The sequence below is a fragment of the Paenibacillus sp. S28 genome (genome assembly GCF_016624415.1).
Classification (GTDB): Bacteria; Bacillota; Bacilli; order Paenibacillales; family Paenibacillaceae; genus Paenibacillus_AQ; species Paenibacillus_AQ favisporus.
Genome location: NZ_JACVTM010000015.1, coordinates 1 through 115,343 on the forward strand (window position 1 = coordinate 1; position 115,343 = coordinate 115,343).

Here is a 115,343-nt window from a genome sequence, read left to right on the forward strand (position 1 = left end):
GCCGCTGATTGAGACGATCGCCGAGGTGATCGTGCAGGCACCCCCGGGTCCATCGCTTCTGATCCAGAAGCTTCCGGACCGGAATTCGGCCGCTCCGGGAGAAACGGTCACTTATACACTCACCGTCACGAATTTGCTGGGTGTTCCACAGACCAACGTCGTGCTGATCGATGCGCTTCTTGGGCTGAGCGAAACGATCCCGATCCTTCAAGCGAACGAGACGATTACCCGGACGGTAACGTTTATCGTTCCCGCAGATGCAGTGCTCGGCAGTGCCATCCTAAATACGTTTACCGTCAGTTCCGATCAAACGCCGCTGATTGAGACGATCGCCGAGGTGATCGTGCAGGCACCCCCGGGTCCTTCGCTTCTGATCCAGAAGCTTCCGGACCGGAATTCAGCTGCTCCGGGGGAAACGATCACTTATACACTCACCGTCACGAATTTGCTGAACTTTCCACAGACCAACGTCGTGCTGACCGATGCGCTACTGGGGCTGAGCGAGACGATCCCCGTCCTTCAAGCGAACGAGACGATCACCCGGACGGTGACGTTCGTCATTCCCGCGGACGCAGCGCTCGGCACCGTCATCCAAAATACATTCACAGCCGTCACCGATCAAACGCCGCTGGTTGAGACGGTTACCGAGGTGATCGTGCAGGCGCCCCCGGGCCCTTCGCTTCTGATCCATAAGGTTTCTGACCGCAATACCGCCGCACCGGGGGATACGATTACCTTTACACTCACCGTCACGAATCTGCTGGATGCCGTTCAGACGAATGTCGTGCTGACCGATGCGCTGCTGGGCTTAAATGAGACGATCCCTCTACTCCAAGCGAACGAGACAATTACCCGAACGGTGACACTTACCGTACCGGCGGACGCAGTGAACGGAAGCGTCATTCGAAATACATTCACAGCCGTCACCGATCAAACGCCGTTGCTGGAGACGACTGCCGAGGTTGTCGTTCAGCCTGGACCTGTCGCAGAAACGACGCTCCAGGTTCGAAAGCGTCCGGACCGGAATACGGCGGCACCGGGCGACATCATCCACTACACCATCGAGGTGACGAATACCGGCCCGAATCCGGCGACGAACGTCGTCGTCATTGACACATTGACCGGGCAGATCACGATTCCGGTGATAGCTCCAGGCGTTACGGAGAGAGTGAGTGTCACGTACTCGGTGCCGATTGGCACGGCGCAGGGGAAAGTCATTGCGAATCGGGTAACGGTCCGCTGGCGGGAAGAGCCGGCCGATTCTCTGCCGGTTCAGGATGAGGTGAGGGTTATCGTCGCCGTTCCCGCCGAACTGCCGGAAGTGTCGGTTGAAGCACAGCCTGAACAGCCGAGACCGGGTGAGACAGTCCATAAGACGATCACGGTGACAAACGTCACGGATATGACGCTTAACAATGTCCGTGTCTTCGATCAGCTGCTGGGATTCAGTACCCGCATTCCGCAGCTCGCACCCGGCGAGAGCCGTGTGTTCACGCTCCAGCTGGTTGTACCGGCGACAACCGAGGGAGGGACGAAGATACGGAACACAGCTTCGATCTTTTCCGACGAGACGCCGGTGCAGCAGGCGGAGGTCACTGTACAGACGCAGGCGCTTCCGGATGCCTCGCTCACCGAAACGGTTGACCGCTCGGTCGGAAGACCGGGTGAAACGGTCATTTTCACCATTCAGGCTCGGAACACGGGCAATGTTCCTTTGATAAACGTACTGCTGACAGCCCCGTTGCTCGGTATACAGCTGCGAATTGAACGTTTTGACGTTGGGGCGATCGAGACGCTTCGCGTTCCATTTGTTCTTCCGGATGTTAAAAAAGACACAATCATCATAAGCCCCGTGACGCTCGTCTCGGACAACGGCCCGACCCGCCAAGCAAGCGCATCGGTAGAAGTCATCGCGGAGGAAGAAGAATAAAAAAATAAACAACTGAAGGGCCGATCTCTCGCCGACGCATTCTCTCGGCTGAAAGATTGGCCCTTTTGTTGCTATCCAGCAATATACTTACATTGCTTGAATGGGGATTATATGAGTCTATGGCAAAGGGGAAAAGTGAAGAAGGGCCCATGATTGTTAGAAAAGCAGCCGCCGGCCGTGCATGTCAGCGGTGCCTGCCAAAAAACGTGGAGCAGCTCGCGCACCGGATGGTCCGGAATGACGAAATGGGCCTGCGATGGCAAAGACAAACACATATACCACTTGTCTGCCCTGAGAATATTATATGACGAGAATGCGGTTAGAAGGGAGTGTAGAGTTGAGAATTGATTTAGGATGCGGGAAAAATAAATTTCGGGAATGCATAGGGATCGATAAAATGGATTACGCTGAGACAGACATCGTTCATGATATCAATCAAGGGCTCCCATTCGACGATAACTCGGTTGATTTTGTAATGGCTTCCCACAGTCTACAGTATGTTGACGATCTTCAAGCCGTTTTAAATGAGATTTACCGGATATGCCGGCATAAGGCTGTCGTTTGTATCGTCGCGCCATACGCGCATGTTACTTCGCATATTGTTAATCCCCATTATAAGCAGTTATTCAACGAACATTCTCCGAGATATTGGACGAAGTACGCGGGGAAGATGCCGGACAGCGACGAATTTTTATTTTCCCCCACTGACAAATGGTCGTTATGGGACGAGGAAAGCAGTCTCCCTATAGACTTTAGGGTCCTTCGAATGGAATTCTTTTATTTCCCTTTATTTCGTTCCGGATACGAGCCATTTGAACTTACCCTCCTTCGGCAGTCCCAGCTTAATGTTGCCTTTCAAATCATGTACCAATTACTGGTCGTTAAAGAACCCATCCGTGATGATGATATTCTTATGCTGAAAGAATCGATGTGGTTCGAGGAGCCCGACTATGTTAAAGCCCAAAGAAGCATAAAGCCATGGGAAAACGTAGAGGAGCGGCCGTTTCACTTGGAATATATGTCGCCGATCCTGCAAAGTCGAAACACAGACATTGAATTTCCGGTGAAAAGGAAGGTTTTAAAACACCATACGAGAAACCGCTCCATTTTCAAACATCGGGTGAGAAGAGTCCTAAAGAAACGCAGATACCGAAGATCTGTACGTTCTAAAAAATGAAAGACCACCAGCCCGCAAACAGCGGGTTGGTGGTCTTTTTTATTATTCAATAGAAGTGCTCAAGACTCGGGGGAATTCGCTCCAGGATGGAGAAGCATCTTTATAAGATGGGCATTTTAACGATTGGCGATTTAGCGAATTACTCTCTGCCAAGACTTAGAAAAAAGTGTGGAGTAACGGTGAGGTTATATGGTGCGTAGCAAATGGTCTTGATGACTATCCTCTAATTTTGACTACACTTAACTGTCAGAGGGAAATAGGAAACGGAATGACCTTGCTTCGAGATTATGCTCAAGCTTGGGAAATTGAAGTAGTATTACTAGACATTAGCACGGAAGTTTCCCGCAGAAGAAGTGTTCAATGCAGCGAAACAACTATTTCATCAACATTAGAATGGATTACCCATAAGACGAGTAGGTGTATCACTGTCTGATCTAAGTGATGCTAACACATATCAGCTGTCTTTGTTTGGTTACAATAAAGACAATTTACGTGTCTATACAGCCCTGTGATCCCAAGAAATACACACTTTATAAAATTAGACAGATTAATAGCAAAATGATATTGACGCCATAGGGGCAACTTGTTATTATAAATCCATATAATTCTATAGGAATTATATACTATATACATATCATTGTTAACCGGCCAACCGGAGATCCGCTTATTTATTGGCAAGTTCCTATTTCGGAGTACAAGCTTGGAGTAGGAAAATGATGCGTAGATAAAAATCGAACCGGTTCCATTATTGCATTTTCATTTCAAAATATTGCGGTTTTTTATAGCGAACGGCTTATTACGTTCAAGTGGAGGAATTTGTAATGAAGAGATGGCTTCCGATTTCAATTGCGGCAGTACTTGCTATGGGGACGATTGCAGGTTGCGGGGATTCGAACGACCACACGCCAAATACGGTTAATTCAGGAAACGTGAGTAAAATGGAAACATCGTCCGAACCGGCTTCCGATAAGGCTGATCTATCGAAAAAACTGGACATCGACATTTTGACCATCAGCTATGGTGGCGCAAATTGGTCAAATGACAGCGCGATTGCTCAGTTCTTGAGCAAGAAGTTCAATGTCAATCTGAATTTCCAGGCGATTTCCCAGGACAATTACGAAGAGAAGTTGAACGTGCTGGCTGCTGCGGGCAACTTCCCCGACGCCTTCCTCGTACAGAAGGATGACTTCCTGAAATGGCGGGACAAAGGCGTGTTCCTGGATTTGGCTCCCGTCATCGACCAGTACCCTAACTTGACGCAATATTTGGGCGGTAAAGAATCGCTGCAATTCATGAATCCATCAGGCAAGATTTATGGGCTTCCTTATTATCAAATTGAGACGCAAACCTCCTTTGGCATCCGCAAGGACTGGTTGGATAAGCTCGGATTGCAGATGCCGACTACGATTGACGAATTCTACGAAGTAACCAAGGCTTTCGCTACACAGGATCCGGACGGAGACGGCAAGGCTGATACTTATGGCTTCTCAGCTTCCCTGGTTCAGAATAAGACAGATTTCAAACATATCGATCCGATCAAAGCAGCCTTTGGTCTGGTTAATAACTGGGGCGTGAAGGACGGCCAGCTGATCAGTTGGCACACACAAACGCAAGAACTCAAGGATTTTGCGACTTTTTTGAATAAGGCTTACAAGGAAGGCGTGTTAGACAAGGACTTCGCAATCAACAAAGTAAAGGATCCGCAGGACAAGTACGAATCGGCGGGCGAGGTCGGCATAGATGATGTCGTACCTAACAGCTTCTATCAATCGATCGTTCCGAAGCTAAAGAAAATTGAACCGAATGCGGAGACCGTGCAGTTGCTGCCACCGAAGGGACCGACCGGCCTGCAGGGAACATCAACGAACTCCATCACTCAGAAGGTTGTAATCAACGCCAAGATTGATAAGGATAAGCAGACCCGTCTGCTCGATATGTTTAACTACTTCTTATCCGATGAAGGCGATATTTTGACAAAAAACGGCGTCGAAGGGGTCGACTATAAGAAGGACGGCGACAAGTATACCAAGTTGGATGCCTTCGACCAGGACGGTGCCAATCAAATCTCCACGCTGCTGCTTCGTCGATTCGATCTGCATACCCAAATCCACCTGTGGGACGATCCAACGACGGTTAACAACGTCGATCAATGGTTCAAGAATAGTGAGCCGTTTAAGTGGGCGGACGCGGCGGCAGGGCTGGAATCGCCGACGGCGACCAAACTGGGGACGACCATTGACCAGAAGTTCATATCAACACTGACCAAAGTCATCATGGGTGATCAGCCGATCAGCGATATCGATCAGGCGGTGACGCAGTGGAAAAAGGACGGCGGCGATCAGATTACGAAGGAATACAATGACGCTTACCAAGCAGCACAGAAATAACGCCTCTGAGGAGGAACAACATGAGGATGGAATTTAAGGAAGAAGCGGTTGAGCAGACTACTTCTTCCTATGTCGCAAGATCCAGAGGTTCCTCGGCTTGGCTCCGTGGGATCCCGATTTATTTGATGATTTTGCCGGGTTTTCTGTATTTCGTCATCTTCAGGTACATTCCAATGGGCGGTCTTGTGATCGCATTCCAAGAGTACGATCCGTTTCTTGGATTTCTGGATAGTCCTTGGACCGGATTGGACAATTTTCATCGGCTGCTGACGGACCCCGACTTATCGATGTTGTTGCGTAACACACTATTCTTGAGCGGATTGAATTTATTTTTGTTCTTCCCTGCGCCTATCCTGCTCGCCATCTTGTTGGGTGAGGTTAGCAAGGCATGGTTCCGCAAAAGCGTGCAAACGATCATCTACATGCCCCACTTCCTGTCCTGGGTCATCGTCGTCAACATCACTGTCGTGCTGTTCGCCACGCAGGACGGCGGTATCAACAATTTGTTTGAGAGCCTTGGGTATCACCGTATCGAATTCTTGACGGATTCGCACTATTTCCGCGCCATGTACGTTCTGCAAAATATTTGGAAAGAATCCGGTTGGAGCGCGATCATCTTTCTGGCGGCGCTGGCCGGCGTCAATCCGATGCTGTACGAAGCCGCTGTGGTCGACGGTGCCAGCCGGTGGAGGCAAGTATGGCATATAACGCTTCCGGCGTTGAAATCGACCGTTACCATCTTATTTATTCTCCGGCTCGGCCAGGTGCTGGACCTCGGTTTCGAGCATATTCTGCTGATTCAGAATCCGGTCAATTTAGGCGTAGCCGATGTCTTCGATACGTATGTTTACCGCAACGGTGTGCTGCAAGGCAATTTCAGCTATTCGACGACCATAGGCATATTCAAGTCGGTCATCGGGCTGGTTTTGATCATCCTGGCGAATCGGTTGGCCAAAGTGTTCGGTCAAGAGGGGGTTTATTAGTATGAGAGGCTACAATGTCCGTGGCAGCCAACCGGCCTTTACGATACTTACTATCGGTATTTTGCTGATCAGTATGTTCATCGTCCTGCTTCCCTTCCTTTACGTGGTCACGACTTCGTTCGCCCCGAGAGAAGAGATTCTGGTACGGGGATTTTTCATCCTTCCCCATCACTGGACGATCAATGCGTATGGATATCTCATGAGTAGTCGCCAATTCATGACTTCGTTCCTGAATGCCGTTCACATCACAGTCGTCGGCACGATTATCAACATGGTGTTGACCTCGCTGATGGCTTACGGCTTGTCCAAACGGTGGCTGAAGGGCCGCAAAGCGCTTAATATGATGGTGCTGTTTACGATGCTGTTCGGCGGCGGTATCATTCCGACCTATCTCGTCGTTAAGAGCCTGCATCTCATCGATAGCTACTGGTCGCTCTACCTGACTGGCGCGATCGCGCCGTTCCATCTGATTGTGATGCGTAGCTTCTTCCAGAGCATACCGTTGGAGCTGGAAGAGGCGGCGCGCATAGACGGCTGCGGCGAATGGCGGCTGTTTGGGCGCATCGTTCTGCCTCTGTCGATGCCGGCGGTCGCTACATTCACGCTGTTTTACGGCGTACAGAACTGGAATTCTTATTTTAATGCGGTACTGTATTTGAATGATTCCGACAAATGGCCTTTGCAAGTGTTCCTGCGTCAGATGATGAATGAAGCCAATGACAGTATGGAGAATGTATCGGGAGTGTTCGAATACAGTCCCACCGTGAAATTGGCGGCAATCGTGATTACATCGCTGCCGTTGATTGCGGTATATCCGTTTCTTCAAAAATATTTCAACAAAGGAATGTTGATGGGATCGGTGAAGGGATAACGGAGCGAAGTGGAAATTTGCAGACGAGGTAGATGAATCTGAATAAAGGAAGGTACCGATTCTCATGGTCATTCAAGAAGATTATATCGAGCGGGTATATGCAGGCTGGCTTGCGAAAGTGATCGGCGTCAGGCACGGCGGCAACATTGAGAATTGGACGTATGAGCGAATTGAACGCGCGTTCGGCGAGATCGGCGGCTATTTGCACGATTTTAAAAATTTCGCGGCGGACGACGACACAAACGGGCCACTTTTTTTCTTGCGGGCGCTCGAGGATTATGTGTGCAGTTCTGCCATTACGGCGGAACAGATGGGGCTGACCTGGCTTAACTACGCACCGGACGGGCATGGCTTCTATTGGTGGGGAGGCTACGGCAAGTCCACGGAGCACACGGCATACTTGAATTTGAAAAACGGCATCATGGCACCGCGCTCAGGCTCCATGCAGCAGAACGGCGTAGCCGTTGCCGAGCAGATCGGCGGCCAGATCTTCATTGATACGTGGGGGCTGATCGCCCCGGGAAGGCCGGAGCTGGCTGCGCAGTTCGCGGATAAGAGCGCCTCTGTATCGCATGATGGAAACGGCAAATTCGGCGGCATGTTTATCGCCGCATGCATTGCAGCCGCCTTTACTGAACAGGACATCGAGCGAATCATCGAGAGCGGTCTTGCGGTCATCCCCAAGGATTGCGAGTATGCGTATGTGACTCGCGCGGTGATCGACTTCTACAAGTCGAATCCGGACAACTGGAGGGACGCGTTCCATTTCATTAAGGAGGATTACGGCTACGATAAGTATCTGGGGCATTGCCACATCATCCCGAACTCGGCCGTGATAATCTTGTCGCTGTTGTACGGCGAAGGGGACTTCTCCCGAACGATCAACATTTGCAACATGTGCGGCTGGGATACCGATTGCAATGTGGGCAATGTGGCGACGATCATGGGCGTGCGCGGAGGAATCGATGCGATCGGCAACGAGTGGAGGAGCCCGATCAATGACTTTCTATGTTGCTCAAGCGTAATTGGCTCGCTGAACATTCTGGATATACCATGGTGCGCCACCTATATCGCTCGAATCGGCTATAGGCTTCAGGGCGAGCAACCGCATGGAAAGTGGGCCGGGGTTCTCGCGGATCAAGGTACGAGATTTCACTTCGAATACCCAGGCTCTACGCACGCGTTCCGGTTGGAGCATAATGACCCTCTGCCGGTAACGGGTTGGATCGAGAACACGACGCAGGCGTCGGCTTCCGGCGACAGATCGTTGAAGGTCGCGTTCGATAGCGTGCAAGGCGGGTGCGCGTACCGGGTGTTTCACCAAACTTACTATCGCCCGCACGACTTCAACGACAGCCGTTATGATCCGGGCTTCTCGCCGATTCTATATCCCGGTCAGACGATCGAAGCCCAGGTGCTGCTGCCGGGACCGACCGAACAGCGGGTTCAGGCCCGCCTCTATGTCAAAGATGGCAACGAAAGCGCCTACTATTACGGGGAAACCGTGCAGTTGAGCGCCGGTCGCTGGACGTCCCTGAGCTTCTCCATTCCTTTCCTGAACGGTGCTTGTCTGGAGCAAGCTGGCATTGAGATGATCCCGTTGAACGGTAAGGGAGCGCACGGACCGTCTCTTGTCGTATACATCGACGATGTCGCGTTCGGTGGTAAACCGGACTATGCGGTCGACTTCTCCCGAGAACGGCTGGAGAAGTGGAACGGGCTGCATATCGAGGTCAGTCAGATGACGTATCTGCGGGGGATCTGGACGCTGGAGGAGGGCGAGTTGAGCGGAAGCTACTTCGGAGAGCCGGCGGAATGTTATACCGGTCAGCTGACGTGGGACGATTATTCCTTTGAAGCCGTTGTCGTTCCAAAGCTGGGCGGGCACCACCGGATCAACTTTCGCGTGCAGGGCGGCATCCGCTCTTACGCCGTCGGATTTGCGCCGAACGGCAGGTTTGCGCTTTACAAGAACGATAACGGCTATCGCGTGTTAAGCCAGTGCGCCTCCGATTGGCAAACCGGGAGGGCAGCAACCATCACGGTGCAAGCGAAGGGCAATCATTTTCAAATCGCGGTGGACGGCGCGCTTCTTCTTGACTATATCGACGATGATCGCCCCTATTTGTCCGGCATGGTCGGATTCTCGAACGCGGAAGGCAGCCGTACGCATTATCGGAGCTTTGCGGTCTCCGGCCAATCATTTGCCTAGAGGAGGTCTCGGACTAATGAGTCAGTCTAAACAGCCTAATATTGTTGTCATCTGCAGCGACCAGCATCATCCTCTCGTCAGCGGATACCGCGAGCATCCATTTATCCAGACGCCGAATCTCGACGCGCTGGCCATGGACGGCACCCATTTCACGAGAGCGTACAGCAACTGTCCCGTCTGCACGCCGAGCCGGATGAGCTTCATCACGGGCAAATATCCGAATCAGATTGACAGCTGGTTCCTGGGCTGTCCGCTCGATCGCGAGGAAATGACTTGGTCGCGCAAGCTGGACGAAGCGGGGATAACGTCTGCCATGTTCGGCAAAATGGACTTTTGCGGCGACTATCAGGACGGCGGCTTTAGCGAATACAAGATTATCAAGAAGAGGCCTGCGTTCAAGCCGTACCCGCGCACAACGCCGCTCTATTCGCGGTTGGAAGGGCATGTGCGGGCAGATAAGCGGCAGAACATTCTGAACGCGGGCATACGCGAGGATATCGTCACGGATGGAGACACGGGTTATAACCAGGATCTCGGCTTCTATGACCACGACCGGGTCGTCACCGATTGGGCGATCGACTTTATCGGGCGCAAGAGCGAAGGAGACGATGGGGCTCGGAAGCCGTGGGCCATGTATGTCGGTCTCATGTTTCCGCACTGGCCTTATAAAGTCCCGCAGCGCTATTACGATCTCTATTACCCGGACAAGGTAGTCATGCCGCACGACGCGCTGTTCCCGAATGACGGCCTGCATCCGCAAGTACGTAACATGCAAAACGCACTCGGCCTCGGGCAGCTGACCGAACCTGAACTGCGCAATGTCATCGCCGCCTACTACGGAATGATTACGGCGCTGGACGACAACATCGGCCGGATCATCGCCGAGCTGAAGAAGCAAGACTTGTACGACAACACCTATATCATCTACATGTCGGATCATGGCGAAAACTTGGGCGAGCATGGTCTTTTCTACAAGCAGTGCAGCTACGACGGCTCGGTCGGCGTGCCGCTGATCGTCAAGGGGCCCGGTCTGCCCCGCGGTCAACGCATCGATCTGCCTGTGACATTAGTCGATCTCTATCCGACGATTATGGATATCGCCGGGTTGGAGACGGAGGCGGACCGCCCGGGACACAGCTGGCTTCCGTTTCTCCAGGGAGGCGAACAGCCGGGACGCCCCGACTATGCCTTTTCTGAGTATCACGGAAACTTCTTTAAGCAGGATTGGTACATGCTGGTCAAGGACGGCTTCAAATACACGTACTACGTGAACGACCGTCCGTCGCTGTTCAACCTGCAGGAGGATCCCAAGGAGATGCGCGATCTGGCCGAGGACGAGCAGTATCGCGATCTGCTTGATCGGATGGAGGCACTGCTGCGGGAGATCGTCGATCCGGAGGCGGTCTCGCTGCGGGCGAAGCGCGATTTGGGCTTGATCGGCCGGAACGGCGAGGATTATACGCTGACGATGACCGATCCCGAATGCAAGGAATTGATTAAGCAAGGCGTGTTCGAAGACGAGTTGGAATTCCCGCAATGGGAAGGCGCGCCGGGTATTTGGTCGAAGGAGGAACGATAAGAGATGAGCCGCAAACCGAATCTGCTCCTAATCATGTGCGATCAATTGCGCTACGATGTGCTGGGTTGCTACGGCAACAAGCTTGTACAAACGCCGAATATCGATCGGCTGGCCCGGATGGGGGTTATCTTCGATCAGGCTTACAGCCAGACGCCTGTTTGCGTGCCTGCGCGGCACGGCCTGATCTCCGGGCTGAATCCGTTCGAAATCGGCCTGCTCAAGAATGAAGGCTTGTCCAAGGAGATCGAAGCTCCGCTGCCGGAGCTGATCCGCGAGCAGGGCTACCATACGTGCGCGGTCGGGAAAATGCATTTTCACCCGGCGCGCCGACATTACGGCTTCAACCGGATGCTGCTTTCGGAGGAGGTACCGTCCCACTTCGACGACGACGAATATCTGCAGTTTCTACGGGATCAAGGCTATGGCCATGTGCTCGAACCGCACGGCAAACGAAGCGAGCTGTATTACGTTCCGCAAATCTCCGAGCTGCCCGAACATCTGCACACGAGCGCTTGGACGGCGGATACGACGTGCAGCGTCATTCGGCAGAACCGCAACCGTCCGTTTTTCCTGTTCTCCTCGTTTATCAAGCCGCATCCGCCGTTCGATCCGTGCGTCCCGTACGATACGATGTACGCGCCAGATCAGGTGCCGCCGCCCAAGCGTCGGGAGCATGAACGGACGTCCGACGACGCTTGGATCGATGTCATGAACGACTACAAAGTGAACGGTATTGACAGCCTCAGTCGCGAGGACGAGCTGAAGATGCGCGCTTATTATTACGGCTGCGTATCCCAAATGGATAAGCAGATCGGCAAAATTCTGGATACGCTGGAGTCCTGCAGCCTGATCGACGACACGCTGATCGTGTTTACTGCGGATCACGGTGAGATGCTCGGAGACCATTATTCGTATGGCAAGCGCACCTATTATGAGATGTCCGCCAAAGTGCCGCTAATCATCAGTTGGCCGGGGTCGCTTCCCCAAGGAGAGCGGCGGGATCAACTTGCCTTGCTGCAGGATATTTATGCCACCTTCATCAGTGCCGCAGGTGGAAAGGTGCCGGCAGAATCCTCCGGTGTGGATTTGCAGCCGGCAGCGGAAGGGCAGGAGGGACATACGCGCGAGAAAATATTTGCGGAGATTGGCAGAGGCCGGTTGTTCAAGACGATGCTGCGCTGGGATCGGTACAAATACATCTACCATGCCAACGGCGGCAAGGAGAACCTGTTCGACCTGTTGGAGGATCCGGACGAGTTCAACGACATCTCGGCGGAGCATCCGGAGCTGTGCCGCGACTGCCGGGAGCAATTAGAGGCGTATTACAGCGCTCACGGACTAGAGGAAGCGCTCGATGGCGACGGTCTGGCGCGCTACGACGAGACTGAACATGTGCCGCGAGGCTATCTCGACCAATCGCCCAAATGGCCGTCGACGGTTGTCGCGGAAATGGAATAGCGTCGGTAACGGCAGAATTTGAGCCTTGGTCAGGTCAATCGCAAGGCCACGGTTAAATTATCGTTGTAACCTTTTTAACGAACTGTTATTCTTTGTGGTATGGAAAAATTACTATGGCCGTCAAGTGGAAAGATTTCAACAAAGGGATGCTGACTTTAGCATGAAATCAAGTTCGGAAGGGGGGCGGCGATTGGAGACGAAGCCTAAAGTAACCATCGATGACGTCGCCAGAGAAGCGGGGGTTTCCAAATCTACTGTTTCTCGAATCATCAATAATGTTTCCGGCGTTAAACCTTATACGAAATTAAAGGTGAACCGGGTGATTCAAGAACTCGGCTTTACGCCGAATAATACGGCGAGAAGCTTGAAGACCAAGCTGAGCCGGCAAATTGCGTTAGCCATTGATGATATTCGCAACCCTTATTACCCGGAGCTCGCTTGGGCTGCCGAACAAGTGGCAAAGGAGAATGACTTTCGGTTAGTACTGATCAATCACTACGGCAATCCGTCCGAGGAGCTGAGGGTCATTAAGGAAGCAAGCGATATGCGGGTGGACGGGATCGTCCTGCTTTCGATCAGCCATCCGAAAACGTTAACCAAGGTTGTAAGAGAAGCGGCTGTCCCCGTTGCTTTAATTGGAAATTACCCGGAAGATATGCCGGCAGATTGGGTCGGGCTTAGAGAGAACGAAGGATACTTAGCGATGGATCATCTGATCCGGATCGGCAGGAGGCGAATTGCTTTTGCCGGAAATACAACGCTGCATCGCGGAGATCGCTATACGGCTTACGTGCAGTCGCTATCCTCTCATTTTATTGAGCTCAATGATTCTTTAGTGTATACCGGCGAACGGCTGGCAATTGATACCGGCCTTGAAGCGGCTCGTTATTTTTACCATTTAGATGAAAGACCGGATGCGGTGTTCGCAGCCAATGATCTCGTGGCCATAGGAGTTGCTCAAGGGCTGATCGATCTTGGTTTGCGTGTACCGGAGGATGTGGCCGTCGTTGGAATCGACAATATTCCATGGTGTTCGTTGACCACCCCTAAACTGAGTTCAGTTTCAAATTTAGTGGCGGAAATGGGTCGTATTGCAGTGGAAAAGCTGATACTTCGTATCGGTGATGAGTCAAAAGCCTTTGAAAGAATCATCTTGGAGCCTCGGCTGATTGTCAGGGAATCCACTGTCAAGCAGATGTAGGGGCTTTCGATGGAGCACTCTATGTTTAGCCGAGGCCTACCGGCGGGAATCGGCAAACAATTAGTGCTTTATAAATGAATATTAGAAGAATTCCAAGCGAAAAGAAAAATGATCCAATCACTATTGGAATAAACCGACCGAATTTTCGAGCTTCAATGTAGGCGTCACTTGGCTCGGAGTCGCACACTTCATTTATATTCCAACCAAACGTGGGCTTAATGCGACTCAGGATGCCAAGGGTAATAAAAAAAGTTCCGAAAACAAGGAGAAATGCTTGAACCATGGGTAAATCATGGATTCATTGTCGTCAAAAGCATATTTTCTGCGAGCTCCAGAACCCGGGATTTGATGTTCCGGAAGCTGGTTGTGGGTTGTATCGACGTAGGCTTCCGAATCAAGTGCGTATTACGCATTATACGACTGAAGGTGATCCGATCTTCTATGTACAGGGATTCTAACGGGGAACATTTGCTTAATAAGACAGCACTGCAACTCACACTCAGCCTAGGACCATGCAGCTAGGCTTAACAATGATATGTTGTATATCTCGGAACCTCCGTTAGAGATTCGGTTTCTAAATAAAGAAGGTCTTTCTTTATTGGCAGGCAGAGATATTTTGGAAGAACCCTAGATACATATATACGGAGGAGAAAGTATTATTTCAGCTATTCGACTGGTACGACACATCAAATTGCATATGCAGTTGGGGATCATCCTCTTGGCGCCTGTTTGCATTTCAAGGAACTATTTCTAACTCCTATTATTGGATGGACGACTCATCATTCCATCGTACAATTTCAATGGGAGTGATATTTGTTTTATCATGACAGCTCTCTATCCGGCGGTGTAAGTCATAAACGCTGTGTGAACTATGCGATATTACAACACAATGCGGATGGTACTATTCAACTTATCTTACCTTGGGCGTGATGAAATTGTAATGAGTACAAGCTAAAGGGGCTGTCCCAAAAGTCATCTTTTAGATGAGGAAGGGATGAACCCCTTTAAATTTTGGGTATTCGGATTTTGGAATAAGATTTACGGACACTCTTTCAATTTAGCATAAACATTCAGGTTACGACGACACCAGTAATGACGCGATTGGGCAGGATAGAGGATAAGGAGGATACATAAAAGCATCCCTGGAATAGACATGAAAGGGTAACATGTCTATTCCAAGAGTCTTTGTAAAAGAAGTTTGAAAATTTAGGGCTTATCGAAAAAGCCGTACATGGATCGAATGAATCCACCCTCAAACATGACAACATCAACGCCGCTTGCAACAGTCGTGCCATCCTGACCTAAATGCCACGCAAAACGGGCAATATTATGATGGGTGTCAATTGGGCTATCAATGCTAAACTTATACCCGGGAAATTGGGTCTGAATTCGTTCAATCAAACTATCCATTTCATCGCGGCCTATAATTTCGTCAATAGGATCGACATAATAACAATTCTCGGAATATATGGACTCGATCATCTTACGACGTTGTGTTCGATCCTTTTCGCCCCAAGTCTCAATATGTTTTTGTAGAAGGTTAGTGAAATCAGTGTTCATATACTTTCTTCCCTTTCATCGGAAAATATGAAAAATCGTTTCCCGCGTTCCGGATGATGAATACTTTCGTAAATCGCGGTTTTGTAATCCTCTAACGCATGCATTCCGCCAATAGGTACTCGGAATTTCGGAGTATTGGCAGCCTCAGCAATTTTTTGCAGCAGAAAGTTATCTTCTTCTGTTGGAGGCTGAAAGAAATAACGGTAGCCATAGGCTTTCATTACAGCATTTTTGAAAAGAATATCGAAATTATGGAGTTCAAATTTTTCAGAACTAAACCCACCGTAAATGATGATCCTGCCATCGAAAGACAAGGTTTGTATGAGTTCCCCCGTAACAGGCCCCCCCACGCAATCAATAATTCCATTTAAACCTTTGTTCTTCGTAATCTCCATGATTTGATCATGAACGTTACACGAGAGTTTGGAAAGTTCGATGATTTTAGTAACTCCCAAATCGTTTAAAGGGACATGTTCTTGCACCTTCCTCACAAGAGAGATGACATTCACACCTCTGAGGTTAGCAAATTGAGAGACCATCGTTGCAACGGTTGAGTTGCCTGCAGTCAGCGCAAGCCAGTCGCCGGGTTTCACTTTGGATTCCTCAAGCATATCCCATGCCGACACAAGATTTCCGAACTGGGATGCTTTCTCGAGCGGATAGTCGGACGGTAACGGAATCAACCACTCTTCGGGAACAACTGCGTATTCCGCCCAAGATTTTAAATAACTGAAGTAAACGAGTGTGCCCGGTTGATAAGAAACATTTTTCCCTGCTTTAACAACAATCCCAGCGCCGTGGGTACCCGCGATTTGTTTAGGAAAATTCGGTTTCTTTGGCTCCGGATATAAGCTCTGAATGAAAAGAAAATCGCCCGGATTTATCGAGACTGCCGACATCTTGATTAGAACTTCTTTATCACCGATTTCGGGAATAGCATGCTCCCTAATCTGCAGTACAGCAAAATCATCAGCGGGTGTACCCGTTTTGTCAAAAGAAATTGCTTTCATACGGAACCTCCAATTTATTTATTATGAACATTTATGTTGATTAATGATCACAATTGCATATTATGATAAGAGGCCCCATTAAACAATGATTGATATTTCTTGGACCTGTTGAATAATCGACATTCTAACGAAATCCTGTTGATTTTTTATATAAATTTTTATAGCTAAGGGAGGTTTTTTCCTTGTCGGAAAAGATGGATCGTCGCAAAAGGAAAACAAAGTTGCAACTGCGAAGAGCTATGATAATGGTTATGGAGGAGAAGGGGATTGACCGTATTACCGTCAGCGATCTCACTGAAAAAGCAGATTTAAACCGGGGCACCTTTTACCTGCACTATACCGATGCGGCCGATATGGTCAGGCAGGTCATCGAAGAGATATGGGAAGGGTTGAGACTGAGGATCGAGACTTTAAATGCATATGATTACGTGAAATATGCCGAAAGAAATGAACCATATCCTTTACTGACGAGGGTGATCGATTATTATGCTGAATACGCGGATTTTTTTCGGGTCATCCTTGGTCCTAAGGGATGCCCTTCTTTTGTTCACAAAATCAAGGAATTCATAAAAAATAAGCATATGTCCTACGTGCTTGATGTGTACCCTGCCAAGAAGAATTCGCTTATTCCAAAAGAATTTATGATTAGTTATTTGGCGGCCGCCAATCTTAGTTTGATTCAACACTGGCTGGAAAATGGTATGACTGAACAGACTAGCACCATTTCGCTCATGATTACAAATATCGTAGGAAGTGCTGTGAAAAACGAATTTATCATTGAGCCCTCATCTTAACCGTTCAATTAGAAAAAATAGACTTCGACGTCAAAGTGATTCATCAAGGAGCGTTTAAGGACGATAATTTTTATGGAGAACATTTATTCAATAAGTTTTTGAAAAACCGCATAAACAGTCATAAAAATGAGTATTTATCCAGTTATTTTAACCATTGTATCATTCCACCACAAAATCCGAATACCCTAAATTTTTAAACAAAAAGAAACCTTTCCTTGGTAAAATGGAGGTACCACCCAACCACATACCAAAAGGAGAGGTTTCTTTTGTACATTCAATATACCATGGACCAACTACATCTGCCAATGGACTTGGAGGACGACATTCCTCCTCATCACCTTGTTCGTGTTGTCAATGAAGCGGTTAACCGCTTGGACGACCAAATTTTCAAGGATGTGTATCCCGGTGGAGGACGCGACAGCTACCATCCCAAAATGCTCACCAAAGTCATTATCTATGCCTACACACAGCGGATCTATTCCTCTCGTCAGATCGCTAAAGCCATCCGAGAGAATGTCATGTTCATGTGGATTGCCGGCAGACAACGCCCAGACTTTCGTACCCTCAATCGCTTTCGTTCCGAACGGATGAAAGATGTACTGGAGACCGTCTTCACGGGCGTACTTCAATTTCTTGCCGAGGAAAAGTATGTGAAACTCGAACATTACTTCGTTGACGGCACGAAAATCGAAGCAAACGCCAATCGGTACACGTTTGTTTGGGGCAAGGCAGTCGTGAAGCAGAAGGCGAAATTGCAAGAGAAAGTACAGATATTGTTTGCAACCATCGAAGAGTCCGAGAAGCAAGAAGAACGCGAGCAAGCAGGACAAGACCTTCCCGAGCTCAGTGAACCGTCGGCTCTAACCAGTGAAAAACTAGAGGCTGTTGCTCAGCAATTGGAAGCAAAACTGCAAGCGCAGTCCAAGAATAAACCATTGAAGAAAGCGGTACGTGCGCTGCGTAAGACCTCCTCCCTCGTTTGCACAAATATGAGATCCAGCAAGAGATTCTGGCAGATCGGAACAGTTTCAGTAAGACCGATCCCGATGCAACCTTCATGCGAATGAAAGAAGATCACATGCGTAACGGACAACTCAAGCCTGGCTACAATGTGCAAATCGGAACGGAAAATCAATTCATTATCGGCTACAGTTTGCATCAGCGTCCAACAGACACACGATGCCTTAAACCCCATTTGGAGAAGGTCAAGGCGGCTCTCGGAAAACTACCTCCTACCGTCATCGCAGACGCAGGATATGGTGGGGAAGAGAATTACGCATATTTGGAAAATGAGCAACTTGAAGCAGTGGTGAAGTACAGCACGTACCACAAGGAAAAGTCGAAGAAGTGGCAGCAGGATATCAGTAAGTTAGACAACTGGCATTACGACGAGGCTAAAGATACCTGGACGTGTGCGGCTGGACGTAAGCTGCTGTTTCGCTATGAAAGTAAGGAAACAACGGAAAGCGGATATGAACTACGGAAGCGACACTATCGAAGCGAAGGCTGCGAAGATTGTCCGCTCAAAGAAGCTTGTACGAAAGCCAAAGGAAATCGTGAAATCAGCGTAAGTATGAAGTATTTACGTTACAAGCAGCATGCCCGCGAGAAGCTCAGAAGCGAGAAAGGATACGCACTGTCAGTTCGAAGAATGATTGAACCAGAGAGTGTATTCGGTCAGATGAAGAACAACCGAGGATTCAGACGATTTCTGCTTCGAGGCTTGCCGAAAGTAAGCCTTGAGGTCGGGTGGCTTTCAATCGCCCACAATTTGCTCAAGAAGACGGCGATCGACCAAAAGCCAGAAATGGCGGTGCAGGGATAACCTCCTAGCACCGCCATTTTCATTTTGTACCCAAATTTCACAAAAGCGAGCCGTCCATTAAGTGAGCCAACCTACTTTTGGGACAGCCCCTTTTTGTATTTAGAACTAATATACATAACAAAAAGCAAGTTATTTCAATAGTATTACATCGGATCGGGTTCACAATGTCAATGAAGAAAACACGCAAGGATGTCTCTCTGCATGACCCGATTGGTACGGAGAAGGAAGGCAATGAAATTACGCTTATCGGCATTCTTGTCACGGAAGCAGATAATGTTGTGGAGCGCGTACAGCTGAAGATCGAGAAGAGCAAAATCTACCGCAACCTCGATATTCTCGACGAGCGGGAGCAAGAAGTGATCCGCGGCTGGTTTGGCTTAAATCATGGTGGAGATGAGCGGACGCAGCAGGAGATTGCGAAGGAGCTAGGCATTAGTCGGAGCTATGTGTCGCGGATTGAGTAGCGAGCACTGATGAAGCTGTATCATGAGTTTTATATGGCGAAGAAGTGAGTTTGCTGTTCACTAGTAAAAAGACAATTCCCTTCATTGAAATGGATGGGAATTGTCTTTTTTATACCGTATTATTGACGGATCTTTCGGAACTGGTTCGGACTAATCTGTTCACGTTTCTTAAAGACCGTCCAAAATAGTTAGGATCTTCAAAACCATTCTATGGGCAATCTCCTGGATCTGATAGTAAGGATGCTGGAAGAGAAGTTCTTTGTTTTTTTAAAGCGGACGGAATTAATATATGAAAATTCTGATGTTAGTCGTTTTCTTAAATACATACCATAAATGCTGCGGCGTAATTCCCGCAATATCTGCCATTTCCTCCAGGATAAGAGGCTTCTCGAAGTTCTGATCAATATAGTTGAATAATGGTTTAATATAGCTCTCTACACTGTTGCTTCCGAGTGTTCAATATTTAATACGCTCGCATCTGGATAAGAATATATCGGGCCTAGATAAGAGACTGAATCGATAGACTTTTTCCATGGAAAATTCTATAGAGAGTCTCTTTTTTACTTTCGCTTGTTCAAACTTTACCAATATATTCAATTCAATCGGTGATCATTCGTTCCAACCGCATTCGAACCGACAATATGCCCAATAATAGTCGACATTTTGATATTCAATAGTCTTGGGATAGCAGGTATAATTTCAGCATTAATACCGATTGGAATAATTGGAATTGAGAAAGCGGAGTGATTGACAGATTTTTATCTTAACGTAAGGGGACAAATGGATTGAAAAACATACTCTTGACGAAATCGGGATTAATCCGAAACAAGGCGGACCCATCTTTAAGGTCTGACCAAGCGAGGCGGTCCAGAACATGGCGGCGTATCCTGAGGCACAAATACTATTATGTGCTGCTTTTTCCCGGAATACTGTACTTTCTGGTCTTCAATTATATTCCCATGGGAGGCGTGCTGATCGCATTTCAGGATTATAAGCTGGCCAAGGGTATAACCGGGAGCGCCTGGGCAGGGTTGAAATGGTTCGATATGCTCTTTTCTTCTCCCGATTTCTGGACCGCGCTGCGCAATACGCTGCTGATCAGTTTTTACAAGCTTGTCTTTAACTTTCCCGCGCCGATCATACTGGCTCTCATGATCAATGAGGTCGCAAACACCAAATTCAAACGAACGATACAGACGATTATTTATTTTCCCCATTTCGTTTCCTGGGTAGTGTTAGGAGGCATTCTGTTCACGGTTTTATCCCCGTCTACCGGAATCCTATCCGCTTTAGGCGTGACGACATCTCCACTGATGGATCCCCGTTCTTTTCGTAGCTTGCTCGTGATATCGGAAATATGGAAGAACATCGGCTGGGGAACGATCATATACCTGGCAGCCATTTCCGGCATTAACCCGGATCTGTACGATGCGGCCAAAGTGGATGGGGCTTCAAGATACCGTTTGATCCGGCACATTACGGTACCTTCCATTTCCGGAACGATCGTCATTCTTTTGATTTTGCGCACCGGGCATATTTTATCCGCAGGTTTCGATCAGGTCTTCGTCCTGTATCATCCGCTCGTGTACGAGGTAGCTGACATTCTCGATACATACGTATACCGGGTTGGGTTGACCAGCGGGAGATTCTCCTTGGCCACGGCTGCCGGACTGTTCCAGTCCGTTGTCGGTTTAGTGCTGCTGCTTTTCACGAATGCGGCGGCGAAGAAAATTGGAGGGCGGGGGATATGGTAGAAAGGAGAGGAAACTTATGGGAAAAAGAAGATTTAATCTGTTTGCAGCGATTAACGGAGCCTTCCTTATCCTGCTTGCGCTGCTGACCTTTTACCCGCTCTGGCATGAAATCTCTTTGTCCCTGAGTTCCTCGGAGCAGGCTTCCCGGGGAGGGCTGTTCCTCTGGCCCCGGAATTTAACGTTTGGCGCTTACGGGATCGTGCTCCGTTCCGAACAATTATGGTTGGCCTACAGGAACAGCATTGTTATTACAGGAGCCGGTACAATCCTGAGCGTCTTCTTTACAGCAACGACTGCGTATCCATTGGTCAAGAGCCATCTGCCGGGCAGACGATTATTCACCGGTCTGATCCTGTTTACCATGCTGTTCAGCGGCGGGATCATTCCCCATTATCTGCTTGTGAAGCAGCTCGGGATGATTAATACCTTGTGGTCCATGATTATTCCCGGTATGATTTCGGCTTTTAATGTAATCATTATGCTGAACTTCTTCCGCAGTCTTCCGGAGGAAATCGAGGAGTCGGCGACGATGGACGGAGCGAATCCGATCCGGATTCTGTTCACGATTATTTTTCCCTTATCAGCGCCCGTGCTGGCTACCGTTGCATTATGGGAGGCCGTAGGCAAGTGGAATAATTTCTTCCAGGCCTTTCTGTACTTGAATGATAAGTCGCTGTACACGCTGCCGGTGCTGATTCGGGAAATCATTGACGGACAGCAGGCGGAATCGCTGACAGGCAAGCTCGTGGAAACTTCCCAAGAGTCCGTAATAGGCACAACTATTATCGTGTCGGTTATTCCCATTTTACTCGTGTACCCGTTTTTGCAGAAGTACTTTACCAAGGGCGTCCTGCTGGGGTCTGTCAAATCGTAAATAAAGGAGATAAACATGATGAGAAAGATTTTGAAAAAAGGGGTGGCTTCGGCCTTTACCGCAAGCTTGGTTTTGGCGGTGCTGGGGTGCTCTCAGCAGCAAACGGGGCAGCCGGCTGCAGCTGCTGGGGAGAAGGATGACACTCCTGTAACTTATTCCTTCTTTATGAATGTGGCAGCGCCGGAATATCCCCAGGATGGGGGAGAAGCCCGAAAGCTGATTACTGAAGCCGCCGCTAAAGCCGGTATCAAGGGCTTCGATTATAAAGTATCTTTGAACAGCGGCAAGGATTTTTTTACCAAGTTAAACATTGAGGCCGCTTCAGGCGAGCTGCCGGATTACTTCGACGTGGACATCCCGACGCTGACGAAATTTGTTGACGAGGGCCTGGTTTTGCCCCTCGACGACTTTATTAAGAAATCTCCGAGTATTACGAGCCTGGTTCCCAAGGAGGCTTGGGACGCCGTCACTTTCAACGGAAAGATCTACGGGATACCGTCAGGAAGCCGGCCCGAACCCTTTAACCAGCCGAGCTCGACAGGGGTGCTCTACCGCGCCGATTGGCTGAAAAACCTGGGGCTGAAGGTTCCAACTACCCTTGAGGAGTATCACCAGGTGCTGACGGCGTTTACGAAAAACGATCCGGACAAAAACGGGAAAAACGACACATACGGCCTGGGAGGCAAGAAGGACAGCATCTTTGAGGGAGTTTTCGGCGCCTTCGGCGTTTTTCCTGAATTCTGGTATGAACGGGACGGCCAGTTGAAGCAGGGATACGTACTCCCGGAGACAAAGCAGGCTTTGGCCGTTCTGCAGCAATGGTATAAGGAAGGGCTGATTGATCCGGAGTTTGCGGTGGCTGATGCCCAACAGCTTGATTCCAAGGTTATCAACGGGAAGGTCGGCGTATATGAGGGCCCGGCTTTCGCCATCTTTGAAAAAAATAAAATAACCAAGTCCCTGAAAGAAGTCACTCCTGGCGGTTCCTTGGGCTTTACGGCGCCTCCTACAGGCCCTAAGGGCGAATCGGGATTGCCCGAAACGCCTCCGGCCAGCAGCATCTCGGCCATCTCCGCCAAAGTGAAGCAGCCGAACAAGCTGTTCGCTTATCTGAATTGGTCCTTGACGGATGGGGATAACGGCGGTTATCTGCTTCGGGAGGGCGTAGAGGGCAAACATTACACTTTTGACAAAGAGAAGAACGACCTTCAGGATCTTGTAGGGGCGTCGGAGAAGTACAAGGACGGCTTTTCCAATCCGATTAAATTCATTGCGGTGACTGACCGCCGTTGGGCTCCCGATTATGTACGGAAGGCGCTGGAAGATTCCGCTAAATTTGCTCGTCCCAACGCTCTGTGGAAGACCGTTCAGGCGGAACTGGACTACCCGGATTTGAAGGATAAGCTGTGGCCGGAATATTACACGAAGATCGTAACTGGAGTATGGTCGGTGGACAAATGGGACGAATTCGTGAAGAAGTATTACGAGCAGGGCGGCAAGGAGATTGAAGAACAGGGGAATGAAGCCTGGAAAAGTTTGAACAAGTAAGCATTTTGCAGAAGTCCAGACAGTAAATTTTCACTCGGAAGATATAGATGCGAAAGCCGGAGGAGACTTCTATGGATTTGGATCAAGAGTTATATAAAGACAGCACAGCTCTTCTGGATGGGGGCGTCCTGCTCTCTCCGGAAGAGCAAGCTGACGGCAAAGGGATGCTTCATACGCAGTGGTGGTTCAAACCCGCAGACCGGGAGGAGGAATGGTCGCCGATCAAGGTGCCCTCCTTCTGGGATCTTCCCGAACAATACGACCATTCCCGAAACTGGAAGCAGGTGCATGAGGCGTGGTACGCAACCGCTTTTAAGCTGGCGGACCGGGACAACGTAAAGAGATATGAGCTGCATTTTCGGGGGGTATCGCAACTATGCCGCGTTTATGTAAACGGTCGGTTTGTTGGTGAGCACGGGGGCCGCTACACCCCGTTCTTCTTTGATATTACGGATGTCTTGGTGGATGAAGGCCGGCAAATCGTGCATGTCTTCGTTCAGGATGGCACCGCCGCCTACGATCACGAAACGGACGCTCTCTTGTATCAGGTCGGAGTGATGCCTGTTAAAAATAATATCCCAGACCCGATGCTGCCGGACCATCCCTATTTCGGCGGGATCTGGCAGCCGGTTTATATCGAGGCGAAGCATCGGGCGCATATAACCGCCTGCAAAGTCGAAACGTCCTGGCGGAAGAGCGAGCTGACCGTTAAGCTTTGCGCCAGTGCGGCCCTAAAAGAGACTTCGCGGTTGGAACTCCTCATCCGCAATTATAATGGCGGATTTGAGAGCAGCCCTGAAGATGACGCTGTCCTGAAGAGGCTGGATGTGGACCTTTCCGTAAACAGCACCGAACCGGGGGCGGAGCTTATTGTGAGATCGCCGTGGGAGGATGCTGAGTACTGGAGTCCGGGGCATCCCCATCTCTATGTGCTGGAGGTGCTGCTGTATGAAGGGGACCTGCTGGTGGATCGACACCGGGAACGGTTTGGGTTTCGCGAGTTCTGGATCGACGGGGGCGATTTCTATCTGAACGGGGTAAAGACGCGGCTGTTCGGGGATTCCTTCAATATGGGGATTCAAATGCTCGGCAGCTTCTCCAGGCGGGATTATTTGGAGCTGTTCTACAGTACGATCAAGCAGGAATTGAACGTCAACTGCATTCGGGTTCATGGATTAATCGGCCCCGAAATCATGTACGAGGTCGCCGACGAAATCGGGCTGCTGATGATTGACCAATCGGGCATTTGGAGTGCGGGCGGCGCTCATTACAACAGGGGCGGCGAACGATTGCTTGGTCATTTGGAGACAGAATTCGAGGAATGGGTAAAGCGCGACTGGAATCATCCCAGCGTCATTATATGGGATGTGGAGAACGAACAGGTTCGCAGCCAGCATCAATTCATGCCGTGGGTCCGAAAGCTGGACGATCTCGTATTGCGGCATGATGCCACCCGGCCGGTTCAGCATAGCGGGGCGGGTTCGATGGCGGGTCACAGCGACATCTATCATATTCACCATCATGAAACCTATACGGCTTTGTGTGAAGCATGGAGCAAAGTCAGGGACAAGCCGCTCGTGCTAGGGGAATGGTGGAGCGGGGGAAAGGCCGGGCTTCTGCGAAGCATGACGGGGCTGGATTCCCTCCATTATTCCGAGTACTCCGAGAGGATGGGAAAGTTTTATCACGAGCGGATTATGGAATGGCGGAGCTTCGGAGTGTCCGGTGTGATGCCCTACCACTGGCTGATGGACGCATTCCTGCCGATCTTCCCGTATCGTCATCGGCTGTTTCTAAAGAACTCGGGAGAGATGGAGCCCGCGCCGGATTTCGCTTCCCCCTACGGAGATGATCCCAATGTACCCAAGGAGCTGGTGAATCCGGGCTGGGCTCCCGATCGGTGGAGCTACCGGCTCAATGAACCGATCGCCAAAGGATTCGCCGAAGCCTTTGCGCCTGTGGCCGCTATGTTCTTGGAGAAGTGGTCCCACGTATGGAGTGGAGAATCCGCAAGTCATACCGTTCTGGTGATGAACGATTCGGAGGAATCCGCGGCGATTGAAGCCGAGGTTGCGGTCCGGTCTGGCCGAAGCAGAAGGATCGTTCAGCGGGTCATACTGGAGCTGGCTCCCGGGGAGCACCGGAGATTCAGTGTCAATTTTGAGGTCCCGGCGGTCAATGAGGTTCAAGCGCTGGAATGGGAAACGGCTCTGACGCTGGGCGGCAAGCAAATCTATACCTGCCGAAAAAGATTATGGGCTTATCCCACCGGGCAGCCGCCGGAATTAAACGCACGGCTGGGGCTGATGGGGGAAACGCAGGAACTGAACGCGCGCGAGCTTCGGGCTTCGCTTGTCCGATCTATGAAGGATTTGCAGAAAGTGGATATTCTGATTCTTGGGCCGGGCGCATCCGACGATTTGACCTCAGAGGAAGGCGCACTTCTAAACGACTGGATCAACCGGGGAGGGAAGCTGCTCGTCCTGGACCAATCGAGGCCCAACCGCTGGTTCCCTCTTCCTTTGGGTTTCACTTCCGCTTTGACGGGGCTGCCGCTGGCCTTCCGGGGAATCGGCAAGCAGCCGGAGCCGGACCGGTCCAACTATGCCAGCCGTTACGCAGCGGTGTATGCCAAGGGCCATCCGGTCTTCCGGCATGTGCCGGACACAGCCGTATCCTATTGGCGGTCCGGGGACGGCAGGGTAGTCGACGATACCCTGCTGAAGCCCTTCACCAATAAGGATGCCGGTACGGCTAACCTGAGGGTTCTGGCAGGGGGGAACAGGCAGGATTATGCCTCTCTCTTGGAATGCGCTCTAGGCGAAGGTCACGTCATCTTCTCCCAATTGAAAATAGCGGATAATTTCACGATTGACCCGCAGGCGACATGGCTGTTGTACGACATCCTGTCTTATCTTGTGGCAAGCCCGGAGCGTCCCTTCCAGGAGAAAGTGCTGGTGCTCGGCTCCTCCACCGGAGAGCTTCTCCGGCAGCAGGGCGCCACCGCTGTCATTTTGGATGAAAAGGAGACTCCCGTTCCATTGCTGGGCGAGGGCCATTTCAGCCGGTTGGTTATTGGCCCGGAGACGGAATGGACTCCCCAGCTGGAGGAGGCGGTTTCGAGTTTGTCCGGCAGTCCGTGCGAGGTGCTGCTGCTCGAAAGAAAGCCCGGCGGCATTACAGTGTTTGGAAACCATTTTACGGTCCTTGAGGATACCGGGAATTACAATGGGCTTCACTTCCGCGCCGGGCATTCCCTCGTATGGGGGCTGAACGGGATGGACTGTGAAGCGGCCCGGGGGCCTTTTATCCGCTATCCCCTTGAAGTGCATCGGAGAGAAATCATTCAGCATCCACTGAAGGGAGAGCCCTTCTGGCCGGTGGCAGATGTGGTGACGAAAACCAAAGGAAACTGGTTCGTTCACCTGCCCGTTGCCGTTCATAGCTACGCCGCCGTGCAGCTGTCGATCGGCAAATGCACCTTGACCGTCTGCCAGCTTCCGTTAACCGAAGGATCGGCATACGCTCGCTATATGCTAAGAACGCTGCTGACCAATTTGGGAGTGAAGCTGGAAGAAAGCGGGGAGAATCTACGCCCCGCGATCCGCGCGCAGCGAGCCGAGGATATTCGGATCGACGGCCATTTGGAGGAGTGGGTGTGCGAGGTCGGCGATCCGAATCTCACGAAGTGGAAGCGCAGCGAGCCCATTGTCCTCGACAGCCGCTCCGTTTCTTTCGGCGCAGTGAAGGACAACAGCGATTGCAGCGGGATTTTCTATATGATGCATGACGACCTGGAGCTGTACATCGCCGCCCATGTTCTGGACGATTCCCTATGTGTTTGGAAGGGTGAGGATGCGGACGCGGTTCAAGGAGACGGGTTCGAACTCATTCTTAACGGGGTATGTCTGCAAGCGTATCTCACAGACAAGCAAAAGCTGTCTGTCCGCAAACGGAAAGCCAACGGGAAAGAAGACAACTGGTCGCCAATTTCCGAAGCGCGAAGCGCCTGGAAGCGGATGGGTTATAAGGCTTTTCAGTTTAATCCGGATATCGACTGGATCAAGGGCGGCTCGGCGTCCATCCCCCTAAACGGCTATGCTATCGAGTTGGCGGTGCCTCTTGAGGTATTCGGCTGGAAGGACGGTTATCCCGAACAGGCTGAATTTCAGCTGCTGCTCAGAGACGTTGACGACGCTGAAAAAGGCGTGAAGGCGGAGCTTTCGTTTCCATGGTCGCGGGGGACAAAGCAACTGACGGCACAGTTGATTTTTGCGGAGTGAAAAATTCATTCATTATTGGAGGGATTTATTGTGAAAAAAAGCAAATGGCTGTCTGTTCCAATCGCGCTGACTTTATTGGCTGCAACCCTCATTTCTCCACTGTCCTCTTCTCCCGTTCAGGCGGCTACCCAAAGCCATACCTTGAAAATTCTCGATTCGGTAGCGGGCAAAACGCCGCAGCATATCGGTGAGAACATCACCAACGCGAACGGCTTCAACTGGACGGCATCCAACAAGGAGTGGATCAAGAACAGCGGCATTAACGCGGTCCGGGTTTGGTTCAATATCTGGAATTACGAACCGCAAAACGACAATGGGCCGTACGGAAACAACGTGACGAGCCTGAGCAGCTTCAATGCGGCGAAAAACGCCGTTCTTGCCAATCCCGAAAGCAACAGCTATATCAATTGGGATGCGTTTAATGCCCGGTTTGCGACTTCCAACTTGGACTCGAATCTTGACTTTTTGTCCACGGAAGGCATCACACCGATCATCGTTCTTCGCGGGGACGCCCAGAACACCTGGTTTCCCGATGACTTAAATGATTGGGACGACTACTGGGAATGGTGGGAATTCACCTTTGCCCTCGTCTACCATGCTTACAAAAATTACGGGTTCGTCAACTTTGAAATCGGCAACGAACCGAACATCAACGGCATCACTGCTCAGAATTATGTGAAAATCGCGCAGTATGCCAGCGATGCCGTCCAGTCGGCTGTCCACAAAGTCAATGCGTCGGAAACGGTTCATATCCTGACTCCGGCGTTATCCTCCGTGCCTGAGCATACCAATCCTACGGACGACCAGTATTTATCCGATACGCTCAACTTGCAGGGAACCGGCATTGATACCCAAAAAGGGGATTATTACTCCGATACAATCAGCTATCACGCTTACCGGTCCCCGGCTGTGGCAGATACTCAAAACCCAAGCCTGAGTTATCAGCAGGCCAATGTGGGAAGAATTCAGGACGTAATCCGTAACAACAACCCCGACGGGCAAATTGAAGACCTGTATGTCACGGAGACCAATGCCGGACTGTCCGGACACAACCCGGATGATCCGCATGTCAACGCCCAGTTGGCCCAGCTGTACCTCCAGTTGATTCATCAAGCGAAAACTTATGATTCCTCGCACAGCTGGTTGAGAGGTATCCTGAAATTTAAGTTTGACGATACCAATAACTCTGTGAACCCCGGAAGCCCGGAATATACGGGTGTGCATCAATACTACTTTACGTACAACCTAATCGCGCAGGCCGCCAGTAAAATTAAAGACATTCTGAACGTGGATACCACGCTGCCCGGCGACCAGCTGCTCGTTTCCAGGGACCCCTCTTACTATTATGTCTTGCTGTCCAACCTGAGCTCTGCCGACACGCAAAAAATCGATTTGGACACTACGGCGATCGGCATCAGCAACGCTCCGGCCTATTTTACGACCTCGAATGCCAATCAAGCGGGGACCCGTTGGGACAAAACCATTACAAACGGTGCATTGACGTTCTACATTGCTCCCGATACGGTCACTTTAATTAAAATTCCGAGGGGCTATACGGCGAGAACGATCAGCTCCATTGATATCTCTCCGTCTTCTACGGTCTCGGTCGGACTATACGGAGCCAAGGAGTTTACCGCGACGGCGCATTATACGGATGGAACCTCCCAGGATATTTCCGACCTGATCAATTGGACGTCTTCCAACAATACCAACGTTCAGATGATTGCGACCGGATTGGCCATCGGCAAGGTTAGCGGCACGACTGCTGCCATAACCGGAAGCTACCAGGGAGTTACCTCTAACTCCGTTACGTTTCAGGTCAATTGATGAGGAGGCCAGCCGATGCCCAGGCCGACAAATCCGCCTGATCACCCGGAAAAACAACGTTTGCCCAATATCATCTTATTTATCCCGGACCAGTGGCGGGGCAAAGATGCCGGCTGCCTCGGCAATCCCGTTATCCGGACTCCCCACACGGACTTGCTGGCGGAAGAAGGGCTAGCCTTTGCCAATTGTTTTGCACAAAGCACAGTGTGCACACCGAGCCGCTGCTCGTTTATGACCGGATGGTATCCGCATATAAGAGGTCACCGGACCATGCATCACATGCTGTCACCGGACGAACCTTTTTTGCTAAAGCAATTGAAGGATCAAGGCTATTACGTCTGGTGGGGAGGGAAAAATGACGTAGTTCGCGTAGAGGAAGAAGAGAGCGTATGCTCTCTTCGATTCCGCCCGGGCCATTCGACAGAAGCCGACTTGAAGCCTCCCGCGTTGAATCCCGGCCACCGGCTGTTTTATTCGCATTACCGCGGGAAAATAGGGGATCAGCCGATCTGGAGTGGGGACGACGCGCTGGTCGATGGAGCGGTCCGCTTCTTGGAGAACACGCCTCCCGAACCTTTCTGCATATGTCTGACGCTGCATGATCCTCATGTTCCGTTTCAGGTTGATGAACCTTACTTTTCCATGTACGACCGCAGCGGGCTTCCCCCGATCATCCCCCGACCGGAGGACGGGACCAAATCCCGGCATATGACGCTCATTCGAGAGCGGATGAATCTTCATGCGCTCGGCGAAGACGATATGCGGGAAATACTCGCTGTGTACTACGGGATGATTACCCGGACGGATGCCGCTCTGGGGCGGTTGATGACCGCGCTAAAGGCAAGCGGGCATTGGGACGACTCGGCGGTGTTTGTATTCAGCGACCACGGCGAGTATGCCGGCGATTACCATATGGTGGAGAAATCGCAAAACGGCTTTGAGGACGACTTGACCAAAGTCCCGCTTATTGTCAAATATCCATCCTGGATTCCGGTTGCGGAGCGAAAGCAGCCGGTGGCCGAACTGGTTGAATTGATCGATGTGTATGCGACGGTGGCCGAGTTGGCCCGCCTGAAGCAGCGGCATACCCACTTCGGGCGATCACTTATTCCGGTCAGCACCGGTCAGGCCGAACAACACCGGGAACAGGTATTCTGCGAAGGAGGGGCGCTTGTGTCCGAGCCCCATACCCATGAGCCGCCGGTCAACCGGGAGAGAGTGTATTGGCCGCGGCTCAGCGCGCAGAACGATGACCGGGAATCGCACGGCAAAGGCGTCATGGTGCGGACGAAGGAATGGAAGTTCGTGAAGCGGTTGTACGAAGGCGATGAGCTGTATGATCTTGTCGCTGATTCGGACGAACTGCGCAATTTGGCTGGCGATCCCCAATATGCGGCGATACGCAATGATATGTTAAATCGGATCGCGCTATGGTATATGGAAACGGCCGACGTCGTTCCTTATGAGCCTGTCATGCATACGCTGGAAGGGAGGCTGTAACGGATGTCGCAGACTAAACGGCCCAATCTGATTATTTTTATTGCCGATTCGTGGCGGGGCAAGGATGTCGGTTACCTCGAAAATAAAGTTATCCGAACGCCTCATGCCGATGCGCTGGCCGGAGAAGGCGTCGCCTTCTCAAACTGCTTTGTACAAAATACAGTGTGCACGCCAAGCCGCTGTTCGTTTATGAGCGGGCGGTATCCGCATGTCAAAGGGCACCGCGTGCAGGAGCATAAGCTGGTGATCGACGATGACGATCCCGTCATTCTGAAGGAGCTGAAGGATCAGGGTTATTATGTTTGGTGCAACGCCATCCCCCCTGTGAAATCCGGCGATATTCATGAATGGTGCTCGGAATTGTTCACTCCGGCTCCGGGCAGCTATGAATCGAATTCCGGTCCCGTTATGGATGCGGGCGATCCGCTGTACTACTCGTTCTATCGCGGCAAGGCGGGGGATAAGGAAATGTTTATCCGCGACGACGCGATTGTGCAGGGCGCCATCGACTTTTTGGCAAGCGGGCCGCCGGAGCCCTTCTGCTTGTTCATTACCGTATCATCTCCCCATCCGCCGTTCCGGGTGGAAGAGCCGTATTTCTCCATGTACGACCGCGACAAGCTTCCGCCGATCATTGCCAAGCCCGAGCCCGGCACGAAGTCGGCCTTCCTGGACAGAGTGCGCGAGCGGATGGGGCTTGAGCGACTCGGAGAAGACGAGTTCAAGGAAATCCTAGCCGTCTATTACGGCATGATTACGAAGACGGATGCTTCGCTGGGCCGTCTGACCGAAGCCGTCAAGCAAAGCGGACACTGGGACGACTCGGCGGTGTTCGTCTTCAGCGACCATGGGGAATATGCCGGCGATTACTGCATGGTGGAGAAGTCGCAGAATGACTTTGAAGACTCGCTAAGCAGAGTTCCGCTGATTATTAAATATCCGTCATGGATTCCGGTGCCGAAGCGGGAGCAGCCGGTCGATGCGCTGGTAGAGCTGCTTGATTTCTATGCGACGGTAGCGGAGCTTGCCGGACTGCCGGAACGTCATACGACGTTCAGCCGCTCGCTCGTCCCGGTCAGCACCGGTGAGGCGCATGAGCACCGAGGGCAGGTGTTCTGCGAAGGCGGGGCGCTTGTGTACGAGCCGCATACGCACGAGCCGAACGGCTTGTGGCCGGGAGCGCTGTACTGGCCGAGGGTCGGCGTGCAGAACGACTACCCGGAATTTCACGGGAAGGTCGTCATGGTCCGAACCAGGGAGTTCAAGTATATCAAACGACTCTATGAGCGGGATGAGCTGTACGATCTGGCGAATGATCCGGACGAGCTGCACAATTTGATCGAGGACGAATCATATGCGGATGTGCGGCAAGATATGCTGGAGCGGCTTGTTCATTGGTATATGGAAACGGTCGATGCGGTCCCTTACAGATTGGACCCGCGAAGGGCCGGGGAGAAGCTGCCCACATACGCGAACGAAAAGAGGTGAGGAGAGCTATGAAAGCCAGTCCGAATATCATCTATATCTATGCCGATGACCTTGGGAGAGGCATGCTGAGCTGCTATGGGCAAAAGCACTTTGCAACGCCTAACATCGACAGATTAGCAGGGGAAGGGATACGTTTTACCCATGCTTACGGCTGTTCTTTTTGCGCTCCTGCCAGAGCCAGTCTGCTCTGCGGGGTCCACGATGTTCACGCCGGCCGATGGACCTTCACCAAAGCGGGCGTCTACAAGGAATTGGACAAAGGCACGATGACGCTGGAGCAGGTGTATGAATTGATTCACAACACCGGAATCCAGAGCGGGCCGGACGATGTCTATCTTCCGCAAATTCTCAAACAGGCCGGATATGCCACCGGACAAATCGGTAAGCTGGAGTGGGGGTTCGCAACGACCGGCGAAGAGATCGCAAAGCACGGCTGGGATTATCATTTCGGCGATTATGACCATCAAAGATGCCACGGCTATTACCCGACCTTTCTTTTTGAGAACGGACAGAAGGTGGACATTGAGGGGAATACGCTTATCGACTGCGGCGCAAGGCGAAGCGCTTTTGAAGACGGTGAAAGAATCGATATGACGGGCAGACGGATTTACTCCCAAGATGTATACGATCAAAAGCTCTTGGATTATATCCGGCAGCACCGCGATGTCCCGTTCTTTCTGTACCATCCGTCGCAGCTTCCCCACGGGCCGGTATTTTATCCGCATATTCATCCGTCGGTGGCGGACAATCCCGAGCTTACGGATATTGAAAAAGAGTTCGCGTCCATGGTGCTGCGACTCGACCGGACGGTCGGATTAATCCTGGATGAATTGGACGCGCTGAACCTTGCGGAGGACACCGTTGTGATCTTCAGTTCGGACAACGGCCATACGCTTGGGTATTCGCAGCCCGGAAGAACATCGGGACAGGAATTGTTGAATGGCAGGCCCATCGACAATATCCATACCAAATTTCACTCGGATACATGCGGTGACGTGTTTGACGGCAATGACGGCATGGCCGGACTGAAGCTGACAAGCTGGGAAGGGGGAGTGAGAATTCCTTATCTTGTCCGCTGGCCCGGTACCATTCAACCTCACAGCGTTTCCGATCAATTGATCGCGGGCTATGACCTGATGCCAACTCTGGCGGAACTGGCGGGTGCAGAGATGCCGGGGAATAAAGACGGTGTTTCCTTCGCACCGCTTATTAAGAATGAAGCCGACGCGTTCACAGGACATGAATACGTGGTTTATGCCAGTTATATGGGACCTGCGATTGTCACGAAGGACGGATGGAAGCTGCGGTGCGTCATCCACACGGACAAATATAAACTTGGCCCGTTCGGCGCTTTTATCAACCAGATCGGCGATGCGGTGGAATACCAGCTGTATCATATTGAGGAGGACTACCGCGAGGACAACAATGTGGCAGATCAATATATGCAAAAGGTTCTGGAGCTTAGACAGAAGCTTGTCAAGGAATGCGACGGCAATCTGCTGAACGGAACGCCGCAGGCGCACTTTGCTTTTTACGGCAATTATGAAACCATGTAGGAGGAGCGCTAATGAATATTAAAAAGGTTATTCCCGCCATGCTGAGTGTTGCGCTGACATCCGCTCTGATCCTGGCGCCCTCCAAGACCGACAAGGCTGATGCGGCTGTCATTACCTATTCCCTTACCTTGTCCGACACAAATGTGGGCACATCGCCGAGATTTATGGGGGAGAACGTGACGGCGATTGGGGGCTGACCGATTCAGAAAAAGAGTGGATTAAGAACAGCGGCGCCAACACAGCCCGGATCTGGTTTAACGATTTTGATTTTGAGCCTGCCAACGACAATGGTCCTTATGGAAATGGGGTCAGCAATCTGACCAGTTTTAACGCGGCCAAAATTGCGGTTACCAGCAATCCGGCGAACAATACGTACATCAATTGGAATGACGGCAAAAAAGCCTTCTACGGCACCGATGACACGGCTTGGCAGAATCCAAGCAAATTTGGGACTGCCGAGCTTCAGTGAGCATTTTTAAAATGAGGGTTAGAACAAAAAGGGAGATTACCCGAGCATATGAATGACACGAGACCCAATATCATTTTTATCATGAGCGATGACCATGCTGCGCACGCTATGAGCTGCTACGACAGCAGAATCAATCAGACGCCGAATCTTGACCGAATTGCTAATGAAGGAACCCGGTTCGATAATTGCTTTTGCACCAATTCGATCTGTGCTCCAAGCCGCGCAACCATTCTGACGGGACTCTACAACCATATAAACGGTGTCAAAACATTGCGGGACAGCCTGGACAACCGAATAACGACCTTTCCTTCTTTGCTTCAGAAGGACGGCTATCAGACGTCCATAATCGGCAAATGGCATTTGGGCCACGGGCCCGAGAACGATCCGGCGGGATTCGATCATTGGAGTATTTTTCCCGGTCAGGGGAGCTACTTCAATCCGACTTTTATTGAAAACGGCGTAGAGAAAAAAGTAAACGGGTATGTGACCGACGTGGTTACGGATTTATCTATCGATTGGATGAACGGACGCGACAGGGAGAGGCCGTTCCTGCTGCTGTGCCATCATAAGGCACCGCATCGCCACTGGCTGGTGGATGAGAAGCATGCCCATCTTTATGAGGATACCGATATTCCCGAGCCGCCGACTTTTGATGATGATTATTCGAACCGGTCCAAGGCTGCGGCTGCGGCCAGGATGACCATTGAGAGGGACATGAATGAGAAAGATTACAAAGTCCCGCTGCCTGCCGGATTGACGGAGAGGGAGCTCAAAAGCTGGAAGTATCAGCGTTATATTAAAGATTACTTGCGCTGTATTGCTTCCATAGACGATAATGTCGGCCGAATTCTCGATTATCTCGATGATGAGGGATTGACGGACAACACGATAGTCATTTACACCTCGGACCAGGGGTTTTTCCTAGGCGAGCATGGCTGGTACGATAAGCGGTTTATGTACGAGGAGTCCCTGCGTATGCCGTTTATCGTGCGGTATCCGAAGGAAATCAAACCGGGAAGCACGGTACCGCAAATTGCGGTGAACGTCGACTTTGCGCCAACCCTGCTGGACTATGCCGGCGCCCCTGTTCCTGAAGAGATGCAGGGCTACAGCCTGCGTCCTTTGCTCAATGGAGAAACGACCGGAAATTGGCGCACGGCCATGTACTACCGTTACTGGATGCATCTGGCCCAACATAATGTATGTGCCCATTACGGGATTCGTACGGACCGCTACAAGCTCATTTATTATTATGGCGAGGCATTGGGCGCAACCGGGGCCATTGACGAATCCTGGACGCCGGAGTGGGAGCTGTTTGATCTGGAATGCGATCCGATGGAATTAAACAATGTGCACGCCGATTCAGCTTACTCGGATATCGTCAAGCAGTTACACGAACAGTTGGAAAGTCTGCGCCGGGAAATACAGGATCTGGACTAGCGGCCTGTGAATTTACTGTAGCCGATGTCGCTATGATGAGATAAAGTATCTACAAGAGCCGGTTAAAGTAACGAGGAGGATGAGAAACAATGGGCTGCGGCATCGCAACACTGGAACAAAGGCACTACCCAGTGCAAGCTGTTCCAAGAATATTTCTGGGAACAGCTTGTTCAATTTTCAGGACGATGGTTGTTATAATGTGGAATCCAAACTCTGTGTAAACAGGAAGATAAGGACAAAAGCCTTCAGACCGGAAAAGGCACGAAACTTGCCACGTTTGCCGCACGTTGTATTGAGAACGAAATACTTATGTACTTGAGATCGCTTAAGAAGACGCGCAAGGACGTCTCTCTGCATGACCCGATTGGTACGGACAAGGAGGGTAATGAGATTACGCTGATCGATATCCTCGGCAAGCTGCAAGTTCCTTCGACGGCCTCACTCCTGCTCAATAAAGACGGATGGGATTACTACTGCGGAGGGAACGGCTGCGGGGCAAACGTCCCAGGGGGGCGGCAAATCGCAGGCAAATCCACTTTATTAAGTGTTTAACGTATTAGCGAAATCAGGTGCACCGGTGGCCGGCGCTAAAGGCACGGTACTTGTAACGGGACAGGGCCACAAATCGTAAGAGAAGATTGCAAAAACGAGCTTGAAATATACATTATTCCGAGTATAATACTTGACATAAAACATATTCCGTTGACCGGACGAACCGGAGACGCATTTTCCTTCAAGGGGAAAGTTTGCGTCTTTTTTTTGTTTGTATACGGTCTATGCAATTAGTTAATTTAAATTTTTAACCAAAGGAAGGGACGGCGATGCATGAACACGGGCATTCTTGCTGTAGTGTCGGACGTGGACAAGTTTTGCAGCTAACGGCGGACGCTGACGACCAGCTTCAAGCTAGGGTGAAGAGCAACTACGGCATGGCGTATTTGGAAGGCGGCGTCTTCTTAATGGGGACAGAGGACAAGGATGGGTTCCCTGCAGATGGAGAAGGACCCGTAAGAGAGGTTGAACTTTCGCCCTTTTACATCGATTTTGAAGCGGTCACGAACGAAAAGTTTACTGATTTTGTCGAGGATACAGGTTATGTGACGGAAGCCGAGCAATTCGGTTGGTCGTTTGTGTTCCACTTGCTCGTAACGGAAGAGGTGAAGAACGAAAGTCGTATTGTTCCGGGAACCCCTTGGTGGTTGGCCGTCAACGGCGCTGATTGGCGAAGACCGGAAGGAGGAAGAACCACGATCGAGGATCGAATGGACCATCCCGTCATTCACATCTCATGGAATGATGCCGCTGCTTATTGCCGATGGGCCGGCAAACGGCTGCCGACCGAAGCAGAGTGGGAGTACGCCGCACGTGGTGGTCTGGTTCAGAAAAAATATCCTTGGGGAGATCTATTGAAACCGGAAGGACAGCATAGATGCAACATTTGGCAAGGAGAGTTCCCGTTTAAGAATACGGCCGCTGACGGTTTCATCGGGACGGCGCCAGCAAGATCGTATCTTCCGAACGATTATGGCTTATACAACATGGTCGGTAACGTGTGGGAATGGTGCTCCGACTGGTTCTCCCCTTCCGCATCCAAGCATTCGAAGCGCCGAAATCCGAAAGGACCGGCCATAGGAACGAGCAGGGTCATGCGAGGAGGCTCCTATTTATGCCATAAATCGTACTGCAATCGATATCGGGTAGCGGCGCGAAGTTCCAATACACCGGAAAGTTCGACAGGCAATTTGGGCTTCCGATGCGTTGTAGACGGATGACGAATCAGGAGGGAGGGCACTGATCTCATGGTGCTTATGGGTCAGAATATTACTCGCTCCAAGCAGACGAACAAGAGAACGGTATTGCAGTGTTTGCTTCGATACGGATCCATCTCCAGGCAGCACATTGCTGAAATCACATCCTTGACGCCGGCAACCATATCCAACCTAATCTCGGAATTGATCGAGGAGAATCTGATACTGGAGAAAGGTCATTTAGAAGAGGATCGTCGGCGCGTCGGACGTAAATCCGTCGCACTGGCTTTTCATCCGAGAGCATGCAATGCGCTTGCCGTTCACATGAACGCAAACGAAGTGGAGATCGGCTTGGTGGATATTCTTGGGACCGTCAGAAAGTTGCGCCGATACGATATATCGCAAGAACGGGATCAGCATGTTTTCATCGAACGGCTGCTCGCCGAGATGGATGCTTGTATTGCCGAATTGGGGCGAAGCTCGTTCGCTGCGATCGGAGTGGGAGTGGTAGGATCTGCGAATTTCGATACGGGCACTTATTTGAGCAGAGAGCATCTAGGATGGAAGGATGTGCCGCTGGCCGCCCTTCTGAGAGAAAGATACGGTACGCCGGTATACGTGGATAATAACATTCGGACAATGGCTATGGCGGAGAAGATGTTCGGAGTTGGTCGAATGCTTACTGACTTCCTCTTAATATACATCGGACCGGGCATTGGTTCCGGCCTCGTCACCGGGGATCGTCTGTATCGCGGTGGTTTAACGGGAGCAGGCGAATTCGGTCACATGACGTATGACCCGGAGGGCCCGGAATGTTATTGCGGCAATCGAGGCTGCTTGGAGAGGTACTCCTCTCTTACGGCCATCGTGTCGGAGCTTTATGCCGCCGGCAGCCAGGAGCTTCTGGATCGGCTGAATAAAGGGGAACCGCAGGCGCATGAAGCGGTCTCGCGCGCCGGTCGGAGAATCGGGACGGTACTCGCTTCGTATCTCAATATGATTTATGTGCCGAAGGTAATAGTGGCCGGCCCTTTGGCTAAGGAACCGAAGCCGCTGATCGATCGAATTCGCCGGGAGGTGTTCGAGAGATCTTACCTGGCCAAGCGCGAGCAAGTAGATGTCGTGGCATCGTCATTAGGCGAGAATATCGGACTGGTCGGAGCCGCGGCCATGGCGCAGTGGAATGAAATCTTCGAACATCGAAGATCAAGCTGAAACAAGGAGGAAGAGTTCATGAGTATTGCCAATCGAGTAACAATCGCGGACAAACGCGCCGCTCCTCTAGTCGGCTATCGGGCGCGCCGAGAGCTTTGGTGTCTGGCATTTATCGCCCCGCAGCTGGCGTTGTTCCTGATGTTTACGGCTTATCCGATCGTCATGAGCTATGTTTATGCCTTTTTTGACTGGGACGGATACGGCCCTCCTAAAGACTATGTGGGATTTGATAATTTTATAGAGACGTTGACCGACCCCATTTTCTGGAACGCCTTTCGCAACAGTCTGTTGTTCATGGCGTATGTAGTGGCCGCCCAAGTGCCGCTTGCGCTGCTGCTGGCATTGTTGTTGAACGCCGAAAGGTTGCGAGGGAAAATCATCTATCGGACGATCTATTTTCTACCGGTGGTGACTACAACAGCCGTCGTCGGCCTGGTGATGCGGTTTATCTTCGGCGCTTACAAGGGCGTTGTCAACGAGCTGTTGATCAAGCTTGGCTTATTGTCCACTCCGATAGACTGGCTCGGATCGATCGATACGGCATTTCTGATCGTCGTGCTCGTAGGCATCTGGAAGACCTTTGGCATGAAATTGGTTTATTGGCTGGCGGGAATCCAGTCGCTACCAAAGGAGCTGTTCGAATCTGCCAAAATCGACGGCGCATCGGCTCTCCAATTGCTGAGGTATATTACAATACCTTTGCTGCTGCCCGTCGGAAGTGTCATCCTGCTCATGTCTGCGGTCAACGCACTGCATGTATTTGACTTAGTGAAGTCGATGACAGACGGAGGCCCTGCTTTTAAGACCGATATGGTAGACGTGTATATTTATCGCTATGCCTTCTCCGGTAACGGCGGCGCGCGGGTCGGGTTCGCTTCGGCCGCGGGCGTCGTATACGGTATTGCGGTCATGATCATTTCGCTTGTACTCGGTTTGCTGGTGCGTTGGTCCGGTGGCCGCCGCAATGCCGCGCGGTTCTAGGAGGAGATGAAAATGAACTCTACCAGAAGAAAGAAATGGACTGCATTCAGCTTAGTTCATGTGTTACTGATTGTCATTGGCGCCGTTTGGATATATCCCTTTGTCTGGATGATCATGTCTTCGTTTAAGACGAACAACGAATACATCGTATCCGGCATAAAGCTCCTTCCGCAACATTTCCAGTTCACGAACTACAAAAGAGCATGGGAAACAGCCCATTTCTCCGTTTATTTCTGGAATAACGTCATTATCACGGTATCCGTAGTCGTTATCGTGATTCTAGTCTGCGCGCTTACGGGATACGCGGTCGGTCGTTATCGCTTCAAGGGACGAATGGTGTTCGTCACCGCCGTCACGGCAACGATGTTCATGCCTAAGGGGTATACGATTATTCCGGTCTACTCGCTGGTGAATTCGCTCGGGCTGAACAACTCTCTATGGGGCGTCATTCTGGCAGAGGTTGGCGGGGCTCACGTGCTCTTCATCCTGTTATTCGTCGCCTACTTCCGAGGCCTTCCGAAGGAATTGTCGGAGTCGGCCGAGATCGACGGCAGCGGATTCGTTAGAACATTCGCGCAAATTATACTACCGCTGTCCAAACCTATTATCGCTACGGCAGCCATCATGCAATTCATGTGGACGTGGAACGCGTTCCTTATGCCGCTCATCTTCACGCTCGGCAAGCCAGAGCTTCGAACGCTCGGCGTCGGCATGTTCCAATTCGTCGGCGAGAATACGATGGACTGGACCGGAATGGCGGCAGCCGCCAGCATCTCGCTGGTTCCGATCCTTGTCGTGTTCGTATGTATGCAGCGTTATTTTATCGAAGGGGTATCAGGAGCAATAAAAGGATAAGTCATTCGAACTGTTATGGGAGGATCTCACATGAACAACAAACGACTTCGATTGTCCGTTATCGGCTTTGCCGTAGCTGCCTTGCTTGCCGGCTGCTCGAGCAACTCTTCTTCCGGAAATCCAAGTCCGAACTCGAGCGGGAATCCGAGTCCGAGTGCAAGCAACTCTACGGACTCGCAGAAGGAGACGGTGATCACTTTATGGGGGGCCAGCGACTTCCTGAAAGGCGACAATAGCCCCGGACAACGCATGGTCAAGGAGTTCAACGAGCAGAACAAGGGTCATATTGAGGTGGAAGCTCGTTATATGGCATGGAGCGAATACAATACGGCCATTCAAGCGGCCGCGACATCCCATGAATTGCCGGATATTTTCCAAACACCACAAAATACGGATATACGCTCCATCGTGGCCGACGGTTGGGCAAAACCGTTCGACGGACTCGTCTCGGACGCCTGGAAGCAGCAGTTCGATGACGGCGCGTTCGTGGAAGGAGTCAACGTCATTGACGGCAAAACGTACAGCTGGCCGCTGACAGGTCCGCAGCTAGGCTCGATCTTGTACTACAACAAGGATGTGCTGAAGAATGCAGGCCTGGATCCGGAGAAGCCGCCTACCACCTGGGACGAACTTCGCGAAGACGCCAAGAAAGTAACGGAGAGCGGCAAAGGCGACGTATACGGAATCGTGTTCGGCGGCGGAGAAACGGGATCGGCTTCCGGTATATCAAAATTTGTCGATGCGCTTGCTGCGGGTGTTTCTCCAGAAGAAGCGGGCGGATTCGATTACAAAACCGGCCAATACGTGTACAACTCAAATGCAACGGTGGACTCGTTCAACTTCCTGCAGCAATTAAAGGCGGACGGCAGCATCCTGCCTTCCTCTTATACCTTGAAAGCGACTGAGTCGAGCGTCCTGTTCGGACAAGGCAAAGCAGCTTTCCTGATTGACGGAAGGGCGCGGATGTGGATCGTCAAACGCGATACGCCGGACGCGAACTTCGGATTGGCTCAAGTGCCGACGCCGAATGGTGAGAAGCCAACTTACTTCTACGTGGAAGCGGACCCGTCAGGCTTCATGATCTCGTCAACGTCGCAGCATGCCAAGGAAGCTGGGGAGTTCATCGAGAAGGCGTTCGCGGCTCCGCCATTCTACACCAAATATCTGCAAAGCGGCGTTGCACTTACCCCGATCAACAGCATCAACAACGACACTTCGCTGTATCCTTATCCAGAATTCAATACGTTTCTGCAGCTTCATAAGGATCTGCTGAAGCTTCGGCCCGATTATGCGGTCCGAAATCCGGAGACGGCTAAAGTCATCGTTGAGCTCGGCTCGTTGCAGGAGCCGCAGGTTAAGCCGGGCTACAGCGATATACTGCAATCGGTGCTAACCGGCGCCCAGAAGGACCTGCCGTCGCTTCTTAAGGCTTATGACGAGAAGCTGAACAAAGGGCTGGCCGATGCGGTTGACAAGGTGAAATCAGATGGCGTCCAGGTCGATATTACGGACTTCCAGTTCCCGAATTGGGACATCAGCAAAGATTACAAGGCAGATGATTATGCGCAATTGAAGTGATTCAAGCGCGGAAATCTGTTTGATCGTAAGCCTTGGAACTACAAGCACAAGGAGGCGGAGACGTGAGCAACTTTATTGTTTTACTATCGGATGAGCACAACCCGTTCTATTCTTCCGTATACGGTCACTCGTTCGTACAGACGCCGAATTTGGAACGGCTGGCACAGCAAGGGACGGTATACCGGAATGCGTATTGCCCTTCGCCGCTCTGCACTCCTAGTCGTTCGGCGTTCATCTCTGGACGCCGGGTGCACGAGGTGCAGGCGTACAGCAATTGCAACGCCAATCTGCCCAGTCACTTCCCTTCCTACGGCCGCGTACTACAGGAAGAAGGGGTACATTCGGTTCATTTCGGGAAAACGCATGTGTATGAGAAAGGCGAGAAACTCGGCTTCTCGGAGATTCATCTCGCCAAAGATGGAAAGCCTCCGGGTGACATCAATTTCTCCCGGAGGCCGATGGCCATCCGCAAGGATGCGGCGGAAAGAGCGAATGGCTTCGGCGTCAAAAAGGATGCTTTCGACGCCGATTTGAAAGTGATAGACGCAGCCCTGAAGTGGCTCCGGGAGACGGCGCCGACGCTGGATCGCCCGTGGAGCTTGACGATCAATCTGATCAACCCTCATTTTCCGCAATGGAACACGCAAGAGTTCTGGGATTTGTATCCGCATGGAGAAGACCTTCCCCGCTACGGAAGGGAACAGGAGAGCGCAGACCATCCGTACGCCCGGGATCTGCGCGCTCATTTCGAAGCGGATCTCTTCACGGAAGAGCAGGTCCGCGGCCTCCGCAGAGGCTATCTCGGCAACGTTACCTTCATCGATCGGCAAGTCGGCCGGCTGCTGGATACGCTGCAGAGCACTTCTATGGCGGACGTCACCAATGTCGTCTATACGTCGGACCATGGCGAAATGCTAGGCAAATTCGGCATGTGGTGGAAGTGCTCGTTGTACGAAGATTCAGTCCGCATTCCGGTGATCGCGGCCGGACCGGACTTCGGTGCGGGAACTGTCGTGGACACGCCGGTCGATCTGCTGGACGTGCAGGCATCCATCTTCCGCTCGGTGGGCGCAAGACGACCATCGGAGTGGACGGGACGCCCGCTTCAGGACATTCCCGCTACCGATCCGGATCGAGTCGTCTTCTCCGAGTACCACGGACACGGCACGCGATCCGGCGCTTATATGATTCGCAAAGGCGACTGGAAGCTGATTTACTACATGGAGGCGCCGCACCAGCTGTTCCGTCTTAGCGACGATCCGGACGAACTTCATAACGTCTATACGGATTTCCCGGAGAAGGCACTTGAGCTCGAGGGTGAGCTTCGCCGCATCTGCGATCCCGAACGGGAGAACGAGCGGGCTCATGCTTTTCAGGAGGAGCAGCTTAAGGTGCTTGAGGCTCTATGACCAGACCCAACATCCTGATCTTCATGACCGATCAGCAGCAAGCTCAAGTCATCGCGTCGGAACACCCTTGCCGAACGCCGAACGCGGTTCGGCTCGCTTCGGAGGGCATCATCTTCCGTCAGACGTTCACGACGATGACGCACTGCTGTCCGTCAAGGGCATCCTTTATGACCGGACTTTATCCGTCACGTCACGGCATCTACAACAACGTCAGCAATACGGCGGCGTTTGGGAGGGGACTCCGGCATGGCGTTGGGACCTTCTCCGAGAAGCTGAGAGCGGCGGGATACGACCTGTTTTTCTCCGGTAAGTGGCATGTGTCCGCAGAGGAGAATCCAGCCGATCGGGGGTGGGAGGAACTCATGGTCGTGGCTGGCAAGGACGCCCAGATGGGGCTTACGATTCCAGAGTGGCGGGCCATGCCCCGAGAGGAGCCGCAGACCGAACGTAGACGCGGCGAGCTTATACGTCCCGGATGGGGACCTTACCGGCTGTACGGCATATCGGATACGCCCGGCGAGCATACGAGAGACGCCAAGGTCGTCAATCGTGCAGTCGACAAGCTGCATGAACTAAGCGGCAGCGACAAGCCGTGGTGCCTATATGTCGGGGTAACTGGACCTCACGATCCATTCGTCATTCCGGAGGAGTACGCCAAGCTATACGACCCTGCAGACATTCCGCTGCCTCCGAATTACGGCGACTCGCTCGCCGATAAGCCTGGCGTATACCGACGTATGCGGAGAGTGTGGGACCAGCTTGCGCCCGAGGAAGTGCAGGAAGCGACAGCTCATTATTGGGGCTATTGCACAATGGTGGACGACCTCTTCGGCAAAGTGTTATCTGCACTGGAAGCTTCGGGCCAGGCAGATGACACGTTGGTCGTCTTCCTCTCCGACCACGGAGAGAGCGGGGGCGCGCACGGTCTGTATCTGAAAGGCATCAGCCCCTACGAAGAGACTTACCGACTTCCGTGTATCGCTCGCTGGCCGAAGGGCATCGCAGAGCCGGGAAGAGTCGTGGACGAACTGGTCAGCATCATGGATTGGGCTCCGACTTTCGTGGAGTTAGCCGGCGCGGAAGCTCTAAACGAATGCAACGGCGTGAGCCTGGCCGGCTGGTTCCAGAATGAACGTCTTCCGCATTGGCGTGATGCCGTATACAGTCAGTGCAACGGCGTAGAAGTATTTTACACGCAGCGAATGGTTCGGACGGAGCGGTACAAATTCGTCTACCACCCGACGGATGTGGATGAATTGTACGATCTGTCCGTAGATCCTTACGAACTTAAGAATATGGCGGACGCTCCCGAGTATGCAAGCGTGAAGAAGGAACTGTACTTGAAGATGTGGCAGGAAGCGGCGCAAGCAGGCGATATCATTTTTAACAAATATGCGACTGTGGCTACGGCGGACTGGGGACCGGCGCTCGCGATCGGGACAGACGAGGACAGGGTACGGTCAACCGAACACGACTAGGAGAACGGAGTTGATTAGTGGTGAACCGCAAACCCAATATTCTGCTCATTACGAGTGACCAGCAGCATTGGAATACGATCGGCGCGTTCCAGCCGGAGATCTCGACGCCGAATTTGGACCGCCTTGTTAAGGAAGGAACGACATTTACAAGGGCTTATTGCCCGAACCCGACATGCACACCGACGCGCAGTTCGCTGATCACCGGGCAATATCCGAGCCAGCACGGCGCCTGGTCACTCGGAACGAAGCTATCGGAGAGTGCCCATACGGTCGGAGAGGACTTCCTTCAGGCCGGTTATGAGACGGCATTGATCGGCAAGGCGCACTTCCAACCGCTCGCTTCAACGGAAGAGTACCCATCGCTCGAATCGTATCCGCTATTGCAGGATCTGGATTACTGGCGGCGTTTCGACGAGACGTTCTATGGCTTCCGACATGTTGAGCTAGCTCGGAACCATACGAACGAAGCCCACGCCGGGCAGCACTACGCGATATGGCTGGAAGAGAAGGGCTGCCTCAATTGGCGCGACTACTTCCGTCCGCCGACCGGCACGATGAATAAGATGCACCTTCACCATTGGCCGATTCCGGAGGAGTTCCACTATGACGCCTGGATCGCCGAACGCACCAACAATTTTTTGGAACGCTACAAGCAGGAGGACCAGCCGTTCCTTCTGTGGGCGAGCTTCTTCGATCCGCATCCGCCGTACCTCGTTCCGGAACCTTGGGATACGATGTACGACCCGCAGAAGCTGACGCTGCGGGGAATGCATGACGGAGAGCATGATGCCAACCCGCCGCATTTCAGCCTGACGCAGGAGAAGGAACCGGATTTCTCGGCCTACCGTGAATCGGGATTCGGCATGCACGGCTTTCAATCGCATTTGCACCAAGAAGAGGAACTCCGCAAAAATGTAGCCGTTTATTACGGAATGACAAGTCTGATGGACAAATATATCGGGCGCATTCTCGACAAGCTCGACGAGCTCGGCCTCGCGGAAGACACGCTTGTGATCTTCACATCCGACCACGGCCATCTGTTCGGGCAGCATGGCTTGATAGCCAAGGGGCCGTTCCATTATGAAGACCTGATCCGCGTTCCACTGATCGTGCGATTCCCTGGCCACGTGCCGGCCGGCCGTTTGTCGGCTTCGATGCAATCGCTGGTTGACATCGCCCCTACGCTGCTCGGCTACTCGGGGCTACCGATTCCAGCCACGATGACGGGCAAGGACCAGAGCGAAGTGTGGAACGGCAAGCGCGACTCGGTTCGCGACCATATCCTGTGCGAGAATCATCACGAACCGACGACCATTCATGTGAAGACCTACGTCGACGAGAGATACAAGCTCACCGTCTATTACAATCGGACGTACGGCGAATTGTTCGACTTGCAGGAAGATCCGGATGAGATGCGTAACCTGTGGGACGATCCGGCGCATGAGGCTTTGAAGTCGGAACTGCTGCTTAGGTATGTCTGGGCGGAGTTAGGCAAGGAATTGCTGCCTATGCCGAGAATCTCCGGCGCTTGAGCATCCGATGTCAACAGGAAGGAGGGATATATTGAGCGCGATCAGAACTATAGCTGGCCTTGACAAGGGGACGCTGCCGCGATTAACCCCTCGTCCGCCGCTCGGCTGGAACAGCTTCGACTGCTACGGCTGCGCGGCGCCGGAGGACGCGCTGCTCAGGAACGCGGAAGCCATGGCTAAACTATTGAAGCCGGCGGGCTACGAATATTTTGTCGTGGACAATGGCTGGTTTGCGGAGTACGGCCTTGCAGAAGGGAGCCGCTATCCGACTGTCCGTCATGCGAACGACGTGAATTTGGACGAATACGGCAGGCTGCAGCCGTCACAATGCTATTTTCCCAACGGAATGCAGCAACTGATCGACCGCGTGCACGAGTTGGGGCTGAAATTCGGCATCCATGTGATGAGAGGTATTCCCCGAAAAGCGGTCGCGTTGAACCTGCCCGTATACGGCACGCCTTATCGGGCTGCGGACATTGCCGAGCTGGAGGACACCTGCGTCTGGTGCCCTTACAATTACGGCGTTAACATGGATCATCCCGGGGCACAGCCCTTCTATGATTCCTGGATTCATATGCTCGCCGATTGGGGAGTCGACTTCATTAAAGCGGACGACATCACCGGGCACCCGCGCGAGATCAAAGCGATCGTGAAAGCGATTCACACTTCGGGAAGGGATATCGTGCTTAGCTTGTCGCCGGGCGGACAGACGAAGTCAGAGAACATGGAAGTGTATCGGCAGGCGAACCTGCTTCGGACGACACGAGACATTTGGGATAATCGCTCCGATCTGGACAAAGCGTTCCAAGCCTGGCACGCCTTCAACGAGTTCCGGCTAGAAGGCTTCTGGCTCGATCTGGACATGATTCCGTTCGGCCATTTACAACTGTGGAAGCCTCGAGCCGACGGCGCATCGTATGAGGAGAACGCAGCGGAGGAACAGCTTAGCGGCAAAGGCCATGAACGGATGAGCGGCCTGTCAACGAATCAGAAGCTGAGCTTCATCACGATTCGTGCGCTGGCGGCATCGCCGTTGTTCATGGGCGGCGACCTGCCGACCTCCGACGCATATTCTCTCTCGTTAATTACAAACCCGGATATGCTGGCCTGCAACCAGAATGGCATCATGGGATTCAGGGTACACGCGGAGGAAGGACTCGAAGTGTGGAAGAGTCCGAGCCGTTCGGACGCGACCGAAGGCTGGATCGGCATCTTTAACCGGACAACGGAGAAGTGGAACGCGCGCTTAACGCTGGGGCAGCTGGGATTAAACGAATCAGGGGAGCCTAAGCTGCGCTCGATCTGGCCGACGCCCTCCTTTTGGTTGCAGAACGGGGTCCTGACATCGGATCTCGAAGGTGACGGCGTACTTTTTCTTCATTTCAAAGAATAGGGGGATGAGATTTAATGACAAAAAGAGCTTCACAGCCGAACGTGATTGTCTTCTTCACAGATCAGCAACGATGGGATACGACAGGTGCTCACGGCAACCCGCTCGGGCTGACTCCCAACTTCGACCGGATGGCGGCAAGCGGTACGCATCTGTACCATTCCTTTACCTGCCAGCCGGTATGTGGTCCCGCCCGTTCAGTGTTCCAGTCGGGCCTATACCCGACAACTACGGGATGCTACCGCAATAAAATACCGCTTCCCGAAGGAACCAAGACGCTGGCACACTATTTCCACGAAGCGGGCTACAAGACCGGATATATAGGCAAATGGCATCTAGCTGACGAGAATCCGGTGACGGAGCGAGGACGCGGCGGTTATGAATATTGGCTCGCTGCTAACGCGCTCGAGATGACTTCCGATTCATACGATGCTGTCGTCTTCAATAAAGACAACGAACGAGTTAAGCTGCCCGGATATCGAGTGGACGCCTTGACGGATGCAGCCATCCGGTTTATCGACGCAGAGCAGGAGCGGCCGTTCTTCCTCTTCCTATCGTTCTTGGAGCCTCATCATCAGAACCATCGGGACGATTATCCTTCGCCCGATGTCTATCGCGATTCGTATACTGGAAGATGGACACCTCCGGATCTGGCAGCCCTCGGCGGTACGAGCGCGCAGCATCTAGGCGGTTACTACGGGATGGTGAAGCGGTTAGACGAAGCGCTCGGAAGACTCATTGACGCCGTCAAAAGCTTGGAGCTAGCCGACAACACGATTATTCTGTTCACCTCTGATCACGGCTGCCACTTCAAGACTCGCAACAGCGAATATAAACGTTCGTGCCACGAGAGCTCGATCCGCGTGCCGACGGCGGCGATCGGACCGGGCTTTGACAGCCGGGGACAAATCCGCGAGCTCGTCAGCTTGATTGATTTGGCGCCGACACTGCTCGACGCGGCAGGTATCCCCGTGCCTGATGTCATGCAAGGGCGATCGATTCTGCCATTGCTTAGCAGGGATACGAAGGAATGGCCGGACGACGTCTACATTCAGATCAGCGAAGCGCAGATCGGCCGGGCCATCCGTACCTCTCGTTGGAAATATTCCGTCTCATCGGCCGATCCGGTCCAGGATTCGGCTTCATCAGATGTTTACTATGAAGAGTATCTATACGATCTTGTGGCGGACCCGTATGAGTTGACGAATCTGATCGGCTTCGAATCGCATCGCGAGGTAACGGCTGCGTTAAGGGAGCGTCTCCTTCGGCGAATGGTCGAGGCCGGCGAACAACCGGCGAGGATCGAGCCGGCGGAGAGCAAGCGGAGCGGCCAACGGCGCGTATCGGTAGCCGAAGTTCGATTGTAGGCCTAAGGCAGGCTAAGAGGGGAAGCACATGATTGAATATGGCCATGAATACGCCGAATACTTGTACCATACACCCTCCGAATTTGAGAAAAGCGGAGGGGTGTGGGCCATTCGGGCCGGCCGCAACAAGGCGAAGCCGAATTATCAGGTCGGGCCCAGAGTGATCGAGTGCTATTCTGTACATGTTGTACTCGGCGGAGGCGTGACGCTAGCGTTCGGCGGTAGAACGGTTCGGCTTCGCAGTGGTGATTTATTCTGCCTGTTCCCCGGATTGCGATATAGCTATCAATTGGCGGAGAGCGACGATCCGCTGCGCATGTACTGGCTGGCTTTTCAGGGTAATCAAGCGGAGATGCTAGTTGAACGAATCGGATTCAATCGGGAGAAGCCGTATGTAACCGATCGCTGGCTACCGGAACATGAACGGACGATGCTCTCCATTCATGATCTGTTGCGGGACAAATCCGATTATGACGAAGCATTGCTGCAATTGATGCTGTATCAACTATTCGTCGCATTATCCCTTCAAGCCGATGAACTATCCAAGACCGTTAAGACGTCAGGTTGGCTTGAAAGAAGCATTCAGTATATGAACACGCATTATACGGAAAATATTGCAGTTGCGGATGTCGCGAAAGTGGCAGGTGTTCATCGTTCTTACCTCTATCAGGAATGCAGCCGTCTTCTCGGATGCAGCCCGATGCAATATATCATCAGGCTTCGCATGGAGAAAGGCCGGGAACTGCTGATGAACACCAGGTTCAGCGTGACGGATATCGCGTTATCCGTAGGTTATCCGGATCTATTCTCTTTCTCCAGAGCCTTTAGCAAATATTACGGGATGTCGCCGACTCAATATCAAGCTCAACCAACTAAAGGATTACGAAATTACAGTCATTAACGGTGAATGGCTAGACAAATTGATAAACGGCATTAGACAATATGATATTCTCCTCCGGGTATGGTCAGTGTAAACTCAAACTACATAACCAATCAATTTGGTTGGAATAGTATGATAAACGCTGACCGGCCGACTGGAAGCCCCTTGAACGTATCGTTTTAGTTCTCGGGGCTTTTTGATTTCGGCGAGGCAAACGAGGAGGGCTTCATGTGTTAGGAAAAAAGAGGTGGGCATTACTGCCGGGAATACTGCTGATGGCAGCCGCGCTTACGGCTTGCTCCAGCGCGGGGGCCGGCAATGTGGCATCAGAAGAGGGTTCGCCGAATCCGGCCGCTGATGACGGGAAGGCAAAGCTGGAGATCACTTTGTTGGCTCCAACGTTTAAGGGCGGTGGCTGGCCGGATAATAACCACCCGACGATTCAGTATTTGGACAAGAAATTCAACATCGATCTCAAAGTGCAGTGGACGCCGGGATCGGGATACGATGAAAAGTTGAATGTTATGGCAGCTTCAGGAGAACTGCCAGATCTATTTATCGGTTATGAGGATACCTTCCTCAAATGGCAGTCTCAAGGCGTCTTCGTCGATCTGGCGCCTTATTTGAAAGATTACCCGAAGCTGGCTTCCGAGTTTCCGGAGGACATGATGAACATTCTCAATCCACCAGGTAAAATCTATGGATTTCCCAAATACAGCGAGCCCTATCAAGCTTCGCTTATTGTTCGGGAGGATTGGCTGAACAATTTGGGGCTTACGAAGCCGGATACGAGCAAGTTTACTGTCGACGAATTCTATCGGATCGCCAAAGCTTTCGCGAAGGACGATCCAGATGGTGACGGGAAAGCAGATACGATCGGCTTCACGCTGGGCGGGGTAACGAAAGATACCGGCTTCGACGGAGGGGAGACGCTGGAGGCGGCGTTCGGGCTTGCTAACGGCTGGAAAGAAGTCGACGGCAAGCTCGTGCCCAAGCAGACGCAAAGTGAGGAATGGAAAGCATACCTCAACTTTTTGGCCAATGCGTACAAGGAAGGCGTCCTCGATCAAGACTTCGCGACGAACACCGGAGACATTATCAAGGAGAAGGCGGGTAGCGGAAAGCTGGGCATCACCGCGCAGAATTTCACGCTGATCAACCGCACGAACAAGCAAGCGCAAGCTATTGATCCGAAAGCACACTTCGTCCCTATTGCGCCGCCAATCGGGCCTTTGAGCCTGAGGGGTAACGCGGGTCAAACGGTCGGTGATACGAAGATCGTTCTAAACGCCGAAATGAGCGAACAGAAGCGTCAACGTGTGCTGAAGTTGCTCAATTGGTGGATCACGGAGGAAGGCAGCAACGTGATCAAAGACAGCGTCGAAGGGATCATGTACGAGAAATCGCCGGACGGTAAGGTCACGCTGACGGAACGCGGGAAGAAAGAAGTCGATAGTCTCCCGATTTTGAACAACTGGTTCTTCCGCAGTTCTTCGCTGAAACACGATATCCATCAATGGGATGATCCGAAGCTGACCGACCAGTTTATGGCCTTCCAGTCCGAACTCGCTAAATATCCTTGGACGAATCCCGGAGCGCCATATGTCGTTTATTCCCAAACCTATATTAAAGAGGCGGCGGATCTGAGCACGAAATTTATGGCAACGGCGATGAACATCATTGTCGGTCGAGAGCCGGTGGAGGACATCGACGGGGCCATCGCGGAATGGAGGGCAAGCGGTGGAGACACCATTATCAAGGAAGTCAATGACGCTTACGCGAAGTATAAGTGATTTTCTGCAGCGAAAGGGGACATCATGGGGTGAAATGAAACGGTTGACTCCGTTTTATCTCATGATTCTTCCAGGCTTGCTGTTCTTCATCCTATTCAAATATGCTCCCATGGTCGGCATTGTCATCGCTTTCCAGGACTATAATCCGTTCAAGGGCTTCCAGGGAAGCGAATGGGTTGGTCTAGAACACTTTCGGGAGTTGTTTCAGGAACGAGACTTCCTTCCCTTGCTTCGCAATACGTTGTGGCTGAATATGCTCGACCTTCTGTTATTCTTCCCAATTCCGATCGTTCTTGCCGTCATACTCGGAGAACTGCGTTCAAGACGTCTGTCCTCGTTGATTCAGACGGTCATGTACGCACCACACTTTCTATCCTGGGTTGTCATCGTCGGGGTAACGTTCGTTTTGTTCTCGGCGCAGTCGGGCGGCATTAACCAGTTGCTGCAATCAGCGGGTCTGCCCAGACTGGAAGTTCTAACCGAACCGGCAGCATTCAGAGGGGTATGGCTGTTGCAAAACATTTGGCATGGCGCGGGCTGGAGCGCCATCATTTTCCTGGCAGCACTGGCCTCCATCGATCCGACGCTTTATGAAGCATCGCGAATCGATGGAGCGGGGCGACTGCAACAAATTTGGCATATTACGCTGCCGGGATTAAGACAGATCATAATCATCTTATTTATTTTGCGGCTGGGACATTTCATGGATCTCGGCTTCGAGCATATTCTCTTGCTGCAGAATCCGCTGAATATAACCACCTCCGATGTGTTCGATACTTTCGTCTACCGTAAGGGCATTATTCAAGGGGACTTCAGCTATACGACGGCCGTCGGCTTGTTTAAATCACTTGTCGGCTTAGTGCTGGTAGTAGCCGCTAACAAAATTGCCAGACGCTTCGGGCAGGAAGGAGTGATCTAAGATGAATAGCCGGACCGGTCATGCTCGGAACGACCATCTATTAGATATAGCCGTTTATATTTTATTAATCTCCGGCTTGTTGGCGATTCTGTTTCCGCTTGTCTATATTCTGAGCACGTCATTCGCGCCGGAGAAGGAATACCTGACTCGCGGGTTCTTCCTATTTCCGAAGCGTTGGTCGCTTGAGGGCTATCGGTATTTGCTTGGCAATCCCGGTTTTTTGTCCGCGCTAAGCTATGCAGTGGAGATTACCGTAATCGGAACGGCTATCAACATGCTCCTTACCACGCTGATGGCATACGGCTTGTCCAAGAAGCAGCTCAAGGGCCGATCCGTGTTGAATGGGTTAGTTTTGTTCACGCTGCTATTCTCCGGCGGAACGATACCGACTTATCTGGTAGTCAAAGGTCTAGGGCTCGTAAACAGCTATTGGGCGCTATGGTTAACGACGGCGATTGCTCCGTTTCATCTCATCGTTATGCGCGGATTTTTCCAGGCCGTGCCCGCTGAGCTGGAAGAAGCGGCCCGGATGGACGGGAGCGGAGAATGGCGTCTATTATGGAGCGTCATCGTCCCATTGTCTCTGCCGGCTATAGCCACCTTCACGTTGTTCTATGCCGTGCAGCAGTGGAACACCTATTTTGCGGCGATCTTGTATATCAACGACAGCAGCCGATGGCCTCTTCAAGTTTTCTTGCGGCAGATGCTTATCGAGGACAATACGAACGTCGGGAGATCGTTGTCCGAGACCGTCCATTATACTCCGGCAGCCAAAATGGCAGCAATTGTCTTGACGGTGCTGCCGCTGCTTGTGTGTTTTCCTTTTCTGCAGAAGTATTTCAACAAGGGGGTGCTGTTGGGTTCGATCAAAGGTTAACCCTTCTCAATGGGGGATCGAGCAACACTAGCTTTGTTTAAAGACTAGAACTCATTAATTAAATCGGACACAAGGAGGCAAATGTAATGAGAAAATGGGTTATCTCCATCATTTCTTTCGTTTTTTTTAGCGGCATTGGTTTGGGCTTCGGATACGAGCGGACGTTTGCCGATACGCCGCTTGCATTCGAAGGCTCCGGTTTGGATGCCGGCGGATTCCAATCAGTCGTCGCGGCGAACCCCTTCGCCAGCGATATTATTCTATCTGGGGCGGATGTTGCCGGAATCAGCCGCTCCACGGACGGTGGAGACGAATGGTTCTCGTCCAATGGCGGCATAACCAACAAGCAACTGCTGCAGGTGGCGAGCCTTGCTTTCTCCCCGGGAACGCCTAATAAAGTATATGCGGCACTCGGCAAGGCGGGCGGAGCCGGTGGGTTTGGCGTTTCCACGAATGGAGGCCAATCGTGGGAAGTCAGGAGCACCGCTGTAAAATTCGCCGGGGGCAATACGGACGGACCGCTACCTAGCCCCCACCCGCGGTCTACCGGCAATCTGATCGCGTTGGACGAGACGAACGGCTACATCTACGTCGGTACTTACAAGGACGGCGTGTACCGTTCGGCTGACGATGGCTATACGTGGACTTATCTTGGACTATCGGGCCAATATATTCGAAGTATTGCTCTGAATCCAGAAGATGCCGGTGAGCTGTTCGTGGCGGCATACGGAGAGAAGCTGTACCGGACCGCCGATGCGGAAGGATCCTCTTCCGCCTGGACACAAATCGCGAATTCGCCGCTTTATCTCGAAGAACTGAAGTATATCGGCCACACGCTGTATGCCGTCGGCTCAGATGGCAGCGCAGGCAAGGTTTACGAGCTTGCGGACAGTTCACTGGTCTCATTGCTTAGCACATCCGGCGATACCGTCTATACTTCGATCGACGGCTACAGCACGGGAGGCGCGAACACGATCTTCATCGGAGCGACCAATCCGAAGGCGAACGGATCTCTCTATGAGAGCGTGCTTCGTTCCGACGACAGCGGCGCCATTTGGACTCCTTTGACGGTGGATGCTTCGAGGATTCATTACGAGATGGGCACTTCTACGAACATTTGGTGGTTGTCGCAGCTCAATCCCGATGCAATGATCGGCAAGACGAGATTCGTGGCCGCCTTTATCCAAGTCGACCCGAACAATCATAACCGCTTGTACGTATCCGGACGGTCCGGCGTTTGGAAAGGGGATATCAACGCATCGACCGGCGAAGTCGATTGGCACCCGATCGTACGCAATCTGAACGTGACCTTCAACCAGTCGGTACTGGCCGATCCGAGCCCGACCAGTCCTTGGAGAGTTTATATCGGCTCGACGGATTGGGGTTTCCTCTATTCGACGAACAGCTTGACGGACGTTCAAGCCAACCGGCCTTCCGGCGTGACGGACGGTTACGCGCTGGCGGCGGATTTTTCGACTTCCCCAACGACCGTATATGTGGGAACCGGAGGCGGGGATGTGCTGTCGAACGTGAATCCAGTCCATCCCGATGTGGCTAGCTGGAGTTCGGAAGGACTGAGCGCCGCAACCGGCGGGGGTGAAGTCATCGGTTTGGCAGTCCGTCAGATCGACGGAACCCAGACAATCCTCGCTGCAGTCGCCGGCAAGGGCGTCTGGCGGAAGAGCGGATCAGGTTGGAGCAACGTGCTCTCGTCTTCGAGCGCACTGGGTGCCCAGACAACGAATAAGGCGGTCATCTCGTGGCCTACGGGTTCATCCTATGTCTATCTGTATGACCGGGAATCCGGGGTATGGCGCTCTGATAACAACGGCGTTGCCGGCTCTTGGACGAAAATCTGGAATCATCCGAGCGCTGCCAAGGGCCCGGATAAAAGCAGCGTCAGCTACGTCGCTGCAGGTCCGGCATACACCAATACGCTTTACGTGTCTGCACATGATGGTTTGTTTAAACTGACCGGCGTCCAGACCGGCACTGTGGAAGACGGAGGAATCACGAAGACTCAGCTACCGGTCGTATCCAATCCGGGGCCGCTTGCCTTGTCCGCAGATGGCAGCTTATTTGTAACAACGCTATACGGATCCGGAGAGACGGCCCGGCTATACCAAAGCACGGATCAAGGCGCCACCTTCACGGATATTGCCGACGATTACTATCATGCCAATGCCGGGTTCCCGATCGATATATCGGTTGGCGGCAACGGCAAAATCTATGTCTCGCTCAATGGTCAAGGAATTCTGGTAGGCAGTTGACGATCGGAGGCGGAGAAGCATGAGCAAAATGAATATCACACAAGCAGCTTTGATCGGAGCGGGCAAAAGGGGGAGGAACGCCTATGGCACCTACGCTCTGCAACGCCCCCACGAGCTTAAATTTGTAGCGGTAGCGGAGCCCAATGCGGAGAAGCGGGAGTTGTTCGCAGACCAGCACGGCATTCCTCCGGAGCGACAATTCGCCTCGTGGGAGGATCTTCTGGCAGAGCCACAGCTATGCGAAGCGCTGCTGATCTGTACGATGGACCAAGAACACTTCTCGCCGGCGATGCAGGCCATGGATAAAGGGTACCATATTTTGCTCGAGAAGCCGATGTCCCACAATGCGCTGGAGACACTCCTCCTGGCAGAAAAAGCCGAACGGTCCGGTCGTATTTTAACTGTATGCCATACGATGCGTTATAACCCTTACTCGAACGAATTGAAGAGACTGCTCGACTCTAAAGTTATCGGCGACCTGATCTCGGTGCAATGGGCGGAGCACGTTTTCTACGAGCATTACGTTTCTGCTTTCGTTCGAGGCAATTGGCGCAATGCCGGCGAATCAAGCCCGATGATTCTTCAGAAGAGCTGTCACGATATGGATATGCTGCAGTGGTTGATTGGCGCGGATTGCGCCGCCGTGTCCTCCTTCGGCAAGCTGAAGTACTTCAGGGAGGAGAACGCTCCGGAAGGTTCGACGGCACGATGTACAGATGGTTGTGCGGTTGAGCAGACTTGTCCGTTCTCGGCGATTCGTAACTACTACCACACCAAGCAAGGAGGCTGGTATAACGCCGTCAGTCTCAAGCCGACCCTAGAGGCGCGGATGAAGGCTATTCAAGAAGGGCCGTATGGACGCTGCGTATTCCGCTGCGATAATGACGTTGTGGATCATCAAACGGTGAACTTGCTGTTCGAGAATGATGTGACGGTCTCATTCACGATGACCGGATTTGCGAACGAGGGAACGAGAACGTTCAAGTTCATGGGGACGAAGGGAGAAATTCGCGGATACAGCAAGAAAAATGAGATCGAAGTGAACTATTTCAACGGCAAGCAGGAGAAAATCTATCCGGCAGTCGTGAACGGCGCCCACGGGGGCGGCGATTATCTGATCATGCGCGATTTCCTAACTCAGATTCGCACCGGGGATTTGAAGGGCCGGACGGATGCGTTGGTCTCGGCGCGAAGCCATATGATCTCCTTTGCCGCCGAGCATTCGCGGGTGACGGGCCAGACCGTATATTTAAAGGATTTCGTTCAGTCTATCCGATCGGAGGAGATTGTATGAATGCCGGAGAAGCGAAGTCGAATGCCGGGAAGCCGAACGTACTGATCCTTTTCACAGATCAACAGCGGCATGACACGATTCAAGCGGCAGGCAACGTGCATATGATTACACCGAATCTGGATCGATTGGCGGCAGAAGGGTGCCTGTATACGAACGCTCACAGCTCCAATCCGGTATGTATGCCTGCACGCCATGATCTTTTGACGGGCCTGCCGGGTAGAGCGCACGGTTATTTCACGAACAACAAGAATCGCCCGATCAAAAACTACGGATTGCCGACCATCGCACGCATATTCTCCGAGAATCATTACCGGACGGCGGCCATCGGGAAGATGCACTTTCGTCCGAGCCGTATGCATCACGGATACAGCGAGTTGATCCTGATGGAGGAAATTCCAAACCGCCGGCAGGACGATCAATATGCAACGTTTTTGGCGGATCAAGGTCTTGGCTCGATCCAGAACATTCATGGCGTCCGCGCCAATCTGTATCATATTCCGCAACAGCCGCAAATGGAGGAAACGCATCATCCGAACCGTTGGGTGGCAGACCGGGCGATCGATTGGTTAGATCGCAACGGAAACGAGTCTTTTTTCTTGTTCTGCTCGTGGATTCACCCGCACCCGCCCTGGGCGGTTCCGGAGGCATATCGCGAGTTGTATCGCGATCGCGAGCTTCCACAGCCTTCCCCGGTGTCGCGCTCCTATCCGTTCGAGCCAGCTGGCAGCGTATGGTACGGTGATCAGGAAGATGATCTCAGCATTCGGCGAATCCGGGAGGCGTATTACGCATGCGTGACGCACGTGGATTATCATATCGGCCGGTTGCTAGACCATTTGCGAGAGAAGCAGCTACTCGATGATACACTAGTTATTTTCGCTTCGGATCACGGCGACATGCTGTACGATAAAGGGTTCTTTCAAAAGTCGCTGCCCTACGATGGCTCGGCGCGAATTCCGTTGATCGTTCGATATCCGGAAAAGGTAAAGGCGGGCACGGTCTCGGAAGAATTTGTCGATTTGCTGGATGTGCTTCCTACTTGTCTAGATGCGTGCGACCTGTCTTATCCCCAAGCTCGATACGAGCTTCCGGGAGCATCGTTGTTTTCGGAGAGATCCGAACGAGATCGTAAGCATCAAATCTGTAGCTTCGGCGAGGGGGAGAACCGTTGGGTAATGGCTCGCGACAAGCATTACAAATACGTTTATTTCTATAATCGGGGAACAGAGCAGCTGTTCGATATGGAGAGCGACCCGCAGGAGCTTCATAATCTGATCGGAACCGAACGAGTGCCGAAGGACGTGATCGACGGATTAAGAAGAAAAGCGATCGATTACGAGCGGAAATGGGGACCTGATGGTGTTATCGAAGGCGATTCATTCGTTGTACTGAATGGCGGCTATTTAAGAACAGGTGCCAAATATGGCAACGTTCAATTCCATATGATGGATGAACGCGAGCCGCAGGAACGTGGCGAACAGTTTATCCGAGAATGCCATGCTGCTCTGCAAGGTGATCAGGATGTGAAGCTTAACGAAATATGCAACGAGTCGGAATATATCGAGAGATTTTTACAGTCATGGCGCCACTTTGCGGGAGACCTGCAACCGAAACGCCTTTTTAAGAACGAAAATTAAATCGCTTTCAAGAAGAATAATGCAATCGACCGTTATTAAATCAAAAAGGGAATTAAACTTAATATTACAAAAAAAACCGTCTCTCAAAATTGAAATGCATCACTTATAGTGGACATTGGAAAAACAGCTTGGTGTTTCTACCAATGAAAACTATAGGAGGTGCTTTTCGTAATGGCAAACCGGGTTGTCATGCCATTAGTGGCGAAGAACCAAGCCTTTAAGACATTGCATGCATACTACACAACAAGAATTGAAATACGCCAAATAGCGTCACTTCAGTTCGTTAGCAAAAGTCACAAGTTTTTTGGCATCGCCAATCCGATGTGTTGGGACGAAGCAGAGATTTCATGCTTCGTCCTTTTTTGGTCTGCATCGGTTTTAACAATTCACCTTAGCTGTCACGCCCTGAAATGAGATGCAGACAAGGAGGGGAAGTTTGCAAAATGTTTGTATAAATATTGCTTGGTAAAGATAAACGATCGGGGGTTCAATCAATTACTTACCGTTCAAAATTAAATGATGACAGCAAGATGCAATGGTTCAAGATATTTGCATCGATTATAGCGAAATGATGCCTTCCGGAACGGTCTGTTTTCATGCTTTACGGCTGGCGTCATATGCTTTTTCCCCCTTATCAAAGCCGATGCGTGTCATTAAGAAGTCAACAAAAGACTTTGCCGCAGGCGTAAGCGTCGATGGGGACCGGTGAATAATGCCGATCATTCGGGTAAAGAGAGGATGCAGCGGAGTACAGTAAATTTTTTCGGTCGTTTTTGGCAAAGCCATTTCGGGCAGCAAGGTAATCCCCAGTCCCGCTTCAACAGCCGAGATGATTGAATAGGTGTTGTGCAAATGATACTGTACATTAAGCCTTACCCCCGAATTTTGCATAATTTCTTCGAGCAAAGTCTCATAACCCTTCACATTGATATATGGCTCGCCCGAAAGACTTTCGACAGTCAGAACTTCCAATTGTTGTAAGGCATGCCCGATTGGCATAACCACATACATTGGGTCCCTCATAAGTGGTATGAATGCATGATCTTCGGATTCGATCGAAATGCCAAAATCAATATCCGCTTCATGGACCCACTCATGGATTTCATGATACCCTCCTTCAAAAACTTCCACATTTATTCCTGGGTACTGCCTTTTAAAAGCCTTCAAAAACTCAGGGAGGACATTTGCCATAAAACTGGGAAACGTACCGACTTTGATGGCGCCCGTTTCACAATCTAAAAGTGCTGCCGTCTTCTGTCTTATAATGGCCTCCTGGTTAAAAATCTCCCTGACATGAGGGAGGATCAGTGTGCCTGCTTCCGTGATTTTGACCATTTTATGTCCCCGTTCGAATAAATGAATCCCCAGTACCTTCTCCAGTCCAGCAATGGAATGGCTGACTGCGGATTGCGTCATGCTTAATTTCTGAGCCGCTTTAGTAAAGCTCCCGGTCTCGTATATGTTCAAAAATACCTCGAGTTGCAAGTGGGTCATTATACCCCTGCTTTCCTTATCATGAATGAAATTCATCCAAAGTATATTTATTATTCATTTGATTAATTACTTGTTCAATATATACTTAAAAATAACCAGGCACAACCTAGACAGGAGGAAATTACAGATGATAGCGATGAGAGAAATGACGATACAAGACTATAACCAAATGTATATGCTTTGGAATAAAATCGAAGGCTTGGCGTTAAGTAGCGCAGATTCTAAATCAAGCATCGAGGAATACTTGCTGCGTAATCCGGGACTTAGCTTTGTTTGCGAAGAGGATTCCAGAATCATAGGCACGATTTTGGCGGGTCACGACGGAAGACGTGGATTTATCTATCATTTGGCGGTCGATCCGGGTTATCGTAAGCAGAAGATTGGACAGCGTCTGGTGCAGCTGAGTCTGCAGCAATTGAGCGTACAAGGCATTGAGAAGTGCCACATTTTCGTCATTGATGACAATTCGGCGGGCAACGCATTCTGGTCTAAAGAGGGTTGGGAAAAGAGAAGCGGCTTTTCCGTATATTCCGTAGATACTCAGGAATAACGGATCAATAACTTGGTACTTTTGTTTCCCGTGATCTGATACATCCACCACTTTTCACGATAAAAAGGACCGCTGGCACAATGAAGTGCACCCCTTAGAATAGACATTGGAAGAACCCCTTGGTTTAACCGATGAAATTCTAGGGGGTGTATTTTTATGGCTATTAAAGGTCAAAAGTTCAAAAGATATTCTGAGGAAGTTAAGCTGGGGGCAATCCGCTTGCACGTAGAGGAAAAATGGACATATCGGCAGATCAACGATCAATTGGGAATCCAAGATCAGGGTCGGATGAAGCGTTAGATGCGAAAATACCGTGAAAATGGTGAGTTTGGTCTACTGGGTCAACGAGGAAGGCGGAAGGAATATTTAGATCAGGAGCGTTATGTTCAGCAGTTGAAATGGGAGAATACGATGTTAAAAGTGTTTGGAAATCTGGATGCAGGAGTTTTTTATTATTTAATGGTCGTAATGCTATCCTGACCGTTAGTTGAGAAAAAAAGGCAGTGACCAAAAAGCCGGCTGCCTTCAAATGTCTTCATTGAGCTATACTGCCCCTGAGATTTGGTCCATAATCGGTGTATATTAGTGAATATATATACAGACGGGATTTTGCGGAAATTCTCACTAATAATGAAAATAAGCATTATATCCGGCGTTTACTAAAGGAACTCTTCTCAATAAATATGAAAACACGCATTGATTCATCAACATTTTCTCGTTGGTTATTCTCACCAAATATGACAACACACAGGGTTTGTGTGTTGTCATAATTAGTGATAATTTTTTCATAATTGTTGAGAAATATTTTCACAATTAGTGAGAAAGTGCATGAGTATATATAAATATGCATACAAAAGTAATCGAAAAAAACCGCCATTAGGCGGTCCTCCTTAATCAATTCAGCTTTATTAAGCGTTCAACCAATTCAATTTCATCATAGGGGATCCATAATGGACCAGCGCACTATTGCCCGATTCGGATCCCTGATAATTGGGCCTTACCTTCTAATACTTCTCCTGTCTTTAATTTAATTCTAACTTTTTGAGCATAGGCTGCGGCAATTCAATTCTTAATTCTTCTATAAACTTTGATCACCTCTAAACAAATATTCGACCTATAGTATTTCGTGTTCCTGCATCGAGTATATTTATTTGCCAAATAGTTAGATAAAATACCTTTATTTCAAAAAAAATAAGGAGCCAACTGGATACTCTTATTTTAATAATATTAGTTTGCTCGCCCTAAATAGCCCTTTTGCTTTGCATTTGAAATGATACTAATTATATCATCGCTTGCAATAAGTCTATCTCTATTCATTTTTGTTTGTTCTCTTAACTTTTTGATTTCTTTTTGCGGCTGCTCAATTTTTTCTTCTAATTCATTAATATAGTCCGAATTTTCTTTAATTAAGTTATTGCTTGGAATTCTTGTGTACTTGGTTCATTAATTATTAATGTAGAATTTTCTTTCCCTTTGGGAATCTTTTTTGGGTTGAACTTCGATATTGAGTTTTCATATTTCTTTTTAAGAGTGCTATTCCAACGAAAGCTGCATGCCGCTATTGCCCGGCACGATGTTCTGGAATAACTGAAATTGATTGAACACTTGTTCCGGGAGAAGGGCACAAAATGATAATCGAGGATCTTATTCAACCTATACATTTGTGTTAGAATTGTTTCAAATTGTAAACGCTTTATATTTTGGCCTTTGTGCGCGAAGATGTTTGCTGAGTGAGCGTGCAGAGTAGGTCGTACATGCTATCCATTTAAATTCATTATGTTTGGGTGTAAGGTGGTGCAAGATGTGCTGAAGATGCTCATTGTTGACGACGACAAGTTTGAACGGGATGGTGTCCGTTTTTTGGTAGAGAAATATGGGTTTGATCTGGAAATTGCCGAAACGGGAAGCGGCGAAGGGGCGATTTCTTATCTGGATCACCATGACGTCGATATTTTGCTGTCCGATATCCGGATGAAGGGAATGGACGGACTGCAGCTTGCAGAGAAAGTACGGGAATCCGGACGGCCTATCAAGGTTATTTTCATGAGCGCCTACGGCGAATTCGAATATGCACAGCGCGCCATCAGCCTGGAGGCGGTACGCTATTTGCTGAAGCCGGTTCAGGTTGGGGAGTTTATCAAGGTATTGTCCAATGTGATCCGGCAGTGTGACCAGGAACGGCTACAGAAAGAAAAGCAGGAGCTGATGCAGGAAGCCTATTTGAAGGAGGTCCGCTATGAGAAGCAGAAAGTACTCACCAATCTCATTTTAGGGCAAACCGTGAAGGAACCAGTGCCGATGCCGATCAGCAGCATATGCGGCTATCCCTTGATCCGTATGCTAATGCTGACTTCGCGCAGTCGTTTGTTTGACCGGGAGGATTCTGAAGTGAAGCTGGCGGAGGTAGTAGACCGTGGATCTGAATTGATTCATTTGAATGAGTTTCAGGGGCTGCTTCTCGTTGAAACTGCTGCGGATGAGTCGGTGGAGGTGTTTACAGAACTGGGTCAGGAAATCATCAATCGGGTTAAGGAAGATTACGGCAAGAACATGATGGTTGCTGTTAGCGGTCCGATTGACGAGGCCAATCAGCTGTATCAGGCGTACCAGGAGCTGGAGCCCCTTCTGGAGATTTCTTTTTTTCTGGAGGAAGGAACTGTGCTGCAGGCAAACCGGACGTTCCTGACGGGGGAGGGCGATATAATGGCTTCCGTCAATGATGCCATGGAGGAAATCAAACAGTATATCCAGTTAAGCCGTTGGAGTATTGTCAGACTGAGGTTCGAGCAATTGTTCGACACCGTGCAGAACTGCAAGCAGCTCTCCGTCGTCTACATCAAATATGTATGCATGGAGATCGTCAGATCGATCTTTGACGTAACTTCGAGCAATCAACCCGGCTTGTTCAAGAAGGAGCTTGAGAAAATCAATAACGCTGCCAGATTACACGATTTGCGCAGAGTGGTGCAGGCTATTTTGGATGAGCATATCCCCTCCGGCGAAGGTTACAGGGACGGGATGCCGAAGGCAATCGAGGAAGTCGTTCGAATGATACATACCAAGTACCAAACCGATCTGTCACTGGAATGGCTGGCGAAGCAGGTCTATTTGTCTCCAAGCTACTTAAGTTATTTGTTCAAAAAGGAAAAAGGGATCAGTATCAACAAATTCATTACCATGTACCGAATGGAGAAGGCCAAGGAGCTGCTGCTGACGACGAACCGCAAGATTATCGATATCAGTCAAGATGTGGGATACAGCAATTTTCCCTATTTCAGTTCGCTGTTCAAAAGTCATTACGGCGTATCACCGTCACAATACCGGGGAGATGTGTGAGCCATGAGGAGGGAGCGTCTGTGGCTATTTGACCGGATGCGTTTCAAGCACAAGCTGTTCGTATCCTATTTGACGGTGATCATTATCCCCATTCTGGTGCTCGGGTTATACGCCTATCATCAGTCCAAGCAAATGTTGGAGTATCAGGCGCTGCAGGGAATTGAAAAGAACGCGGGCACGATCACGGAGAGCATTGAGAAGTCTCTGGAACGGTACAATCATACGATACAATCTATTATTTATAATGCGACCTTTGAGAAAATTGTGACGAACGATTATATCGACCTCGTTAATTTGTCTCGCGATCTGAACGGCTACTTGATGCCGTATTTTAACATGATGAAAAACATGGACCAGAACATTGAACAGATCATGTTCTACACTCAAAGCTCCGTTCCGGAATATGGAGATGCTATTCTCTCCGCATCACGGGTTAGCGAGGAGCGGTGGTACCATGATGCCCTTCTGGCGGCTCCGAACCGGAATCAATGGTTTTTCGAGGACGGATTGATCGTGACTGCGCAGTTCCCCAACTTTTATACGAAAGGAAATACGAACCTCGTCTATATGAGGATCAATTCGAAGGATTTGTTTAATTTATCGAATACACTGCAGGATAATGCTATTTTCATCGCAGATGAGAATCAGCGATTAATCTATGCCAACCCGAACGCTAAGCGGCGTCAACACCTGCTGTCCGGGGATTTGTCGAATGAAGACGGTAGTATGATCAGGGACGGGCAAACTTCATTTTTTCTGGTCAAGAAGGAAATCCAGCAGACGAACTGGACCTTCTATTGCTTTGTACCAACGAAGAAGTTAACAGAGGGAGCCGGCTCAATTATCAGGGTTACCCTGGGTTTGATTCTGATCTGCATTGCTGCGCTGCTCGTTATTATTTATATTTTCTCCCGAACGATGATTCGGCGTATTTATACGCTCAACTCTATGATGAAGCGGGTAGAGATGGGGGATTTGAGCCTTCGGGTAGCAAGCACGTCCAGAGACGAGATCGGAGAGATGACAAACCGGTTCGGACGAATGCTGATCAGGCTTAATGAATTGATTGACGAATCTTACCGCAGCAAAATTGTGCAGAAGGAGGCGGAACTGAGAGCGCTGCAGTGGCAAATCAACCCGCATTTTTTGTACAACACGCTATCTTTCATCAACTGGCAGGCGATAAAAAGCGACTCTCATGAGATCAGCCACGTGGTGACCTCTCTTTCGAAGTTTTATCGGACGGCGCTCAACCGGGGGAACAATATTACCTCTGTCAGGGATGAGCTCGAAAATATGAAGTCCTATGTGGAAATTATTCAGATCATGCGTGACTACAGCTTTGACGTTGAATATGAAATTGAGGAAGCGGTATACGTTTGCCACACGATCCATCTGATCCTTCAGCCGCTTGTCGAGAATGCGATCCTCCATGGCATTGACCAGAAGGAGGCGGGACGCGGCCTGCTGACAGTGAGGGCGAGAATATGTGACGAGATGATTGCCTTTGACGTGGAAGATAACGGGCCGGGAATGCCGCCGGATACGGCCGAGAGAATACTGACGGTGTATTCCACCGGCTACGGGCTAAAAAATGTGAATGACCGAATACAGCTTCTGCACGGGCCGGAGTACGGGATTTCCGTCAGCAGCCAGCTCGGGCAAGGCACGATCATGACCATCACCGTCCCGCAATATCAACAAAATACCACGGATAGATGATAGAGTTTTGGCCGGTGGACAAGCGCCCCATGAAGTCCGTAAAAAACTGAATCATTTCCAAAATATTTGATAATTTCTTTATTTTGAGCCTCTGCTATAGTTTTCACTATAGAAAGGGGTGATGACAATGAAAGAATCATGTACATCCAAGGTGCATAACGCATGCTGACAAAAGATACCAGGAAAAAGATCAAGCAGTACCGTGTCCTGCTGCTGATGATTGTCCCAGCGGTCATTTATTACATGATTTTCAACTATGCTCCGATGTATGGTGTGCTGCTAGCTTTTAAGGATTTCAAGATTACGCAGGGAATTTTAGGGAGTCCTTGGGTCGGGTTCAAGCATTTTAAAATGATTTTTGAAGATCCCTACTTCTACACGGTACTACGCAACACGCTCATTATTAGTGTATACAAGCTTCTCTTTGGTTTCCCCGTTCCGATTCTGTTTGCCTTAATGCTAAGCGAGATTACCAGTACGAAATTCAAAAGGGTGGTACAGACGGTATCGTATTTGCCGCATTTCATCTCTTGGGTTGTATTAGGGGGGATTTTCTTTACGATTTTCTCGCTTGATGGTCCGGTCAATATGATTGTCCACCTGTTTGGCGGCGAGAAAGCGCTCTTTCTGGCAGATGAACGATATTTTCGGACGATTCTGGTTGTTACGTCCATCTTTCAGGGCTTTGGCTGGGGCTCGATCATTTATTTCGCTGCATTATCGAATATTGATCCCCAACTGCATGAAGCGGCTGTCATGGATGGCGCCGGACGCTTTCAACGGATGTTCCACATCTCCATCCCTATGCTTGCTCCAGTAATCGCTATTATGCTCATTCTGTCCATGTCGGGCATACTGGATGCCGGATTCGATCAAATCTTCAATATGTATAATGTCAAAGTGTATAACGTCGCGGACATTATCGACACTTATGTGTACCGCAAAGGCCTGGTTGAAATGGACTACAGTTATGCTACAGCCGTAGGATTGTTCAAATCGGTCATCGCTTTGATCTTGATTGTTACCGTCAATACTATAGTGAAGCGGCTAGGCGGGAAGGAGCACGCATTATGGTAGAGTTTCTAACGAAGGAGCGGTCAGTATGATGAACATCAAGAAGACGACGGGGGACAAAGTGGTGGACGCCCTGCTGTATCTGATTCTGCTGCTGATCATGATCGCTACGCTTTACCCGTTCTGGACGCAAATTGTCATTTCGCTTGACGGAGCGGATACGGAAGGAGCCGCTTATGCCACGGGCCTGGTTCTCTTCCCCAAGCAATGGACATTCGGAAGCTACAAACTGGCCATGGAGTTCGATGAACTGTGGAGAGGGTACTGGAATACCATTGTTCGTACGACCGTAGGTGTCGTTGTATCCGTATTCTTTACGTCGCTGGCCTCTTACCCGCTGGCCAAAAAAGACCTTCCGTTCAATCGGACGCTGACCAGCTTCATCCTGTTCACGATGCTCTTCGGCGGCGGCTTGATCCCTACTTACCTCATCATCAAAGAACTTCATATGTTGAATACGTTATGGGTACTTGTCATCCCCGGTATGATCGGATCATTCAACGTACTGATTATGCGAAATTTCTTCAGATCCATTCCACATGAACTTGAAGAATCGGCTAGAGTCGATGGAGCCGGCTATCTTCGAATATTCGTTCAAATCGTCATTCCTCTCTCAAAACCTGTACTTGCCACCATTGCTCTGTGGGTTGGAGTCGGGCACTGGAATGCCTGGTTCGACAGCATGATCTATATTTCAGATCCGCACAAGCAGGTGCTGCAAATTGTATTGCGCAAAATAATCATTCAGAACGATATGACAGATATCAATAATGTGATCCAGAACATAGGGAAGGAGACTGTCTTCTCCGGCAGGCAGCTGCAGGCGACGGTCGTCATGCTTTCCATTATTCCGATGCTCGTGGTATATCCGTTTATTCAGAAATATTTCGTTAAAGGCGTTATGATCGGCGCGGTTAAGGGTTGAATGCTCATGCTTGAAAGCGATCTCAAGAAAGGGATGATTGAATTGAAGAGAAGCTGGTTGAACGGAATATTGGCAGGTGCCCTGCTTATCTCGGTCCTGTCGGCCTGCAGCAAGACGGAATCCACCAAGGGAGCCGATCCCGGCAGCGCCCCGGAGAATGGAACTAAGGCCGAGGAGAAGATGAAGCTGACATTCTGGAATTTGGATGATGCGACAACCACGAATTCACCCATTGTTGAGAAGCTGAAACAGGAGTACAACATCGATATTGATTTTATTAGTTCATCAAGAGATGCAATGAAAGAAAAGCTGAACCTAATGATCGCTTCCAACGAGATCCCCGATTGGTGGAAGGAACCGAACTTTCCCGATTACGACAAGCTGATAGAGCAAGGGGTTGCGACTGAGATCCCGCAGAATTTGATCGAGCAGTATATGCCCAAATATGTTGCATGGTTAAAAAGATATCTGGGTGACGATCCCTTCAAATATGTTAGAAGAGACGACAAAATCTATGGACTGCCGGTTATATGGGATATCGGAATCGACGGCATCCAGCTTGCTTTCCGCAGTGACTGGATGAAGAAGGTCGGTATCGCCAAAACGCCGGAAACGCTGGAAGAAATGGAAACGGCACTGACCAAATTCCGGAATGACGACCCGGACGGCAATGGCAAAAAGGACACTTATGGCATCACTGCTTCGGCAGATAATATCGAATCGATGTTCAGTTCCGTATTTGGCGCTTTTGATGCGTATCCAAATATCTTCCGGGTAAAAGACGACAAGATTGTCCGCGGCGAGATTGAGCCAGGGGCCAAAGAGGCGCTTACCGTGCTGAACCGCTGGTATAAAAATGAATTGATCGACCCTGAATTTGTCGTTAACAAAGGGAGCAACGTTGAGGATAAAGTGCTGGCCGACAAGATCGGCGCCATAGAATACTATTGGTGGTCATTCCTTCCGGGCAATGCCTTCCTGGGCGGCGAACAATGGTATGACAAGCTCAAAAAGAAGAATCCGGATTTTAATTTTGAAACGGTGGGCGGCGTCAAGGGTCCAAGTGGCAGCTACGGTATCTCACAATACAATCCGGCTTTCGCTTCCGGCATCATGTTCGGCAAGCAGCTGGCACAGAATCAAAACAAGCTGATCAAATATATGCAGGTATTTGAAGCTACGGAGTTTGAGCCAGCTATGTATGAGCTGATGAACTTCGGCGTGGAGGGTCAACACTGGAAGAAGAGTGATAAAGGTACGGTCGAATTCATCCCGCCGTACGATGATGAAAAAGTACGCAAAAAAGCTGGAATCGGCGGTTTCTCTTTGCCAGGCTCCTTCAATGATTACAATTTCCAAACCGCATATACGTCAGATCAAGACTTGCGCAAATTGGCGCAAGATACCCGGGCGAAAGGTACACAAGTGATCGATATTCTATCACCGTTTAATAAGCCGGTGTACAACGATTATCAAGATAAATTAAAGCAGTTCACGCTCACCGCCTACATCGACTTTATAACGGGCCGCAAATCTCTCGATGAATTCGATAAATTTGTTGCCGAGTGGAAGAAGATGGGCGGAGACAAGGTGCTGGAAGAAGCTCAAAAAATATATGATGAAAATTTAAAATAATTTGTTAGAAAAGTGGGTGGCCTTATTCCAGCGTTAGATGAAAAGAGGGCCTCCTTACATTTCCTAAAACGTTAGAGGTCATTAAGGAGGAAACCAAACCATGCTTAATATAAAGGCTGGATCGATGGAAATTCGAATCAGCGATACCGGGGAAGTGACGGCGCTTTCAGATGCGAGAGGTCAGAAATCGTATGTGAACACAGCGTACAACTCGCCGCTCATTCGTCTTGCGACCGGGCAGCAGTTAGAAGTGCCTTCAGCGGCAAAATACGATACGGCGTCCGAAGAGTTAACGTTATATTATCCTGGTGGCGCTTTCGTGACCATTTCCACAGCAAGCAGGGAATGCTATGCAACCTTTGAGGTGATCTGTATCGACGGTGCAGATCCGGATACATTGATCTGGGGACCAATCGTCATGTCGATTGACGCCTCGATCGGAGAATCGGTAGGCGTTGTTCAAGGCGATGATTTTGCCATCGGGATGCAGGCACTGAATATGAAAACCGTCGGGGGCTGGCCAGCCGAGCTGGGAAGGATGGCATTTGTCCAGCCGTCCTATGCCGCCAGCGACAATGCGGATTCCGGCGGACGGCAGCTGTCCGACAATAAGTTCGACTACGAAGTGTCTACGGCTTGGCCTGTAGTCAAGGGGGGGAGCTTGCTGCAGTCATTCGCCCGCAACAGGACAAAACCCGCGCATCGCCCGGTATGGAATTTGACGAATGCAGAAGTAGAGGGCATGGACGGTGATGACGCCCATATTCCGGGAACCAAAATTGCCTTGTTCGGCTGTCCGGTTGATCGGGTGCTGGCGACAATTGAAGCGATTGAGCTTGGAGAAGGGCTGCCTCATCCGGAATTTGACGGTGTTTGGGGGAAAACGTCGCACGTGGCTACCCGGTCTTATTTAATTACCGATTTTTCTGAGGAGACGATTCAAGCGGCCGTACGGTATACGAGGCTTGCCGGTTTGAACTATGTATACCATCCGGATCCGTTTGAGAACTGGGGGCACTTCAAGCTAAAGCCCAAGTATTTCCCTGACGGGGACCGAAGCTTGAAGCGATGTGTCGAGCTGGCGGAGAACGAAGGGGTACATGTGGGCATTCATACCTTGTCCAACTTCACGACGCTGAACGATCCTTATGTTGCTCCCGTGCCTGATGAAGGGCTGGAAAAGGTCGGCACGGCGAAGCTGACGGCATCGATCGGATCGCTCGACCAGGAGATCGGGATCGAAGATCCTCGGCCGTTTACAGTCAACTTGTTCCGGCGTACGGCCAAAATTGATAAGGAACTCATCGAGTATGGCGGTGTTTCGGAGAACGCTCCGTGGAAGCTGACAAGCGTCAAACGCGGCATACACGGAACTGCCCCGGCCCCGCATCTGGAAGGATCGGAAATCGGCCGTTTATGGGATCATCCGTATGATGTTGTGTTCCCGAATATCCGGCTGCAGGACCGGTTCAGTGAACGGATTGGCGGATTGATGGCTGAGGCTGGACTAAAGCAAATCTCATTTGACGGTTTGGAAGGCTTGTATGCGACAGGACAGGACGGTTACGGCGTAAACCGGTTCGTGAATATGTGCTACGAACGCTGGGGCGGAGAGGTCATCAATGATGCGAGTATTGTTGTGCCCAATTATTTATGGCATATATTTACCCGCTTCAATTGGGGTGAACCGTGGGGCGCTCGTACCCGCGAAGGTCAGCTTGAACTGCGGCTTAGCAACCAGCGCTATTTCGAACGGAATTTCATACCGCCCATGCTTGGCTGGTTTCTGATCCGTTCTGCTTCAGAGCGCTTCGAAGCGACTACTCTGGATGAAATTGAATGGGTGCTGTCGAAAGCGGCAGGTTTTAACGCCGGCTTCTCACTGGTGGCCGACATGGCTGTACTTGAGCGTAACGGCAATATCAATATATTGCTCGATAGCGTGCGTGTCTGGGAGGAAGCCCGGCATGCGAAAGTTTTTACCGCGGAGCAGCGCCAACGGCTTTGCGATGCAAAAAGCGATTGGCATCTGGAGGAAGCGGGAAGAGGGAGATGGAATCTGTATCCGATTGCTATCTCCAAACCGTTCGTTTGCAGCCCGGAAGAGCTGCAGCCCGGTCAGCCAGGAGGCGCTGATTGGGCCTTTTACAATAATTATGCGGCTCAGTCCCTCCGTTTCTGCCTGCGCGTGATGCCTTCTTACGGCAATGAAGATGCAGAAGTCAAGGATCCGACGTTTTATACGAACGGCACGTATATGACTTTTGAAACTGAAGTTGCTGTCAATGAGTATCTAGTCTGCGAGGGCACCTCCGAGGGCAAAATCTATGACCAGAACTGGAATCTCTTGAGAACCGTCAAGACATCCGCCGAGGCGCCGACTGTAGCCGCAGGCGGGCAGACATTGTCGTTCAGTTGCAAATTCAAGGGTGATCCCAAGCCGGTTGTCAGTGTTAAAGTGTTCACCCGGGGTGAACCGGAGCAGATCGAAGCGAATTAGCAGCGCAGTTGCCGCGCAGTGACAAGGAGCTTACCCAAATCGAGTTTGAGGTCCGGCGAATTTTGCTTGCTGACAATTTGCCCAAATATCTTACAGTGGACGACAAAAAACGGGCTGGTCAAGAATAAATCCTTAGGCCAGTCCGGTTTGCTATGATTCTCTTTAATCGTATTCTTCGTATAGCATCTTTATTGAGGGTATTATGTCTGATGCAAAGCCAAAATGCCCAGACTGTAAAGTTGAAGGTATTGAGCACAGGTGTTTTTGGCTTGAAACAAATGTGTCATAAAGCATGCTTTTTGGAACAGCAAGAAAGGGACTGTTCGAGAATTAGGCATCGAGGATCGTTTTATATTTATTGATAAGAAAAGTGGTAAGGACTTTGACCGTCCTCGCTATCAAGCCATGCAGCTGATGATCCGTGAAGGCGACCTGGTTTATGTAGATGCACTTGACCGGCTTGGTCGAGATTATGATGGGATCATTCGGGAATGGAAGCATATTACACGCGAAGTCGGCGCAGACATTGTCTGCCTGGATAATGAAACCTTGTTCGATAGTCGAAAGTTTAAAACAATGGGGGACTTCGGAAAAGTGATGGAGGATCAGTTTTTAAGCCTCCTAGCATACGTGGCTGAACAGGAGCGAAAGAAGAACGGTCAGGATAGTGTAAAACAATGTATTATATTTATGAAACGGATCTTCGTGCTATCTGTAACGGCAAGTTTCAAGGCCATCCTTTGTGGGATGGCCTGCCCTATCAATTTTAAATAACTTTGCTCAATAACCTACCGAATTCCTTAAAGCAAGAATATTTTCCTGAAGGAACGTTTGATTTTTTTAATTCCTCTGTTGTTACACCAAACAACCGCGCTGAAAGCATCGTAAAAATCATAAAATGGCAGCACTCTTTCCAGAGCCAACATAGTTCGAATCGATTGATAACCTTCAATGAACGGTATCTTTGTTCTCGGATTGACTTCCCAAAAATATCGATTGACTTTAGTAAAATCTATTTCCGACACGATCCACCACGGGCACTCACGAAATCAATAATGCCAGCAACCTCGTTACCATTCACCAATATATTACCTGGTCTAAAATCCATGTGAACAATGCAAGGTCCGTCAAGATCCGGTAAAGCAGAGAAGACCCCATCAAAATGAATAATACATCTTTCATACAATTTTGAGTCGAGAATCTCTTTGCATGGCTCTTTCCACTCACCATGATAAGATGCATCCACGGACTGAATTTGCAGATGAGCGGGTTAAAGTAGAGCGGAAATCTGTGCACTGCATTCCTTCAATTTTTTACTAACTGCACGGTCTCTCTTTCGGTTTAAGCGCGCTGCAGGGCCGGATATAGCTAATGCTGCGATCACAATGTCATTATAAAATATTGGTACAGCTACGCAGCGTAAACCCACTTCTGTTTCTTCATCATCAATGGCATACCCTTGTTGACGGATTACGTTTAGATGCTGTTTTAATAAATGATTGTCGTCAAAGGTATGCTTCGTTGCTTTGTACTGGGTAAGATGTGTAAGCATTTTTTTTAATTTTTCATCACTTAGGTGAGCTAGAATGACTTTCCCAAAGGCACTTAGATGAGCATAAGCGGAATCACCTACAGATGTATGACTACGGATGGCATGATTGCCCTCTACGACTTGTACTGTCATGACTTTCATTCCATCTAGTATCCCGATATATGCAGTTTCCCCAAGCTCCTGCGCTAATTGATGTAGGGGTGGAACAACTAGCCAATTAAGCCGAGTGTTGGCAGACAATGAATAGTTCCCCTTTAAATCGGAAGCTTTGTAAGTGTGGCCTTCTTTTTGAATAAAACCAGTCATTTCAAGAGTATATAGCAGACGAAAGGTTGTAGATTTGTTAAGGTTAAACCGGTCCATGATCTCAGTTAGTCTCATGGGCACGCCCTGCTGCAAGGCATCAAGAATGAGCAGTCCTTTTTTTAGTGTTGAAACCTCATATTGATCCATTGATTCACCTCTAAGTATTCTTATTGATGTGTGTTCATGATTATCAATGTGGTTCCAGGTTTGATGGAAGCATGATTCTTAACGGCAATCAAATATATCTTAAATTTATTATTGACATATTAAATAAAAACCTTTGCATTTTCAATTTTAGCTTGTATAAAGTGAAATTGTACAGGCACGGTCTTTTGCAGGAGGACCTAAACTGACTCCAATGAATATGTTCTTATTTAAGGATTGTTCAAAGATAAAACGAACGAATCTGTAACCATTAGAAAATTATCCTGTTTCTGGCTTGATGCAGAACATATCCACGTAATTTCGTATTTATATGGGGATTATGCCTGCTCACGAATACATGAATCGGGCGTTATGGTAAACATCGAAAAGCACTAAATTAACGGAATATGTATGAAAAAAAAAGAGGGCAAGGGCTTATGCCCCACCCTCTCATCTCTCTCTCAGAAACAGGCGGACGCCTTCAACTGCATAAGCATGATCCAACTCGCCGGTTAATCCTCCAACTGTAACTGAACCGACTACGCCAACACCTTTAACACGGATTGGGAATAGAACCACCCACCGCTTGATATTCTGCAGCAGAAAGCAGGGAGTGTTCTGCATGCGAAGCACCACTTTGGGTAAAACGCTCCGCGATATAGGCAGAACTGCGGTTATAGTGATCGACGATCCGTTTTTTGCGATACAACCATGTGTAATTTTCTTCCGAGGTGCCATCCATCAGGTGCGTGAACACGGGAACTCGGTTACGTTCAATATGAATGGCAACAGCCACATTGTTTTCTTCGGCATACTGCACAATCCGGTTTCCAATAGCAAGGGCATCTTGATGGCTAAAACTTGCAAATTCCAATTCTTTCTCCAAAAGATCTAAGGCATTCAAATTCATTTATCCTCTCTCCTCAATAAAAAGTTTCTGTTTCATGTCCATTCTGTAATTGATTACTGCCAATAAAAAAGCGAATCCCGCCATAATCGCACCAATCCAAGCCGTGTCCATAACATGCATATGGTCTACTGCAAGCCCCCCCAATGTTGAACCAGCGGCAATCCCAATGTTAAATGCAGATATATTTAATGCAGAAGCGACATCCTTTGCAGAAGGTACCAGCTTTTCTGCAAGCATTAGAATGTAGGCCTGTACGCCGGGAGACATCATAAATGCGAACAAACCGATGATTATTAGGGAAAAAATGGTGAGCATTTTGTTGGGAAGTAGCCAGATTTGCAGCAGTAGGGCAATGGCCTGAAACAGGAATACGAAACGAAGTGCCTTTACAGGATGTCCATTTGCTAATTTTCCCCCGACGATATTCCCGATTGCCACGGCAATCCCATAAATCAGCAGCAGCCATGAAATAGACGAAGCTGAGTACCCGCTAATCTCTTCAAGGATTGGAGAGATATACGTAAATAGGGCGAAAGTTCCACCGAAACCGAGCACCGTCATGAGTAAAGCAGTAATGATCCTGGGGTTAGCAATCAAACTTCCTACATCTCTCAAGCTCGGCGAGTGCATTGAACGCGGGACTTTTTCTACGGCTACAAGACTGACCAATAATGCGATCAGACCTAATACAGCGACACCGGCAAACGACATCCGCCAGCCAAATTCTTGTCCGATATAGGTTCCAAGGGGAACCCCGAGAATGGTGGCCACGGTTAACCCGGTGAACATAATAGAAATGGCGGTGCCTTTTTTATTTGCTGGGACCATATCAGCCGCCACTGTAGCTGCAACAGCGAAAAATACACCATGAGAAACAGCTGTAATTATTCTAGACAAGAGCAAGACCGAATAGGTCGGAGCTACAGATGCCAGAGCATTCCCTGCAGTGAACACGATCATAAGGAATACCAAGTAACCTTTTTTAGGCAACTTCCCGGTCATTACTACGACGATCGGTGTTCCAATGGCTAGGGCCACTGCATATCCAGACACCAGTGTTCCTGCTTGCGTTACCGTGATCCCAAGATCGGTTGCCACCTCTTGTAGAATACCGACAATAACAAATTCTGTTGTTCCAATGGCAAATGCACTTAACGCAAGGGAGATTAGTGCAATAATGATTTTTGAATTCATACGTTCACCTCCTTTATGTAGGCTAATACTAAGTTAGGTATCAATAAAGTTCAAATAAAGAGATAAAAGTTTCAATAATCGAAACTAGTATCGAGGCAATGCAGAGATAATAACGATAAAAGAACGTAATGTTCATAATTAAACGGTGACAATCTATACACATCCATCATATCGATAATTGTCTCTATATTTTTTCGGTATGGGAGTGTACAGTCGTTGTTATGACGTGTGAAAAGACGTACAGTCCCGGACTCCTGCGAGAAAACTGTGTAATTTTAATATCATTCCGGTTCCAGGATGGTTAAAATCAGACTCGTAGTCCCGCCACGTCTCGGCTTTTTTTATCATTTAACGATATAAAATCGTTGTTATTGTTAAAAAATCGTATTCTGAATTAAAGACTTATCGTTTGGATTTCAATAAGATACATATGAACGAGCTTATGAAGAATTGCTGCTTAACACACTTTTAAATAAAGGGGAGACAGCGATTGAAAAAAGGCCTGACGAAAGCTGGAATCGGAAATGTGGACGACGTCCTTTTTATTCAAAAAGCCGCTGAATATGGATTCGCGGCCGTGGATTTAGATATGAGGAGCATCATGCATGAAGCTGGATTAGACAAGATTAAGACGACTTTAGAAACGAACGGGATCGTCATTGGTGCCGCCGATTTGGGCGTGGACTGGCGAAACGGCAGCGATGCATTTGCGCGCGATCTCTCGAAATTGGCCGGTTATGCAGCAGCTGCAAACCAGCTTAAAATTCCGATATTCACGACCTACATTCTGCCTTCAACCGATGAAAAGCCAGCGCTATATATGGCCAGAGTGATTCACCGATTAAGGGACTGCGCCAAGATTCTGGGCGGTCAAGGCATTAAGCTTGCGCTGGAATTCGTTGGTCCGCATCATCTTCGTACGGCGTGGAAGCATCCATTGATTTGGACCATAGACGAGACTTTAGAACTGATTGATGCCATCGATCTGCCCAACGTCGGATTGCTCCTGGATTGTTATCATTGCTATACAACAGAAATGGGGGCAGACCGGTGGAACACCCTGCGGCCGGAACAAATTGTCCATGTGCATATCAATGACGCCAAGGATAAACCGATCGACCAACTACAAGACAATGAGCGTCTATATCCAGGAGAAGGGGTGATTGATGTCGGCGGGTTCTTGCGCAGCCTTGAACGTCTGGGATATGACGGCGTGGTTTCTCAAGAGGTACTGACACAAGAAGAACAGGACACCACGGTGGATGCATTATTTGAGCGTTCCCGCGCCGGGTTTGCAAGAGCATTTGATTTTGGCGGATAAATAGGTGCGAAGCACTCTATGGACGGAGGATGACATGGAAAGCAGCATCAATGGAATCGAACGGTTGTCGCCTTTTGTGCGCACTGTAAAGATTAGCGAGACCCAGTACCTTGTGGGAGAATGGGTGGATTATGATCATGTTTTTACGTACATCGAACAAGGTGAAGCTGAGATCATTTTGGACGGCATCCAATACGAAATCAAGGCGGGGGACGCCATTCTGATTCCACCGATGAAGCTTCATTTTATTCGGTCCACTTCCGATGAGCCCTTAATTCAATATATTTTTCACTTTGATCTGTTTCATTGGGATGACCAGAGCCAGTGGCATGAAACCGGCGTTTATAAAGGGCAGAGCATCAAAATTAAGCCGGAAGAAGAAATCTTGTCAACGCTGTATCCGATTTCGCATATCCACCCGGCACATCGTTTAGAGCTGTATAAGCGATTTCATCTCCTTTGGCAGGAATTTGTGAACAAACGCCCATATCACCGGATTTTCATGAAATCGCTTGCTTTGGAATTGCTTATACACTTTTTAAGAAACCAGCATGCATCCCAAGAAGGAAAGGGAACCAAGACGAAAGGCTGGGCATCGATCGAAAAAGCGATTTTATACATCCAGCAGCAATTCAGCGACCCCCAGCTAAACCTGGAGCAAATCAGCAGGCATGCGGGGCTGTCGACAAATCATGTATCGCATCTCTTTAAAGAACAGCTTGGAATTACCGTATACAAATATTTGACTTACGTTCGAATGGAGGAAGCCAAAAGAAGATTGCTTGAAAACGATCTTTCGATCACACAAATTTCAGAAAAAGTAGGATTTACGACCATTCACGCGTTCAGTAGAACTTTCAAAACGATCGTTGGGCTCACAGCTTCTCAGTTTATTGAAGCTCATTCGAATACAGTTGATAACTGGGTCAAACCTTTTTCAGAGGAGGATTAGATGGAGAACAAGAAGATTATATTTACCGCTCCTTGGCAAGTCGAGGTAGAAACGGATGTCATAGAGGACGTCCACATTGGGAAGCATGAGGTGCTGGTTCAGAAAAAATATTCCTTGATCAGTCCTGGCACCGAACTGGCCTGCTTATCGGGAAATGAAGGCTGGTTTCAAATGCCCGGTGTGCCGGGATATTCTTCCGTAAGCGAAATCATCGAGTTAGGGGAAGAGGTGCAGGGGTTTAAGCAGGGCGATTATGTTTTTCACTATGGAGATCACAGCTTGTACTCTGTAGTTTCAGCGAGCGGGATCTTTTTGAAAGCACCATCCGACTTGCCGCTTCATTGGGTACCCTTCACCCGGATGGCTTCGGTTGCCATGACATCTCTTCGGGTATCGGATATCGAGCTTGGAGATCACACGGCCGTGACTGGCTTAGGACTCATCGGCAACATGGCGGCTCAATTGGCCACTTTACAAGGCGCATCCGTCATCGGAATAGACCTGTCCAACAATCGATTGGTGACGGCACAAGCAAGCGGGATCGAGAATACGCTGCAGTCGGGTCCCGCGGTTCAAGAACAGATAAGGGAGATTACTCGCGGCAAAGGGGTGACGACCTTGATCGATGCTACGGGCATACCCCAAGTCGTTAGAGAGGGACTGCCATGGGTGGCAAAGTATGGTGAAGTAATCCTGCTCGGAAGTCCGAGAGGGGAGTATCGCGACAACATAACGGATCTTCTTAACTACATTCACTTAGATGGACACGGGTGCATCACCTTTAAGGGAGCGCATGAATGGAGATATCCCGTGGAACCTGATGCCTTTGTGAAACATTCGTTAACCCGGAATTCACATATTATTTTTGATCTCATGAAAAGGAATAAACTGAAGATCGATCCTTTGATCAGCCACATCGTAAAACCGGAGCAAGCCGCCCAAGCATATGAAGGCCTGCGAAATGACAAAGATCATTATCACGGTGTCCTGTTCGACTGGTCCTAAAGCATGGAAACTGCACTGTCTCTTAGCTGTGAAATGCAAACAGAGAAAGCTGTCCGACGGACGGAACTGACCCCGTAATGTGAGAGAAATTAAAACACCTTCAAGTGAAAAAACGATGTGGAGGACAACTTGGAGGTGTTTTTGCGCTGGCAACATGAGTTATGCTGTAAGACGACAAGAACATATATGCTTATTAGCAAGCAATACGGAATAGATGCATTAAACAAAGTGATCCGTAATCCTCATAACATTAATGGAATCTTTCAATGTTCTGAGCTGGAACTGCATAAGAAAATGGTTGAGTATATAAAGAAATAATACTTTTACGACAGCGTTTTTAGCCCGGTAATAAACCGGGCTATTTTCTGCATATGTTAAGAAAATTTTGATCGATCATCAATAGCAGTAAGACGACTAAAACCGCAAATGGGGTACATATAGCCACAATAGAAGCTGGAAAATATAGGCTGCTTTTTGTTGAACTAACGGGCAGGATAGCTTAACTCTTCGGAGAAAAGCCAGAGTAGAAATTCGTTTGTATGATAATTTCTTAATGATCCAGCCGTCTTCATAGGTATCAGTCTTCTAGTGCATACATGAATCCTCTATGAGCCAGAGTTCCTGTTGATCCACAGTATGCCAAGTCGAATTTGCCGTATGAGGCACTGTACATAATGCTAGTTCGGATTCGGTAAATGCAGCAATTAAGAGTTTTCAAGAACTGACGTGTTATAATGATAAGCATTTAGTCATTGGTGATATGCTTGAACTTGGTGATCATGAAGAAGAGTTTCACCAAATAATTGGGCACTTAAAGATAAAATGGGGTTGGCAAATGCACTAAATCAAGCAATTAAGAAAGTCGAGCAGATGGTTCCTCATAGCTTTGCAAGCCGGCGTCCCGCAAAGTTCTTCCGATATAGCCCAACTCTCGACGTGCAGCGGCATCGTTGTCGGTGAACTCACGACCAATCATGCGTATCATCGAGCGTGAGATCGGCGGATCGCCGTCTTTCCGCGTGACGGCCCAGATCGTGTCGAACAGCCGGCCAATGGCAGAGACGAGCCAGTAGGACTCAACATTGGGGTCCCGCCAACAAACGTCAAAAGTTGAAGGGGCCTTTTATTACGTTAAAGAGTAATCAACATGTCCAGAAATTTTAACTTGAAGGAGCGGGGATCAAAATCGAAAATGATGGACGGATGCATTTGAAATTGCGGCGGATATCGGGTTTTATATCCATTAGCGAAGTCCGATAAGGATGAACTCCTTCGTATTCAAGAAAATTGGTACTGTAATGACCTTATCTAGATCTGAATACGGAGTGCTTTAAGGAAGGAGAAGGTCGCTTTTGGCGAGCCGAGACTTGATTTCATAATCGATGTATGTAGATGAATAAACATGTAAATCCGATTTTGCAGGAATTCTCACTAATACTGAAATGATGAGAAATATTTTCACAATTAATGAGAAAATTCATAAATATACACTAATATGTATACAAAAGTAATCAAAAAAACCGCCATAAGGCGGTACTCCGTAATCAATTCAGCTTTATTAAGCGTTCAACAAATTCAATGTCATCATAGGGGATCCAAAATGGACCATTGCCAGTTCGTACTTTTGCCCGATTCGGATCCCCTGATAATTGTGCCTTACCCGGTATTCCTTCTCCTATCTTTAATTTAATTCTAACTTTTTGAGCATAGGCAGCGGCAATTCTTAAAAATGGAGAGAGGGTAAATGCCCATCACAGAGAAAACCAGCATCACCTATTGTTTTTTACATTAGATGAACCACTTTTGATTTTTTACATAACTGTTACAAATAACGTACATTTTTCATTGTAAGCAGATTTTAACGGAATAGGTTGCCGCCTATTTCACTCGGGTCATTGGTGAATATAATGTGATATCTGTACCATCTAAAGGAGTGCGATATGACTGTTTATCGGATATTGTTTTTGGAGACCCACCCAATGTGGATTTATGGATTACCGAAAGGATTTGAAAAGTTAGGTCATAAAGTCAAAACATGCACGCCGAGTAAGAAAGCGGAGCAACTGATTAAGCAGTTCAAACCTACGCTTATTATGGCCATGGGGTGGACACCTGCGAACAGCACCCCGAGCAAACAACGCCTTATTGCCAAACTTGTCAGAATGTCGAGGGCTCCATTTGTTTATTGGTCAACCGAAGACCCCGGTTATACCGAGGTTTTCTCTCTACCGCTGATTCGCAGAACAAAGCCTGACTTTGTGTTTACAATTCACGGTCCCACAGTTCAAAAATTTCGAAAAAAATCCCTCCAAGTAGCCCATCTTGATTTCGGAAGTGATCCCGCAACCCACCGACGGTTGAAGAGCGTCAAGAAATATAAAGGAGAAGCTGCGTTGGTAGCCAACGCTTATCCGCAATTATATGTTCAGAAGCCTGGACACTACCGATTCAACTCATTAAGAAAGCTGGTCAACCCTCTCTTAAAAACAGGGGTAAAGGTAGACCTCTATGGACGATATTGGGGAAATATGAAAAAAATATTTGACGCAAAAGTTCCGAAATCATCGATTCACGGTTACTTACCTTACAAGGAGGCTATTAAGGTCTACAACTCCGTAAATTTTGTCATTGGTCCGCAAAATGCGGAAGACCGGCTTACTCAAAGAACCTATGAAATTTTAGCTTCCGGCGGATTGTTGATTACTGATGATACCCCTGAGGTACGTAAATGGTTTAGACCGGGACGGGATTTGCTGGTATCGTCTTCGGAAAAGGAAACGAAAAAACTGATTCTTAAATATTCAAAGAATGCAAAATTAAGAGAGAAAATTCGTGCAAACGCCGTTAAGGCGGCTGCCAGACATACGTATCAAAAACGGGCGGCCTATGTGATTAAGACTTTGAGAAATCACGGCATTATTTAATCTGCATGGAGAGTAGTTCTGAAACGGTGACAAATTGAAAACCTTGTTTCTTAAGCCTTCGTACAATGCTGGGCAAAGCTTTGGCGGTTTGGCGAGCGGAATCGCTGGCATGAAACAATAGAATGTCTCCAGATTTGACGTTGGTACTGGATCTCCGAATAATGTTTCTGATCCCGGGATTCGTCCAATCGAGTGAATCCACTTTCCAATGAATGGTTCGGTAGCCCAACTTACCAAGTAGTCGGATGACACGTTGGTCCATATCTCCATTAGGGGTCCTGATAAGACGACATTTTACACCTGTTACTCTGAGAATATCCTTTTCTGCCTTCTTCACTTCCCGGGTAATCCATGCATTGTTGTGTTCCGTGTAATTTTCGTGTAGATGGCCATGGGACCCGATTTCATATCCTCTAGCTTTCACTTTTCGAGCCAGTTCCGGTCGTTGAATGACCCAGGTACTGGACAGGAAAAAAGTCGCTTTATTAACATGATGGGCGGACAATGTATCCAATACGGGTGTTAGAACTTTATTCCCCCAGCCCACATCAAATGTTAGGGCAATACACTTTTTCCGCGTCTTTATATTGTAAACCGCTTCGTAGGACATATTTATCTTACTCCTCCCTTTTCAATATATATATGTTGATTCTGTAAATTTGATCATGTAGGTGTCATATACAGGATGGTGATGGCGTGAAAATTTTGTTTCTGGAACGAGGAAAGTTGTGGTCGTACGGATTGCCGGACGGGTTACGGGACTTGGGCCATGAGGTAAAAGCATCAGGTCCCGTAGAGCAAGGAAGGCTAATCCGACTGATAAGCAATTTCAAACCTGATTTACTTGTTTCGGTAGGATGGGGACCTGATCATACAATAGTGAAACAACGAATGGTAAGGAAACTAGCAACACGATTTAAAATTCCGCTCGTCTATTGGTCCACCGAGGACCCAAACTTCACGGATGTCTTTACCCTTCCTCTTCTCAAACGGATGAAACCTGATCATACTTTTACCATCTCAGAGAAAACAGCAAAAAAATTCAGGAAAATGGGGTATGCGGCCGACTATCTGGATTATGCTTACCATCCGAGGGTTCATTTCCGAACCCAAATTAGGCCCAAATACCGAACGGATATTGCAGTGGTCGCAAACGCTTATCCAGATGTGCTCCGTAAATACCCCAAACTGTACCGTCGCCAATCGCTTAACATCCTGGTCCGCCCCCTCCTAAAGCAAGGATATCAAATCGATTTTTACGGACGGAATTGGTTACGGATGAAACCTTTTCTTGGTCGAACTATTCCCAAAAGTTCAATCAGGGGATATATCCCTTACAAAAAGGCAAACGAGGTATTTAGTTCCGCGAAAATTGTACTTGGCCTACAAAATTATACGGATATGCTGACGCAGAGAACGTTTGAAACTTTGGGATCCGAAGGTTTCTTTTTGACTTCCGATACCCCTGCGGTCAGAGCGTTATTAAAGCCCGGAAGAGATGTGGTTGTCAGTTCCAGTCCGGCACAGACCTTGGAGAAGGTCCGTTACTATTTAAAGCATGAGAAGGAGAGAGAGCGAATTCGACGGAACGGAAGAAGTGCAATTGCCAAACAGAACTACACTGAGCGTGCAAAATTCATGTTATCGGCCTTACGAAAGAAGGGACTTCTAAAGTGAATCTTGATCGTCGGAAGGTGTGGAATCGGCGAGTAAAAGTAGCTTATCTTACTTTCGATGATGGTCCTTCAAAAAACACGAACCAAATTTTGAAGATTCTGAGACGCTATGGGATTAAAGGAACCTTTTTTGTATTGGGAAAAGAAACTCCTTACGGATTGAATATGTATCGAAAAATTATCAGCCAAGGTCATGTGTTGGGCAATCACACTTATTCGCATGACTATGCCAAGATCTATTCGAGTAAAAAAGACTTCTTTCAAGATTTTGACCGTTTGGAGCGGCTGCTTATAAAGTCTGTTGGATTCAAACCACGATTATTTCGGTTTCCAGGAGGCTCCAACAATCGGCTGATTCCCAAAAAAAGGGCTCCCAACCTTATACGGACTATTAAAGCCGAGTTGAAATCTAGAAAATATAGATATTGCGACTGGACGATCGATTCGATGGATTCCTATCCTATCCGGCTGTCTCCTAGACAAATTTCAGATCATGTGCTTAACGAAAGCCGGGTAAGCTCCAGTTGCATCATATTGTTTCATGATTTTGCAGACAACAGCACCGCTGCCTTGCCTGTTATTATCGAGGGCCTAAGAAGGCAAGGGTTCAGGTTCGGGGTGTTGTCGCTCAAATCATACAATTTTCAAATCCCGGAGGGTCAATAATGAAAGTTTTATTTCTAGAGAACCACCCGATGTGGATCCACGGGCTCCCGAATGGATTCAGGGATCTAGGGCACAAAGTGAAAATTTCTGGCACTCTGACGAAAAATAAGCTGCCTCATCTACTCAAAACGTTTAAGCCGGATCTAGTTATCAGCATGGGATGGACTCCTGAACATGCGGAGTATAAGCAACATTGGATGCGCAGATACGTAGCATCAACAAAAATTCCGCATGTGTACTGGGCCACGGAAGACCCTACTCACCATGAATCTTTTACCCTTCCTTATGTGCGTACGGTCAAGCCCGATTTCGTATTTACCATCTGTCGCTCCATGGTTAGAAATTATAAAAAAATGGGGATACAGGCCGCTCATATGGATTTTGGATACCATCCAGAGGTGCACAAAGAATGTAAAGCTGTTAAGAGCTTTAAACGCGATATTGCCGTAGTGGCTAATGGATATTCCAGGATATTACAAATATACCCTAAACATTTCCGCATTAAATCGATCAGACATCTCATTCGCCCGTTAGTCCAAGAGGGTACAAGGATCGATTTTTGGGGGAAACAATGGGAGTCGATGAAGCCTATACTTGGAAGCTGTATTCCACACAAATGGATACACGGTTATTTACCTTATCCCGATGCCCATAAAGTATATAACTCGGCGAAGATTGTTATCGGTCCTCAGAATCAGCTTACTCAGGTAACCCAAAGAACCTATGAAATTCTTGGGTCGGGAGGTTTTTTGATTACAAGCGATACACCTGAGATACGCAGGTTATTTAAACCAGGCAGGGATCTTGTCGTTTCTAGCTCGGCGGAGCAGACCCGTGAACTGGTTGCCTATTATCTAAAACACCCCGAAGAGCGCGAGAAGATTCGAAAACAAGGCAAACTAACGGTCAGGAAGCATAGCTATGCACGTCGTGCCCGGTATATGATTCGGCAACTTCGAAAATACAAGATCATTTAAAACACTATCTGACAAGGGGGAGCCTTCCCGAAATGGGTTCATGGGATGTTCTATATCGTGTAGATACGAAAAAGAAACGGGTAGCTTTAACATTCGATATCGCTAACGGAAGCAAAATTCCTCTGCGTATGCTATCACTGCTGCAGGAACATGGAGTCCATAAAGCGACCTTCTTCATCACAGGCATTTGGGCTGAAACACATCCCAAAATTGCTAGAAAAATTCAGGAGAAAGGCTTCGAGATTGGCTCTCATGGCTATAGACATAAAGATTATAGGCGGCAAAATAATGCTTGGATTGAGCAAGAAGTTAAGAGGGCCGGCAAAGCTATTTTTCAGGCAACGGGAATAAGGACGAGGCTGTTTCGCCCGCCAGGCGGGGATATGAACCCGCGCGTAGTCCGTAAGCTTCGCTCTTTGGACCAGTTGATAGTACACTGGGATGTGGACTCTTTGGATTGGAAATTGACAGACCTTTCTATGATTGTGAGAAGGGTTGTACCCCACACACGTGGCGGTTCAATTATACTGCTGCATGCTTGCGACCCTTGGTATCAAAGCTTAACTGCGCTGCCGTTGATATTAAGGAAACTACGAAGGAAAGGTTTCCAATTTGTCACAGTATCGGAATTGATGAGGATACAGCGGCTAGAACAAGCGGCAAGAGGTGGTTTGCGATGAAGGTGAAGGGGAAATTCAATACCCGTTATGAATCGGAAGCAGTATCGGTTATTACCTGCACAAATCGGCCAAACTACTTCAAACGTCTGCTAGCTAACTATAATCGGCAGAAGTATAAAACCAAAGAACTAATTATTATATTAAATAACGACTCAATGAACTTAGTGAAATATCAGAGTATGTGCAAATCACGCAAAGATATCTCGATTTATCATAGGCCTGCGAAAAAAGAGTTGGGCTCTTGTTTAAACGATGCAATCCGTAAGGCCCGTTACGAATTTATAGCACGGTTTGACGATGATGACTATTATTCGCCGTATTATTTAAATACGATGATGGATGCGTTAGTCAAATCCAAAGCCGATATCGTGGGAAAAAGGGGATGCCTTGTCTATTTGGAAGCTGATTGCGGGCTTTTTCTTCGTTATCCGAAGGAGCAAATGCGTCATGTGAAGCAAGTTTCGGGTGCAACACTGCTATGTCGTAAGCAGATATTCGATAAAGTTCGATTTCGTCCCATATCACTGGGAGAAACCGTGGGATTTTTGAAACGCTGCCACAATAAAGGTTTCCGAATATATTCAGCGGATTGTTACCACTATGTCATTCAGCGACGTGCCGAAAAGAAGAAACATACCTGGAAGATTAGCGACCAAAGATTAAAGTCTCAAAGCAGGAAGATCAAGCTCTGCGGTTCGGATTACAGACGTTATGCTGTTTATAAGGACTAGGCAAACACATGCCGGCCGATCCTCAATTTGGGCTTTAATCTTCGTATCCATTTGGAAGTTGATTTATCAGGGTTAAAAAAATATAGGCAGCCTTTAGTCGGATCCTTCCCTTTTAGAGCGTCTCGTGCAGCCTTGTAGGCGATTAAATTGGGTTTCAACCAAAAGCGTCCATCGCCGATTACAGCAAAAGCGAGAGGCTCGATAATAACCCTCACCAGCGTATCTGGAAAATCGGAAGATGCGAGACGATTCAGTACGACGGCTCCCACAGCAACCTTACCTATATAAGGTTCTCCTACAGCTTCGCTGTAGATCACTCTGGCAAGCAGATTCAAGGTAACATTCCCTTGCGTCAACTGCTTTAATCGTGGAATTGTTTTACGGCTCAGCTTGCCGGATGAGTGGATATGGAAGTCATGCTGGAAGGCTAGGAGCGCGGCTTTCAAGGACTTACCCTTATACCCTAATAGTGATAAACGCTCACGAAGGTCCATTATTATACCTCCTTTAAAGAATTGAAAATGTAATGAATGGATTCTAGTATTCCTGTCTTTATTATGTATATGCATTGAAATAGAGTTGGTTTGTTAGCAATGTCCTATTATAGGCTCCAAAGGAGGGAAAACATGCGTAGACCCATCATTGCCATTACGGGCAGCGCAGGGAAAACGACCACCAAAGAGATGCTTGCTTCGATTCTAAAACAGCGGTGGCGGACTTTTAAATCGTTCGAAAACGGTAACGATACCTGGTATACCTCCAACTACAAGAAGCAAATCAGAGCAGCAGATCAGGCAGTCGTTCTGGAATACGGAATGAAGAAGAAGGGGGATATCCAGAATCACTGCCGATTGATTAAGCCATGGATTGGTATCATTACAAATGTAGGTAAAGCGCATATCGGACACTTTAAGAATGGCCTTAGGGGAATAGCTGACGCCAAATCCGAACTGATTCACGGAATGGATCCCTCTGGTGTCTTATTTTTAAGTCGAGATGATAAGAACTCCAGATTACTGCATGTTAAAGCTTTCAAGGGTAAGGTAATTACTATAGGAATACACAATCCAGCAGATTATCGTGCCGAAAAGGTGATTTATACAGGTAATGGTGTGAAATTTAGCGTGAGGCTAAAAGGAAGGACCAGGGTATTTTTTATTCCCTGCTTTGGGGAATGCAACATTTATAATGCACTTTTCGCAATAGCCGTATCGCATTATTTGGGATGCAATGTTTCCCAAATCAGAACGGGTTTGAAACGGATGGAGCAGCCTTATGCACGATTATCAATTAGGAAGACGGTTAACAGAATTACCATTATTAACGACAGTTTTAATACAAAACCTGAATTGGATCCTGCCGTGAATGTTTTGCAACAACTTGGATCAGGAACCCATCGAAAAATAGCCGTATTGGGGGATATTCAGGATCTTGGAAAGTATTCCAAATCCATTCATCTTGCACAAGGCCGCAAACTTGGACAGAAAGGACTATATCGACTTTACACTTATGGGCTCAATTCCAGATATTTGGGAGTCGGGGCGATGAAATCGGGTTTACCGCGTAAAAAGATTAAGCACTTCACAAGCATCCCTGCTTTAAAGGTGGAGCTTTCCAAATACCTTCAGCCGGAAACCGTTTTTCTAGTTAAGGGTTCAACAAACGGGCACAAAGTTAAATTGATGCATATTGTTGAATGGATGCTTTGCAAGGCGTAATTGAGAATGATTTTTTGACGTATTCCAGAAATAAATCATGTTTCAAAATAGAAATCATTGATCGAAGAATAGTAAAAAACAATAAAGAACACCATTGAATGTTTTGAGAGAATGTTAGTTCAACAAAATAAAGGAGTCGTTTTGGCGGGGACAACTGCTCTATTCATTAAGCTAAGAGGCAGATGTTCCGTTAATTCGATAGGCCAGAAAACTCCATATAAAAGCAATATATAGACATTCAAGAGCACCAGGAATTGGTAATGTTTAATCAGCTAGCTTATCGGGAGGAGGATATGTATGCAGAGGGTATCGGATAAAAATTGTAAATGTAAGAATTTGTTGATGAAGGCGATACATTTAGCTGCAATAAGAGAAGCCGAAGAAGAATCCGGATTGATAACTAAAATAAAGAGGCTTATTGACTTAAGGCTCTTCCAACTGTTAAAGAACACGGGATATACTTAATATTCGAAATGGAAGTAACATCAGTTGCTGTTTATGGACGCCATCGGTATTATCCATAAGCCAGAGCTTGAACTTCGGGCGGTAGCCACACGGCAAAGCCAAGTCGTGATTACGCTCGCCCACGGCCAAAAGGCACGGTTTATCTAAACGCGAGGAGACTGGACTCAAATCGAGTCCTATGCTGCAACCGATACGCTCCATTCTGGCTGGGTCTACACACGTTACTTGGCCAAAGTAGAAGAATAACAAAAGCTTGGAAGAGAATTACGATTATATTTTGCCTTTATAGATGATAGCATCGCAAACGGCCTTTTATTTTTTAACGTTACGTGTTGCTCATCTATTCAGAGTGTTTAAAGAAAATAAAGTATTAGACTGGGTGTCTTGATCTGGCGCCGATTATCCTTGTTAGAGAACGTCAGTTTCATAAGAATAAGTGTTTGACTGGCTTGAATAAAGAAACAGCGGTAGCTTAGGACTGAATGATAAACCTAGACTACCTCTGTTCTATTGAACTAACATTCCCTGATAGTTGAACGACACTACTCATTTATTAGCTAATGCATTGCTCATTGATTAGTTTTTATTTGAAATAGTTCTTGCATAAAATTTCATTCCTGTATTTTAAGCATACTAGAGCCTCGAAGAATGATCAATATGCTTATAATTAGATTGTAAAATATTGACATCACTTCACATTAAAATCTTGCCGCTTGGATGGCTGTGAATACTTGATTACCCAACTCCGAAAGGAATATTTGTCCTTCCCGATTTGCGGTAAATGTGATTTCAACTCTATCTCCAGGACGTAGCCTGAGAATTGCGCTTATTTTTACAGAGAATGCAGCAGTTGGAACAAAATTCTTTATAGTCGTAGCTACCACGGCATTGTTTACTAGCACATTCATTGAAATAGAAGTTAGTTGGTTAGTAACAGATGGGCCAAATACCACACTGGAATCAATAGAATAAATACCAGTTTGTTTTGGAACAAACGTACTTGAACTTGTACTATATTCATTATTTAAATCAAATTGTTCGTTCGCAAATTGAACTTTAGTTCTAGAAAACGGAAATATCGATTGATTGTTACTAGCTAAAGCTCTAAAAGCTGACCCAGTAACTAAGGCTGAAATCATTTTTTTAGAACTTTTTTTAGAAGTTTTTTTGTTTACACTATTCCTACTAGCTAAAGCACTAAAGGCTGACCCAGTAAATAAGGCTGAAACCATTTTTTTAGTAGTTTTTTTTGTTACAATATTCCTAGTAACCACTTTTTCCTTTTTATTCATAAGAACCATTCACCCACTTTCATATATTTATACCTTACGATATAAATACTATGAGTCTATGAAAAAAAAGAAACAGTCAAGAGTGGATTAGAAATAAATATTTTGTATTTTACCTATTTTTCGAAAATTTCATTTTCTTTATTTTGCTGGGAAGTTTTGTTTGTTTTATGCATCTTTACAAAAGATGGTCTGCTTTTTTATTTGGTGTTGAAAGAAAATAAGGTTCCAGTAGATTAAGCAGCGGCAAACTAAGATGTGAAAATAAAGTCTTAGACTGCCGCCGTTTTTTTTATGGATGTGATAATTGCGCCGTCAGTAACCTTCGCATACTGATGTCATACCCTGTAAGTATGAAAAAATACGATATCCAGCACTTCAAAGTCAAAGGATTTGGTACGATGAAGTCTAAATGTTCAAGGAAAATAAAGTAGACTTATTGAATTTATCCCGGTTTGGTTTCAGATAAATGAAGGGAGCAATATAATGATACGAAAAACGAGACGGTTAGCCCAGAGACAGGACTCTTTGCTGCAAGTAAAACCTGTGCGGATTTCGCAATCGTTTACGCGCATCTTGGTGCCAGTACCAGCTGCCGAAGTAGATGTAGCACTGCCAGCAAATATGACGTTTTTTGTTGACAATCGTTTCACTTCTACCCAGAGAGGACGAATTCGAACATTAATTTCAAGATGCCTAGAATTTTGGAGGCTCCACTATGAACAAATAGCAGAAAATGGACGATCCAATTATCAAAATTGCGTAAATACTTATGCAAGATTCAACCTAGCCCCTGTTTGGTTTGATGCTAAGCTTGCGACCGGATCAGCTGCCGCCGCTGTACAAATGGATGGTTTAACTCGTATGATTGTTGCGAACGGGTTTGGCAGAGCTGCGCGTGCGCAAATTATGTACCAATTGCCATCGTCAACCGTTCCTAATTTTACAATTAAAGCAGTCAATGCTTCGAATCCCGATGTAAGTCCATTATCAGTAACAGTAAACCCTCGTGCAATAAGTAGAACAGATCTTCTGAATGTTACTTTAACAGGGTCGCTTTTTCATGCATGGCTCCATCGAGAAGGATATCGTCATCCATCACGAGTTTACACTTCCTACATGGCTGGTGAAGCAAGTATGTGTGTAATGCGTAACAACGCCAATAAAACACCCGGTGTACCTGATAGTCGATTTACAGTATTTTTGGATTGAACGCAGTAGTATCAATTATGTAGTAGTTTGGTAAATTATACGGATAGCAGGGGTGTCAAACATTGGGCCAATCGGACATAGAGGCTTTGTTGAAATATGCGAAGCAGTTCTTAGGCGTCAAATATATACGTAAATCTGCTTCATACCATAAGTCTGCAGGATTTGATTGTTCGTCGCTCACTCAACATATCTTCAAGAAATTTGGCGTTGAATTGGCCCGTCGAGCCAGAGATCAAGCCAAACAGGGAATGCCAGTTGCAGTGAATTATATACAGCGTGGTGATTTGCTTTTCTTTGCTGTTCCCGAACGGTTTAAAACAGATGATATTCCTGGGCATGTAGGGCTTTATATCGGGAACAATGAAATGCTCCACTGTATCCCCTACCCGAAGAACAAAGTGTTTATATCTAGCTTGAACAAACCCCATTGGAGGAAGAATTTTCTCTTTGCAAGACGGATGATCAATATCCTTGATTCGAAATCCGGTAAGTTCACCTGCTTTGGTCCAAATACTGGAGCGGATCAAAGAACCAGTGACATAAAACCAAAGTACGAAAGAAAATGTTCGAAACCGTCGCCATTTCAGTTTTAGGTTAATGTCTTTTTCATGCTTACATTTCTCCTGTCCTCTTCACCAATCGTACGTTTTGCTTATCTACAGTTCGTCGAGGGTCGAGTCTCTAGGAACGCCAGATAAACATGAGGGCGTCATGAGGGCGTATCCATCCCGCCTGCCGAAAAAGACAAGAACATGTATGGTTAAAGGAAATATTAGACGAAGTGGCTCAGCTTGTGTGGTCAATTATCAATAAATTAATCGGCCGTTATCTATCTTTTACCTCTCATCTAAAGATAACGGAGTTAAAGAGCAAATCGTATTTGTATAGTGTTAGTTGCATATCATCAGTGTAATCGGCAATGGCGACTTCGGCAGCCGGCCGGGAATCTGCTTGACCCTCTCCAGATGCGGGAATGAGGCTCGTTCTCCCCAAGCCGTTTTGGAACAGTCCTATTATTCATTTAGACCTTATTCCTGCGCACTGTTGTCCGATTCGGAACCCCTGATAATTGGGCCTTACCTTCTATTACTTCTCTTGTCTTTAATTTAATTTTAACTTTTTGAGCATAGGCAGCGGCAATTCTTAATTCTGCTATCAACTTTGCTCACTTCTACATAGATAATTTCGACTAAGTATTTTGAAAATTAACTTTCAATTAAATTTCACTAAGCTAATTTATAAAGGTATTCTTGGCCTGAAGAAATGTCTCATGAAGCATGCTTTTTGAAACAGCAAGAAAGGATATAGAAGCCAGGAACTAAGGTTTAATTGATATATTATTTTTTTTGATATCCAACATCCCCATCGCAATTCGGTTCAAGAATTGCATGAATTACCTATAAGGGGGATATTTATAATGTAGACGGTTTTGATAAAACTGCCTTTATTGAATGATAAAAAGGTCCATGGCGATATTGCCATGGACCTTATTACTGTGGAAGAACATTTTAGTATCAATACTTAGTCTCCCAAGAAAACCATACTTTTCGCTGGATCGTATTTTTCCATTAAATGTTTTACATCTGTTCTCGGAGGAGCCCCAAACATACGGGTGTATTCACGGCTGAATTGGGAAGCACTTTCGTATCCTACCCGAAAAGCAACATCCGCTGCATCTGCAGACTCAGAAACAAAATACGTCTTGCTTCCTGCAACCTGAGTTGTTTTTGAAACTGAATCGGACTCATTGCGGTGACTTCCTTAAAATTTCGATGGAATGTCGATACGCTCATATGGGCTACTTCCGCAAGTTCTTCAACCCGCAATGGTTGATCATAATGTTGGATAATTTGTTCAATAGCATTTCTAATTCGATAAGTGCAGTTTCCTTCTAAAGGGATTTGCCCCAGTGTTACGCCGTAAGGGCCGTGTAATAGTTTGTACAGAAACGAGAACAGTTTACGCCGCTTAAAGACGGATTATCTCGACCTCTACCAGGCGCACCAATTCGACCCGGACACACCAATGGATGAAACACTTCGTGCATTCGATGATCTTGTTCAGCAAGGCAAAGTTCGTTACATCGGGATCTCGAATTGGCGTGCCTGGCAGGTGACAAAGGCAAATGGCATTGCGGACCTGAAAAATTACGCGAAGATTGTAAGTGTTCAGCCGCGCTATAATCTGCTGTTTCGGATGATTGAGGACGACCTAGTTCCCATGGCGCTTAACGAGGGGATCGGCATAATCAGCTACAACCCACTTGCAGGGGGTATGCTGACCGGCCGATATGGAAAAAACGCCCGCATCGAAGAAGGAACCCGGTTTGGACTCCGAAACAATGCGGGTGCTTTATACCAGGAGCGCTACTGGAAAGAAGCGACGTTCGACGCAGTTGAACGATTTCGGAACTGGTGTGAAGAGTACAGCCAGGATCCGGTTACAACGGCCGTGAAATGGGTCACGCAGCAGCCTGGCATCAGCTCCGACATTATTGGTGCCAGTCGTCCGGAGCAATTGGCCGCGAGCCTTCAAGCTGCCGAAATGAATGCGCTGACGGAAAAGCAGCTAGCCTGGCTCGATGGACTGTGGTTCTCACTGCCCCGCCGCCGCGAATTTAGCTAGAATGGGATAATCAATCAATAGGATTACGTGATACTTGGGAAACTGGTCTAAACGCATCCTGCTTGGTGTTATGGAACCCTGAACATCCATGGGTGCTAGACAAGTAGAAAACCCAATAATAAAGCGTTTATGACACAGAAAAAGGGGCTGCAGTGGTGTAGGAAGGTTTGACTTCCCAAATAAATTAAAAAAGAGAATATCCCTGTGGCTGGTCTCTTTTTTATTCACTTCATTTATTGTCAGGAGTCTCTTTCGAAAAAATGATAAACTCGAAGAATTTATTCACGGGATAAAAAGCGGTAGCCGATGCCCGGCTCCGTGACGATAAATTTCGGCATAGTCGAGTCTTCCTCCAGTTTTTTGCGCAGATGTCCGATATACACCCGCAAATAATGGCTGTCGGACTCGTTGTGCTGGCTACCCCACACCTGCTGAAGGAGCTGCCGCTGCGTCACCACTTTCCCAGCGTTGGAGGCCAGTATTTTTAGCAGATTGTATTCCGTCGGCGTCAACCTGACCCGTTCGCCGTTCAATTCCACGATTCGCTGCGCCAGATTAATCGTGAGCCCGTCGAATTGGAGGACAGGCTCGTTTGTTGATTTGGCCGCATGCCGCAGGGCCACTTTAATTCGGGCGACCAGTTCACCCATGAAGAACGGCTTTGTCACATAATCATCTGCGCCGCCGTCCAGCGCCGCGATCTTATCTTCCTCCCTGTCTTTGACAGTTAAAACGATAATTGGGGCGCTAGACCAGTCCCTAATCCGGCCGAGCACTTCCATGCCCGATATGTCGGGCAGCCCGAGATCGAGCACAATCAAGTCCGGCTGCGACATCATTGCCTGCAGCACACCCTCCTCTCCTGTTGACGCTTCGTGGATCGTAAAGCGATGAGCCTGCAGAGTCACCTTCAGAAGCTTGCGGATCTGGGGCTCGTCGTCGACAATCAATATGCGTGCTCCTTGCTCACTCATAGCCGTCACTCTCCTTTTCGGAATCCTGCGGCACGGCATGCATACCGCTCTTGTCAACGGGAAGGGAGATTACCATTACGCTCCCTTTCGGAACGTTGGGCCTTGCAATGATTGTACCCCCGTGAAGCTCGGCGATCCCTTTGCAGATCGCCAGTCCCAATCCCGTACCGGTAAACTGCCTGGCCACATCGGAACGATAAAATTTTTCGAAAATGCGGTCGTAATCCTCTTTGGCCAGCCCGATCCCTTCGTCGGCGACGGAGATGACAAGCTTGTCTTCCTCGGGAGTGACAGCAATGATGATCTCGCTGCGATCCGGACTGTATTTAATCGCATTGCTGATCACGTTGACTAACAGTTGCTCCAGCAGCACCTCGTCGCCTCGCACCATCGGGACGTACTCTGGAATCCGCACCTTTATCCTGCGATGCTCCTGAAAAGTTTTGACCTGCGACAGCGCGACGCCGATCAAATCTTCCACGTCACACCAATTTTTCTTCAGCCGGAGCATACCGCTCTCAACCCGAACCATGCTAAGCAGGTTCGCCACCAGCCGGTTCATGCGGAGAGCGCCGTCCCGAATGGTCAACAGAAGCTCCATTCGGTCCTCGGTGGAGAATAGCAGGTCACCTTCGATGAGGCTTGTCGCCGAGCCGATAATAGCCGCGAGCGGCGTGCGCAGCTCATGGGAGACGGAGTCGAGAATGGCGGTGCGCAGCCGTTCAGATTCGGCTGTCAAATGGGCAATCTTGGCTTCCTCCGACAGCTTCACGCGAGCGATCGCGCTTGCCGTCAGTCCTGCTAGCGCCTCAAGCAGGCGCCGCTGCTCGGGAGAGATTCCGCCTCTGCGCTCCTTGAGATTAATCGCCAGAACGCCGTATATCCGGTCCTCTGTCCGAAGTGGAAGGTAGTAACCTGGCGAGTCCCTTAACGTATTCGTACCGTTTCCGGCCGCTTCGCCATGCTCAAACACGAGCGAGGCGATGACCTGCTCCATATCGCCCTGCCCCCAGTTCCCGGGGGCGGCGGAGTCGTGGGTCAGCGCCAGATTGTTCCGGTCATCCGGCATATAGATCGCGATGTCCGTGCCGATCGTTTTTTCGACTTGAAGGGTAACGTTATCCAACAAGGAATGAATATCCGTAATGGCGCTCATCTGTCGGCTGAGTGCATAGAGCGCGGCGGTGTGCGTTTCCCTCTGCCTGGAATAGGCGAGCTGCTGCTTCAGCCTTTCCGCCAGGCTGGCCGTCAATGCGGCTACCGCCAAATAGACGACGAACGAAATCAGATAACGCAAATCCTTGACCGTAAAGCTGAGCGTCGGGGGGACGAAGAAAAAATCGAACGCGAGTATGCTCAGAACCGCAGCGTAAAAGGCTGGACAAAGCCCCCAGTATACGGCGCTCAGCAGTACCGGAAACAAATAAATCAGCGCGATATTGACCAAATCGAAGGCAACCTCGAGCGGTTGCAGCACCATCGTCATGAGTGCGACCAGCAGTGTAATCCCCGCGTAAGATCGGTATGTCAACCATAAAGAGTGCAGTCTATGCACAGCCTCTCACTTCCCGCCTTTTTTCGTGCTCCCTACATTATAGGTCAAGGCCTTTGAATTTTGTAAAATGCCAAGCCTATTTTCCGTAAAAAAGAGATAAAATAAACAGCCCACAGGTGTAAAAATAGTATAAAAAATTGCAAAAGTTCTTATAAACGCGAGTATTTGCAAGGAAATTGAAGATAGGATGGCAAGAGCACGCTTTTCCAATCGAAGCTTTCGCAATTTAGCCGGATATACTGCTCGCGCAGCTTTACACCTTTTTTAAACGTGAGTAACATACGGTCCATGACCGGAGCCGCTTACCGGTTCTGAATTCGCCTAGCATTCATGGAGAGGATGATCGACGGAACATATGAACGAATGCTTATTAACCGGGGGGATCCGCAGGGTCTAGTGTGGAAAGGCTCGACCGCGGTGATAACCCCTGCAAAACAAAGCAGAGGAACGATTTGTAAAGCACGTACAGTTTCGTGGGCTCTCGTCCGCTATTTTAACGAACTTGGAACAATCAGGAATAGAGCATGTGGTCAATGTGGATACTATCGAGCACGGGCCATATAGCTTACCTGCAAGGGCTCGGGGCTGATTATATCATTCACTCGAGAGGCATTAACCACTTCTTACTAAACCGCCTTTTGCTCCGCAAAATGCTAAGATCCATGTTTAAAAACATGTTTTCTCTGAAAACACTTGAGGAGGATGGATTGTGCTTGATCTGTATATGGTGCTTTTGCTTGCCTTAACGTTCACGGCATTTTACGGCTTTATGGCCTGGTGCGACCGGACAATCGAAGATCCGGCGGGAGGGGATCGTCATTGATTATCGTAGCTATTTTTGCTTTGCTCGTATTTTTGTATCTAATCTTTGCCTTGATTAATCCCGAAAAATTTTAAGCCGTCAAGTGATTTGAAGGAGGAAGTTCGATGGGCGTTTTGCAAATCGTAATTGTCCTTGCGGTAGTGATGTTGCTGGTCAAGCCGCTGGGAACTTACGTCTATCATGTGTTTTCCAATGAACCGAACCGGACCGACCGCATCTTTGGTTGGCTGGAGCGTTTCATCTATTCATTAATCGGAGTAAAGCAGCGGGCGGGCATGACCTGGAAAAGGTATGTCCTGAGTTTCCTGCTGACCAATATTATATTCGTGGCGATCGGCTATCTGCTGCTGCGGATTCAAAGCGTGCTGCCGTTGAACCCGAACGATATCGGTAACATGGAGCAGACGCTGTCGTTCAATACGATTATAAGCTTCATAACCAATACGAATCTGCAGCATTACAGCGGCGAATCGGGACTGACCTATTTCACTCAGATGGCCGTCATCATGATGATGATGTTCACTTCGGCGGCAACCGGATTTTCGGTAGTCATTGCCTTTATCCGCGGCCTTACGAGCAAAGGGCAGACGCTCGGCAATTTCTTCGAGGATTTCGTCAAGTCACATACACGTATCTTGTTCCCGGCGGCCATTTTGGTGACTTTGTTGCTGGTGGCGTTGCAGGTACCGCAGACATTTGACCCGACGATAACAGTCACGACGCTCGAAGGGGCGACGCAAAAGATCGCCATCGGACCGGTGGCGTCACTGGAATCGATTAAGCATTTGGGAACCAACGGTGGCGGCTTCTTCGGCGTCAACTCAGCGCATCCGTTCGAGAATCCGAGTGCACTGACGAACATCGTCGAAATGTTGTCGATGTGGCTGATACCCGCTTGTCTGCCTTACGTATACGGACGTTTCGCGAAGAACGGCAAGCAGGGCTGGGTCGTCTTCAGTGCAATGATGACACTCTTCATCGTGTTTCTCTGCGTCATCTACACGTCGGAGATGAACGGCAACCCTCAAATTACAGCGATGGGCATCGACACGTCGCAGGGCAACATGGAGGGTAAGGAGGTTCGCTTGGGTGTCGCCCAATCCTCACTCTTCTCTACGGTGACAACGGCGGCAACGACCGGATCGGTCGACAATATGCATGACACGCTGACACCGCTCGGCGGGATGGTTCCTCTGGCCCAGATGATGCTGAACGTCGTCTTCGGTGGGGAAGGCGTTGGGCTGGTTAACATGCTGATGTATGCGATACTCGGTGTGTTCCTGTGCGGCCTGATGGTCGGGAGAACGCCGGAATTCCTCGGGCGCAAGATCGAGCCGAAAGAGATGAAGCTGATCGCCGTAGCCATTTTGATGCATCCGCTCATTATACTAGCGCCAACGGCCATCGCGTTCTTGACCGATCTGGGCAAAGGCTCGATCACTAACCCCGGTTTCCACGGCATCAGCCAGGTGCTATACGAATATACGTCGTCTGCGGCCAATAACGGTTCCGGCTTCGAGGGATTGGCCGACAATACGCCGTTCTGGAACATTACGACCGGACTTGTAATGCTGCTCGGACGTTACATCTCGATCATCGCGATGATGGCCGTGGCTGGCTCGCTCGTCCGCAAGCGGCTGGTGCCCGAGACGATCGGTACGTTTCGGACCGACAACATGCTGTTTTATGGAATCCTGATCGGAACCGTGCTCATTATTGGTGCGTTGACGTTTCTTCCGACGATCGTCCTGGGTCCGGTTGCCGAGCATTTAACGCTGGGATCATAAAGAGAGGACCAGAGGTGATAAATATATGAGATCTGGGCGAAAAAAATCGATGCTGACCACGGGGATCGTGCGAGACGCGATTAAGGAAAGCTTCGTCAAATTAAACCCGATGACGATGATGAAAAATCCGGTCATGTTCGTCGTGGAGGTCGGTACCTTCGTCGTGTTGCTGATGACCATCTTTCCCGGTTATTTCAATACGAGAGACGAAATCGGCTTCAATATAACGGTGTTCCTTATTTTGCTGTTTACCGTGCTGTTTGCCAACTTTGCCGAGGCTCTGGCTGAAGGCCGGGGAAAGGCGCAGGCCGATACGCTGAAGAAGACGAAAAAGGAAATTACGGCGAACAAAGTAGTCGCCGGTGGGGTCAAAGCGGTGCCGTCCGCCGAACTGCGAAAGGGCGACGTCGTCATTGTCTCACAGGGCGAGATGATACCCGGCGATGGCGAAGTGATCGAAGGCATCGCCTCAGTTGACGAATCTGCCATTACTGGCGAATCTGCGCCGGTCATCAAGGAGGCTGGCGGTGACTTCAATTCCGTCACCGGCGGCACGCGGGTCGTCAGCGACAGCATCCGTGTCCGAATTGCTGCCGATCCCGGCGAATCGTTCATTGATCGGATGATCAACTTGGTCGAAGGCGCTAAGCGTCAGAAGACGCCAAATGAGCTTGCGCTGAACACGCTGCTCATCACCTTGACGATCATTTTCCTCATCGTGGTCGTAACGCTCGAACCTATTGCGAGCTATCTGGGTATTGAGCTGCAGATTCCTGTCTTGATTGCCTTGCTCGTCTGCCTCATTCCGACGACGATCGGCGGTCTGCTGTCCGCCATCGGCATCGCCGGCATGGACCGGGTGACCCAGTTCAACGTGCTGGCGATGTCCGGCAAGGCGGTCGAAGCGGCGGGGGACATCAACACAATGATTCTCGACAAGACCGGTACGATTACGTTCGGCAACCGGATGGCCAGCGAATTCGTCCCTGTGGGCGGTGAAAGCCTGGAAACGCTTGGCGAATGGGCAGCCGTCAGCTCCGTTAGTGACGAGACGCCGGAGGGCCGTTCCGTACTGGAGCTGATGAAGACCAAGTCGCTCCACTACGACCAATCGGTGTCCGAAGGCGGCGAGTTTGTCGAATTCAAGGCCGATACGCGGATGAGCGGCGTCGACCTGAAGGACGGCCGCAAGGTGCGCAAGGGTGCGGTTGATGCGGTCAAGAAATGGGTGTCCGCGCAGGGCGGCCAGGTACCCGTTGATCTGGATTCAAGTAGCGACAAAATCGCCCGAGATGGCGGCACGCCGCTTGCGGTTGCCGTGGATAACCGAATTCTCGGGCTGATTTATTTGAAGGATACGGTCAAGCCCGGCATGCGCGAGCGGTTTGAACAGCTGCGCCAAATGGGCATCAAAACCATTATGTGTACCGGTGATAATCCGCTGACGGCGGCCACGATTGCCCGAGAGGCGGGCGTGGATGATTTCATCGCGGAGAGCAAACCTGAGGATAAAATTGCAGTGATCCGCCGCGAGCAGGCCGAAGGCAAGCTCGTCGCCATGACCGGCGACGGTACGAATGACGCACCCGCGCTGGCGCAGGCGGACGTGGGCCTGGCGATGAACAGCGGCACGACGGCTGCCAAGGAAGCCGCCAATATGGTCGATCTCGATTCCGATCCGTCGAAGATTATCGAGGTGGTATCCATCGGCAAGCAGCTGCTTATGACGCGCGGCGCGCTGACGACATTCAGTATCGCCAACGATATCGCCAAATATTTTGCCATCATTCCGGCCATGTTCACGCTAGCGATTCCGCAGATGCAAGTGCTCAACATTATGGGGCTGGGCACGCCGATGTCGGCGATTCTGTCGGCGCTGATCTTTAACGCCATCATTATCCCGCTCCTCATTCCGCTGGCGATGAGAGGCGTCTCTTACAAGCCGATGAGCGCGTCGAAGCTGCTTGGCCGCAACATTGTATTGTATGGGATCGGCGGGGTCATTGTGCCGTTTGTCGGCATCAAGCTGATTGATCTGATCGTTCATATCTGGGTGTAGACGAGAAACAAAAGAACAGGCATTGCTTCTCCAGAGTCTAATACCGTCCTCCACTTTGGTCAGCTTAAATATGAAACTACTTCGCTCTATGGTGTATCCGAACGACTGCGATCGTTCATTATCCAAACCGAACGGAAAGAAGGACATAACATGGATCAATCGTCGAAAATGCCAGGAGATACGGCGGGTAAGGGCTCCTATGCCTGGATCGCCATGCGGGCTGCCGTTTTGTTCATCATCCTGTGCGGCATCGCCTATCCTCTACTATGCACGGGGCTTGCTCAGCTGTTTATGCCGGGTAATGCGAACGGCAGCCTGATCAAGGACTCGTCCGGAAACGTCGTCGGCTCGGAGCTGATCGGGCAGCAGTTCATTGATCAGAAATATTTTCAAAGCCGCGTATCGAGCATCGAATACAAGGCGGAGGCGTCAGGTTCGAACAACTATGCGCCGTCCAACCCGGACATGCTGAAGCGGACCCAGGAATCCATCAAAGCTTGGAAGGAGGCGAACCCGGACGTGCCGATTTCTGATCTGCCGGTCGCGCTGGTCACCAACTCCGGATCCGGTCTCGATCCACATATTACGCCGGAATCGGCAGCCGTGCAAATTCCGCGTATCAGCAAGCTGACCGGCATTGATCCGAACACGCTACAACAACTGGTCGATAAGCATACGGCCGGACGCGACCTGGGCGTCTTCGGTGAGCCGCGGGTTAACGTGCTCGAGCTGAACATCGACTTGAAGTCGTTGATGACGAAATAAAAGTTGAAAGCGAAATCCCCGTCCGTCCTTCGGGCGACGGGGATTTCGCGCGTTAACGAGAAGGGAGGAAAACTGATGAAGGAATTCCGCCGCAAGACGCCGGAGGAGCTGCTGCATTCTATCATGAAGGTGCATCTAGGGCGGTTGAAAATCTATATTGGCTCGGTCAGCGGAACGGGGAAAACGTATCATATGCTGCGGGAGGGACATACGCTGAAGGATCAGGGCATCGACGTCGTCATCTGCGCCGTGTCCACGATGCAGCGCCCCGAGACGATCCGTCAGGTCGGCGATCTGGAGCGGGTTCCGAGTATTCATTGGAACAAGGACGGCGTCGAGCGCAAGGATCTCAATCTAGACGCCCTAATCGCCCGAAATCCGGAGGTCGTGCTGGTCGACGGGCTCGCCCATCGTAATCGCGAAGGCGCTCGCTTTCCGACGCGCTTCGAGGATATCCGCTATCTGCTCGGTCATGGGATCAGCGTTATCACGACGGTTAACGTCTACGAGCTGGAGGGCGTAACGGAGCTGGCCCAGAAACTGACGGGCATCGAGGTGAAGGAAACGGCACCGGCGAATACGCTTGAACTGGCCGATGAGGTGCGGCTGATCGATGTGACCCCGGAAACCATACTGGAGCGGCTGTCGAACGGCCATTTTCGCCATGGCAATCCGGACCTCTTCGAGCGCGGCAATCTGGCCAAGCTGCGCGAGCTGGCGCTGCGCCTCGTCGCCGACGGCGTCAATGATTCGCTGGAGAAGCATCGCGAGGAGATGGGACTTCTGGGGCCATCGGGGGCGGCGGAGCGAATTCTCGTCTCGACGCAGTATCATTGGAACGGGTCGATCTACGTCCGTCGCGGCCAGCAGATTGCCAAGCGCCTGAGCGGAGATCTGAGGGTCGTGTCGTTTGTCCCTTCAAAAAAACGGCTGTCGAAGGAGGCTGCGGCGTTCAAGCGCTCGATCATGCAGCTCGTCGACAAGGTGGATGGCGTTTTCGAAGAAATCGCCATCCCGTCCCGCAGGGTGCTGCCTCGCAAGCTGGCGGGATACGCCGCTCGGCATAACGTCACGCGGATCGTCATGGGCCATTCCAGGCAGAGCCGTTGGCAGGATTTATGGAAGGGCTCGGTCGTTGGCGGGCTGGTCAAGCGAATTCAAAATACCGATCTGTTCCTCGTAGCCGACAGGGCGATCGAGGAAGGGGAGCGAATATTGCCGACGCGCAGCCGGCGGAGCCAGGAGTCGGATCCGTACCGGCGGTTGAGCGATACAGATCTCGAGAAGAAGATCGAGCGGATCCGGCGGGGCAAATGCAAGGTTTACATCGGGGCTGCGCCCGGCGTCGGCAAAACGTACACCATGCTGCGTGAAGGGAACGATCTGCTGAAGAAGGGCATCGACGTCGTTATCGGACTGCTGGAAACGCACGGCAGGCAGGAAACGCTTGCCCAGGTAGGCGAACTGGAGACAATCCCCCGCCTCGTGACGAACTACGGGGGGACAAAGCTGGAGGAAATGGACGTGGAGACGATTCTAAAGCGCAATCCAGAGGTCGTGCTGGTCGATGAGCTGGCACATACCAATGTGCCTGGGAGCAAGCACAAAAAGCGGTACGAGGACGTGCAGGACATTTTGAATGCCGGCATATCCGTCATATCGACGATGAACGTCCAGCATCTGGAGAGTCTCAACGATGCCGTCGAGCAGATTACGGGTATCCGCGTACGGGAAACGGTACCTGACAGCATGATGCGCGCGGCGGACGAAGTGCAGCTGATCGACGTAGCCCCGGGGGCGCTGCAAGAGCGAATGAAGGAGGGGAAAATCTACGAGCCCAGCAAAATTGATCAGGCGCTGAGTAATTTTTTTAAGCTGGGCAATCTGATCGCGTTGCGGGAACTGGCGCTGCGGGAAATCGCGGACGATGTTGACGAGCGGCTGGAATCGTGGGACAGACGGGAAGCGCTTAGAGGCCCCTGGCGGCGGAAAGAGGTGATCTTCGTCGCGGTCACGACCAGCCCCAATGCGGAGCGGCTCATTCGCAGGGGATTTCGTATCGCCTATCGGCTCAAGGCAGCCTGGTTCGTCACGTACGTGCACGAGAACGGCGACATTCCCGAGCAGGTGATGAAGCGTCTGGATAAACTGAAGGAGCTGACGAACAAATTGAGCGGCAATTTCGAGCTGCAGCGCGCCAGCCATCACAGGCAGGTTGCATCCCTGCTGATCGAAACGGCCGACAAATATGCGGCTACGCAGATGATTATCGGCCAATCCGCGCGGAGCATTTGGACGAAGCTGAAGAAGGGCTCCGTCGTGAACGGCATTTTGCGTCATGCCCGTCATATGGATGTGCTGGTCGTGGCTGATTTTGATCCGAACGTTAAGGTGGGTGACGAGGAGTAAGCGCGGCAGGCAGGCACTTAGGTAGAAAAACAAAAGACGCAGCAGCGGCAATACTTACACTCGTAGAGTAGGAAAGAGGCCTAGCCGTGTTGTCACCAACAACCTTACCTGAGGAAGGGGCAAATGAGGCGCTTCAGATGACCGTGTTCAAGGGCTTCAGAATAGTGCGATTTATTTCTTCTATTAAAATTTCATCCTGATGATCCGCTCAGTCTCGCAATAATTCCTAATGTTCGGGCAGCATGAGTGCTGTCCATTTTTTGTGGCCGCGGTCATTTGACATTCTGTATGACCTCCGATCTTATGAGCCTGGGAGATGGCAGTGCCGGCTTCGGTTAATGAGCACCCTGAATAAGGAGTCAGCGTTAAAACAATTATGGATCTGACCCCTAGCGAATCTTAATTTGTGAAGTTTTTCGTCTTCAAGCCCGGTGAATAAGTCAACCTGAATCTGATCGTTAGAGACTAGGTCGGTGACAGTTCGGAACGCACGTTCTATCCAACTGGTAATACTACAGTTACCTTTTCGGTTTCTTTCGGATCTTCATCCCGTTTTCTTTGGCATTTTTTAAAATCGACTCCACCAGTAGTTCTGCCTGTTTACTCATGGCTACACATCCTTTTTTTATTACCATCGGCAATTGGATCCTAAACGGGTTCAACAGTTCCGGGAATTGTGCCGGTACCTGGATGCTTATAGTCGGGATAATTACATAACAATGCCGTTGGTGATATCTAAAGCATTAATGGTCGGGCTTCAACAATCAAAGAAAATCAACAAACATTTGATGAGTGGAACAAGGTATTAAGCGACTCAAAATAAGCTACGCATTTTTATAATCTTGGCTCTGGCGGATCCTTTGAGCCTTGATCTGTTCAAAAACAAACTACAATAAAAGCATTGTATTGCGTTTATGGAAAACAATAGTTCAAAACATCACAACAGCAGCCGGCTACTAATCGGCTGCTACTTTTGTTGAACTAAAGGCGTAGTTGAAAATGTAAATCCGTATCAGAGCAAACGCTATTGACAAACCAACTACTGCGTGTTACTTTATAGCTGTAGTAAGTAACACTGCATACCGGTGTTACAGAATAGTAAGGGGCGATTGTGTTGGAAAACTTAACGGAAATGCTCAAAGGTGTGCTTGAGGGCTGTGTCCTTGATATTATAAGCCGCAAAGAAACCTACGGCTACGAAATCACGCGGCGGCTGAATGCCCTTGGCTTCACAGATGTTGTAGAGGGAACGGTGTACACCATCCTGATTCGTCTTGAAAAAAACAAGTTGGTGGAAGTAACCAAAAAGCCCTCTGACATGGGGCCGCCGCGCAAGTTTTTCGCGCTCAACGACGCGGGGCGTGAGGAGCTGCGGAGGTTCTGGGAAAAATGGGATTTCGTATCAACCAAAATTAACGAGTTAAAGGAGAGAAACGAATGAATTTTTGGGAAAAAATCACGGGCAGCGACATGACTAAAGAAATGAAGGCTATTGAATCGCGAGCCAAAAAGCTGCCGGCTGATTATCAGGCGGCATGGAAACAAATCAATTCCAATCTTTGGGCGCATTCCGATTTCACCGGTCGCAACCTTATGCCAATTCTTGATGGCGTACTTGGCCTGCTCGAAGAAACGGCTGCGGACGGCCAGAGTGTTCAGGAGGTCTTGGGTGATGATATCCAAGGCTTCTGTTCAGCGCTGGCCGGTGAAGAAGGGGCAAAGTCTTTTCGTGACAAGTGGCGCGAGCAGCTCAACCATAATATCGCAAAAAAATTAGGCAAATAGGAGGAGGATAACATGAGTATACGAGATATCATCGAAGGCAAAAAAGAGTGGCGGGCACACGTGGCGAGAGTCAAAGCACTCCCGCGGGATTATCAGATTGTGTATAAGGAGATTCAAAAATATCTCTTTAAGGTAGGCCCTGTTGAGCTAACCGAAGGGACCGGTTTACTCTCGGGAATTGTCGATCTTTTTGAAGAGGGCGCGGCTTTGGGGAAAGGCGTGCTCGAAGTGACGGGAAGAGACGTAGCCGCTTTCTGCGACGATCTAATCAAAAATTCAAAAACTTACGCTGACATCTATCAAGAATCTGTTGACCAAGCAATTAACAAGACCATGAAAAATGGTGCGGATAAAAAAAAGTAAAAGGGGGATATCGGGATGGAAAAAGCAATTGAAGTGAAAGGTCTGCAAAAATCCTACAGGAAACTTCATGTCCTAAAGGGCGTCGATTTCGAGGTGGAAAAGGGCAGCATTTTTGCCCTACTCGGCTCCAACGGGGCTGGCAAGACAACGGTTGTCAAAATTCTCAGCACGCTGCTCCAACCGGACAGCGGAACCGTCTCCGTTAATGGATTCGATATTTCGTCAAAGCCAGACCTAGTACGGCAGTCCATCAGTTTGACCGGTCAATTCGCCGCAGTTGACGAGATTTTGAGCGGGCGGGAGAATCTTATTTTGATCGCCAAGCTACGGCACCTTAAAAATCCGCGTCAAGTTGCGGATGATATGCTTAAACGCTTCGGCTTGACAGATGCCGCGGACCGAAAGGCTTCTACTTATTCGGGTGGCATGCGCCGCAGACTCGACATCGCCTTGAGCCTTGTGGGAAACCCGCAAATCATTTTCCTCGACGAGCCAACCACAGGGCTTGACCCCGAGGCACGCATCGAGGTTTGGAAGATTGTAAAGGAGCTGGCGGGCGGCGGAACGACGGTATTCCTGACTACGCAGTATTTGGAGGAAGCCGAGCAGCTTGCCGACCGAATTGCCATTTTGCACGAGGGCAGGATTATCGCGAACGGCACGCTTGCGGAGCTGAAAAAGCTGTTCCCATCCGCAAAGGTGGAGTATGTTGAAAAACAGCCGACATTAGAGGAAATATTCCTCGCAATCGTCGGCAAGAAGGAGGCGATATAATATGGAAGCGGCAAAGAAACACTTTTTCAGCGATATGGGCGTTATGCTTGGACGTTCCATGCGCCATATTTTCCGCAGCATGGACACCATCATCACGGTCTGCATCACTCCGATTGCGATGATGCTGCTGTTCGTTTATGTGTTTGGGGGTGCCATTCAGGTCGGAACGGATAACTATGTGAATTACCTGTTGCCAGGTATACTCTTGATGGCCATTGCAAGTGGAATTTCTTACACGGCTTATCGTCTGTTTTTGGATAAGCAACGGGGCATCATTGAGCGGTTTCACACCATGCCGATTGCGCGTTCCGCCGTGCTGTGGGGCCATGTGCTAACATCGGTGGTTTCCAATGTTATTTCGGTTATCGTAATTATTCTCGTCGCACTCATTATGGGCTTTCGTACGTCGGTGGGCGTATTGCCATGGCTTGCGGTAGCCGGTATACTCGTGCTGTTTACGCTAGCCTTAACTTGGGTCGCTGTGATTCCCGGACTGACGGCCAAATCTGTGGAGGGCGCAAGCGCGTTTTCCTATCCGCTTATCTTCCTGCCGTTTATCAGTTCGGCGTTTGTACCCACCGAGTCGATGCCCCGGGTCGTTCGCGCCTTTGCCGAAAATCAGCCGGTGACTTCAATCGTGGAAACCATCCGTGCGCTGCTGTCAGGTCAGCCTGTGGGCAATGATATATGGATCGCGCTTGCGTGGTGCGTCGGAACTATGCTCGTGGCTTATATCTTTGCCATTCGCGCGTTCAAACGGAAAGCAGCTTAATGTTTGTAGGCATTAAAATGATAGTGGTAGTAAGGGATGGTAATGTGTATAAAAACGAGTGGATATTATGCCCGGTCTGTGGCAACAAAACACGGGTCAAGATACGTGATGATACGGTGCTTAAAAACTTCCCGCTATTTTGTCCCAAGTGTAAACAGGAAACGATAATCAATGTAAAACAACTGAATATGTCAGTTATCAAAGAGCCAGACGCTAAGACGCAGAGCCGATAACCGTGAGTGAAATCACAGTTGTCGGCTCTTTTTTTTATGGTAAATAGGGGTGTTAAATATGTTTTTATCCGTATCGAACCTTACGAAAAGCTATAATAACACCGGGATTATTACCCATGTCCTCGGTGGTGTGGACTTGGAGATGGAAAGAAGACAAATCTGAGTAATATTAGGCCCTTCCGGTTCGGGTAAATCTTCGCTGATGAACATTATAGGCGGCGTGGACCGGGCGCAAGGGATCAATCAAGTTAGTAGTGAAGATGCAGCGAATCAAGTCACCACGATGGAGTTTAACAATGCGGACCAATTGGTAAAAGTAACGGAGCCAAATGGACATGTCTCGAATTATCAATATAATTGGCTTGATGAACTCGAGAATCTAGATGAAAGAGTTTCAGCCAGTGCTTCCACACCCGAAATGGTTTATGATCCTACGTACGATTCGAATGGAAATATTGAATCGATAAAGGACACCGTATTAGGTGCTAGTCAAACGACAAGCTATGACCATACGGCAACAAATGATGTTAAGAATCAAGTTGTACAAAGTTCATCGCAAGTTGCATATCAATATGACAACAATCAAAATTTAATTGCTTGGAACCCTCAGACTGGATGGGGACAAGGATTGTCTTTCTCTTATGATAAAGCAAATCAACTTAAGCAAGTTAAAGATTCTGCCCAAAAAGTTGTAGAAGATCTTAGTTATGATCCAAACGGCAATGTCACTTCAATCCAACGGACAGATGCCGATGGAGTAATCCAATCCCTAACGTATGATAATGCGAATAGACTCAACAATGTTGAGTATAAAAAAGGGACAACATTATTATGGGGATACTCTTATAATCTAGATGAGAATGGGCGAATCAAATCCGTAACAAATAACCTATCATCATCATCTAGTTACGACTATGACGAAACTGGTCGTTTGAAAAATTTTACAGATAGCACAGGAACAACGAGTTATTCCTATGATAACACCGGAAATCGTTTAACGATGACGAATGCTATTGGAGCTACTAAATACACGTATAATAATCTGAATCAATTAACGAATGTAAATGGCCCTAAAGGTACTGTGAACTACTCTTATAACGAAAAAGGCCAACTTACTGAACAAGGTGGTATTCATTTTGAGTGGAATACGGATGACAAGTTGGCCAAAGAGACACAACCTGATGGCAGCTCCGTTGAGTTCCGCTATAATGCAAAGGGGCAACGGATTGAGAAAATAGTCAAAAGCAGTTCTGGTTCTATCCTTAATGACTATCAATACCAGTATGAAGATAGTACAGGAAACCTTATTGTAGAATCTAACGTTTCGACAGGTTTATCAATTACCTACTCGTATGATGCGAATGGAAGCCGTATCAGCCAAACTCAAGGAGGAAAGACCTATTTCTATAATTATGATGGTCATGGGAATGTTATAGGGCTGACAGATTCAAATGGAACACCGGTCATTACTTACTCCTATGATCCATGGGGCAAACTAGTCGATAAAAAAGGCACTCTTTACAATCCTTTCACTTATAGCGGATATTATTATGACGAAGAAACTAATCTCTATTACCTAATAAACAGATATTACGATCCTGCGGTTGGTAGATTTATAAGTCAAGACAACATCGAACCCATTAGTCCGAATTACTATCTGTACTGTGAAAACGATCCGGTTAACCAGGTTGATCCTGACGGTGACTTCACAATTGCTTTAGGCTCTTTAAGCTCTTTAGGCGGCATATATTTAATACCAGGTGTTGGTGAAGTGGCTATCGGAGCTACTATTGCCATTGGGGCAGGAATAGCTGTGGGATATGGCATTCGGTATTTTGCAAAAGGTGGAAAACAACATGTTAGAGATACGGGGTTAGCAAATTTAACAGATGAGGAAATTAGTCGAAGAGCTAGGGACAAAAGCTTATCTTCTGCGGAACGACAGCGTTATGTAAAAGAGGAAAAGGGACGGAAAGCTCGAAATGTACAAAAAAGAAAAAAATAAAATTGCTTGAATTTCTGATTTAAAATTAATTTAACTATAAAAAATGGGCATGATTACAGATAGGTAATCATGCTCTTTCTTACAATGGAGGATGAACTTATGAATAAACAGGAGAAAATTGATCGAATAGATCAATTGAAGGTTACTGAAAATAAAGATAATTTGCTTGGAGAAATTTTACAACTTGTTGAGGATGAAGATTTGACTATCAAGCTTTCCGCAATAGAAATGTTATCCTCCTTTAATACATCCTCTAATGTAAAAAATATATTAATTCAGTTAACTACACATGCTGAAATTGAGGTTCGTATGTACGCAATCGAATCGCTAAGCTATTTTTCAGGAGAGGATGTAGGTGATGCAATAGTTGCAAGATTGCATGATTCAGTCAGTTTAGTACGTATAACCGCAGCCGAGGTATTGGGATATATCGGATACAAAAAAGCTGTTCCTTATCTTTGCAATGCTCTGTCTGACAAAAATGAACTGGTTCGTGCATATGCAGCAGAAGCTTTAGGTAAGTTAGGAGATACAAGTTTAATTTCAATCTTAAAAAATCAACTGCAAGTAGAAAATAGGAACGCGGCACGGCTAGGGTTTTATATAGGGTTATTTTTATTAGGCGAAAAACATTTCTTGGACTCTATATTAGAAATGTTAAAATGTAAATCTTACAGAGTGCGCAGTGCAGTTGCTAATAGTTTGGTGACTTTAGTCAATGAAGAAAATTTCCATAAAATAAAAGACAGCTTGGAAAAAGCTTATAGAAAGGAAAAGGTAATTGCCGTTAGTTCCTCATTACAAGCGGCACTATCAGAACTAAATATGTGGGAATAATGACAATTATATTTATTTCGTGATGATTAATGCAAATTACGACTTGAGATTAAAAAGCAATTCGGATGTGGGATTCCTTCTTATTTTTCACAAACACTATATAGCTTATGAAGTGTAAGACTATAAGGATATATAGATTGAAAGCCGGTTAGAGGAGTATTCTTTTCTCAATATAAAAATGAACTCTTTGAATATGAGTAATCCGGGGTTGAAGTCGGTCGAATGATTCTGAAACATTCTGCTTCATGTAGGACGACAAGAACATATATGTATAACCGAAATTGAAAAGAATTATCAACTACTATGTTAGCGCTGTATCTTGCCTTGATAGTGTGACGTTGTTCAGTAGCCAGAAATATAAGACAAGTGGGTAATTTTGAGAAGATGGATAATAATATTACGCTAGGTTAAAGAGAAAAATAATGTGAATATGGAAAAGCACTAGTTATTTGATAACTTTATAATTTTGTAAGAAAAATTCGTTATGTGTTACTCATTTGTTTAGAAGACCTTGGATCTTTGATATCAAGGTTATTTTTTCTGTAATCAGGTGCTTGGGTATGTGAGATTGATACTCGTCAAATTCTTTTCGAAAGAAGTGAGGACCGAATCGAAAATGTTGGGACAACGGAAGAATGCGGAATTGCGGCGGATATCCGGTATACTCCATTAGCGAGGTCCGACACGGATGAACTCTTTCGTATTCAAGCAAAATGGCACCGGTATGTTTATCTGGATCTGCATACGGAGCGCTTCAAGGAAGAGAGCGTAGCCAAATTGGTCTTTGCTGCTGGCAGGGAGAGGGGAGACTTGTTCTGCGACAACTGTATCCTCCCAGGCCTGGATTCAACAGGGAGCGAACTAGTGTCTACCTGAAACAAAACCTACTGATTTCTGCCGCTGCCGAAACAACGCGAGGACTTCCTGACGAAATTGGTTCTAGTAAGCTGAGACATGTTCCATAATCTATGTATGTAGGTGAATAAATATGCAGATCCAGTTTTGCGGGAATTCTCACTAATGCTGAAAATAAGCATTATATCCGGTGTTTACTAAAGGAACTCTTCTCATTAAATATGAAAACACGTCTTGATGTATCAACATTTTTCGGTTGGTTTTTCTCACCAATTATGACAACTCACAGTGAGGGAGGGGACATTATAGTTGCAGCGCCACAGGAAACATACAGAAGGATCACAAGAAGGGATCATTTGTCCAGTGATAAAAACAAGTTGAAACGTTTCCAATTTGGTGCTATTATGATTTTCATAAATAAATGGGGGGGTAAGATGCCAAGTATTAAAGATGTAGCTACCTTAGCTGGGGTAGCCGTAGGAACTGTGTCCCGCGTCATTAACAATTCGGGTGCTGTAAAACCCGATACACGCAGAAAAGTAGAGGAAGCTATACAAAAGCTGAACTATATTCCGAATGAGGTAGCCCGAAATTTCAAAATCGGGAAGTCCAAAATGGTAGCTCTGCTGCTTCCAAGTATCTGGCATCCCTTTTTTTCTGAGCTGGCTTATTATATTGAAGATGAGTTGGATCGGGAAGGCTTTAAACTCATGCTGTGCAACAGCGGCGGCAAACCGGAAAAGGAACTGTATTACCTGGATATGCTTCAGCAAAACAAAGTGGCGGGCATTGTCGGCATTACGTACAACGATATAGAAAATAGCGTAAGCAACGACATTCCGATCATCAGTATTGACAGGCACTTTAATAAAAATATTACATGCGTTACGTCCGATAACTACGAAGGGGGACGCCTGGCATTGAGGGAGCTTGTAAAGGCCGGGGCTAAAAAACCTGCTTTTATGGGCAGCGTTACTTCCGTCTTCAGCGAAACGATGAATCGTAGGGAAGGTTTTGTTCGAGAAGCGAAGGCATTGGGAATCGATTACGCTGTTTACGAGAAGCCAGACCCTGTTGAGGACGATGATGCCTATTTTGATGAATTTTTGGATAAGCATCATGATGTGGACGGCGTTTTTGCCATTACCGATATGTTCGCCGCCAAATATATAGAAAGAGCAAGAAAGATGGGTATTCGCGTTCCAGAGGATGTAAAGGTCATCGGGTATGACGGCATTCAGGATCATCCTTACTTTCATCCGATTTTGTCAACGATCAGGCAACCCGTAGAGGAAATGGCACGCTTGACAATCAGGCTGCTTTACAAAAAGATTGAAGGCGAATCTTTGCATAGGGACGTTTACCGTCTTCCCGTCGTATTTAGGGCTGGCGAAACTACTTGATAAAATAAGAACTTTGTAAAATGGCGAAATCGCACGCATAACAACCGCATTCACTGGAATGTACGTCGAAAGACGTATTTCTTGCGCCAAATTGGAAACGTTTCAATTAAATTGGAAACGTTTCAAAAAAGAGATTGCAATTTAGGGAGAAAGGGAGTATCAAGGTGAATCCAATGGAGTCCGGGGGTCAGCAACACCTCATCAAGGAAAATCGGAGAACATGGACACGAGTCAAGCGAAACTATGAGCTGTACCTGTTTCTGCTGCCGATTATTATTATTTATCTTGTATTCAAGTACTACCCGATGTATGGAGTCCAAATCGCTTTTAAAGATTTTTCACCAAGTCGCGGCATCTGGGGAAGCGAATGGGTTGGCTTCAGGCACTTTATAGAGTTTTTCGATTCTTATAACTTCTGGACGATTATGGTCAATACACTTACGCTCAGTTTTCTGTCGCTTGTTTTTAGTTTTCCGGTTCCAATCATCATCGCGATCATGTTGAACCAGATGCTTGGTAAGAACTATAAGAAATTTATACAGACCGTCATCTATGCACCGCATTTTATTTCTACGGTTGTGCTTGTAGGCATGCTCAATGTGTTTCTATCGCCTAACAGCGGTCTCGTGAACCACATCATTACTTTGTTCGGTGGAGAACCGAGGTTGTTCATGGCCGATGAAGGTTGGTTCCGACCTTTGTACATCTTGTCAGGGATATGGCAGGAGACCGGCTTTTCGACGATTATTTATCTGGCCGCTCTCGCAGGGGTTAATCCAGAGCTGCATGAGGCGGCAATTATGGATGGTGCAAGTAAATGGAAGCGGGTATGGTACGTCGATATCCCAAGCATATTGCCGACCATTGTCATTCTACTGATTCTGGCGCTTGGCAACATTATGGGCATCGGTTTTGAAAAGGCTTTTCTGATGCAAAACGATCTGAACT

At 48.9% G+C, this 115,343-nt stretch carries 89 protein-coding genes and 4 pseudogenes (1 of these 93 running past the window's edge); 79 read left to right on the forward strand and 14 right to left on the reverse strand.

What is annotated here, in order from left to right; genetic code table 11:
- From IAE55_RS26605 to IAE55_RS26645, 9 genes are all read left to right on the forward strand, one after another.
- Window positions 1-1,930, forward strand: a 1,930-nt coding sequence (locus IAE55_RS26605; RefSeq protein ID WP_200634337.1) for a DUF7507 domain-containing protein, incomplete at its 5' end; no start/stop codon positions are given.
- Between the two features lie 337 nt (window positions 1,931-2,267).
- Window positions 2,268-3,107 (forward strand): methyltransferase domain-containing protein, encoded by an 840-nt coding sequence (locus tag IAE55_RS26610; protein ID WP_186381785.1) that lies wholly within the window; start codon window positions 2,268-2,270, stop codon window positions 3,105-3,107.
- A gap of 821 nt (window positions 3,108-3,928) precedes the next feature.
- A complete protein-coding gene (locus tag IAE55_RS26615) occupies window positions 3,929-5,494 on the forward strand; it encodes an extracellular solute-binding protein (protein ID WP_145156378.1) in 1,566 nt (521 codons plus the stop codon).
- Between the two features lie 20 nt (window positions 5,495-5,514).
- A complete protein-coding gene (locus tag IAE55_RS26620; RefSeq protein ID WP_234489890.1) occupies window positions 5,515-6,477 on the forward strand; it encodes an ABC transporter permease in 963 nt (320 codons plus the stop codon).
- Window position 6,478: 1 nt separating this feature from the next.
- Window positions 6,479-7,348 carry a carbohydrate ABC transporter permease gene (locus IAE55_RS26625; protein WP_145156379.1) on the forward strand — a complete coding sequence of 290 codons (870 nt, stop codon included), beginning with the start codon at window positions 6,479-6,481 and terminating at the stop codon, window positions 7,346-7,348.
- Window positions 7,349-7,412: 64 nt separating this feature from the next.
- Complete coding sequence (locus IAE55_RS26630; protein WP_145156380.1) at window positions 7,413-9,560, forward strand: ADP-ribosylglycohydrolase family protein; 2,148 nt, start codon at window positions 7,413-7,415, stop codon at window positions 9,558-9,560.
- A gap of 16 nt (window positions 9,561-9,576) precedes the next feature.
- A complete protein-coding gene (locus IAE55_RS26635; RefSeq protein ID WP_186381786.1) occupies window positions 9,577-11,139 on the forward strand; it encodes a sulfatase-like hydrolase/transferase in 1,563 nt (520 codons plus the stop codon).
- Window positions 11,140-11,142: 3 nt separating this feature from the next.
- Window positions 11,143-12,597 carry a sulfatase family protein gene (locus IAE55_RS26640; RefSeq protein WP_145156382.1) on the forward strand — a complete coding sequence of 485 codons (1,455 nt, stop codon included), beginning with the start codon at window positions 11,143-11,145 and terminating at the stop codon, window positions 12,595-12,597.
- A gap of 190 nt (window positions 12,598-12,787) precedes the next feature.
- On the forward strand, window positions 12,788-13,798 hold the full coding sequence (locus IAE55_RS26645; RefSeq protein WP_145157433.1) for a LacI family DNA-binding transcriptional regulator: 1,011 nt from the start codon (window positions 12,788-12,790) through the stop codon (window positions 13,796-13,798).
- Window positions 13,799-15,004: 1,206 nt separating this feature from the next.
- Here the strand turns inward: IAE55_RS26645 and IAE55_RS26650 are convergent.
- Entirely contained in the window at window positions 15,005-15,358 is a 354-nt protein-coding gene (locus tag IAE55_RS26650; protein ID WP_145156384.1) for a nuclear transport factor 2 family protein, read from the reverse strand.
- Window positions 15,355-16,368 carry a quinone oxidoreductase family protein gene (locus tag IAE55_RS26655; protein ID WP_145156385.1) on the reverse strand — a complete coding sequence of 338 codons (1,014 nt, stop codon included), beginning with the start codon at window positions 16,366-16,368 and terminating at the stop codon, window positions 15,355-15,357. The genes IAE55_RS26650 and IAE55_RS26655 overlap by 4 nt, the downstream gene beginning before the upstream one ends.
- 182 nt (window positions 16,369-16,550) lie before the next feature.
- On the opposite strand from IAE55_RS26655, the gene IAE55_RS26660 reads away from it, so the two are divergent.
- From IAE55_RS26660 to IAE55_RS26810, 31 genes and pseudogenes are all read left to right on the forward strand, one after another.
- Window positions 16,551-17,162, forward strand: coding sequence for a TetR/AcrR family transcriptional regulator (locus IAE55_RS26660; RefSeq protein ID WP_145156386.1), 612 nt, complete (start codon window positions 16,551-16,553; stop codon window positions 17,160-17,162).
- 266 nt (window positions 17,163-17,428) lie between these two features.
- Window positions 17,429-18,987 (forward strand): annotated as a pseudogene (locus IAE55_RS26665) (IS1182 family transposase).
- A gap of 167 nt (window positions 18,988-19,154) precedes the next feature.
- Window positions 19,155-19,451 (forward strand): annotated as a pseudogene (locus tag IAE55_RS26670) (sigma factor-like helix-turn-helix DNA-binding protein); the annotation flags it as partial.
- 959 nt (window positions 19,452-20,410) lie between these two features.
- Complete coding sequence (locus IAE55_RS26675) at window positions 20,411-21,205, forward strand: ABC transporter permease (protein ID WP_200634385.1); 795 nt, start codon at window positions 20,411-20,413, stop codon at window positions 21,203-21,205.
- A 16-nt stretch (window positions 21,206-21,221) separates the two neighbouring features.
- A complete protein-coding gene (locus tag IAE55_RS26680) occupies window positions 21,222-22,079 on the forward strand; it encodes a carbohydrate ABC transporter permease (protein ID WP_186381787.1) in 858 nt (285 codons plus the stop codon).
- A gap of 15 nt (window positions 22,080-22,094) precedes the next feature.
- Complete coding sequence (locus IAE55_RS26685; protein ID WP_200634338.1) at window positions 22,095-23,627, forward strand: extracellular solute-binding protein; 1,533 nt, start codon at window positions 22,095-22,097, stop codon at window positions 23,625-23,627.
- 71 nt (window positions 23,628-23,698) lie between these two features.
- A complete protein-coding gene (locus tag IAE55_RS26690) occupies window positions 23,699-27,910 on the forward strand; it encodes a glycoside hydrolase family 2 TIM barrel-domain containing protein (RefSeq protein ID WP_200634339.1) in 4,212 nt (1,403 codons plus the stop codon).
- A 30-nt stretch (window positions 27,911-27,940) separates the two neighbouring features.
- Window positions 27,941-29,737 (forward strand): GH39 family glycosyl hydrolase, encoded by a 1,797-nt coding sequence (locus IAE55_RS26695; protein WP_145156390.1) that lies wholly within the window; start codon window positions 27,941-27,943, stop codon window positions 29,735-29,737.
- A gap of 15 nt (window positions 29,738-29,752) precedes the next feature.
- Window positions 29,753-31,237: a sulfatase-like hydrolase/transferase gene (locus IAE55_RS26700; RefSeq protein ID WP_145156391.1), complete on the forward strand. Its 1,485-nt coding sequence runs from the start codon at window positions 29,753-29,755 to the stop codon at window positions 31,235-31,237.
- A gap of 3 nt (window positions 31,238-31,240) precedes the next feature.
- Window positions 31,241-32,725, forward strand: coding sequence for a sulfatase-like hydrolase/transferase (locus IAE55_RS26705; RefSeq protein ID WP_145156392.1), 1,485 nt, complete (start codon window positions 31,241-31,243; stop codon window positions 32,723-32,725).
- Window positions 32,726-32,733: 8 nt separating this feature from the next.
- Window positions 32,734-34,281 (forward strand): sulfatase-like hydrolase/transferase, encoded by a 1,548-nt coding sequence (locus IAE55_RS26710; RefSeq protein ID WP_145156393.1) that lies wholly within the window; start codon window positions 32,734-32,736, stop codon window positions 34,279-34,281.
- A gap of 11 nt (window positions 34,282-34,292) precedes the next feature.
- Entirely contained in the window at window positions 34,293-34,478 is a 186-nt protein-coding gene (locus IAE55_RS26715) for a hypothetical protein (protein ID WP_145156394.1), read from the forward strand.
- 320 nt (window positions 34,479-34,798) lie between these two features.
- Window positions 34,799-36,190 (forward strand): sulfatase family protein, encoded by a 1,392-nt coding sequence (locus IAE55_RS26720; protein ID WP_145156395.1) that lies wholly within the window; start codon window positions 34,799-34,801, stop codon window positions 36,188-36,190.
- 309 nt (window positions 36,191-36,499) lie between these two features.
- A complete protein-coding gene (locus IAE55_RS26725; protein ID WP_145156396.1) occupies window positions 36,500-36,742 on the forward strand; it encodes a hypothetical protein in 243 nt (80 codons plus the stop codon).
- A 269-nt stretch (window positions 36,743-37,011) separates the two neighbouring features.
- A complete protein-coding gene (locus IAE55_RS26730; RefSeq protein WP_145156397.1) occupies window positions 37,012-37,962 on the forward strand; it encodes a formylglycine-generating enzyme family protein in 951 nt (316 codons plus the stop codon).
- Between the two features lie 27 nt (window positions 37,963-37,989).
- The gene (locus IAE55_RS26735; RefSeq protein ID WP_145156398.1) at window positions 37,990-39,153 is read left to right on the forward strand and encodes an ROK family transcriptional regulator; all 1,164 of its coding nucleotides are present in this window, start codon (window positions 37,990-37,992) and stop codon (window positions 39,151-39,153) included.
- 18 nt (window positions 39,154-39,171) lie between these two features.
- The gene (locus tag IAE55_RS26740; protein ID WP_145156399.1) at window positions 39,172-40,134 is read left to right on the forward strand and encodes a carbohydrate ABC transporter permease; all 963 of its coding nucleotides are present in this window, start codon (window positions 39,172-39,174) and stop codon (window positions 40,132-40,134) included.
- Between the two features lie 12 nt (window positions 40,135-40,146).
- Window positions 40,147-40,989 carry a carbohydrate ABC transporter permease gene (locus IAE55_RS26745; RefSeq protein ID WP_145156400.1) on the forward strand — a complete coding sequence of 281 codons (843 nt, stop codon included), beginning with the start codon at window positions 40,147-40,149 and terminating at the stop codon, window positions 40,987-40,989.
- Between the two features lie 30 nt (window positions 40,990-41,019).
- On the forward strand, window positions 41,020-42,567 hold the full coding sequence (locus IAE55_RS26750) for an ABC transporter substrate-binding protein (protein WP_200634340.1): 1,548 nt from the start codon (window positions 41,020-41,022) through the stop codon (window positions 42,565-42,567).
- A gap of 62 nt (window positions 42,568-42,629) precedes the next feature.
- Complete coding sequence (locus tag IAE55_RS26755; RefSeq protein WP_186381789.1) at window positions 42,630-43,976, forward strand: sulfatase-like hydrolase/transferase; 1,347 nt, start codon at window positions 42,630-42,632, stop codon at window positions 43,974-43,976.
- Window positions 43,973-45,454: a sulfatase-like hydrolase/transferase gene (locus tag IAE55_RS26760; RefSeq protein WP_200634341.1), complete on the forward strand. Its 1,482-nt coding sequence runs from the start codon at window positions 43,973-43,975 to the stop codon at window positions 45,452-45,454. The genes IAE55_RS26755 and IAE55_RS26760 overlap by 4 nt, the downstream gene beginning before the upstream one ends.
- A 20-nt stretch (window positions 45,455-45,474) precedes the next feature.
- The gene (locus tag IAE55_RS26765) at window positions 45,475-46,986 is read left to right on the forward strand and encodes a sulfatase family protein (RefSeq protein ID WP_200634342.1); all 1,512 of its coding nucleotides are present in this window, start codon (window positions 45,475-45,477) and stop codon (window positions 46,984-46,986) included.
- 31 nt (window positions 46,987-47,017) lie between these two features.
- Window positions 47,018-48,379 carry a glycoside hydrolase family 27 protein gene (locus IAE55_RS26770; protein WP_200634343.1) on the forward strand — a complete coding sequence of 454 codons (1,362 nt, stop codon included), beginning with the start codon at window positions 47,018-47,020 and terminating at the stop codon, window positions 48,377-48,379.
- A 14-nt stretch (window positions 48,380-48,393) separates the two neighbouring features.
- Complete coding sequence (locus tag IAE55_RS26775; RefSeq protein WP_200634344.1) at window positions 48,394-49,743, forward strand: sulfatase-like hydrolase/transferase; 1,350 nt, start codon at window positions 48,394-48,396, stop codon at window positions 49,741-49,743.
- A 28-nt stretch (window positions 49,744-49,771) separates the two neighbouring features.
- Window positions 49,772-50,644, forward strand: coding sequence for an AraC family transcriptional regulator (locus IAE55_RS26780; RefSeq protein WP_200634345.1), 873 nt, complete (start codon window positions 49,772-49,774; stop codon window positions 50,642-50,644).
- Window positions 50,645-50,853: 209 nt separating this feature from the next.
- Window positions 50,854-52,416, forward strand: coding sequence for an extracellular solute-binding protein (locus tag IAE55_RS26785; RefSeq protein WP_200634346.1), 1,563 nt, complete (start codon window positions 50,854-50,856; stop codon window positions 52,414-52,416).
- A 34-nt stretch (window positions 52,417-52,450) separates the two neighbouring features.
- A complete protein-coding gene (locus IAE55_RS26790) occupies window positions 52,451-53,335 on the forward strand; it encodes an ABC transporter permease (protein WP_234489891.1) in 885 nt (294 codons plus the stop codon).
- A 1-nt stretch (window position 53,336) separates the two neighbouring features.
- Window positions 53,337-54,212 carry a carbohydrate ABC transporter permease gene (locus tag IAE55_RS26795; protein WP_200634347.1) on the forward strand — a complete coding sequence of 292 codons (876 nt, stop codon included), beginning with the start codon at window positions 53,337-53,339 and terminating at the stop codon, window positions 54,210-54,212.
- An 86-nt stretch (window positions 54,213-54,298) separates the two neighbouring features.
- A complete protein-coding gene (locus IAE55_RS26800; protein WP_200634348.1) occupies window positions 54,299-56,482 on the forward strand; it encodes a hypothetical protein in 2,184 nt (727 codons plus the stop codon).
- A gap of 19 nt (window positions 56,483-56,501) precedes the next feature.
- A complete protein-coding gene (locus tag IAE55_RS26805; RefSeq protein ID WP_442793355.1) occupies window positions 56,502-57,776 on the forward strand; it encodes a Gfo/Idh/MocA family protein in 1,275 nt (424 codons plus the stop codon).
- Entirely contained in the window at window positions 57,773-59,413 is a 1,641-nt protein-coding gene (locus IAE55_RS26810; RefSeq protein WP_200634349.1) for a sulfatase family protein, read from the forward strand. Before IAE55_RS26805 ends, IAE55_RS26810 begins: the two co-directional genes overlap by 4 nt.
- 594 nt (window positions 59,414-60,007) lie before the next feature.
- Here IAE55_RS26810 and IAE55_RS26815 read toward each other — a convergent pair.
- Window positions 60,008-60,907, reverse strand: a complete 900-nt coding sequence (locus IAE55_RS26815) for a LysR family transcriptional regulator (RefSeq protein WP_186381791.1) — start codon at window positions 60,905-60,907, stop codon at window positions 60,008-60,010.
- A gap of 127 nt (window positions 60,908-61,034) precedes the next feature.
- On the opposite strand from IAE55_RS26815, the gene IAE55_RS26820 reads away from it, so the two are divergent.
- The 10 genes and pseudogenes from IAE55_RS26820 to IAE55_RS26865 all read left to right on the forward strand — a co-directional run.
- Entirely contained in the window at window positions 61,035-61,457 is a 423-nt protein-coding gene (locus IAE55_RS26820; RefSeq protein ID WP_145156415.1) for a GNAT family N-acetyltransferase, read from the forward strand.
- A gap of 156 nt (window positions 61,458-61,613) precedes the next feature.
- Window positions 61,614-61,757: a hypothetical protein gene (locus IAE55_RS26825; protein ID WP_200634350.1), complete on the forward strand. Its 144-nt coding sequence runs from the start codon at window positions 61,614-61,616 to the stop codon at window positions 61,755-61,757.
- Window positions 61,758-61,937 (forward strand): hypothetical protein, encoded by a 180-nt coding sequence (locus tag IAE55_RS26830; RefSeq protein ID WP_200634351.1) that lies wholly within the window; start codon window positions 61,758-61,760, stop codon window positions 61,935-61,937.
- A 1,332-nt stretch (window positions 61,938-63,269) separates the two neighbouring features.
- Window positions 63,270-64,793: a response regulator transcription factor gene (locus IAE55_RS26835; protein ID WP_234489902.1), complete on the forward strand. Its 1,524-nt coding sequence runs from the start codon at window positions 63,270-63,272 to the stop codon at window positions 64,791-64,793.
- A gap of 3 nt (window positions 64,794-64,796) precedes the next feature.
- Window positions 64,797-66,515 carry a sensor histidine kinase gene (locus tag IAE55_RS26840; protein WP_145156418.1) on the forward strand — a complete coding sequence of 573 codons (1,719 nt, stop codon included), beginning with the start codon at window positions 64,797-64,799 and terminating at the stop codon, window positions 66,513-66,515.
- Between the two features lie 162 nt (window positions 66,516-66,677).
- Window positions 66,678-67,592 carry an ABC transporter permease gene (locus tag IAE55_RS26845; RefSeq protein WP_200634353.1) on the forward strand — a complete coding sequence of 305 codons (915 nt, stop codon included), beginning with the start codon at window positions 66,678-66,680 and terminating at the stop codon, window positions 67,590-67,592.
- Between the two features lie 25 nt (window positions 67,593-67,617).
- The gene (locus IAE55_RS26850; protein WP_145156420.1) at window positions 67,618-68,514 is read left to right on the forward strand and encodes a carbohydrate ABC transporter permease; all 897 of its coding nucleotides are present in this window, start codon (window positions 67,618-67,620) and stop codon (window positions 68,512-68,514) included.
- 180 nt (window positions 68,515-68,694) lie between these two features.
- A complete protein-coding gene (locus IAE55_RS26855) occupies window positions 68,695-70,149 on the forward strand; it encodes an extracellular solute-binding protein (RefSeq protein ID WP_186381794.1) in 1,455 nt (484 codons plus the stop codon).
- A gap of 100 nt (window positions 70,150-70,249) precedes the next feature.
- Entirely contained in the window at window positions 70,250-72,649 is a 2,400-nt protein-coding gene (locus tag IAE55_RS26860) for a hypothetical protein (RefSeq protein WP_200634354.1), read from the forward strand.
- 285 nt (window positions 72,650-72,934) lie between these two features.
- Window positions 72,935-73,303 (forward strand): annotated as a pseudogene (locus tag IAE55_RS26865) (recombinase family protein); the annotation flags it as partial.
- Window positions 73,304-73,661: 358 nt separating this feature from the next.
- Here IAE55_RS26865 and IAE55_RS34290 read toward each other — a convergent pair.
- The 5 genes from IAE55_RS34290 to IAE55_RS26885 all read right to left on the reverse strand — a co-directional run bounded on the left by IAE55_RS34290 (window position 73,662) and on the right by IAE55_RS26885 (window position 76,755).
- Window positions 73,662-73,895 carry a phosphotransferase family protein gene (locus tag IAE55_RS34290; protein WP_325168686.1) on the reverse strand — a complete coding sequence of 78 codons (234 nt, stop codon included), beginning with the start codon at window positions 73,893-73,895 and terminating at the stop codon, window positions 73,662-73,664.
- A 24-nt stretch (window positions 73,896-73,919) separates the two neighbouring features.
- On the reverse strand, window positions 73,920-74,654 hold the full coding sequence (locus IAE55_RS26875; RefSeq protein ID WP_200634355.1) for an IclR family transcriptional regulator: 735 nt from the start codon (window positions 74,652-74,654) through the stop codon (window positions 73,920-73,922).
- Between the two features lie 447 nt (window positions 74,655-75,101).
- Complete coding sequence (locus tag IAE55_RS34395) at window positions 75,102-75,275, reverse strand: heme-binding protein (RefSeq protein ID WP_442793356.1); 174 nt, start codon at window positions 75,273-75,275, stop codon at window positions 75,102-75,104.
- Window positions 75,205-75,561 (reverse strand): heme-binding protein, encoded by a 357-nt coding sequence (locus IAE55_RS26880; RefSeq protein ID WP_234489892.1) that lies wholly within the window; start codon window positions 75,559-75,561, stop codon window positions 75,205-75,207. The genes IAE55_RS34395 and IAE55_RS26880 overlap by 71 nt, the downstream gene beginning before the upstream one ends.
- Window positions 75,562-76,755 carry an MFS transporter gene (locus tag IAE55_RS26885; RefSeq protein ID WP_200634356.1) on the reverse strand — a complete coding sequence of 398 codons (1,194 nt, stop codon included), beginning with the start codon at window positions 76,753-76,755 and terminating at the stop codon, window positions 75,562-75,564.
- 490 nt (window positions 76,756-77,245) lie between these two features.
- On the opposite strand from IAE55_RS26885, the gene IAE55_RS26890 reads away from it, so the two are divergent.
- The 4 genes from IAE55_RS26890 to IAE55_RS26910 all read left to right on the forward strand — a co-directional run bounded on the left by IAE55_RS26890 (window position 77,246) and on the right by IAE55_RS26910 (window position 82,957).
- Window positions 77,246-78,076 (forward strand): sugar phosphate isomerase/epimerase family protein, encoded by an 831-nt coding sequence (locus IAE55_RS26890; protein ID WP_200634357.1) that lies wholly within the window; start codon window positions 77,246-77,248, stop codon window positions 78,074-78,076.
- Between the two features lie 34 nt (window positions 78,077-78,110).
- A complete protein-coding gene (locus IAE55_RS26895; RefSeq protein WP_145156428.1) occupies window positions 78,111-79,028 on the forward strand; it encodes a helix-turn-helix transcriptional regulator in 918 nt (305 codons plus the stop codon).
- On the forward strand, window positions 79,029-80,033 hold the full coding sequence (locus IAE55_RS26900; RefSeq protein WP_145156429.1) for a zinc-dependent alcohol dehydrogenase: 1,005 nt from the start codon (window positions 79,029-79,031) through the stop codon (window positions 80,031-80,033).
- Between the two features lie 1,940 nt (window positions 80,034-81,973).
- Window positions 81,974-82,957, forward strand: coding sequence for a glycosyltransferase family protein (locus IAE55_RS26910; protein ID WP_145156430.1), 984 nt, complete (start codon window positions 81,974-81,976; stop codon window positions 82,955-82,957).
- Here the strand turns inward: IAE55_RS26910 and IAE55_RS26915 are convergent.
- Window positions 82,950-83,567 (reverse strand): polysaccharide deacetylase family protein, encoded by a 618-nt coding sequence (locus IAE55_RS26915; RefSeq protein ID WP_145156431.1) that lies wholly within the window; start codon window positions 83,565-83,567, stop codon window positions 82,950-82,952. The genes IAE55_RS26910 and IAE55_RS26915 overlap by 8 nt on opposite strands.
- 86 nt (window positions 83,568-83,653) lie before the next feature.
- On the opposite strand from IAE55_RS26915, the gene IAE55_RS26920 reads away from it, so the two are divergent.
- From IAE55_RS26920 to IAE55_RS26940, 5 genes are read left to right on the forward strand one after another with little or no spacing between them, the layout of a single operon-like run.
- Window positions 83,654-84,634 (forward strand): CgeB family protein, encoded by a 981-nt coding sequence (locus IAE55_RS26920; protein WP_145156432.1) that lies wholly within the window; start codon window positions 83,654-83,656, stop codon window positions 84,632-84,634.
- A complete protein-coding gene (locus IAE55_RS26925; protein WP_186381797.1) occupies window positions 84,631-85,299 on the forward strand; it encodes a polysaccharide deacetylase family protein in 669 nt (222 codons plus the stop codon). The genes IAE55_RS26920 and IAE55_RS26925 overlap by 4 nt, the downstream gene beginning before the upstream one ends.
- Window positions 85,299-86,276: a CgeB family protein gene (locus IAE55_RS26930; protein ID WP_200634358.1), complete on the forward strand. Its 978-nt coding sequence runs from the start codon at window positions 85,299-85,301 to the stop codon at window positions 86,274-86,276. The genes IAE55_RS26925 and IAE55_RS26930 overlap by 1 nt, the downstream gene beginning before the upstream one ends.
- Before the next feature lie 32 nt (window positions 86,277-86,308).
- Window positions 86,309-86,956, forward strand: coding sequence for a polysaccharide deacetylase family protein (locus IAE55_RS26935; RefSeq protein WP_145156435.1), 648 nt, complete (start codon window positions 86,309-86,311; stop codon window positions 86,954-86,956).
- Window positions 86,953-87,687, forward strand: a complete 735-nt coding sequence (locus IAE55_RS26940; RefSeq protein WP_200634359.1) for a glycosyltransferase — start codon at window positions 86,953-86,955, stop codon at window positions 87,685-87,687. The genes IAE55_RS26935 and IAE55_RS26940 overlap by 4 nt, the downstream gene beginning before the upstream one ends.
- Here IAE55_RS26940 and IAE55_RS26945 read toward each other — a convergent pair.
- Window positions 87,684-88,181, reverse strand: coding sequence for a cell wall hydrolase (locus IAE55_RS26945; protein ID WP_200634360.1), 498 nt, complete (start codon window positions 88,179-88,181; stop codon window positions 87,684-87,686). The two genes, IAE55_RS26940 and IAE55_RS26945, sit on opposite strands and share 4 nt — an antisense overlap.
- A 132-nt stretch (window positions 88,182-88,313) precedes the next feature.
- Between IAE55_RS26945 and IAE55_RS26950 the strand changes: the two genes are divergently transcribed.
- Together IAE55_RS26950 and IAE55_RS34155 are read left to right on the forward strand one after the other, a co-directional pair.
- A complete protein-coding gene (locus IAE55_RS26950; protein WP_200634361.1) occupies window positions 88,314-89,405 on the forward strand; it encodes a UDP-N-acetylmuramoyl-tripeptide--D-alanyl-D-alanine ligase in 1,092 nt (363 codons plus the stop codon).
- 489 nt (window positions 89,406-89,894) lie between these two features.
- Complete coding sequence (locus IAE55_RS34155; RefSeq protein WP_260986723.1) at window positions 89,895-90,017, forward strand: hypothetical protein; 123 nt, start codon at window positions 89,895-89,897, stop codon at window positions 90,015-90,017.
- A gap of 551 nt (window positions 90,018-90,568) precedes the next feature.
- Here the strand turns inward: IAE55_RS34155 and IAE55_RS26955 are convergent.
- On the reverse strand, window positions 90,569-91,162 hold the full coding sequence (locus IAE55_RS26955; protein WP_200634362.1) for a C1q-like domain-containing protein: 594 nt from the start codon (window positions 91,160-91,162) through the stop codon (window positions 90,569-90,571).
- 483 nt (window positions 91,163-91,645) lie between these two features.
- Here IAE55_RS26955 and IAE55_RS26960 point away from each other — a divergent pair, with 483 nt between their 5' ends.
- Entirely contained in the window at window positions 91,646-92,371 is a 726-nt protein-coding gene (locus tag IAE55_RS26960) for a hypothetical protein (RefSeq protein ID WP_234489893.1), read from the forward strand.
- 62 nt (window positions 92,372-92,433) lie between these two features.
- Window positions 92,434-92,964, forward strand: a complete 531-nt coding sequence (locus IAE55_RS26965; protein WP_200634363.1) for a C40 family peptidase — start codon at window positions 92,434-92,436, stop codon at window positions 92,962-92,964.
- 928 nt (window positions 92,965-93,892) lie between these two features.
- Here IAE55_RS26965 and IAE55_RS26970 read toward each other — a convergent pair.
- Window positions 93,893-94,317: pseudogene (locus tag IAE55_RS26970) on the reverse strand (helix-turn-helix domain-containing protein); the annotation flags it as partial.
- Here IAE55_RS26970 and IAE55_RS26975 point away from each other — a divergent pair.
- Window positions 94,310-94,996, forward strand: coding sequence for an aldo/keto reductase (locus tag IAE55_RS26975; RefSeq protein ID WP_200634364.1), 687 nt, complete (start codon window positions 94,310-94,312; stop codon window positions 94,994-94,996). The pseudogene IAE55_RS26970 and the gene IAE55_RS26975 overlap by 8 nt on opposite strands.
- A gap of 278 nt (window positions 94,997-95,274) precedes the next feature.
- Here the strand turns inward: IAE55_RS26975 and IAE55_RS26980 are convergent, their stop codons facing one another.
- Both IAE55_RS26980 and IAE55_RS26985 read right to left on the reverse strand, forming a co-directional pair.
- Window positions 95,275-95,970, reverse strand: coding sequence for a response regulator (locus IAE55_RS26980; RefSeq protein WP_145156443.1), 696 nt, complete (start codon window positions 95,968-95,970; stop codon window positions 95,275-95,277).
- A complete protein-coding gene (locus tag IAE55_RS26985; protein WP_200634365.1) occupies window positions 95,963-97,525 on the reverse strand; it encodes an ATP-binding protein in 1,563 nt (520 codons plus the stop codon). Before IAE55_RS26985 ends, IAE55_RS26980 begins: the two co-directional genes overlap by 8 nt.
- Window positions 97,526-98,302: 777 nt before the next feature.
- On the opposite strand from IAE55_RS26985, the gene IAE55_RS34400 reads away from it, so the two are divergent.
- The 15 genes from IAE55_RS34400 to IAE55_RS27060 all read left to right on the forward strand — a co-directional run.
- Window positions 98,303-98,422, forward strand: coding sequence for a potassium-transporting ATPase subunit F (locus IAE55_RS34400; RefSeq protein ID WP_200634366.1), 120 nt, complete (start codon window positions 98,303-98,305; stop codon window positions 98,420-98,422).
- A 30-nt stretch (window positions 98,423-98,452) separates the two neighbouring features.
- Window positions 98,453-100,135, forward strand: coding sequence for a potassium-transporting ATPase subunit KdpA (gene kdpA, locus IAE55_RS26995; protein WP_200634367.1), 1,683 nt, complete (start codon window positions 98,453-98,455; stop codon window positions 100,133-100,135).
- A 25-nt stretch (window positions 100,136-100,160) separates the two neighbouring features.
- Window positions 100,161-102,194: a potassium-transporting ATPase subunit KdpB gene (kdpB, locus tag IAE55_RS27000; protein ID WP_200634368.1), complete on the forward strand. Its 2,034-nt coding sequence runs from the start codon at window positions 100,161-100,163 to the stop codon at window positions 102,192-102,194.
- Window positions 102,195-102,344: 150 nt separating this feature from the next.
- Window positions 102,345-102,959: a potassium-transporting ATPase subunit KdpC gene (gene kdpC, locus IAE55_RS27005; RefSeq protein WP_200634369.1), complete on the forward strand. Its 615-nt coding sequence runs from the start codon at window positions 102,345-102,347 to the stop codon at window positions 102,957-102,959.
- Between the two features lie 75 nt (window positions 102,960-103,034).
- The gene (locus IAE55_RS27010) at window positions 103,035-105,368 is read left to right on the forward strand and encodes a universal stress protein (protein ID WP_200634370.1); all 2,334 of its coding nucleotides are present in this window, start codon (window positions 103,035-103,037) and stop codon (window positions 105,366-105,368) included.
- Window positions 105,369-106,500: 1,132 nt separating this feature from the next.
- The gene (locus IAE55_RS27015) at window positions 106,501-106,809 is read left to right on the forward strand and encodes a PadR family transcriptional regulator (RefSeq protein WP_313960353.1); all 309 of its coding nucleotides are present in this window, start codon (window positions 106,501-106,503) and stop codon (window positions 106,807-106,809) included.
- Entirely contained in the window at window positions 106,806-107,153 is a 348-nt protein-coding gene (locus tag IAE55_RS27020; protein WP_200634372.1) for a DUF1048 domain-containing protein, read from the forward strand. Before IAE55_RS27015 ends, IAE55_RS27020 begins: the two co-directional genes overlap by 4 nt.
- Window positions 107,154-107,165: 12 nt before the next feature.
- The gene (locus IAE55_RS27025; RefSeq protein WP_145156450.1) at window positions 107,166-107,516 is read left to right on the forward strand and encodes a DUF1048 domain-containing protein; all 351 of its coding nucleotides are present in this window, start codon (window positions 107,166-107,168) and stop codon (window positions 107,514-107,516) included.
- A gap of 15 nt (window positions 107,517-107,531) precedes the next feature.
- Window positions 107,532-108,290: an ABC transporter ATP-binding protein gene (locus IAE55_RS27030; protein ID WP_145156451.1), complete on the forward strand. Its 759-nt coding sequence runs from the start codon at window positions 107,532-107,534 to the stop codon at window positions 108,288-108,290.
- A 1-nt stretch (window position 108,291) separates the two neighbouring features.
- Window positions 108,292-109,062, forward strand: coding sequence for an ABC transporter permease (locus tag IAE55_RS27035; RefSeq protein ID WP_145156452.1), 771 nt, complete (start codon window positions 108,292-108,294; stop codon window positions 109,060-109,062).
- Window positions 109,063-109,079: 17 nt separating this feature from the next.
- Window positions 109,080-109,295, forward strand: a complete 216-nt coding sequence (locus tag IAE55_RS27040; protein WP_200634389.1) for a cysteine-rich KTR domain-containing protein — start codon at window positions 109,080-109,082, stop codon at window positions 109,293-109,295.
- Window positions 109,296-109,497: 202 nt separating this feature from the next.
- Window positions 109,498-111,300 carry an RHS repeat domain-containing protein gene (locus tag IAE55_RS27045; protein WP_200634373.1) on the forward strand — a complete coding sequence of 601 codons (1,803 nt, stop codon included), beginning with the start codon at window positions 109,498-109,500 and terminating at the stop codon, window positions 111,298-111,300.
- Between the two features lie 99 nt (window positions 111,301-111,399).
- Entirely contained in the window at window positions 111,400-112,137 is a 738-nt protein-coding gene (locus IAE55_RS27050) for a HEAT repeat domain-containing protein (RefSeq protein ID WP_186381802.1), read from the forward strand.
- Window positions 112,138-113,426: 1,289 nt separating this feature from the next.
- On the forward strand, window positions 113,427-114,395 hold the full coding sequence (locus IAE55_RS27055) for a LacI family DNA-binding transcriptional regulator (protein ID WP_145157449.1): 969 nt from the start codon (window positions 113,427-113,429) through the stop codon (window positions 114,393-114,395).
- 173 nt (window positions 114,396-114,568) lie between these two features.
- Window positions 114,569-115,343, forward strand: the 5' portion of a protein-coding gene (locus IAE55_RS27060) for an ABC transporter permease (protein ID WP_200634390.1). Its footprint extends 167 nt past the window's final position; only the first 775 of its 942 coding nucleotides appear in the window; it begins with the start codon at window positions 114,569-114,571; its stop codon lies beyond the right edge, outside the window.

Coding starts and splice junctions, on each gene's coding strand:
- IAE55_RS26650 (WP_145156384.1), bottom strand. CDS start 15,358: ATGAACACTGATTTCACTAACCTTCTACAAAAACATATTGAGACTTGG.
- IAE55_RS26895 (WP_145156428.1), top strand. CDS start 78,111: ATGGAAAGCAGCATCAATGGAATCGAACGGTTGTCGCCTTTTGTGCGC.
- IAE55_RS26700 (WP_145156391.1), top strand. CDS start 29,753: ATGCCCAGGCCGACAAATCCGCCTGATCACCCGGAAAAACAACGTTTG.
- IAE55_RS26810 (WP_200634349.1), top strand. CDS start 57,773: ATGAATGCCGGAGAAGCGAAGTCGAATGCCGGGAAGCCGAACGTACTG.
- IAE55_RS26885 (WP_200634356.1), bottom strand. CDS start 76,755: ATGAATTCAAAAATCATTATTGCACTAATCTCCCTTGCGTTAAGTGCA.
- IAE55_RS26725 (WP_145156396.1), top strand. CDS start 36,500: ATGTACTTGAGATCGCTTAAGAAGACGCGCAAGGACGTCTCTCTGCAT.
- IAE55_RS26980 (WP_145156443.1), bottom strand. CDS start 95,970: ATGAGTGAGCAAGGAGCACGCATATTGATTGTCGACGACGAGCCCCAG.
- IAE55_RS26690 (WP_200634339.1), top strand. CDS start 23,699: ATGGATTTGGATCAAGAGTTATATAAAGACAGCACAGCTCTTCTGGAT.
- IAE55_RS26735 (WP_145156398.1), top strand. CDS start 37,990: ATGGTGCTTATGGGTCAGAATATTACTCGCTCCAAGCAGACGAACAAG.
- IAE55_RS26860 (WP_200634354.1), top strand. CDS start 70,250: ATGCTTAATATAAAGGCTGGATCGATGGAAATTCGAATCAGCGATACC.
- IAE55_RS26935 (WP_145156435.1), top strand. CDS start 86,309: ATGGGTTCATGGGATGTTCTATATCGTGTAGATACGAAAAAGAAACGG.
- IAE55_RS26780 (WP_200634345.1), top strand. CDS start 49,772: ATGATTGAATATGGCCATGAATACGCCGAATACTTGTACCATACACCC.
- IAE55_RS26940 (WP_200634359.1), top strand. CDS start 86,953: ATGAAGGTGAAGGGGAAATTCAATACCCGTTATGAATCGGAAGCAGTA.
- IAE55_RS26820 (WP_145156415.1), top strand. CDS start 61,035: ATGATAGCGATGAGAGAAATGACGATACAAGACTATAACCAAATGTAT.
- IAE55_RS26805 (WP_442793355.1), top strand. CDS start 56,502: ATGAGCAAAATGAATATCACACAAGCAGCTTTGATCGGAGCGGGCAAA.
- IAE55_RS26675 (WP_200634385.1), top strand. CDS start 20,411: ATGGGAGGCGTGCTGATCGCATTTCAGGATTATAAGCTGGCCAAGGGT.
- IAE55_RS27035 (WP_145156452.1), top strand. CDS start 108,292: ATGGAAGCGGCAAAGAAACACTTTTTCAGCGATATGGGCGTTATGCTT.
- IAE55_RS27045 (WP_200634373.1), top strand. CDS start 109,498: ATGAACATTATAGGCGGCGTGGACCGGGCGCAAGGGATCAATCAAGTT.
- IAE55_RS26825 (WP_200634350.1), top strand. CDS start 61,614: ATGGCTATTAAAGGTCAAAAGTTCAAAAGATATTCTGAGGAAGTTAAG.
- IAE55_RS26910 (WP_145156430.1), top strand. CDS start 81,974: ATGACTGTTTATCGGATATTGTTTTTGGAGACCCACCCAATGTGGATT.
- IAE55_RS27030 (WP_145156451.1), top strand. CDS start 107,532: ATGGAAAAAGCAATTGAAGTGAAAGGTCTGCAAAAATCCTACAGGAAA.
- IAE55_RS26790 (WP_234489891.1), top strand. CDS start 52,451: ATGAAACGGTTGACTCCGTTTTATCTCATGATTCTTCCAGGCTTGCTG.
- IAE55_RS26835 (WP_234489902.1), top strand. CDS start 63,270: ATGCTCATTGTTGACGACGACAAGTTTGAACGGGATGGTGTCCGTTTT.
- IAE55_RS26900 (WP_145156429.1), top strand. CDS start 79,029: ATGGAGAACAAGAAGATTATATTTACCGCTCCTTGGCAAGTCGAGGTA.
- IAE55_RS26685 (WP_200634338.1), top strand. CDS start 22,095: ATGATGAGAAAGATTTTGAAAAAAGGGGTGGCTTCGGCCTTTACCGCA.
- IAE55_RS26640 (WP_145156382.1), top strand. CDS start 11,143: ATGAGCCGCAAACCGAATCTGCTCCTAATCATGTGCGATCAATTGCGC.
- IAE55_RS26615 (WP_145156378.1), top strand. CDS start 3,929: ATGAAGAGATGGCTTCCGATTTCAATTGCGGCAGTACTTGCTATGGGG.
- IAE55_RS26875 (WP_200634355.1), bottom strand. CDS start 74,654: ATGGATCAATATGAGGTTTCAACACTAAAAAAAGGACTGCTCATTCTT.
- IAE55_RS26750 (WP_200634340.1), top strand. CDS start 41,020: ATGAACAACAAACGACTTCGATTGTCCGTTATCGGCTTTGCCGTAGCT.
- IAE55_RS26930 (WP_200634358.1), top strand. CDS start 85,299: ATGAAAGTTTTATTTCTAGAGAACCACCCGATGTGGATCCACGGGCTC.
- IAE55_RS26795 (WP_200634347.1), top strand. CDS start 53,337: ATGAATAGCCGGACCGGTCATGCTCGGAACGACCATCTATTAGATATA.
- IAE55_RS26715 (WP_145156394.1), top strand. CDS start 34,293: ATGAATATTAAAAAGGTTATTCCCGCCATGCTGAGTGTTGCGCTGACA.
- IAE55_RS34395 (WP_442793356.1), bottom strand. CDS start 75,275: ATGCAGAACACTCCCTGCTTTCTGCTGCAGAATATCAAGCGGTGGGTG.
- IAE55_RS27010 (WP_200634370.1), top strand. CDS start 103,035: ATGAAGGAATTCCGCCGCAAGACGCCGGAGGAGCTGCTGCATTCTATC.
- IAE55_RS26850 (WP_145156420.1), top strand. CDS start 67,618: ATGATGAACATCAAGAAGACGACGGGGGACAAAGTGGTGGACGCCCTG.
- IAE55_RS27015 (WP_313960353.1), top strand. CDS start 106,501: ATGCTCAAAGGTGTGCTTGAGGGCTGTGTCCTTGATATTATAAGCCGC.
- IAE55_RS27050 (WP_186381802.1), top strand. CDS start 111,400: ATGAATAAACAGGAGAAAATTGATCGAATAGATCAATTGAAGGTTACT.
- kdpA (WP_200634367.1), top strand. CDS start 98,453: ATGGGCGTTTTGCAAATCGTAATTGTCCTTGCGGTAGTGATGTTGCTG.
- IAE55_RS26815 (WP_186381791.1), bottom strand. CDS start 60,907: ATGACCCACTTGCAACTCGAGGTATTTTTGAACATATACGAGACCGGG.
- IAE55_RS26960 (WP_234489893.1), top strand. CDS start 91,646: ATGATACGAAAAACGAGACGGTTAGCCCAGAGACAGGACTCTTTGCTG.
- IAE55_RS26880 (WP_234489892.1), bottom strand. CDS start 75,561: ATGAATTTGAATGCCTTAGATCTTTTGGAGAAAGAATTGGAATTTGCA.
- IAE55_RS26945 (WP_200634360.1), bottom strand. CDS start 88,181: ATGGACCTTCGTGAGCGTTTATCACTATTAGGGTATAAGGGTAAGTCC.
- IAE55_RS26740 (WP_145156399.1), top strand. CDS start 39,172: ATGAGTATTGCCAATCGAGTAACAATCGCGGACAAACGCGCCGCTCCT.
- IAE55_RS26745 (WP_145156400.1), top strand. CDS start 40,147: ATGAACTCTACCAGAAGAAAGAAATGGACTGCATTCAGCTTAGTTCAT.
- IAE55_RS26635 (WP_186381786.1), top strand. CDS start 9,577: ATGAGTCAGTCTAAACAGCCTAATATTGTTGTCATCTGCAGCGACCAG.
- IAE55_RS26620 (WP_234489890.1), top strand. CDS start 5,515: ATGAGGATGGAATTTAAGGAAGAAGCGGTTGAGCAGACTACTTCTTCC.
- IAE55_RS26705 (WP_145156392.1), top strand. CDS start 31,241: ATGTCGCAGACTAAACGGCCCAATCTGATTATTTTTATTGCCGATTCG.
- IAE55_RS26625 (WP_145156379.1), top strand. CDS start 6,479: ATGAGAGGCTACAATGTCCGTGGCAGCCAACCGGCCTTTACGATACTT.
- IAE55_RS26630 (WP_145156380.1), top strand. CDS start 7,413: ATGGTCATTCAAGAAGATTATATCGAGCGGGTATATGCAGGCTGGCTT.
- IAE55_RS26855 (WP_186381794.1), top strand. CDS start 68,695: ATGAAGCTGACATTCTGGAATTTGGATGATGCGACAACCACGAATTCA.
- IAE55_RS27025 (WP_145156450.1), top strand. CDS start 107,166: ATGAGTATACGAGATATCATCGAAGGCAAAAAAGAGTGGCGGGCACAC.
- IAE55_RS26710 (WP_145156393.1), top strand. CDS start 32,734: ATGAAAGCCAGTCCGAATATCATCTATATCTATGCCGATGACCTTGGG.
- IAE55_RS26950 (WP_200634361.1), top strand. CDS start 88,314: ATGCGTAGACCCATCATTGCCATTACGGGCAGCGCAGGGAAAACGACC.
- IAE55_RS27020 (WP_200634372.1), top strand. CDS start 106,806: ATGAATTTTTGGGAAAAAATCACGGGCAGCGACATGACTAAAGAAATG.
- IAE55_RS26845 (WP_200634353.1), top strand. CDS start 66,678: ATGCTGACAAAAGATACCAGGAAAAAGATCAAGCAGTACCGTGTCCTG.
- IAE55_RS26955 (WP_200634362.1), bottom strand. CDS start 91,162: ATGAATAAAAAGGAAAAAGTGGTTACTAGGAATATTGTAACAAAAAAA.
- kdpC (WP_200634369.1), top strand. CDS start 102,345: ATGGATCAATCGTCGAAAATGCCAGGAGATACGGCGGGTAAGGGCTCC.
- IAE55_RS26800 (WP_200634348.1), top strand. CDS start 54,299: ATGAGAAAATGGGTTATCTCCATCATTTCTTTCGTTTTTTTTAGCGGC.
- kdpB (WP_200634368.1), top strand. CDS start 100,161: ATGAGATCTGGGCGAAAAAAATCGATGCTGACCACGGGGATCGTGCGA.
- IAE55_RS26655 (WP_145156385.1), bottom strand. CDS start 16,368: ATGAAAGCAATTTCTTTTGACAAAACGGGTACACCCGCTGATGATTTT.
- IAE55_RS26760 (WP_200634341.1), top strand. CDS start 43,973: ATGACCAGACCCAACATCCTGATCTTCATGACCGATCAGCAGCAAGCT.
- IAE55_RS26775 (WP_200634344.1), top strand. CDS start 48,394: ATGACAAAAAGAGCTTCACAGCCGAACGTGATTGTCTTCTTCACAGAT.
- IAE55_RS26840 (WP_145156418.1), top strand. CDS start 64,797: ATGAGGAGGGAGCGTCTGTGGCTATTTGACCGGATGCGTTTCAAGCAC.
- IAE55_RS26680 (WP_186381787.1), top strand. CDS start 21,222: ATGGGAAAAAGAAGATTTAATCTGTTTGCAGCGATTAACGGAGCCTTC.
- IAE55_RS26720 (WP_145156395.1), top strand. CDS start 34,799: ATGAATGACACGAGACCCAATATCATTTTTATCATGAGCGATGACCAT.
- IAE55_RS27055 (WP_145157449.1), top strand. CDS start 113,427: ATGCCAAGTATTAAAGATGTAGCTACCTTAGCTGGGGTAGCCGTAGGA.
- IAE55_RS26915 (WP_145156431.1), bottom strand. CDS start 83,567: ATGTCCTACGAAGCGGTTTACAATATAAAGACGCGGAAAAAGTGTATT.
- IAE55_RS26730 (WP_145156397.1), top strand. CDS start 37,012: ATGCATGAACACGGGCATTCTTGCTGTAGTGTCGGACGTGGACAAGTT.
- IAE55_RS27040 (WP_200634389.1), top strand. CDS start 109,080: ATGATAGTGGTAGTAAGGGATGGTAATGTGTATAAAAACGAGTGGATA.
- IAE55_RS26830 (WP_200634351.1), top strand. CDS start 61,758: ATGCGAAAATACCGTGAAAATGGTGAGTTTGGTCTACTGGGTCAACGA.